Genomic DNA, 92,034 nt, shown 5'->3' with positions numbered 1-92,034 from the left:
CTACATCCAGTAGAGGTGTTGCGTCTGGGGGCGCAGCTTTCGCGAGCAAGCTCGCTCCCAGGCAGTGCTGCATTCAGCCAGCGAGACGTGTGCACATTATTGCGTGCACAGCGCCCGCCCGGACGTCACTCAGGATTCGCCACAGGCGCCGGTGCCGGTGGTGGACGCAGGCCGACTTCGGCGCTCAGTCGCAACTCCTTGCCGTTACGCATCACATCGATGGCAATCTTGTCCTTGGGTTTGGTGCGCGCCACCTGGTTCATCGAACGCCGGCCATCGCCCGCCGGTTCGCCATTGATGCTCAGAATCACGTCGCCCAGTTGCAATCCGGCTTTCTGCGCCGGACCGTCGCGGAAGATACCGGCGACCACGATGCCCGGACGATCTTTCAGACCGAACGACTCTGCCAGTTCCTGAGTCAAGGGCTGAACTTCGATGCCCAGCCAGCCACGAATCACCTGACCGTGCTCGATGATCGATTTCATGACATCCATCGCCAGCTTGGTCGGAATCGCGAAACCGATGCCCTGCGAGCCGCCCGACTTGGAAAAGATCGCTGTATTGATGCCTGTCAGGTTGCCGCTGGCATCCACCAGCGCGCCGCCCGAGTTGCCGGGGTTGATGGCCGCGTCGGTCTGGATGAAGTCTTCGTAGGTGTTGAGGCCCAACTGGTTACGGCCTGTGGCACTGATGATGCCCATGGTCACTGTCTGGCCAACCCCGAACGGGTTGCCGATAGCCAGCGCCACATCGCCGATGCGGATGCCGTCGGAGCGGGCGATGGTGATCGCCGGCAGATTTTTCAGATCGATCTTCAGCACTGCGAGGTCGGTTTCAGGGTCGTTGCCGATGACCCTGGCGATGGTCTCGCGGCCGTCCTTGAGCGCTACCACTATCTGGTCTGCACCCGTGGTGACGTGGTTATTGGTCAGGATGTAGCCTTCCGGACTCATGAGCACGCCGGACCCAAGGCTGGACTCCATGCGTTTCTGCTTGGGCGCGTTGTCACCGAAGAAGCGCCGAAACTGCGGATCCTCGAACAGCGGATTGGCGCCCTTGTTCACCATCTTGGTGGTATAGAGGTTGACCACCGCAGGTGCTGCGGCACTGACCGCATCGGCATACGAGGACGGGCCTTGCATGATATTGGTGGTCTGCGGGGCCTGTTGCAGATTGACATCCAGGCTTGGCAGCCCCACCCATTGCGGATAACGCTGAATGATCAGCATGGCGATAAGCACGCCGGCCAGCAGTGGCCAGCCGAAAAAGCGCAGTGCTTTGAGCATTGAACAAGTCCTGATGGTTTCGGCGCAGAAAGTTTTGCCGCGTGTGCGCCATAATGGCGGGCATTATACGAGCACAAGGCCGCTCTGAACTGCATATTTAGGAGTCTTTTATGGCTGTTGCCCTGAGCACCCTGGTCGAAGAAGCCGACCGCTACCTGAACAGCGCCCGTATTCAGGATTATTGCCCCAACGGCCTGCAGGTCGAGGGTCGGCCGCAAGTGATGCGGATCGTCAGCGGCGTGACGGCCAGCCAGGCCCTGCTCGACGCTGCTGTCGAGGCACAGGCGGATCTGATCCTGGTCCATCACGGTTATTTCTGGAAGGGCGAAAACCCCTGTGTCGTCGGCATGAAGCAGCGCCGCCTGAAAACGTTGCTCAAGCATGACATCAGCCTGCTGGCCTATCACCTGCCGCTGGACGTGCACCCCGATGTGGGCAACAACGTGCAGTTGGCGCGGCAACTGGACATCACGGTTGAAGGTCCAATCGATCCGGAAAACCCGAAAGTGGTCGGGCTGGTCGGTTCCCTGTCCGAGCCCATGACCCCGCGTGATTTTGCCCGCCGTGTACAGGAAGCGCTGGGCCGGGAACCGCTGTTGATCGAAGGCAGCCAGATGATTCGTCGTGTCGGCTGGTGCACGGGCGGTGGACAGGGCTATATCGACCAGGCTGTGCGTGAAGGCGTCGATCTTTTTCTGAGCGGCGAGGCGTCGGAGCAGACCTTTCACAGTGCACGGGAAAACGACATCAGCTTCATTGCTGCTGGCCATCACGCCACCGAGCGTTACGGCGTCCAGGCGCTGGGCGATTACCTGGCCCGTCGCTTCGCACTCGAGCACATCTTCATTGACTGCCCGAATCCGATCTGAGCGATCAAACGGCGGGGCATATGCATAGATCGTTTCGATCTAGTTGCTTCGCTGATTAGCGATATCACGCATGATAAAGTGCGCGGCTCGAATACGGCCCGCAGGCCGCCCCGGGTTTTCCCGGTCCATAACGTAAGTAATCCGTGAGAAACCATGGTTGATAAACTGACGCATCTGAAACAGCTGGAGGCGGAAAGCATCCACATCATCCGCGAGGTCGCCGCCGAGTTCGATAACCCGGTGATGCTGTACTCGATCGGCAAGGATTCGGCCGTGATGCTGCACCTGGCGCGCAAGGCCTTCTTTCCGGGCAAGCTGCCGTTTCCGGTCATGCACGTCGATACCCGCTGGAAATTCCAGGAGATGTATCGCTTCCGCGACCAGATGGTCGAGGAAATGGGTCTGGACCTGATCACCCACATCAACCCTGACGGGGTGGCGCAGGGCATCAATCCATTTACCCACGGCAGTGCCAAGCACACCGACATCATGAAGACCGAGGGCCTCAAGCAGGCGCTGGACAAGCATGGTTTCGATGCCGCTTTTGGCGGCGCGCGCCGCGACGAAGAAAAGTCCCGGGCCAAGGAACGCGTGTATTCCTTCCGCGACAGCAAGCACCGCTGGGATCCCAAGAACCAGCGTCCCGAGCTGTGGAACGTGTACAACGGCAACGTCAACAAGGGTGAGTCGATTCGTGTGTTCCCGCTGTCGAACTGGACCGAGCTGGACATCTGGCAGTACATCTACCTTGAAGGTATCCCGATTGTGCCGCTGTACTTCGCGGCCGAGCGTGACGTGATCGAGAAGAACGGCACGTTGATCATGATCGACGACGATCGCATCCTTGAGCACCTCACCGACGAGGAAAAGGCCCGCATCGTCAAGAAGAAGGTGCGTTTCCGCACACTCGGCTGCTACCCGTTGACCGGCGCCGTCGAGTCCGAAGCCACCAGCCTGACTGACATCATTCAGGAAATGCTGCTGACGCGAACTTCCGAGCGCCAGGGCCGGGTCATCGACCACGATGGCGCAGGCTCGATGGAAGAAAAGAAACGTCAGGGTTATTTCTAAGGGGGTGTCACATGTCGCATCAATCTGATTTGATCAGTGAGGACATCCTCGCTTATCTGGGCCAGCACGAACGTAAGGAAATGCTGCGCTTTCTCACCTGTGGCAACGTCGACGACGGCAAGAGCACGCTGATCGGTCGCCTGCTGCACGATTCCAAGATGATCTATGAAGATCACCTGGAAGCCATTACGCGTGATTCCAAAAAGTCCGGCACCACAGGTGATGACGTCGACCTGGCGCTGCTGGTGGACGGCCTGCAGGCCGAGCGCGAGCAGGGCATCACCATCGATGTCGCCTATCGCTATTTCTCGACGGCCAAACGCAAGTTCATCATCGCCGACACGCCGGGCCACGAGCAGTACACCCGCAACATGGCCACTGGCGCGTCGACCTGCGACCTGGCGATCATCCTGGTGGACGCACGTTACGGCGTTCAGACCCAGACCCGTCGCCACAGCTACATCGCGTCTCTGCTGGGCATCAAACACATCGTGGTCGCCATCAACAAGATGGACCTCAACGGCTTCGATGAGAACGTGTTCGAGTCGATCAAGGCCGATTACCTGAAGTTCGCCGAGGGTATCGCCTTCAAGCCGACCACCATGGCCTTTGTGCCCATGTCGGCGCTCAAGGGCGACAACGTGGTCAACCGCAGCGAGCGTTCGCCGTGGTACATCGGCCAGTCGCTGATGGAAATTCTCGAAACCGTCGAAATCGCCAGTGATCGCAACTACACCGACCTGCGTTTCCCGGTGCAGTACGTTAACCGCCCGAACCTCAATTTCCGAGGGTTTGCAGGCACTTTGGCCAGCGGCATTGTGCACAAGGGCGATGAAGTCGTCGTGCTGCCGTCGGGCAAGAGCAGTCGCGTGAAGTCCATCGTCACCTTTGAAGGTGAGCTGGAACAGGCCGGTCCTGGTCAGGCTGTCACGTTGACCATGGAAGACGAGATCGACATCTCCCGTGGCGACCTGCTGGTGCATGCCGACAACGTTCCGCAGGTCAGCGACGCGTTCGACGCGATGCTGGTCTGGATGGCCGAAGAACCGATGCTGCCAGGCAAGAAATACGACATCAAACGCGCGACCAGCTACGTGCCGGGCTCGATTGCCAGCATCACGCATCGCGTGGATGTGAACACGCTGGTCGAAGGTCCTGCCAGTTCGCTGCAGTTGAACGAGATCGGCCGCGTCAAGATCAGCCTGGACGCGCCTATCGCGCTGGACGGTTACGACAGCAACCGCACCACGGGCGCGTTCATCGTCATTGATCGTTTGACCAATGGCACCGTGGCGGCAGGCATGATCATCGCCAAACCGGTCAATGCTGGCGGTGCGACGCATCATGGCGAACTGGCTCACGTGACCACTCAGGAGCGTGCACAGCGCTTCGGTCAGCAGCCGGCAACCGTGTTGTTCAGCGGCCTGTCGGGCGCAGGCAAGAGCACCCTGGCCTACGCGGTCGAGCGCAAGCTGTTCGACATGGGGCGTGCCGTGTATGTACTTGACGGTCAAAACCTGCGTCATGACCTGAACAAAGGTCTGCCGCAGAACCGCGCGGGTCGTACCGAGAACTGGAGCCGTGCCGCTCACGTGGCGCGTCAGTTCAACGAAGCCGGCCTGCTGACCCTGGCTGCTTTCGTGGCACCGGATGCCGAAGGGCGCGAGCGCGTGAAAGCGCTGATCGGCAAAGAGCGTCTGGTCACCGTGTACGTTCAGGCATCGCCTGAAGTATGCCGTGAGCGCGACCCTCAAGGCCTTTACGCTGCCGATGGCGACAACATCCCGGGCGAGTCCTTCCCGTACGATGTTCCGCTGGATGCCGACCTGGTGATCGACACCCAGAGCCTGACGGTGGATGAAGGCGTGAAGCTGGTGCTGGACGTGTTGCGCAGCCGCGGCGCGATCTGAGTCTGAGCCTGCTACAGAAAACCCGCCGATGATGGCGGGTTTTTTGTTTCAGGCGCTGCAGTCGATAGGCGCCTGCTGACGCCTTTGTGAGCAGGCGCCGGTCAGCTCGCTGAAAGCAGCAACCATAAAAAATCCCGCCGCTGAATCACTCAGGGGCGGGATTTGGGTGTCACTGACGGCGTATTACTTCTTCAAGCCGTAATGCTCGTCCAGCATGCCTGGCGTATTAGGCGATTTGGGCGCGTAATCCTTCGGGGTTTCGGTGTCGCGTGGCGGTGTCAGGCGGTCGCGAGGTGCCTGGTTGGCCTCCGGGTGCAGGGCAGCCAGCAGACGTTGGCGGGTCAGTTCGTCAAGGGCCAGGCGGTTGGCGCCCTCGGCGAGATGTTCCTGTACATCGTTATAGCTTTGCGAAAGCTTTTGTACCAGGTTAGCCGTGCTGTTGAAGTGAGTGACCACCTCGTTCTGATAGGTATCGAAACGCTCCTGAATATCATCCAGCTGGCGCTGGGTGCTGTTCGGAACGGTGTTGGGCAGCAGACGTGCGACCAGGAAACCAATGACGACACCGGCAACCAGGGCGAGAGTCGGCAACAACCAAACTAAGAGCGAGTGTTCCACGAGTCCTTCCTCTATAAACGGCTTTGCTTTACGTTAACGGCTCGAACCTGCGCTGTATACCCGCGACGCGTCGTTGATATGCCAGCCACAGACAATCAGCTAGACGAGTCGACCCATTTCAAGGTCACGGAGTTCTTTTTTGCTCATGCGCGAAACCCCGTTATTCATCGATGGTCCAGAGGGCCAGCTCGAAGCACTGTATCAGGACGTACCCAATGCCAGAGGCGTCGCACTGATTTGCCATCCTAACCCGATCCAGGGCGGAACGATGCTCAATAAAGTCGTCTCCACGTTGCAGCGTACCGCACGGGACGAAGGTTTGATCACGTTACGCTTCAACTATCGTGGCGTGGGGGCTAGTGCGGGCACCTCAGTGGCAGGGCCTGGCGAGATCGACGATGCGCAAGCCGCTGCCAGGTGGTTGCGTGAAAAACACCCTGATCTGCCCATGACCCTGTTCGGTTTTTCCTTCGGCGGTTACGTTGCAGCCAATCTGGGCGGCCGCCTGGAGGCGCAAGGCGAAACGCTCACGCATCTGTTTCTGGTGGCCGTCGCCGCTGCGCGCCTGCAGGACCACAGTGTGCTGCCCCAGAACTGCCCGCTGACGGTGATTCAGCCGGAAACCGATGAAGTCATCGACCCGCAAACCGTCTACGCCTGGTCGGCTGCGCTGCAGCGTCCCCATGAGCTGCTGAAAGTGGCAGAATGCGGACACTTTTTTCACGGCAAGCTGACCGATCTCAAAGAATTGATCCTGCCGCGCCTCTCCAATTGATTGCAGCCCATAGATAAGCGACCTGCCATGACCACTCGTATCCTGACCGGTATCACGACCACCGGCACCCCCCATCTGGGCAACTACGCGGGCGCGATTCGCCCGGCTATCGTCGCCAGCCGTCAGAGCGACTTCGATTCGTTCTATTTTCTGGCCGATTACCACGCGCTGATTAAGTGCGATGACCCGCTGCGCATTCAGCGCTCGCGTCTGGAAATCGCAGCGACCTGGCTGGCTGCGGGTCTGGACGTTGATCGGGTGACCTTCTATCGCCAGTCGGACATCCCGGAAATTCCCGAGCTGACCTGGCTGCTGACCTGCGTAGCGGCCAAGGGCCTGCTCAATCGCGCGCACGCCTACAAGGCGTCGGTGGACAAGAACGTGGAGAGCGGTGAAGACCCGGACTCGGGCATCACCATGGGCCTGTACAGCTACCCGGTGCTGATGGCCGCTGACATCCTCATGTTCAACGCGCACCAAGTGCCCGTGGGGCGCGACCAGATTCAGCACGTCGAAATGGCCCGTGATATCGGCCAGCGCTTCAATCACCTGTTCGGCAAGGGCAAGGAGTTCTTTGTCATGCCCGAAGCGCTGATCGAGGAGAGCGTGGCGACGCTGCCAGGCCTGGACGGTCGCAAGATGTCCAAGAGCTACGACAACACCATCCCCTTGTTCAGCAGCGCCAAGGAGATGAAGGACGCGATTTCGCGCATCGTCACCGACTCGCGTGCGCCGGGCGAGGCCAAGGATCCAGACAACTCCCACCTGTTTACGCTGTATCAGGCGTTCTCCACGCCTGAGCAATGCGCCGGGTTCCGCGCCGAGCTGCTGGACGGCCTGGGCTGGGGCGAGGCGAAGAATCGTCTGTTCACTTTGCTGGACGCCGAACTGGCCCAGAAGCGTGAAACGTACCTGAGTCTGATCGAGCGCCCGGCCGATCTGGAAGACATCCTGCTAACGGGTGCCGAGAAAGCCCGGCGCGTTGCCACGCCGTTCCTGGGCGAACTGCGTGAGGCCGTTGGCCTGCGCTCGTTCCGCACCGTGGTACAGGGTGCCGATACCGGCAAGAAGAAAGCCGCCAAGGGCGCACGCTTCGTAAGCTTCCGTGAAGACGACGGCAGTTTCCGTTTCCGTCTGCTGGCGGCTGATGGTGAGCAACTGCTGTTGTCGCGCCATTTTGCCGATGGCAAGGCGGCAGGCGTGGCCAGCAAGCAGTTGCAGCAGGGCGGCGAACTCGATCTGCGCACCGAAGCGGATCGCTTCACGCTCTGGCTGGACGATGCCTGTGTGGCCGACAGCCCGGTGTTCGCCGATGCGGCTGCACGTGACACTGCCATCCAGGCGCTCAAGTCGGCACTCGCTCCTCAACAGGACTGATTGCCATTCCCCGGGGTCGTCGTTACAGTGACGACCCGTTTTTGTTGCCCTGCTAACGAATATGACGCCCCTAGAACGATATCAAGCTGATCTGAAGCGCCCGGACTTTTTCCATGATGCCGCGCAGGAAAATGCTGTGCGTCATTTGCAGCGCCTGTACGACGACCTGATCGCCTCCCATGACAGCAAGCCCGGCCTGTTCGGCAAGCTGTTTGGCAAGAAAGAGCCGACCCTGGTCAAAGGTCTGTATTTCTGGGGCGGAGTAGGGCGCGGCAAAACCTATCTGGTCGATACATTCTTCGACGCCCTGCCGTTCAAGGACAAGGTGCGCACGCACTTTCACCGCTTCATGAAGCGTGTGCACGAGGAAATGAAAACCCTCAAGGGCGAGAAGAACCCTCTGACCATCATCGCCAAGCGCTTTTCCGATGAGGCGCGGGTCATTTGTTTCGACGAATTCTTCGTGTCCGACATCACTGACGCCATGATTCTCGGCACCCTGATGGAAGAGCTGTTCAAGAACGGCGTGACTCTGGTTGCCACGTCGAACATCGTTCCGGACGGGCTCTACAAGGATGGGTTGCAGCGTGCTCGCTTTCTGCCAGCCATTGCGCTGATCAAGCAGAACACTGACATCGTCAACGTCGACAGCGGCGTCGATTACCGTTTGCGTCATCTGGAGCAAGCTGAGCTGTTCCACTTCCCGCTTAATGAAGCGGCACAGGAGAGCATGCGCAAGAGCTTCAAAGCGCTGACGCCGGAATGCGCAGAGACCCTCGAAAACGATGTGCTGGTGATCGAAAATCGCGAGATTCGCGCCTTGCGCACCTGTGATGACGTGGCGTGGTTCGACTTCCGCGAGCTGTGCGACGGCCCGCGCAGCCAGAACGACTACATCGAGCTGGGCAAGATTTTCCACGCCGTATTGCTCAGCGGTGTCGAGCAGATGGACGTCTCAAAGGACGATATCGCCCGCCGTTTCATCAACATGGTCGATGAGTTCTACGACCGCAACGTCAAGCTGATCATCTCGGCAGAAGTCGAACTGAAGGACTTGTACACCGGCGGCCGACTGATGTTCGAGTTCCAGCGCACCTTGAGCCGCTTGCTGGAAATGCAGTCCCACGAGTTCCTGTCGCGGGCACACAAACCTTGACGGTTTGATAGCCAGATACGGAAAGGCCTGCATTGCAGGCCTTTTTCGTTTTTGTGGGGTGGATGCTTGAATCGGATCAGGCTGCCTGCTGAAACTGCTGGCGGTACTGGTTGGGTGACAGCTCGGTGTGCTGGCGGAACAGGCGGGCGAAGAAGCTGGCGTCGTCATAGCCGACTTCGTAACTGATGGTCTTGATGCTTTTTCGCGAGCCGGACAGCAGGCCCTTGGCGGTTTCGATGCGCAGCCGTTGCAGGTAATGCAACGGCTTGTCACCGGTGGCAGTCTGGAAGCGGCGCATGAAGTTGCGAATGCTCATGCCGTGTTCGCGGGCGACATCTTCGAAGCGGAATTTTTCCGCGAAGTGTTCCTCCAGCCAATGCTGGATCTGCAGGATGATCACGTCCTGATGCAGCTTCTGACCGCCGAAGCCAATCCGTCCTGGCGAATAGGTGCGCCGTACTTCATAAAGAATATCGCGGGCCACCGCCTGCGCGACGTTGGACCCGCAGAAACGCTCGATCAGATAGATGTACAGATCACAGGCCGACGTGGTGCCGCCTGCGCAATACAGGTTGTCGGCGTCGGTCAGGTGTTTTTCCTGATTGAGCAGCACGTTCGGATAGCGTTCGGCGAACTGAGTGAAGAAGCGCCAGTAGGTAGTCGCTTCCTTGCCGTCGAGCAGCCCGGCCTCAGCCAGCCAGAACACGCCCGTGGCTTCTGCGCACAGAACCGCACCTTGAGCATGCTGCTCGCGCAGCCATGGCAGCACTTGCGGATAGCGTTGGCAGAGCGCGTCGAAATCATCCCAGAAAGCCGGAATCACGATGATATCGCTCTGGCACAGCTCGCCGTCTACCGGCAGCGTGACGTCGCTGAAGCTACCAACGGGCAGGCCGTCCGGGCTGACCAGGCGGATCTCGAAAGCAGGCACCAGGCCGTGACCGAGTTGCCTGCTGTACCTGAGGCTGGCCAGGTGGAAAAAATCCTTGGCCTGCATCAGTGTCGAGGCAAACACTTTGTCGGTGGCCAGAATGCTGACGCGCCGCAGAGGGGCGGAGTGTTGGGTTGGCATAATCTTTATTCTTATATGGGTAAATGGTCAATCCACGGCTGGATCGTCTTATTTTTTCCCGGGCCTGTCCAGTCGCCTCGCGACAGTCGAAAGGGTGGATGCTGTGAGAGGGTGCGATTCCAGTCGGCAAATATCCTTCATCGCGACGGTCCGGGGCAATAAACAGAACGTGAACGAAAAATCCGGTTGAGGTTATTTTTCGAGCCTGTATAATCCGCCAGCTCTTTGCAGTGGAAGTGATGCGCCGTCTGCCGAAGAATCTTGCCGTATAACGGACGCGCTGACCCGAGCCCCCGATAGCGTCTGTTTCCGGCTGCCTTTGACTTGTCAAAGTACGCACTATTCAGTAAGATCCGCCGTCTAATTTTCAGGGCGGCCCCTGAGGCTATAAAGAATGAAAACTTTTACTGCTAAACCGGAAACAGTTAAGCGCGACTGGTTCGTCGTCGACGCTGCTGGTCAGACCCTGGGTCGTCTGGCCACCGAAATCGCGAGCCGTCTGCGTGGCAAGCACAAGCCGGAGTACACTCCGCACGTTGACACCGGCGACTACATCGTCGTGATCAATGCCGAGCAGATCCGCGTGACCGGTGCCAAGACTACCGACAAGATCTACTACTCACACTCCGGTTTTCCGGGCGGGATCAAGTCGATCAACTTCGAAAAGCTGATCGACAAAGCTCCTGAGCGCGTGATCGAGACCGCGGTCAAAGGCATGCTGCCTAAGAACCCGCTGGGTCGCGACATGTATCGTAAGCTGAAAGTTTATGCGGGCGCTGTACACCCTCATACTGCTCAGCAGCCCCAAGAACTGAAGTTTTAACGGAATAGTTCATTATGTCGGCGACTCAAAATTACGGCACTGGCCGTCGCAAGACCGCAACCGCACGCGTTTTCCTGCGTCCGGGTACTGGTAACATCTCGATCAACAACCGCACTCTGGACTCGTTCTTCGGTCGCGAAACTGCCCGCATGGTAGTTCGTCAGCCGCTGGAACTGACCGAGACCGTTGAAAAGTTCGACATCTACGTCACTGTTATCGGTGGCGGTGTAAGTGGTCAGGCTGGCGCAATCCGCCACGGTATCACTCGCGCTCTGATGCAGTACGACGAAACCCTGCGTGGCGCACTGCGCAAAGCAGGCTTCGTAACTCGCGATGCTCGTGAAGTTGAACGTAAGAAAGTCGGTCTGCGTAAAGCGCGTAAGCGTCCGCAGTACTCGAAGCGTTAATTCGCTCTTCGTTCAAAAAGAACGCCCACCTCGTTTATCGAGCTGGGCGTTTTTTTATGGTCCGGTTTATCGCGGCTCATTTTCATGGAGGTCGTGGGGCGGGCTGTAACGCTTGATTCACAGTTTTCGACTGCTTTTGAGGCGGTCGTGGCGAAGAGGGTTTTTGCCCGTCCTCGTCAGCGCTCAGAGCAGCTAAATTGTTATCGGGTAGACGCCTGCGACCGACAGGCTGTGTCGCCGATGGGAGGTGTCGAATGAGCAATGACGGCGTGAACGATGGCCGGCGTCGCTTTCTCGTGGCTGCCACGTCCGTGTTGGGTGCGGCCGGCGCAGTGGGGGCCGCTATTCCGTTTGTCGGCTCATGGTCTCCGAGCGCCAAGGCTCGTGCGGCAGGTGCGCCGGTCAAGGTCAACATCGGCAAGATAGAGCCGGGACAGCAGATGGTTGCCGAGTGGCGTGGACAACCGGTATTCATCCTCAGGCGTACGCCTGAAATCCTCGACAACCTTGGCAAGCTGACCGGGCAGTTGTCCGATCCCCAATCCAGGGCGTCGGTTCAGCCCGCTTACGTGGACCCTTCAGTGCGCTCGATCAGGCCGGATATCGTGTTGCTGGTCGGTATCTGTACTCACTTGGGCTGCTCGCCGACCTTCCGTCCTGAAGTGGCGCCTGTCGACCTTGGCAAGGACTGGCTGGGCGGCTATTTCTGTCCTTGTCACGGCTCTCATTACGATCTGGCAGGGCGGGTGTATAAGTCGCAGCCCGCCCCGCTGAATCTGCCTGTACCCCCTTATTCCTATGAGTCGGACACGGTCATCGTCATTGGTGTCGATCAGGAGGGCGTGTAATGGGCAGGCTGGTGGACTGGATTGATGCACGTTTCCCCGCCACGAGAATGTGGGAAGAGCATCTGAGCAAGTATTACGTCCCGCGCAACCTCAATTTTTTCTACTTCTTCGGCTCGCTGGCCTTGCTGGTGCTGGTCAATCAGATTCTGACCGGCATCTGGCTGACCATGAGCTATACGCCCACGGCCGAAGGAGCCTTCGCGTCGATTGAATACATCATGCGCGATGTCGAGTACGGTGCCATCCTGCGCCTGCTGCACTCGACGGGCGCCTCGGCGTTTTTCATCGTCGTCTACCTGCACATGTTTCGCGGATTGCTCTACGGGTCTTATCAGAAGCCCCGTGAGCTGGTCTGGATATTCGGCATGCTGATTTACCTGTGCCTGATGGCAGAAGCTTTCATGGGCTATCTGTTGCCCTGGGGGCAGATGTCTTATTGGGGGGCGCAGGTGATCATCTCGCTGTTCGGGGCAATTCCTGTCATTGGCGAGGATCTGGCCCAGTGGATTCGTGGGGATTATCTGGTCTCAGGCATCACCCTCAATCGGTTCTTTGCGCTGCATGTCGTGGCATTGCCCATCGTCATTCTGGGTCTGGTGGTGCTGCATATTCTCGCGCTGCATGAAGTGGGGTCGAACAACCCGGACGGCATCGACATCAAGAAGCACAAGGATGAGAGCGGCAAGCCGCTGGACGGCATCGCCTTTCATCCGTACTTCACCCTCAAGGACCTGGTGGGCGTGGTGGTGTTTCTGTTTGTGTTCTGTACGGTCGTATTCTTTTTTCCGGAAATGGGCGGGTACTTTCTGGAGAAGCAGAACTTCGAGCCGGCCAACGCCTTCAAGACCCCGGAGCACATTGCGCCGGTCTGGTATTTCACGCCTTTCTACGCAATCCTGCGCGCCGTTCCAGACAAGCTGATGGGCGTTATGGCCATGGGCTCGGCCATCGCCGTCCTGTTCGTGCTGCCGTGGCTGGATCGCAGTCCGGTCAGATCCATGCGCTACAAGGGCTGGATCAGCCGGGTGGCGCTGATCCTGTTCTGTGTGTCATTCGTGACCCTCGGTTATCTCGGTGTTCAGCCGCCTACGCCGGGGCGCACGCTGGTGGCACAGGTCTGCGCCTGCCTGTACTTCGCCTACTTCCTGTTGATGCCTTTTTATACCCGGCTTGAACGTACGCGGCCGGTTCCGGAGCGGGTGACGGGGTAATGAAAAGACTCCTGGCTGTATTGATCTTTGTCGCGCTGCCCGCGTTTGTGTTCGGGGCATCAAGCAGCGTGTCGCTCGAGAGTGTCGACATTGACGTGTCCGACAAAGCGGCGTTACAGGATGGCGCGCGCACGTTCGTCAATTACTGCATGGGCTGTCACAGCGCCAAGTATCAGCGCTATGAGCGCGTTGCCGATGACCTGGGCATTCCCCATGAAGTGATGCTTGAAAAGCTGGTGTTCACAGGCGCAAAGATCGGTGATCACATGCGGACGGGCATGCAGCCAGCGGATGCCAAAGCCTGGTTCGGTGCGGTACCGCCCGATCTCACGCTGGTGGCGCGGGTGCGTGGGGCTGATTGGCTTTATGGCTATCTGCGCTCGTTCTATGAGGATCCGGCGCGGCCCTGGGGGGTTAACAACAAGGTTTTTCCTGACGTCGCGATGCCGAATGTGCTGGTCTCGCTGCAGGGGCGTCAGGTGATGGGGTGCAAGCAGGTGCAGCGCGAGGTCGAGGGTAAGAAACAATACGACCCGCTGAGTGGTGCGCCGCTGACCCATGAGGCCTGTGATCAGCTGACCATCGTGCCCCATTCAGGAAGCCTGACACCCGCTCGGTTCGATGAGAAAATCAGGAATCTGGTGACGTTTCTGGATTATTCGGCCAACCCGGACAAGTTGCGGCATCAGCGCATCGGCACCTACGTGTTGCTCTACCTGGTCGTGCTGTTGATCTTCGTTTACTTGCTCAAGCGTGAGTACTGGAAGGACATTCGTTGAGCGTTTGCCACGCCCGCTTTACACAAATGCCCCTTTGCCGTCGCAATGGCGCTTAAATAAGCGGCGAATAGCCTGGCAGGGCAAGATTACAGAAATTAGTAGGCGTAAATGAGCTATCGTGTCGCCCGCGATGAGCACCTGTCACGTTGTATGCGTTATCGCAGCCACTTGAGGTGTGTTCTTTCATCTGTCCGATAAATTTAACAAGCGAGGAGGATCACCATGGGCGTGACCAACCGGTTGGCCTGTTACTCCGACCCCGCCGACCACTATTCTCATCGTGTGCGTATCGTGCTCGCCGAGAAGGGTGTCAGCGCTGAAATCATTGATGTTGTGGCCGGTCGTCAGCCGCCCCAACTGATTGAAGTGAATCCGTACGGCAGTGTGCCGACGCTGGTTGATCGCGACCTGGCGTTGTACGAGTCGACGGTAGTGATGGAGTATCTGGACGAGCGCTATCCGCATCCGCCCCTGCTCCCCGTGTACCCGGTGGCCCGTGCCAACAGTCGGCTGCTGATCCACCGGATCCAGCGTGACTGGTGCGCTCTGGTTGATTTGATTCTGGATACGCGCAGCAAGGAGCAGGCTCGTGTGCAGGCGCGCAAGGAATTGCGGGAAAGCCTGACAGGGGTTTCCCCCTTGTTTGCCGACAAAGCTTTTTTTCTGAGTGACGAGCAAAGTCTCGTCGATTGCTGTCTACTGCCCATACTCTGGCGTTTGCCGATCATGGGTATTGAATTGCCACGGCCTGCCAAGCCGTTGCTTGATTATATGGAGCGTCAATTTGCACGCGAGGCTTTTCAGGCAAGTCTGTCTGATGCCGAGCGTGAAATGCGCTAAGGCTTAAGGAGCCGTTGATGAACTCCAGTCGCCCTTATCTGGTTCGTGCTCTTTATGAGTGGATCGTTGATAACGATTGCACCCCGCATATGCTGGTCAATGCGGAATTCCCATCCGTGCAGGTCCCTCAGGGTTTTGCTAACGATGGGCAGATTGTCCTGAATGTTTCGCCCAGTGCAGTGCGTCATCTGCATATGGATAACGAAGCCGTCAGCTTTGAAGGCCGCTTCGGTGGTGTGCCGCACACGCTTTACGTTCCTGTCGCCGCCATCCTGGGTATTTATGCCCGCGAGAACGGTCAGGGGATGGTTTTCGATCTGGAGCCTTCAATGGAGGAAGAAGACGATATCGAACTGGACGATGGCGATGATTCGCCGCCGGACAGCGAGCCGCCTCGCCCGACGGGCAGGCCGAGCCTTAAAGTCGTGAAATAAAAAAAGGCGATCCGCAAGGATCGCCTTTTTCATGTCTGCGATCGGGCTGTCAGTCGATGTACTCGAACAGCTTGACGATCTTCTGAACGCCGGACACGCCTTGCACCAGGTTGGTGGCGCGATTGGCTTCGTCCTGAGTCACCAGACCCAGCAGGAACACGATGCCGTTCTCGGTCACGACCTTGATGCGCGAACCGGGAATGGATGCGTCGGCAATCATCTGGCTTTTGATCTTGGTGGTCAGCCAGGCGTCATTGTTGCGCGCCAGCAGCGAGGAAGGTGCCATGACCTGCAGCTCGTTGTTGACCTTCTTGACGCGCTGTACGGAGCTTGCAGCCTGTTCGGCCATGGCCTTGAGGTCTGCGCGCGGGGTCTGGCCAGCCAGCAGAACGATGCCGTTGAAGCTGGTGACAACGATGTGTGAACCTTCGGCAAGGTCAGGGCTGGCCTTGGAGATATTCACGGCTGCCTTGGTTTCGATCAGTGAGTCATCGATCTTGCTGCCAAAAGTGCGTGTGCCGCGATCGTCCTCGATCGGCTTTTCGCGAGCGGCGGTGATAACCGAGCTGCATCCGGTGATGCTCAGGCACAGTGTCAGAACCAGTAGGCTAAGACGATTAGGGGTCATTCTTCACTCCCGAACAGTTGGCTGTCGATCAGATCACAAAGGCAATGGATCGCCAGCAGATGGACTTCTTGTATGCGTGCCGTGACGTTGGCCGGTACGCGAATCTCCACGTCTTCCGGCAAGAGCAGCGAGGCCATTCCGCCACCGTCGCGTCCCGTCAATGCTACGACAATCATTTCGCGATCATGTGCGGCCTGGATGGCCTGAATAATGTTCGCCGAGTTGCCGCTGGTGGAAATCGCCAGCAATACGTCCCCAGGTTGACCCAATGCGCGGATCTGTTTGGAGAAGATCTCGTTGTAGCTGTAATCGTTGGCAATGGAGGTGATGGTCGAGCTGTCGGTGGTCAGCGCGATCGCCGGCAGACTTGGCCGCTCGCGCTCGAACCGGTTGAGCAATTCGGATGAGAAATGCTGGGCATCGCCCGCTGATCCGCCGTTGCCGCAGGCGAGCATCTTGCCCTCGTTAAGCAGGGCGTTGACCATGACCTGACTGGCTTGCTCGATAAAGGGTGCAAGGACTTCCATCGCCTGTTGCTTGGTATCGATGCTGGCTTGAAACAGCCGGCGAATTCGGGATTGCATGTCCATCAATGTGACCTTAATTAGAGCGTACGGCGGCTACCCCCGGCATGCCGGTGTGCAGCCCGCAAAGCAATAGCGAAATCGGTAGTGGTGGTGGCTTCGTGCCGGTCATGACTGCGCTGCGGCTTGTCAGCTGTCGAAAGCGTTCCTGATCCAGTTCAAGGGAGCTGATGCGCCTGATACTCCTTCAACCGCGACCACGTCGAAACGACAGGGATAGCGGGCCCAGTCTGACTCTTGTTGCAGGAAAAACTGTGCAGCGGTGACGAGCTTTGCCTGTTTACGAAAATCCACGCTTTCAACCGCGCCACCCCAGCCGGAATGACGTCGGTAGCGAACTTCGACGAATACTACTGTATCGCCGTCGAGCATGACTAGATCAAGCTCGCCACGTTTGCATAACCAGTTTTGTGCGATCAGGTGCAAACCCTGTTGTTGCAAATGCTGCAGGGCGTAGGCTTCTGCCTCGCGCCCTGCTTGTTGCCGGGTGTTGCGTGATATCAAGGTGCGGTGTCCGGCAGGCGCTGGATCTTGCCGTCAACGAACTCGGCCCATGGCAACTGACGCTCCACGCGACGGCCAGGTGTCATGCTCAGGCTGCCCGACAGGCCATCAATGCGGCTGTCCGGCAGCGTCTTGAGCTGGCCAAGACGTGGTGCCAGGCGATAGGCGTCGATGCCCATGGCGTACAGGCGACCCAGGCTGCCGGAGGCTTGCGGCCACTGAGCGGTCACTTGCTGGCGCAGTGGGTCGTTGGCGTTGAGCAACCAAGGTGTCTCGCAGAAGCGCACACCGTTCAGGTCCATGTACTGGGCATGGTCGTTGCTGTTGGTAAACAGGTGAGAGGTGGCGTAGACAGGAACGTCACCAGCGTACTGGAACACCATGGTCGGCTTGATCTGCTGGGCCTGCTGCGGCGTGGCGGCAAGGAACATGAAGTCGATGTCCTGGCGGCGGCTTGGTTGTGCGGCAACCTGGGTGCCTACGGTGCTTTGCAGGCGCTGGGCGCGGCCTTCGCTTTTGCGCAACTGGAACAGATCGGCGACCTGTTGGGCCAGTTCGACAGGCTGGTCAACGTGTTCGGCTGCGATCAGTGTGCCGCCCTTGGCTTGCCAGCTCTTGCGGAAAGCATCCAGCACGCGGTCGCCCCATTCGCCCTTGGGCACCATGGCAACGGCACTGCGCTTACCATCGGCCCAGGCGCGACGTGCAACTTCACGTGCTTCGTCTTCTGCGGCCAGACCGAACTGAAACAGTTGAGGAGGCCCTTCGTTACCAGCATCGCTGTAGTTGAGCGCCAGTGTAGTGATAGGAAGATGCTCGCGACTGTTCAATTGCTTGACCAGATTCTTTTCCAGTGGACCTACGACCAGCTGGACGCCAGCTGCCTGTGCCTGACGATAGAACTCGTCCATCGAGGTCAGACGCGAGCTGTCGAATACCTGGATGGCCGGAGGGTTCTGGCCAGCCTGCTGAGCCTGGTAATGGGCGGCCATGAAGCCTTCACGCAACGCTTTCGCGACGGCCGCCAGTTGGCCATCCTGAGGCAGCAGCAGCGCGATTTTGGTCAGCGGTTCGCTGGTCAGGGCGCGCAGTTGGGCGAGGGTGGTCGGCAGTTGCAGTGCGGCAGGGTGTTGGGGATTCTGTGCTTTCCAGGTGTCTATGGCTGCCTGTTGCTGTTCCAGCGTGCCTGCACCCTTGACCGAGCGGGCCAGGCTCAACCAGCCAGCCATGTCGCCGGTTGCATTGGCTTGCAGCTGTTCGGCCGGCAGGGACGACACCAGTTTCCAGATAGCATCGTTATTGGCGCTGGCGTCAGCGCCTTGCAGCAGCGGGCCTGCAAAGACGCGCTCGCTGGCGGCAGGCAGGATCTGACCGTCGGCTTCCAGTGCGCGCGCCTTGACCATATGAGTGCGAACCTGCTGCTCGACCGACAGCTCACCCAGGCGTTGTATGCTTGGGTGGTTGAGTGCCGTCAAGGCAGCCTTGGGCTGGTTGCGGCCCATGGCCAGTTCGGCGGACAGCGTGCTGGCGAACACCTGCAGGCCTGGTTTGAGCTGATCCAGCTGTACCTGACCAAGAATCTGCGCGGCGCGCCCTGCATCATTCTGGCGGTTGGCCAGATCGGCAGCGCTCAGGCGCAGGGTTGCGGCCTGTTCCGGGGTCTTGGCAGCCGACGCCTGTTCAAGCAGTTGCTCGATACTGGCATCCGGGGTGCGAGGAAGCTCGCCAAGACTGGACGAGGGCGAGCTGGCGCAGGCTGCAAGAAGTGCAGCGAGGCAGAGGGCAGAGAACAGCCGCAGGCAGGCGATCATTGATGTGTTCCTGATACTCGAGCGAATTAACGGCGAATTGTACCCAAGCACTGGCCGGGGCGCGACTTCGAAGGTGTGATATTGCGTGTGACCGCGTCTTCTATCCTGCAATCCACTGGACTGCGGCAGGCGACGGTATACAGCGCTGAAGAAAAATCATGCGTCCTTATTCCTTTTTTATGGACTTCCCTGATGCACAAACCGCTGATCAGGGTCGTTGCCTGTACAATGCGTTTTTCCCGACACCCTGCTTGTTAAACATGAGGTCTGCGCTTTGACTGTCCCGGTTGCTTCGAATTCCACCCCTGGCTCGCTTTATGTGGTGGCTACCCCTATCGGCAATCTGGATGACATGAGCGTGCGGGCGCTGAAGGTTCTGCGCGAGGTTGCGTTGATTGCGGCCGAGGATACGCGACACTCGTCGCGTCTGATGCAACACTTCGGCATATCGACGCCGCTGGCCGCATGCCATGAGCATAACGAGCGGGATGAGGGTAGCCGGTTTATCACCCGGTTGCTGGCCGGCGATGATGTCGCGCTGATTTCTGATGCGGGCACGCCGCTGATTTCCGATCCTGGCTACCACCTGGTGCGTCAGGCGCGCGCAGCCGGCGTGCCGGTGGTGCCCGTGCCGGGTGCATGCGCCTTGATCGCAGCGCTGTCGGCGGCGGGTCTTCCTTCTGACCGGTTCATATTCGAAGGTTTTCTGCCTGCCAAGGCGGTCGGGCGCAGAGCCCGGCTCGAAGCCGTCAAGGAAGAGCCTCGTACGCTGATTTTCTACGAGGCGCCACATCGTATTCTTGAGTGCCTGCAGGACATGGAATTGGTGTTCGGCGCCGAGCGTCCTGCCTTGCTGGCGCGTGAAATAACCAAAACATTCGAAACCCTTAAGGGTCTGCCATTGGCAGAGCTGCGAGCCTTCGTCGAGTCCGACAGTAATCAGCAACGCGGTGAATGCGTGGTGTTGGTAGCAGGCTGGACGCCGCCCGAGGATGAGGATGTGATTGGCGCAGACGCACGCAGGATTCTGGATCTGCTGCTTGAGGAAATGCCGCTCAAGCGCGCTGCCGCACTGGCAGCAGAGATAACCGGGGTGCGCAAGAATCTGCTGTATCAGGTCGCGCTGGACAAGCAGAAAGAGTAGTCGAGCACCCATTTTCAGAGGCTCACACAAGCCTTACAGGCTTTTAAAGCTTGTTCTCGGTGGCGTGTGCCGCTAACCTTGTCAGCGGAGAGTCGATTGGACAGTCGCTGCCTCTTGTTGTTCCGCAACAAGGGGGGGAGGAAAGTCCGGGCTCCATAGGGCGGAGTGCCAGGTAACACCTGGGAGGCGCGAGCCTACGGAAAGTGCCACAGAAAATAACCGCCTAAGCACTTCGGTGCCGGTAAGGGTGAAAAGGTGCGGTAAGAGCGCACCGCACGTCTGGCAACAGTTCGTGGCAAGGTAAACCCCACTCGGAGCAAGACCAAATAGGGTTCCTAGGCGTGGCCCGCGCTGGAACCGGGTAGGTTGCTAAAGACGTCCAGTGATGGCCGTCGTAGAGGAATGACTGTCCTCGACAGAACCCGGCTTACAGATCGACTCTCCACCTTTTTCCTTTCTCTGCTTTTCAACAGCAGAAGCCTTTCGTAATACCAAAAAAATCTTAGACTTCATAAATTACTTTAACTTCAAGTCCTAGTCGCTTGAGGTAAGTAGGAAATATCTTTCAGATCCCTCCTGAATTCAGCTTTTCACCTCCAATACCACTCCTAAATCTGCGAAATGTAAGGGTTTTCCTTAAGACCGTGCCTTGACGGTGTGGTGGGCGCATTCCTATAGTGTGCGCAAGTGGCAGAAAGTGGCACGAAGTGGGTTTTTTGAGCGCAAAAAGCTAATATTTGGAGAATGCGCCTGTGTTCCGTGGTGCCAACGCGATCAATCTCGATGCCAAGGGCCGTCTCGCTATGCCGAGCCGGTACCGTGACGAGCTGGATTCGCGTAGCGCCGGCCAGTTAATCGTGACCATAGATGCCGTTGACCCCTGCTTGTGCCTTTATCCGCTGTCCGAGTGGGAGCTGATAGAAGCCAAGCTTCGTGAGCTCGCTACGTTTCGTGAAGAGAACCGTCGGCTGCAGCGGCTTTTGATTGGTAATGCCGTCGATCTGGAGCTGGATGGCAGCGGGCGTTTTCTGGTCCCTCCGCGTCTGCGTGAATACGCCAAGCTGGATAAGCGCGTGATGCTGGTGGGGCAACTCAACAAGTTTCAATTGTGGGACGAGGACGCCTGGAACGCACTTGCTGATGCCGACCTTGCTGCCATTCAACAACCTGGCGCGATGCCCGATGAATTACGTGACCTGATCCTGTGACTATGAATAGCAGCTTTACCCACATCACCGTATTGCTCGAAGAAGCCGTGGAGGCTCTCGCGGTGCGCGCTGATGGCTGTTATCTGGATGGCACGTTCGGTCGTGGCGGTCACAGCCGGTTGATACTCAGTCATCTGGGGCCGGACGGTCGGCTCTTAGGGTTCGACAAGGACCCTCAGGCGATTGCCACAGGGCAAGCGCTAGCGGCCGAAGACGGCCGCTTTGTCATTGTGCAGCGCAGCTTTGCCGAACTGGGCTCCGAGGCTCAAGAACGCGGCCTGGCGGGCAAGGTCAGTGGCATCCTGCTTGATCTGGGTGTGTCCTCGCCGCAGCTTGACGATCCCGAGCGTGGCTTCAGCTTCATGAACGACGGCCCTCTGGATATGCGCATGGACCCGACCCGCGGTGTCAGCGCGGCCGAGTTCATCGCCACAGCGCCTGCCGAGGAAATCGCTCGGGTCTTCAAGGAATACGGCGAAGAGCGTTTCGCCAAGCGCATGGCCAATGCTGTGGTGCAGCGCCGTGAAGTTCAGCCCTTCGAACGCACCGCCGACCTGGCTGAAGTGCTCAAGGTGGCGAACCCTGCCTGGGAAAAAGGCAAGAATCCTGCGACACGCGCCTTTCAGGGGCTGCGTATCCACGTCAACAACGAACTGGGCGATCTTGAAGCCGGCCTCGACGCCGCGCTGGACGCGCTGGAAGTCGGCGGTCGTCTGGTGGTGATCAGCTTCCATTCGCTCGAAGACCGCATCGTCAAACTGTTCATGCGCAAGCTGGCCAAGGGCGAAGCGGACAACATGCCGCGCAACCTGCCGATCCAGTACAAGGCGTTCGAGCCGAAAATCAAGATTCATGGCAAGGCTCAATTTGCCTCCGACACCGAAACCAAAGCCAATCCACGCTCGCGCAGCGCTGTCATGCGCGTTGCGGAGAAGCTCAGGTGAGCCGTCTGTTCCTGAAACCCTTGCCTGGCGGCAGCTCGATTATGCTGCTGTTGTTCGTCGCCGTCCTGATTTCGGCGATTGGCGTTTCCTATAGCGCGCATTTGAACCGTCAATTGCTCAACTCGCTTTATTCTGAAATGAGCGTGCGCGACAAGGCTCAGGCCGAATGGGGTCGTCTGATCCTTGAGCAGAGCACCTGGACCGCCCATAGCCGCATTGAAACCCTGGCCACCGAACAGCTGAAGATGCGCATCCCCAGCGCTGCCGAAGTGCGGATGGTGGCGCCATGATGAAGCTTGAAGGTGCACTGTATCCGTGGCGTTTCCGCGTTGTCGTCGGCTTGCTCGTCTGTCTTGTGCTCGCCATCTGCTGGCGCATCGTTGACCTGCAGGTCATCGACCACACGTTCCTCAAGGAACAGGGCGATGCGCGCAGCCTTCGTCACATCCCGATTCCGGCTCACCGCGGCCTGATCACCGACCGTAATGGCGAGCCTCTGGCGGTCAGTACGCCCGTGACCACGCTGTGGGCCAACCCGCGCGAAATGCAGCAGGACAAGGCCAAGTGGCCGATGCTCGCCGCAGCGCTGGGCCAGGACGTGAAAGCCCTTACCGAACGTCTCGACTCGCAGGCCACCAAGGAATTCATCTACCTGGTTCGCGGACTGACACCCGAGCAAGGTCAGTCGGTGCTCGACCTCAAGGTTCCCGGTGTCTACGGCATCGAGGAATTTCGTCGTTTCTACCCGGCAGGCGATGTGACTGCGCACATGGTCGGCTTCACCGACCTTGACGATCATGGTCGAGAAGGGGTCGAGCTGGCTTATGATGACTGGCTCGCCGGCGTGCCCGGCAAGCGGCAGGTCATCAAGGACCGGCGAGGTCGACTGATCAAGGACGTACAGGTTACCAAGAACGCCAAGGCCGGTAAGACCTTGGCTTTGTCCATTGATCTGCGCCTGCAATACCTGGCAACCCGTGAGCTGCGCAACGCCATCGTCGAGAACGAAGCCAAGGCGGGCAGTCTGGTCATCATGGACGTCAAGACCGGCGAAGTGCTGGCGATGGTCAACCAGCCAACCTACAACCCCAACAACCGCCGCACCATGGTGCCAGCCGCCATGCGTAACCGGGCGATCATTGACGTGTTCGAGCCGGGCTCGACCATGAAGCCGATTTCGATGACGGCAGCGCTGGACAGCGGCCGCTGGAAGCCGACCGACAAAGTCGAGGTGTACCCGGGTACGCTGCAGATCGGCAAATACACGATTCGCGACGTGACCAAGACCGAAGGTCCGGTACTCGACCTGACGGGCATTTTGATCAACTCCAGTAACGTGGGCATGAGCAAAGTGGCGTTCGACGTGGGCGGTGAATCGATTTTCCGCGCCATGCAGCGCGTCGGCTTCGGGCAATACACAGGCCTGGGCTTCCCGGGCGAGCGCGTGGGCAACCTGCCGAACTATCGCGAGTGGCGCAAGGCAGAAACCGCCACGCTGTCCTACGGCTACGGTCTGTCGGTGACTGCACTGCAACTGGTACACGCCTATGGTGCGCTGGCCAACAATGGCCGGATCGTGCCATTGACCATTCTCAAAAGCGACGCAGCTCCGACGGCGGTTCAGGCTATTCCCGAAGCCACCGCCAAGACCCTGCAAGGCATGTTGCAGCAAGTGATCGAGGACCCGCGCGGCGTTTATCGCGCCCGTGTGCCGTCCTATCACGTCGGCGGCAAGAGCGGCACGGCGCGCAAGACGTCCATCGGCACCAAGGGTTACGCCGAGAACTCTTACCGTTCGCTGTTCGCCGGGTTCGGCCCGATGAGCAATCCGCGTTACGCCATCGTTGTGGTGATCGACGAGCCGAGCAAGGGTGGTTACTACGGCGGTCTGGTTTCGGCCCCGGTATTCAGCAAGGTCATGTCCGGTACGTTGCGCTTGATGAACGTATCTCCCGACAACCTCGCACCTGAACAGGTCAATGCTGCTCCGGCAGCTGTTAAAGGAGGGCGTGGTTGATGTCCTTTAATCTGAGCAAGCTTTTCGCACATACCGACCGTGACGCGCTGATTCGCGAGTTGACTCTGGACAGTCGAAACGTACGTCCGGGTGATCTGTTCCTGGCGATTCCAGGTCTCAAGGTCGATGGTCGTACGCACATTGCCGATGCACTTCAACGTGGCGCAGCGGCCGTCGCTTACGAGTCCGAAGGGGCTACCGTATTACCGATTACTGATGTGCCGCTGATCCCGGTCAAGGGGCTGGCCGCGCAATTGTCCGCCATTGCCGGTCGCTTTTATGGCGACTCGAGCCGAAGCCTGAATCTGGTTGGCGTCACCGGCACCAACGGCAAGACCAGCGTCACTCAGCTGGTTGCCCAGGCGCTTGACCTGCTGGGTCAGCATTGCGGCATCGTCGGCACGCTGGGCACCGGCTTTTATGGCGCCCTGCAGAGCGGCCGCCACACCACGCCGGACCCGATTGCCGTGCAGGCGACGCTGACCGACCTCAGGCAGGCGGGCGCACGCGCTGTCGCGATGGAAGTGTCCTCTCACGGTCTGGATCAAGGGCGGGCGACTGCGCTGGCTTTCGATGTCGCGGTGCTGACCAACCTGTCCCGGGACCATCTGGATTATCACGGCACCATGCAGGCTTACGGTGCGGCCAAGGCCAAGCTGTTTGCCTGGCCTGACCTGCGCTGCCGGGTCATTAACCTGGATGACGCATTCGGTCGCGAGCTTGCGGCTAACAAGCATGAGTCACGGTTGATCACCTACAGCTTGCTCGACAGCGCTGCGTATCTTTATTGCCGCGACGCAAAGTTCGACGACGATGGCGTACGCGCCACGCTGGTGACTCCGCAGGGTGAGCATTTCCTGCGCAGCAGTCTGCTGGGACGTTTCAACCTGAGCAACGTACTGGCCGCAATCGGCGCCTTGCTCGGTCTGGATTACGCGCTGGACGAAATCCTCAAGGTGCTGCCGAAACTCGAAGGCCCGGTCGGACGCATGCAGCGTCTGGGTGGTGCCGACAAGCCGTTGGTCGTGGTCGATTACGCTCACACGCCCGATGCGCTGGAAAAAGTACTGGAAGCCTTGCGCCCGCACGCCAAGGGTCGGTTGTTGTGTCTGTTTGGTTGCGGCGGTGATCGGGATCGCGGCAAGCGCCCGTTGATGGCCGAAGTGGTCGAGCGACTGGCCGATGGTGTGCTGGTGACGGATGACAACCCTCGCAGCGAAGCGCCTGCCCGGATCTTCGATGATATCCGTGCCGGTTTCGCTGCCGCTGACAAGGTGACGTTCATTGAAGGTCGCGGTCAGGCCATTGCGCAAATGATCGCCAGCGCCAGAGCCGATGACGTAGTCGTGCTGGCTGGCAAAGGGCACGAGGACTATCAGGAAATCGACGGTCAGCGTCAGGCCTTCTCCGATCTGGAAGAGGCTGCGAAAGCCTTGGCCGCCTGGGAGCCTGCGCATGCTTAAGCCATTGACCTTCAGCGAACTGACTGCCCCGCTCGATGCCCGTCTGGTGGGCAACGACTGCAGCTTTGACGGTGTCAGCACCGACAGCCGTGCGATCAAGCCCGGCCAGCTGTTCGTGGCGCTGACCGGCCCTCGTTTCGATGGGCATGAATACCTGGAGCAGGTCGCTGCCAGCGGCGCTGTGGGTGCTCTGGTCGAGCGTGAAGTGGTGGGCGCGAGCTTGCCGCAACTGGTGGTGCTGGATACCCGCAAGGCACTGGCGCAATTGGGCGCGATGAATCGCAATGCCTTCGTTGACCGGCCGGTTGCCGCCGTGACCGGTTCCAGCGGCAAGACCACGGTCAAGGAGATGCTCGCCAGCATTTTGCGTACGCGGGGTTCTGTGCTCGCGACCCGTGGCAATCTGAACAACGAACTGGGCGTGCCATTGACGCTGCTGGAACTGGGCGCCGAGCACGCCGCTGCGGTCATCGAGCTGGGTGCGTCGCGCGTCGGGGAAATCGCGTTTACCGTGAGCCTGACCCAACCTCATGTGGCCATTCTCACCAACGCAGGCACAGCCCATGTCGGCGAGTTTGGCGGTCCTGATCGCATCGTCGAAGCCAAGGGCGAAATTATCGAGGGGCTCAACGCCAGCGGTACGGCCGTCCTGAATCTTGATGACAAGGCATTCCCGATCTGGCGCACGCGTGCAGGCGATCGCAAGGTGCTGACGTTTGCATTGAGCAACGCTGCTGCCGACCTGCACGCCAGCGACCTCAGCCGCGATGCACGTGGATGCCCGGGGTTCGTATTCAACAGCCCGCTGGGTTCTGCGCGGGTACAACTGAATCTGCTGGGCACACACAACGTGACCAACGCGCTGGCCGCCGCTGCTGCTGCCTGCGCGCTGGGCGTGAGCCTTGAAGGCATCGTTGCTGGCCTGAACGACGTGCAGCCGGTCAAGGGCCGCGCCGTTGCGCACATTGCCAGCAATGGCATGCGCGTGATTGACGACACCTACAACGCTAACCCGTCTTCGGTAAACGCTGCTGTTGATCTGCTGACCAGCTTTGCGGGACGTACCGTTCTGGTGCTGGGCGACATCGGCGAGCTGGGTGAGTGGGCCGAGCAGGGCCACCATGACGTGGGTGCCTACGCTGCCGGCAAGGTTTCTGCGCTGTATACCGTGGGGCCCCTGATGACACACGCCGTGAGCGCTTTTGGCCCGCATGCGCGCCACTTCATCACCCAGGCCGAGCTGATCGAAGCGCTGGGCGCTGAACAAGACAAAAACACCACTTTATTGATCAAGGGTTCGCGCAGCGCCGCGATGGAAAACATCGTGGCTGCCTTGTGCGGTTCTAGCCTGGAGAAACATTGATGCTGCTGCTGTTGGCCGAGTTCTTACAACAGTTCTACAAAGGCTTCGCAGTCTTTCAGTACCTGTCGCTGCGCGGGATCCTTGGCGTGCTCACTGCGCTGACGCTTTCGCTGTGCCTGGGCCCATGGATGATCCGTACCCTGCAGATGCGTCAGATCGGTCAGTCCGTGCGCAACGACGGTCCGCAATCGCACTTGTCCAAATCGGGCACGCCCACCATGGGCGGCGCGCTGATTCTTTCCTCCATCGGCATCAGCACCTTGCTGTGGGCTGACTTGAGCAACCGCTATGTATGGGTCGTGCTGCTCGTCACCCTGCTGTTCGGTGCCATTGGCTGGGTCGACGACTACCGCAAGGTCATCGAAAAGAACTCCCGTGGCCTGCCCAGCCGCTGGAAGTACTTCTGGCAGTCGGTGTTCGGTCTGTGTGCTGCGATCTTCCTTTATACGACCGCGCCTTCGGCCACCGAAACCACATTGATCGTGCCGATGCTCAAGGATGTCCGCATCCCGTTGGGCATCGGTTTCGTGGTGCTGACCTATTTCGTGATCGTCGGCTCCAGCAACGCGGTCAACCTGACCGACGGCCTGGACGGTCTGGCGATCATGCCGACCGTGATGGTTGGCGGCGCGCTGGGTATCTTCTGCTACCTGTCGGGTAACGTGAAATTCGCTGAATACCTGCTGATTCCCTATGTACCGGGGGCGGGCGAATTGATTGTGTTCTCCGGGGCATTGATCGGGGCGGGACTGGGGTTCCTCTGGTTCAACACCTATCCGGCCCAGGTCTTCATGGGCGACGTCGGTGCACTGGCGCTGGGCGCTGCACTGGGCACCATGGCAGTGATCGTCCGTCAGGAAATCGTGCTGTTCATCATGGGCGGCGTGTTCGTGATGGAAACCCTTTCAGTGGTCATTCAGGTTGCGTCTTTCAAACTGACCGGTCGCCGGGTTTTCCGCATGGCGCCCATCCACCACCACTTTGAACTCAAAGGCTGGCCCGAGCCACGCGTGATCGTCCGTTTCTGGATCATCACCGTGATTCTCGTGCTGATCGGCCTTGCCACGCTGAAACTGAGGTAGAGCGAGTGTCCCTGATCGTTTCCGACCGCTTCCGCATTGTCGTGGGTCTAGGCAAAAGCGGCATGTCCCTGGTTCGCTTCCTGGCGAACCAGGGCGTGTCGTTTGCCGTGGCCGACACGCGGGAGAATCCGCCGGAACTGGCGACCTTGCGCCGGGATTACCCGCAGGTGGACGTGCGTTGTGGCGAGCTGGACGTGGAGTTCCTCTGCCGTGCCGACGAAGTCTACGTCAGCCCGGGTCTTGCCCTCGCGACGCCTGCCTTGCAGCAGGCGCAGGCGCGTGGCGTGAAGATGGCGGGCGATATCGAACTGTTCGCGCGCTACGCGAAAGCGCCCATCGTGGCCATCACCGGTTCCAATGCGAAAAGCACCGTCACGACGCTGGTTGGCGAGATGGCCGTGGCAGCCGGCAAGCGCGTTGCCGTGGGCGGTAATCTGGGTACGCCGGCGCTGGATCTGCTCAGCGACGACGTCGAGCTGTACGTGATGGAGCTGTCCAGCTTTCAACTGGAGACCACCGATCAGCTCAACGCCGAAGTGGCGACTGTGTTGAACATCAGCGAAGACCACATGGACCGTTACAGCGGCCTGCCTGCCTACCATCTGGCCAAGCACCGGATCTTCCGCGGCGCTCGTCAGGTGGTGGTCAATCGTCAGGACGCACTGTCTCGTCCGCTGATAGGCGAAGGCCTGCCATGCTGGACCTTCGGTCTGAACAAGCCCGACTTCCACGGCTTCGGCCTGCGTGAAGAGAACGGCGAAAAGTACCTGGCGTTCCAGTTCGAAAACCTGATGCCGGTTAGTGACCTGAAAATGCGCGGCGCCCATAACCAGTCCAACGCACTGGCGGCATTGGCGTTGGGCCATGCGGTGGGTCTGCCGTTCGACGCCATGCTCGCTGCACTGCGTGAGTTCACAGGTCTTGAACATCGCTGTCAGTGGGTCAGAGAGCTGAACGGCGTTCATTATTACAACGATTCGAAAGCCACCAATGTCGGCGCTGCACTGGCTGCAATCGAAGGCCTGGGTGCCGACATTCCGGGCAAGCTGGTGCTGATCGCCGGTGGCGATGGCAAAGGCGCTGATTTCGGCGCTCTGCGTTCGGCCGTCGCTGCGCATTGCCGCACGGTCGTGCTGCTGGGGCGTGATGCCGAGCGGCTCGCTGCGGCACTGGGCGACGCCGTACCGCTGGTCCGTGTCGACACGCTGCAAGCGGCGGTCGAGCGCAGCGCTGAACGGGCTCAGGACGGCGACGCTGTATTGCTGTCCCCGGCCTGCGCCAGTCTGGACATGTTCAAGAATTATGAAGAGCGCGGGCGAGTGTTCGCGCAGGCAGTGGAGTGCTTGTCATGATCTTCGGTGTGATCAAGCCGTACCCATCGCCCCTGATCAGCGGACGGGGCATCGACCTCGACTTCCCGATGCTGGTTGGCTGTCTCGCGTTGCTGGGCCTGGGTCTGGTAATGATTACTTCCGCGTCGTCGGAAGTGGCGGCCGTGCAATCGGGCAATACGCTGTACATGATGACCCGCCATCTGGTCTATCTGCTGATCGGCCTGGGCGCGTGCGGCGTGACCATGTTGATCCCGGTTGCCACCTGGCAACGTCTGGGCTGGCTGATGCTGATCGGTGCCTTCGGCCTGCTGCTGATGGTGCTGGTGCCCGGTATCGGACGCGAGGTCAATGGTTCGATGCGCTGGATCGGCTTCGGTGCGTTCAACGTGCAGCCGTCGGAAATCGCCAAGGTGTTCGTCGTGATCTTCCTGGCCGGCTACCTGATTCGTCGTCAGCAGGAAGTGCGCGAGAGCTGGATGGGTTTCTTCAAGCCGTTCATCGTGCTGCTGCCGATGGCGGGGCTGTTGCTGATGGAGCCTGACTTCGGCGCAACGGTCGTGATGATGGGCGCTGCGGCCGCGATGCTGTTTCTCGGCGGTGTGGGCCTTTTCCGCTTCTCGCTGATGGTGGTGCTGGCTGTCGTGTCGGTCGTGGTGCTGGTACAGGCTCAGCCTTACCGGATGGCGCGTCTGACCAACTTCACCGACCCATGGGCTGACCAGTTCGGTTCCGGCTACCAGTTGACCCAAGCGTTGATCGCCTTTGGTCGCGGCGAATGGTTCGGCGTGGGCCTTGGCAACAGCGTTCAGAAACAATTCTATCTGCCGGAAGCGCATACCGACTTCGTGTTCTCCGTGCTCGCTGAAGAGCTGGGCGTGGTGGGGTCGTTGCTGACCGTCGCCTTGTTCCTGTTCGTCAGTATCCGTGGCATGTACATCGGCATGTGGGCAGAACGGGCCAAACAGTTCTTTGGTGCCTACGTCGCGTACGGTCTGTCGTTCCTGTGGATCGGTCAGTTCCTGATCAACATCGGCGTGAACGTCGGCCTGTTGCCTACCAAGGGTCTGACCTTGCCGTTCCTCAGTTACGGCGGCAGTTCGTTGGTGATCTGCTGTGCAAGCCTTGGCTTGCTACTGCGTATCGAGTGGGAGTCGCGCAACAACATGGGCAGTGAAGAGGCCGAGTTCAAGGAAAGCGACTTCGCCGAGGAGACGCCCCATGGACGCTAATGTGCTGATCATGGCCGGCGGCACCGGCGGGCACGTGTTCCCGGCGCTCGCCTGCGCCCGCGAATTCCAGGCACGTGGCTACAAGGTTCACTGGCTGGGCACGCCGCGCGGGATCGAGAACGAACTCGTTCCACAGGCGGGCCTCACGCTGCACCTGATCAATGTGACCGGCTTGCGCGGAAAGGGCCGTTTGTCCCTGCTCAAAGCGCCGCTGATGCTGTTCAAGGCGCTGATGCAGGCCCGCAAGGTCGTGCGTGAGCTCAAGCCCGTCTGCGTGGTCGGCTTTGGTGGCTATGTCACAGGCCCCGGTGGTCTGGCGGCGAAGCTGGCGGGCGTGCCGTTGATCATTCACGAACAGAACGCTGTCGCGGGCACTGCCAACCGCAGCCTGGCCTCATTCGCCAGCCGCGTGTGCGAGGCGTTCCCGAACACCTTTGCTGCGTCTGGCAAGCGCCGTACCACCGGCAACCCGGTGCGTGTCGAGCTGTTCCTCGAAACCCCGCGTCAGACACTGGTCGGGCGCAAGGCGCGTCTGCTGGTGCTGGGTGGAAGCCTGGGCGCCGAGCCGCTGAACAAATTACTGCCCGAAGCACTGGCGCAATTGCCCGAGGACCTGCGTCCCGAGGTGTTCCACCAGGCCGGCAAACATCACGACGAAATCACTGCCGAGCGCTATCGCACCGCAGGCGTCGAGGCGCAGGTCGCGCCGTTTATCCAGAACATGGCTCAAGCGTACAGCTGGGCCGATCTGGTGGTCTGTCGCGCCGGTGCGTTGACCATCAGCGAACTGGCGGCCGCTGGCTTGCCATCGCTGTTGATCCCGCTGCCTCATGCGATCGATGACCATCAGTCACGTAACGCTGACTATCTGGCCCGCGAAGGCGCAGCCTTCGTCATGCCGCAAGCGACAACTGGCGTAGCCGAGATGGCTGCTCGCCTGAAAGAGGTTTTGATGCAACCCGAACAATTGAACAGCATGGCCCGCACGGCACGTCGCCTGGCCAAGCCCGATGCAACCAATACCGTGGTCGATGTCTGTGTGGAGGTGGTCAATGGTTGAGAATCAACGCGCCATGCCGCAACCTGAAATGCGTCGTATCCGTCGTATTCACTTCGTCGGTATCGGCGGCGTCGGCATGTGTGGCATTGCCGAGGTGCTGCTGAACCTGGGCTATGAAGTGTCGGGTTCCGACCTCAAGAGCTCCGCCGTGACCGAACGTCTCGAATCGTTCGGCGCGCAGATCTTCCTCGGCCATCGTGCTGAAAACACGGCAGGCGCTGACGTACTGGTGGTGTCCAGTGCGGTCAACACGTCCAACCCCGAAGTGGCGACCGCGCTCGAACGCCGTATCCCGGTTGTGCCGCGTGCCGAAATGCTCGCCGAGCTGATGCGCTACCGCCACGGTATTGCCGTAGCCGGCACGCACGGCAAGACCACCACCACCAGCCTGATTGCTTCGGTGTTTGCGGCCGGTGGCCTGGACCCGACGTTCGTGATCGGTGGCCGTCTGAACGCCGCGGGCACCAACGCACAGTTGGGTACCAGCCGTTACCTGATCGCCGAAGCCGACGAAAGTGATGCCAGTTTCCTGCACCTGCAACCGCTGGTTGCGGTGGTCACTAACATCGACGCCGATCACATGGCGACCTATGAAGGCGACTTCAACAAGCTGAAGAAGACGTTTGTCGAGTTCCTTCACAACCTGCCGTTCTATGGGCTGGCGGTGATGTGCATCGACGACCCTGTGGTGCGCGAGATTCTGCCGCTGGTCAAGCGTCCGACCCTGACCTACGGCTTCAGCGAGACGGCAGACGTGCGCGCAATCAACGTGCGTCAGGATGGCATGCTGACGTTCTTCACCGTGCTGCGTCGCGACCGCGAGCCGTTGGACGTGTCCGTGAACATGCCGGGCAATCACAACGTCCTCAACTCGCTGGCAACCATCGCCATCGCCACTGACGAAGGTGTCAGTGATGAGGCCATCGTTCAGGGGCTGTCCGGCTTCCAGGGCGTGGGTCGTCGTTTCCAGGTCTACGGTGAACTGCCGGTCGAAGGCGGCAACGTGATGCTGGTCGACGACTATGGCCATCACCCGCGTGAAGTGGCTGCGGTGATCAACGCCGTGCGCGGTGGCTGGCCGGATCGGCGTCTGGTCATGGTTTACCAGCCGCACCGATTCAGCCGTACCCGTGATCTGTACGACGATTTCGTGCAGGTACTGGCCGATGCCAACGTTCTTCTGTTGATGGAAGTCTACCCGGCCGGTGAAGAACCGATCCCCGGCGCAGACAGCCGTAACCTGTGCCACAGCATTCGTCAGCGTGGACAGCTCGACCCGATCTACATCGAGCGCGGCGTCGAGCTGGCCCCGCTGGTCAAGCCGCTGCTGCGTGCCGGTGACATCCTGCTGTGCCAAGGCGCGGGCGACATTGGTGGTCTGGCTCCGCAACTGCTCAAGAGTCCGCTGTTCGTCGGCGCAAAAGTGGCTTCAACCGAAGGTAAGCTGAAATGACAGCCGTCACCCCGTCTTCCCTGCGCTCGACACTGGCGCCGAATAGCTTCGGCCGCGTTGCCGTGCTGTTTGGCGGCAAGAGTGCCGAGCGGGAAGTCTCTCTGAAGTCCGGGCAGGCAGTGCTTGAAGCGTTGCTGGCGGCGGGCGTGGACGCGTTCGGCATCGACGTGGGTGACGATTTCCTGCAGCGTCTGGTCAGTGAAAAAATTGATCGCGCCTTCATCGTACTGCACGGTCGCGGTGGCGAAGACGGCACGATGCAGGGGCTGCTGGAGTGTCTGGACATTCCGTACACCGGCAGCGGCGTACTGGCTTCGGCACTGGCGATGGACAAGCTGCGCACCAAGCAGGTGTGGCAGAGCCTGGGCCTTGCGACGCCTTTGCACGCGGTACTTGGCAGCGAGCAGGATTGTATTTGCGCGGCGACGGAACTGGGCTTCCCTTTGATCGTCAAACCGGCCCATGAAGGCTCAAGTATCGGTATGGCTAAAGTGACCAGCGTCGAAGCATTGATCGCCGCCTGGAAAGCCGCCAGTACCTACGATTCGCAAGTGTTGGTCGAGCAGTGGATTCAGGGGCCCGAGTTTACTGTCGCGTCTCTGCGCGACCAGGTGTTGCCGCCCATTGGTCTGGGCACTCCTCACAGTTTTTATGACTACGACGCCAAGTACCTGGCCTCTGATACCCAGTATCGGATACCAAGCGGACTTGCCGACGATCGCGAGCAGGAACTCAAACAACTGACAGCGCGTGCGTGCGAAGCCATTGGCATCGCAGGCTGGGCGCGCACGGATGTCATGCAGGACGAAAACGGCAAGTTCTGGCTGCTTGAAGTCAACACGGTCCCAGGCATGACCGATCACAGTCTGGTCCCGATGGCGGCACGTGCCGCGGGCCTGGACTTCCAGCAACTGGTGTTGGCGATTCTGGCCGACAGCGTTCAGGCGAGAGGGTAAGGCATGTACGGCGCTTCGGCACGTCAACAGCCACCAGCCCCCGGCCGCAAGCCGGTGCCTCGTGGCGCCAGCCGGATGGTGGCCAAGGAACCGCTGTCGTCGCGCATGCCCAAGCCGAACTTCAGCTTCCTGAAGCGACTGTTCTGGCCTGTCATGTTGGTCGTTCTGGGTTTCGGGACTTACGAAGCTGCGCTGCGACTGATGCCGTACGCCGACCGCCCGATCACGCGCATCAATGTGCAGGGCGATCTGAGTTACATCAGCCAACAGGCCGTGCAGCAGCGGATCGCACCGTTTGTGGCGTCGAGCTTCTTCAAGATCGATCTGGCGGCCATGCGCACCGAGCTTGAGCAAATGCCGTGGATTGCACACGCCGAAGTCAGGCGTGTGTGGCCGGACCAGGTGGTGATTCGCCTGGAAGAGCAACTGCCCGTTGCCCGTTGGGGTGACGAAGCCTTGCTGAACAATCAGGGACAGGCTTTCACACCGCGTGAACTGTCTAACTATGAACACCTTCCCCAGTTGTTCGGCCCACAGCGGGCTCAGCAGCAGGTGATGCAGCAGTACCAGGTATTGAGCCAGATGTTGCGCCCCCTGGGATTTTCGATCGTGCGTCTGGAATTGCGCGAGCGTGGCAGTTGGTTCCTGACCACGGGGGCCGGCAATGCCGGTCCGGGAATTGAGTTGTTGCTGGGACGCGACCATCTCGTTGAAAAAATGCGCCGCTTCATCGCGATTTACGACAAAACGCTTAAAGACCAAATCACGAATATTGCGCGCATCGACCTGCGTTACGCCAACGGCCTGGCGGTCGGGTGGCGTGAACAGGCAGCGCCGACGACGGACAAACCCGCCGTCGCGAAGAATTGATAAGAGGCAGGACCATGGCAAATGTGCAAAGCGGCAAAATGATCGTCGGGCTGGATATCGGTACCTCCAAGGTGGTGGCACTGGTAGGCGAAGTCGCGGCCGATGGCTCGCTGGAAATCGTGGGTATCGGTACTCATCCTTCCCGCGGCCTGAAGAAGGGCGTGGTGGTGAATATCGAATCGACCGTGCAGTCGATCCAGCGCGCCGTGGAAGAGGCCCAACTGATGGCTGGCTGCCGTATTCACTCGGCGTTCGTCGGTGTTGCGGGCAACCACATTCGCAGCCTGAACTCCCATGGCATCGTGGCGATTCGCGACCGTGAAGTCAGCTCTGCGGACCTGGAGCGTGTACTCGATGCTGCTCAGGCCGTCGCGATCCCTGCCGATCAGCGCGTGTTGCACACCCTGCCTCAGGACTACGTGATCGATAACCAGGAAGGCGTTCGTGAGCCACTGGGCATGTCGGGCGTGCGCCTGGAAGCCAAGGTGCATGTGGTGACCTGCGCAGTCAACGCTGCACAGAACATCGAGAAGTGCGTGCGTCGCTGCGGCCTTGAAGTCGACGACATCATTCTGGAGCAACTGGCCTCGGCCTATTCGGTTCTGACCGATGACGAGAAAGAGCTGGGCGTCTGCCTGGTGGACATCGGCGGCGGCACCACTGACATCGCAATCTTCACCGAAGGCGCGATTCGTCACACTGCCGTGATCCCGATTGCGGGCGATCAGGTGACCAACGACATCGCCATGGCGTTGCGCACCCCGACCCAGTACGCCGAAGAAATCAAGATTCGTTATGCCTGCGCCCTTGCCAAACTGGCCGGTGCTGGCGAAACCATCAAAGTACCGAGCGTGGGCGACCGTCCACCTCGCGAGCTGTCGCGCCAGGCCCTGGCCGAAGTGGTCGAACCTCGTTACGACGAGCTGTTCACCCTCATTCAGGCCGAACTGCGTCGCAGCGGTTATGAAGACCTGATCCCGGCCGGCATCGTGCTGACCGGCGGTACCTCGAAAATGGAAGGTGCGGTGGAACTTGCCGAAGAAATCTTCCACATGCCGGTGCGCCTCGGCGTTCCGCATAGCGTCAAAGGGCTCGCTGATGTCGTGCGCAACCCGATCTACTCCACAGGCGTAGGCCTGCTGCTGTACGGGCTGCAAAAACAATCGGACGGCATTTCGCTGTCGGGGATTGTCGGCAACAGCAGTTACGGCGACGAACCCAAGGCGCCAGTGCTTGAGCGAATCAAGCGTTGGGTCCAGGGCAATTTCTGAGTTTCAAAGTTTCAAGGCTCCAAAAGCAATAGCGGCAGGCAGTAGGCAAACTAACTAGAGAGCGGAAGGAGAGAGAAAATGTTCGAACTCGTAGACAACGTCCCGCAAAGCCCGGTAATCAAGGTCATCGGTGTAGGCGGTGGTGGCGGTAACGCTGTCAATCATATGGTCAAGAGCAACATTGAAGGCGTCGAATTCATCTGCGCCAACACCGATGCTCAAGCGCTGAAAAACATCGGCGCGCGCACCATTCTGCAATTGGGCACAGGCGTGACCAAGGGCCTTGGCGCTGGCGCCAACCCGGAAGTGGGTCGTCAGGCCGCACTGGAAGACCGTGAGCGCATTGCAGAAGTCCTGCAAGGCACCAACATGGTGTTCATCACCACGGGCATGGGCGGCGGTACCGGTACCGGTGCAGCACCGATCATTGCCGAAGTGGCCAAGGAAATGGGCATTCTGACGGTTGCAGTCGTCACGCGTCCGTTCCCGTTCGAAGGTCGCAAGCGCATGCAGATCGCCGATGAAGGCATCCGCATGTTGTCCGAAAGCGTCGACTCGTTGATCACCATTCCCAACGAGAAGCTGCTGACCATCCTGGGTAAAGACGCCAGCCTGCTGTCGGCTTTCGCCAAGGCAGACGATGTACTGGCCGGTGCCGTTCGCGGTATCTCCGACATCATCAAGCGTCCGGGCATGATCAACGTCGACTTCGCCGACGTACGCACCGTGATGAGCGAAATGGGCATGGCAATGATGGGCACTGGCTGCGCCAGCGGTCCGAACCGTGCACGTGAGGCGACAGAAGCCGCCATTCGCAACCCGCTGCTCGAAGACGTCAACCTGCAGGGCGCTCGTGGCATCCTGGTCAACATCACTGCCGGTCCTGACCTGTCTCTGGGTGAATACTCGGACGTGGGTAGCATCATCGAAGCGTTCGCCTCCGAGCACGCCATGGTCAAGGTCGGTACCGTTATCGATCCAGACATGCGTGACGAGCTGCACGTGACCGTGGTTGCGACCGGTCTGGGCGCGAAAATCGAGAAGCCTGTGAAGGTTATCGACAACACCCTGCAGACCACTCAGCAGGCCTCGGCTCAGCCAGCGGCCCGTCAGGAAGCCCCGTCGGTGAACTACCGCGACCTGGACCGTCCTACCGTGATGCGCAATCAGGCACACGCAGGCGCGACAGCAGCGGCGAAGATGAACCCGAACGATGATCTGGACTACCTGGACATCCCGGCTTTCCTGCGTCGTCAGGCCGATTGATGAAATGTATCAGGGGTATTAGGGTGATTGGTGTTCAGCAAAGGCATGGTCTGCTATCATCGCCAGCCTTTGTTGATACCAGTTCGCAACTTGCGCTGAAGCGGCCCATGCCATGATTAAACAACGCACCCTGAAAAATATTATCCGTGCCACAGGTGTCGGTCTGCACTCCGGGGAGAAGGTTTACCTGACCCTCAAGCCCGCACCTGTGAATACCGGCATCGTGTTTTGCCGAGTCGACCTCGATCCTGTCGTGCAGATCCCTGCGCGTGCGGAAAATGTCGGTGACACCACGCTGTCGACCACGCTGGTCAACGGTGATGTCAAAGTTGACACGGTTGAACACCTGCTTTCGGCCATGGCTGGCCTTGGCATCGATAACGCCTACGTCGAGCTCTCTGCCTCCGAAGTCCCGATCATGGACGGCAGCGCAGGCCCTTTCGTATTCCTGATTCAATCGGCAGGCCTGGAAGAACAGGACGCGCCGAAGAAATTCATCCGGATCCTGCGTGAAGTCACAGTGGAAGATGGCGGTAAACGCGCTACTTTCGTGCCTTTCGAAGGGTTCAAGGTCAGTTTCGAGATCGATTTCGATCACCCCGTCTTCCGTGACCGCACTCAAAGTGCAAGCGTGGACTTTTCCAGCACTTCCTTTGTGAAGGAAGTCAGCCGTGCCCGTACCTTCGGGTTCATGAGTGATATCGAGTACCTGCGCAAGCACAACCTCGCACTCGGCGGCAGTGTGGAAAACGCCATCGTGGTCGACAAGGATGGCGTATTGAACGAAGACGGCCTGCGGTATGAGGACGAATTCGTCAAACATAAAATCCTGGATGCCATCGGTGACCTCTACCTGCTGGGCAATAGCCTGATTGGTGAGTTCAAGGGCTTCAAGTCGGGGCATGCACTGAACAACCGTCTTCTGCGCACGTTGATCGAGCAGAAAGATGCGTGGGAAGTGGTGACCTTCGAGGATGCCAGTACGGCACCTATTTCTTACATGCGTCCTGTCGCGGCCGTGTAAGCAAGCTTTACTCTCTTTCCTTTTGTTCTTTAAAGGCTGCCCTCGGGCGGCCTTTTTTTATTTGCCTGAAGCGAGTTCGCAGGCGGCAGATCGCTTATTTGCGGTCCTTGGCATGACTGGCCAGGCGTTCCAGCGCGGCGCGCAGCTTGGGGTCAGTGATGCCTTCAGCGGTGGCCTGGATGTTTTCGGCGGCGACCGTGGACAGGTCGATGGTATGCGTCGCCGCGCCGCGTGGCGCTGTCGGCGGCTGTACCTTGAACACGATGCGGGTCAGGTTGATGAACTCGTCGAACGCGATCAACTGTCGGTGCAAACGTTTCTGTTGATAGCGCAGGCGAGTGGCCCAGTGGCCGTCCGTCACGATCAGCAACAGACTTCCTTCGCGCCACGAGGCCACATGACAATGCTCGCGGGCGGCAGGCTGCAATTGGCTTTCAAGCAGGCGCTGCAAATGGCTCAGGCGTTCGGCGTGCCGGAAGATAGCCTTCAGGGGCTTGGCTTCGCGCAGCAGGACCGCAGGCGCGCGAGCGTTCAGAGGACGGAAAGCCATGGTGATGTGCCTCGGTGACAAGGCGATCATCTTAACAGAAAGCATTGTAACGGCTGCTTTCAGAGGCCTTTCCGTGCTTTCATATGCAAATCAATGAGTAACTTCCCCTGTTTATGGGTTGAAGTGCTTGAAAATGGCCCCATTGTAAACCTGCCCCGTCACAGCGCTGTGCCAGCATCGTGGAATAACGCCACTTTCCTCACCATCGTTTCCGGGTAGAATGCTCGTTCGCATGCAGCCATCAGGGCTGCACGGGCGACTCACGGGGCCGCCCTCCATTCCTATGTGTGGAAGATCCTGTCGATATGTTTGCGCCTTTGTTAAAAAAACTTTTTGGAAGCAAGAACGAGCGTGAAGTCAAACGCATGCTCAAGACGGTTCAGCTCGTCAATGCCTTCGAAGAGCAAATGGTGGCCCTTTCGGACGAGCAATTGCGCGCCAAGACCGAAGAGTTCAAGGCCCGCATAGCCAAAGGCGAGACCCTCGATCAATTGCTGCCGGAAGCGTTCGCTGTCGCGCGTGAAGCGGGCAAGCGCGTCATGGGCATGCGCCACTTCGACGTCCAGTTGATCGGCGGCATGACCCTGCACGAAGGTCAGATCGCAGAGATGCGTACCGGTGAGGGTAAAACGCTCGTCGGTACCCTGGCGGTCTACCTCAACGCCCTGTCGGGCAAGGGTGTTCACGTCGTAACCGTGAACGACTACCTGGCACGCCGTGACGCCAACTGGATGCGCCCGCTGTATGAATTCCTCGGCCTGACCGTAGGGATCGTCACGCCTTTCCAGCCACCGGAAGAAAAGCGCGCGGCCTATGCTGCCGACATCACCTACGGCACCAACAACGAATACGGCTTCGATTACCTGCGCGACAACATGGCGTTCAGCATGGACGACAAGTTCCAGCGTGAACTCAACTTTGCCGTGATCGACGAAGTCGACTCCATCCTGATCGACGAAGCGCGCACACCGCTGATCATCTCCGGTCAGGCTGAAGACAGCTCCAGGCTGTACACCGAAATCAACCGACTGATCCCTAAACTCGAGCAGCACATCGAGGAAGTGGAAGGTCAGGTCACCAAGGCCGGTCACTTCACCGTCGACGAGAAAACCCGTCAGGTCGAGCTGAACGAAGCCGGTCACCAGTTCATCGAAGAGATGCTCACCGAAGTCGGCCTGCTGGCTGAGGGAGAAAGCCTTTATTCGGCGCATAACCTGGGTCTGCTGACCCATGTTTACGCCGGTTTGCGTGCGCACAAGCTGTTCAACCGCAACGTTGAGTACATCGTCCAGGACGGTCAGGTGCTGCTGGTTGACGAGCACACCGGTCGTACCATGCCGGGCCGTCGTCTGTCCGAGGGTCTGCACCAGGCTATCGAGGCCAAGGAAAACCTGAACATTCAGGCCGAAAGCCAGACACTGGCATCGACCACGTTCCAGAACTACTTCCGTCTGTACAACAAGCTGTCCGGCATGACCGGTACAGCCGACACCGAAGCGTTCGAATTCCACCAGATCTACAACCTGGCCGTGATGGTCATCCCGCCGAACAAGCCGCTGGCCCGTAAAGACTTCAACGACCTCGTCTACCTGACGGCGGAAGAGAAGTACGCAGCCATCGTTACCGACATCAAGGCCTGCCTTGCGGAAAACCGTCCGGTGCTGGTGGGTACGGCGACCATCGAAACCTCCGAGCACATGTCCCGTCTGCTCAACGCAGAAGGCATCGAGCACAAGGTTCTGAACGCCAAGTTCCACGAGAAAGAAGCGGAAATCATCGCTCAGGCCGGTCGTCCGGGCGCGCTGACCATCGCCACCAACATGGCCGGTCGCGGTACCGACATTCTGTTGGGCGGTAACTGGGAAGTCGAAGTTGCCAATCTTGAAGACCCGACGCCTGAGCAGGTCGCGCAGATCAAGGCTGACTGGCAGAAGCGTCACCAGCAGGTGATCGAGGCGGGCGGTCTGCATGTGATCGCGTCCGAGCGTCACGAATCTCGCCGCATCGACAACCAGTTGCGTGGTCGTGCCGGTCGTCAGGGGGACACCGGCTCCAGCCGTTTCTACCTGTCGCTGGAAGACAGTCTGATGCGCATTTTCGCCTCTGACCGGGTGAAAAACTTCATGAAGGCGCTGGGTATGCAGTCCGGCGAGGCCATCGAGCATCGCATGGTCACCAACGCCATTGAGAAGGCACAGCGCAAGGTCGAAGGTCGTAACTTCGATATCCGCAAACAGTTGCTGGAATTCGACGACGTGGCCAACGAGCAGCGCAAAGTGATCTATCACATGCGTAACACGCTGCTGGCCACCAACAATATCGGTGAAACCATTACCGACTTCCGTGAGGAAGTGCTGAACAACCTGATCAGTCAGCACATTCCGCCACAGTCGATGCCTGAGCAGTGGGATGTTGCGGGGCTGGAAGCTTCCTTGAACACCGATTTCGCTGTGAAGCTGCCGATTCAGCAATGGCTCGACGAAGACGATCACCTGCACGAAGACAGCCTGCGCACCAAGATCATGGAGCAGCTGCTGGTCGCGTATAACGAGAAGGAAGATCAGGCCAGTGCCGAAGCGCTGCGCTCCTTCGAGAAGCAGATTCTGTTGCGTGTTCTGGACGACCTGTGGAAAGACCACCTGTCGACAATGGATCACCTGCGTCATGGTATTCACCTGCGTGGCTACGCCCAGAAGAACCCGAAGCAGGAATACAAGCGCGAGTCGTTCACCCTGTTCCAGGAACTGCTGGACTCGATCAAGCGCGACACCATCCGCGTCCTGTCCCACGTTCAGGTTCGTCGCGAAGACCCCGAGGAAGAAGAGGCGCGTCAGCGTCAGGAAGCCGAGGAACTGGCCAAGCGCATGCAGTTCGAACACGCTGAAGCCCCTGGTATTGATCAGCCTGCGCTGATCGAGGAAGAGGGTGAGGCCGTTGCCGTCGCCACAACGCCGGTTCGCAATGACCAGAAGCTGGGTCGCAACGAGCTGTGCTGGTGTGGTTCGGGCAAGAAATTCAAGCACTGTCACGGCCAGATCAACTAAGGTCCTGACACTGTAATACCCGCGCCGCGACCGGCTTGCCCGTCGCGGCGTTTTTTCATTGATCGCCGTACCGATGTGGGCGGCGCACACACTCCATGAGGAGCACCCCGATGGCTGTTGGTCTTGGTCCGTTGCCTACGCTGCACCCGGTTCCCGGTTTTGAACTTGGCATTTCTTCTGCCGGCATCAAACGCCCGGGGCGCAAGGATGTCGTGGTGATGCGCTGCGCCGAAGGCTCAAGCGTTGCCGGTGTGTTCACGCTGAACGCGTTCTGTGCTGCCCCCGTCATCCTGGCCAAGCAGCGCGTGCAGGGCACCGTGCGCTATCTGCTGACCAACACCGGTAACGCCAATGCAGGCACCGGCGAGCCAGGCTTGATCGCAGCGCGTCGTACCTGCGAGAAACTGGCTGAACTGACCGGCGTCGATGCGTCTGCCGTGCTGCCTTACTCCACCGGTGTGATCGGCGAGCCGTTGCCTGTGGAAAAGATCGAAGGCGCGCTGCAAGCGGCCCTCGACGACCTGTCTGTGGATAACTGGGCGGCTGCGGCCACCGGCATCATGACCACCGACACCCTGCCCAAGGGCGCCAGCCGTCAGTTCCAGCACGACGGCGTGACCGTCACGGTGACCGGCATCAGCAAGGGCGCAGGCATGATTCGGCCGAACATGGCGACCATGCTCGGCTACATCGCCACCGATGCCAAGGTTTCGCAGAGCGTGCTTCAAGACCTGATCCGCGATGGCGCGAACAAGTCGTTCAACCGCATCACCATCGATGGCGATACCTCGACCAACGACTGCTGCATGCTGATCGCCACCGGTCAGGCCAACGTGCCTGAAGTGACCGAAGCCAAAGGCCCGTTGTTCGACGCCTTGAAAAAAGCCGTCTTCGAAGTGTGCATGGAAGTCGCCCAGGCGATCGTGCGCGACGGCGAGGGCGCGACCAAGTTCGTCACGGTCGAAGTCAATGGTGGCGGCAATCATCAGGAGTGTCTGGACGTCGGCTACGCGGTGGCTCACTCGCCACTGATCAAGACCGCGCTGTTCGCTTCCGATCCGAACTGGGGTCGCATTCTGGCCGCCGTTGGCCGCGCAGGTGTGCCGGATCTGGACGTCAGCAAGATCGACGTGTTCCTGAGCGGCGTCTGCATCGCAAGCCAGGGCTGCCGTGCGACAACCTACACTGAGGAGCAGGGTTCGGCGGTCATGGCTGAAGAAGAAATCACTATCCGCATCGAGCTGGGCCGTGGTGAGTGCAGCGAAACGATCTGGACCACCGATCTGTCCCATGAATACGTGAAGATCAACGCGGAATACCGCACCTGATTCATTCCGGCGCGGGCGCTCTGTCGCCTGCGCCACTCAATGGAGTTGAACATGAGACTGCACCTAATCATCGGCGACAAACGCTATTCTTCGTGGTCGCTGCGTCCCTGGCTGGTGCTGGAGATGACTGGCGCGCCGTTCACCGATCAGGTCGTTCGCCTGAACCAGTCTGACACCCGTGAGAACATCCTCAAGTATTCGCCTACCGGCAAAGTGCCCGCGTTGCAGTGCGAGCACGGCACCATCATCGATTCGCTGGCGATCTGTGAGTACCTGGTCGAGCGTTTTCCGGATGTCGAGTTGTGGCCGCGTGACATCGCCGCCCGTGCTCAGGCGCGTTCTGCCTGTGCACAGATGCACAGCGGTTTCGTGAGTCTGCGTTCGAACATGCCGATGGACCTGCGTCGCGATCAGGCGCTGGAAGTGATTCCGGTCGACGCTCAGAACGACATCGACCGTATCGTCGAGCTGTGGGCCGAGTGCCGCGCCGCCGCAAAGGAAGCCGGTCCATTCCTGTTCGGTCTTCCGAGCATCGCCGACGCGTTCTTCGCCCCTGTGGTTATCCGCCTGCGCGGCTACCGCGTGGCGCTGCCTGACGAGGCGCTGGCTTACATTGAAGCCATCTACCAGTGGCCTGCTTTCCAGCGCTGGCAGCAGGCCGCTCTAGAGGAGTCCTGATTGTGAAACGAGTTCACGTGGCCGCCGCTGTCATCCGTGGCATTGATGGCAAGATCCTGATCGCCAGACGGGCTGACAGTCAGCACCAGGGCGGTTTGTGGGAGTTTCCCGGCGGCAAGGTCGAAGAGGGCGAGGCGGTCGAGACGGCGCTGCGGCGTGAACTGCAGGAAGAGCTGGGCATCATGGTCACTGCGGCACGTCCGCTGATCAAGATTCAGCACGACTATCCAGACAAGCACGTGCTGCTGGATGTGTGGGAAGTCTCGGCGTTCACCGGCGAGCCACACGGTGCCGAAGGCCAGCCGCTGGCCTGGGTGAGTTCACGTGAGCTGGCCAATTACGACTTTCCGGCGGCCAATCGACCGATTGTCGCGGCAGCACGCCTGCCGGGCGAGTACCTGATTACCCCGGAAGGGCTGGACAACATCGAAGTGCTGCGTGGCATTCAGAAGGCTGTCGCGGGTGGTATCAAACTGGTTCAGTTGCGTGCGCCGGGTGGCTACGATCCCAAGTACCGCGACATGGCGGTGGATGCTGCGGGGTTGTGCGCTGGCAAGGCACAACTGATGCTCAAGGGCCCGCTGGAGTGGCTGGGGGATTTCCCTTCCGCTGGCTGGCACCTGACGGCTGAACAGCTGCGCAAGTACGCCAGCCGTGGGCGTCCGTTTCCAGAAGATCGCTGGCTGGCCGCTTCATGCCATAACGCCGAAGAGCTGGCACTGGCCGAACAGATGGGTGTGGATTTCGTGACCCTGTCGCCGATACAGCCAACCTTGACGCATCCCGATGCGCAGCCGTTGGGCTGGGCGTTGGCTGCCGAGCTGATCACAGGCTTTTCCAAGCCGGTTTACCTGCTGGGTGGTGTTGGGCCTGCCGAGCGACAAAAAGCTTGGGAAAGCGGCGCTCAGGGCGTTGCAGGGATACGTGCGTTCTGGCCGCAAGAGGTCTGAGAAGTGCCGATCGTTGCCTGTGCGTCTCGCGTGGATTGACCCCCAACCTTCACTGGATTCACACCCAGCCTCGTGGGAGCGGACTTGTCCGCGAAAAGGCCGGTACATTCGGCAAAGATGTAGCGCCTGACATACCGCCTTCGCGAGCAAGCTCGCTCCCACGGGATCTTCAGAGCAGCAAGACGCGTAACCTGATAAGTGCTGATCGTTGCCTGTGCGTTTCGCGTGGCGTGACACACAGGCTTCACTGGATTGACACCCAACCTCGTGGGAGTGAGCTTGCTCACGAAGAGGCCGGTACATTCGGCAAAGATGTAGCGCATGACACACCGCCTTCGCGAGCAAGCTCGCTCCCACGGGATCTTCAGAGCAGCAAGACGCGTAACCTGAGAAGTACTGATCGTTGCCTTAGCGTTTCGCGTGGCGTGACACACAGGCTTCACTGGATTGACACCCAGCCTCGTGAGATGCCTCGCCGCGTCCTCGACCTGGCGCTCACGTGAAGCAAGCAACGCACATCGTGGGAGCGGACTTGTCCGCGAAAAGGCCGGTACATTCTGCAAAGATGTAGCGCCTGACATACCGCCTTCGCGATCAAGCTCGTTCCCGCGGGATCTTCAGAGCAGCGAGACGCGTAACGACCTCACTCCGGCTTTGGCGCTGGCTGCCACAGGATCTCGGCGATGCCTTGTCTTCGGGCAATCACGCGCGCCGCGACGAACAGCAGGTCCGACAATCGATTGATGTACGCCAGACCCGCCCCTTCAAGCGGTTCGACCGCATTCAGGTGCTGACAGCGGCGCTCGGCACTGCGGGCCAGACTGCGGCACACGTGTGCTTGAGCGATCAGCGCGGACCCGCCGGGCAGAATGAAGTTTTCCAGCGGCCCCAGCTCTTCGTTCCATACGTCAATCGCTGCCTCAAGACGTTCGACCTCGGCGCTGTTCAGCGCCTTGTACGTGGGCATGGCCAGCTCGCCGCCCAGATCGAACAACCGATGCTGGCAGGGGGCCAATACTTCGATCACTTCGTGGAGCCCGGAAACGACCGACGCCTGCTCACTGAGTCCGGCCAACAGCAGGCCGATCTGGCTGTTGAGGGTATCGACTTCGCCAATGGCCTCGACCCGTGGATGATCCTTGGAGACCCGGCGGCCGTCACCCAGTCCGGTTTCACCGGTGTCTCCGGTACGTGTATAGATTTTCGACAAACGAAAGCCCATTTCAATGGCTCCTGGTCATGGCTTGGAAATAATCTGTTGCTGCACACTCGCCTGATTGGCGATCAGCGGCAGGCGTAAGGTGAAACAGGTTCCGCTGCCGACGGAAGATTGCACTTCCATCTGGCCTTTGTGGTTGTTGGTGATGATGAAGTACGACACCGACAATCCCAGTCCGGTGCCCTGGCCGATTTCCTTGGTGGTGAAAAACGGCTCGAACGTCCGTTTGCGCACGCTTTCGGACATGCCGATGCCGTTGTCTTCCACCTGAATCTCGGCCCACGGCGGATTGAGCCGGGTGCGCAGGATGATGCGCCCTGGCTCCTCGCTGTCGGCACGCTGGTGAATGGCCTGTGCAGCGTTTTTCAACAGGTTCAGCAGCACTTGTTCCAGCTCGTTGGCAATGCACGGTACAGGCCCCAGTTCCGGGTCGAACTGACGAATGATGTGCTGGCCCTTGAAGTCGAATCCGATGGTCAGGTCGAAGTCGTTACTGGCGATCTCCACCGCTTGATCGATCAGGGCCTGCAGCTCGCAAGGCGATAACTGACGGTTGCTCAGGCGGCTGAAGTTAAGCATGTGGCTGACAATCTTCGCCGCGCGTGCGCCCGCCTGCTGAATGCCATCCAGCAATTGCGGCACCTCGCGGCTGGTCAGGTAGTGGTTCACTACCGCAAGGTCGATGCCATCGGTTTCGGCCTGCTCGATGTTTTTGGGCAGGTCCGGCGACAGACGTCGCCGAATGTTCTGCACGTTATGCAGGATCGCGCCCAGCGGATTGTTGATTTCGTGCGCCATGCCCGCTGCCAGTCCGCCGACAGACAGCATTTTTTCCGACTGCACCATCATTTCTTCCAGCGAGATGCGCTGGGTGATGTCGTCGATGCGGATTACCACGCCACGGCCTGCGTCGCCGGTCAGCGGGTAAAACGTCAGCGCGTAATGGCTCGGCTCTTCGTTCTTGATCCAGGTCACGCGCTCGATCTTGGTGACGCTGTGCCGTTCGACGGTCTGCTTGATCTGCGGCAGGAACGAGCGCATTGGCTCGAACGCGATGAAGATCGGCTGGTTCATCGCTTCGTCCAGGGTCGTGCCCGAAAGCGCGCTGGCTTCCTGATTCCACTGGGTCACGTAAAGCTGCTCATCCAGCGCGATCATGGCCGATGGCATGGAGTCGATGATGCTGTTGAGGTAGTTCTGAAACCCGGTGAGCTTCTTTTCGATCTTGCTGCGGACCTGAACTTCCAGCTCCAGTTTGCGGTTGGTGTGACGGGTTTCCTCGGCCATGCCTTGCGCCTGGTCGTAGGCTTCCTGAGAGTCGTCGCGGGCGCGTTTGAGCTGCTGCTCCCGTGCTTCGATGCGCGACAGCATGGTGTTGAAGGCCTCGGCCAGACTGCCGATTTCGTCCTCGTTGCCGGGCTCGGCCCGCAGCGCGTAGTTTTCTTCGCGGGTTACCTGGCGGGACAGTTCTTCCAACTGATAGATGGGCTCTGTGATCAGGCGACGAATCTGTCGCGCCACCACCAGCCACAACAGGACGCTGAACACCAGAATGCCCAGGCTGGCGGTCAGGGTGCCGGTATAAAACGCAGGCGGCAGTTCGCTGCTGGCGACCAGCAGCAGGTGGCCAGGTGGCTGGTCTTGCTTGGGCACCGTAATCACCTGCGTGCTGCGAAACTCGGTCAGACGCCAGCTTTCGAGGTCCTTGAAGTGATGCGGCAGTTCCAGACTTTCGCCTTGTTGCACCTGTGCCAGCCGCTGGCCGTCATTGTCGTAAATGGCTGCCGCGCGTAACGGGCCGTAGCTTTTCAACTCCCGGAGCAGAGCGCGTGCGTCGTCAGGTGAATTCAGCGCATTTTCATTAAGGTTGGCGCTGCTGATCAGGCGACCGATGGTCTGCAGTGCCTGCGGCGCCATGGCTTCCTGAGAAATGTAATAGGCCGCGCTGATGAAGGTCAGGTTGGCAACCAGCAGCACGGTGGTCATCAGAACCAGCAGGGCGGCCAGCAGCTTCTGGCCGACAGGCAGGTTTTCCAGGCGTTGGCGCAAGGGCATGGGGCGAGTCGCAATGGCAGGTGGAGCCAGCAGGGTAGCGCGGGCTAGTCAGTACGCAAACCCTTGCTTGCCAGATGCGTGACCAGACGTGTCTGCAGTTGCTGTAAATGCGGTACCGGGCAGCGATGACGCTCTGCTGCCGCGCAGGCGTAGCCCAGCAAATAACTGATTTCGGTTCGCCGCTGGTGAGCAACGTCCTGATACATCGAAGAGAAGTTGGCCGCCGTGGCGTTGATGACCCTTAACACTTCGCTGTGCAGGTCTGCTGCGGCAGTTGGCTGGCCGCAGCAGTGCAGCAGGTCAGTCAGCTCGGCACACAGCGTGGACACTTCGCAGTGATGCTCTAGCAGTCCACCGTTGCGGCAATCGTGCAGCACCGTCAGCGGGTTGATCGCGCAATTGAGCGCCAGCTTGCGCCACAGGCGCGTGAGAATGTCCGGGGTCCATTCATGGGGGATCGCGCTGGTTTGCAGGTCGTGCAGGAACGAGGGCGGGGCAGGATTCGAGACATCGCCCAACCACGTGAAGCCATGACCGGCAAACACCACCTGCCAGTCAGCTTTGCGAAACGCACCTTCTGTGCTTGATGCAAATACACATCGCGTATGGGGCACCTGCGCTGCAACAGCGTCCTGGCTGCCCAGGCCGTTCTGCAACAGGATGATTTCTGCATCGGTGGTGAGGCGGTGCGCCAGTTGCGCCACTGCCTGCTCGGCATCGTAGGCCTTGCAAGCGACCAGCAGCCGTGTGATCGGCTCTGCCGCGTCGAGGGGTTGCGCAGGTATCGGGAACGAACGGGGCACATCGTTTTCTATCAAGGTCAGGCCGCCACCGCTGGCCTGATACGCAGCCACGCGAGCCGCGTCACGCAGCACCAGACGCACCGGCACGTTCGCCCGCGCCAGCCGCGTGGCCCACAGACTGCCCAGGCTGCCTGCGCCCAGCACGTGCCAGGTCGTAGTCATCAGCTATTGACCTTGAAGGACAAAAGCGGCCTTGGAGCAATGAAATCAGTATTGGACATGAAAGGCTCACAGTGAAGGCCGGAAAAGTCTCGTTATAATGAGCGTTCTTTCATACCGTCAAGTCATGCGCGCCGTTGATTGTCGTGCGCGCCGTTCAATTGGAGAACATACATGCCCTCGTTCGACGTAGTGTCCGAATTGGATAAACACGAAGTCACGAATGCCGTCGACAACGCCATCAAAGAGTTGGACCGTCGCTACGACCTGAAAGGGAAGGGGACGTTCGAGTTCAAGGAACTGACCGTCAGCCTGACCGCCGAAGCCGACTTTCAGCTGGAAGCCATGATCGAGATCCTCAAGCTGGCACTGGTCAAGCGCAAGATCGACGCCAAATGCCTGGAAATCAAGGACGCCTATGCCTCCGGTAAACTGATGAAGCAGGAAGTGGTACTGCGTGAAGGCATCGACAAGGAGTTGGCGAAGAAAATCGTCGCTCACATCAAGGAAGCCAAGCTCAAGGTTCAGGCCGCGATTCAAGGTGAGCAGGTCCGTGTGACCGGCAAGAAGCGCGACGACCTGCAGGAAGCCATCGCTACGCTGCGCGCCTACGATTCGGGCATGCCGCTGCAGTTCAATAACTTCCGCGACTGACGAATTGCAGTGATCGCCGGGGAACCCTGAGTTGCCTGGCCAGTCCGAATCGCCCTGGGTGTCGAGTTGAAAGCCTTGGTGGTTATCGACACCAGTTCGTCAGGTTAAGGAGAGAAAGATGGATTTAAACGCAGAAGTCGGTCACTTGTGGCAAGCGTCGCAGGCCTGGATTCCGATGATCATGCAGTACAGCAGCCGTCTGCTTCTGGCACTGGTCACGCTGTGCATCGGCTGGTGGCTGATCAACAGACTGACCGGCAAGCTCGGCGCCCTGCTGGCGTTGCGTCACGCGGACCTGGCGTTGCAAGGCTTCGTCAGCAGCCTGGCCAACATCATTCTGAAGATTCTGCTGGTGGTCAGTGTCGCGTCGATGATCGGCGTCGAAACCACGTCATTCGTGGCGGCCATCGGTGCTGCCGGTCTGGCGATTGGTCTGGCATTGCAGGGCAGTCTGGCGAACTTTGCCGGTGGCGTGCTGATTCTGCTGTTTCGTCCGTTCCGCATCGGCGACTGGATCGAAGCGCAGGGTGTGTCAGGAACGGTCGACAGCATCCAGATCTTCCACACGGTGCTGCGTACCGGCGACAACCGCACCGTGATCATGCCTAACGGCAACCTGTCCAACGGCATCATCACCAACACCAACCGTCAGCCGACCCGCAAGGTTGTGTTCGACATCGGTGTCAGCCACGATGCAGATCTGAAACAGGCGTTGCAGGTCCTGCTGGACATGGCCAAGGACCCGCGTGTGCTCGAAGACCCGGCCCCGCAGGCCGTGGTGGCGGCGCTGGGCGAAAACGCGATCACGCTGTCGTTGCGGGTCTGGACCAAGACTGGCGACTTCGGTGATGTGGTGTCGTTCTTCAACATCGAGGCGCGTGATCGTTTGAAAAACGCGGGTATCGATATCCCGGCTCCACAGCGGATGATGCGGGTCGTTCAGGAGTAATCCTGCGCGGTTGCTTTACCGGGAAACGAAAAAGCCCTGGCGCATGAGCGTCAGGGCTTTTTTGATGGCGCCGGGGTGGGCTACATGTTTGCCAGCGCAACGATGATGCCGACAGCTGCGACAGCTGCCCCCAGCACGTTGAAAAAGAACCCGAGGCGCGCTGTCGTCGAGAGCCTCCACGGCTTGAAGCAGAACGCGTAGATCACCAGAAAAATGATTGCGAAGATTTCCAGCTGGCCAAGCAGGACAATCGCGCTGCCTACCTTCATTGGCGACTCGGCGCTTGAAGCGTAAAACGCCAGCGCGGTCCAGACAACGGGCACCCAGACTCCAAGGCCGATCAGGGCCAGCAGCAGGTATTGGTTGAAGCCTGTCTTTTTTGCGGTGTTCAATTCCAGTCCTTAAGCAGGTGAGGGTGCCGGCCGGTGTGCCAGGCAGTCAGAAAAATTTGGGCCATCCTAACGCGTTTGAGGGCGCTGCGCGCGATCGTCAGGCCATGGCTCACTGAGCGCCGTTGCGTGACATCATCATGGCGATAACGAACACAAGAACCAGAACTGCGCTGACGCCCGCCCCCAGCGCATGCACGTAAAAGCCGATCCGAACGCTTTTGACACGCTTCCATGGCTTTGCCCGGAATGCGTAGATGAGCAGTAGCACGGTGGCGGCGAGTTCTACGCTCAGGAGCGAGAAAATGGTGCCGACAACAGCCGGCCCACCCATGCCCAGGCCGCTGGCGGTCCTGAGCACATACAGGCACAAGGCGACCCCGAGAACGGGTACCCAGATCCCCAGGCCAATCAGCGCAAGGGTAATGTGGTGAGCAGGATGCGTTTTGCTGACGCTATTCATTTCTTCTCGATGTCTCCGAGCCTTCGGCCCTGATCGTGCTCAAGGCTTTTCGATGGTCGGTGTGTCGACCGGCTCCTCGGCCTTGGCGGTCCGTGCTTCCCGGCTCCACTGCAGGATGATCATGATCAGCGTCGGGACACCCAACAGGGCCGTGATCAGGAAGAAGTTGTGATAACCGAACTTCTCCACCATCACGCCCGAATAACCACCGATCAGGCGCGGCAGCAGCAGCATGATCGAGCTGAGCAGGGCGTATTGGGTGGCCGAGAACTTGAGGTTGGTCAGGCTCGACAGATAGGCCACGAACGCAGAGGTCGCGAGTCCTGAGCTGAGGTTGTCCAGTGAAATGGTCAGGATCAGCATCCTGATATTCGGCCCCATGTCCGCCAGCAGCAGGAACAGAATATTGGTCGATGCCGACGCGAGGCCGCCGATGAACAGGATGGGCATGATGCCGAAACGGACGATCAACAGGCCGCCGACACCTGCGCCCAGCAGCGTCATGATCAGCCCGAAAATCTTGCTGACACTGGCGATCTGATCCTTGGTGAAGCCCTGATCGATATAGAACACGTTGGCCATGACCCCCATGACCGTGTCCGACATTCGGTAGGTCGCGATCAGGCCCAGCAGCAACAGCGCCTGCCAGCGGTAGCGCATGATGAAGTCGTTTATCGGTGTCAGGACCGGTGCCAGGCCACGCCGGCCCATCGAAGACAGGCAGCCGATGGTGAGCAGCGTGTAAAGGATGGAGCGCAGAAACGCCCGGTCCTCCAGCAGCAGGTCCATCCAGCTGGTGCCTTCGAACAACACGCTGGCGAAGTCGGTGTTGTAAAGCTGGGTGAACATCGCCGGGACCGAGACGAGCAGCACGATGAGCACGAAGACCGAGGCCAGTTGATGCGTGAAGCCGTAGCGCGCGGCCGAGAGCTGGGTACGCAACGGCACGGGTGGCTCGCGCATGACCAGAGTGGTGATCAGCGCGGGCAGCATCAGCAGGCCGAACAATACATACGTGCCGGTCCATGCCGAATGCTTATAGGCAAAACCGGTCGAGCCAAAGCCCTCGGCAAAATACAGCGCGCCTGCCGTGGCGAGCAATGCAGCGACGCGGTAGCCGGACATGTAGCTGGCCGCCAGTGCTGCCTGCTGGGTGTCCTGAGCGATTTCCAGGCGATAGGCATCGATGGCGATGTCCTGGGTCGCAGAGGAAAACGCCACGACCACTGCAATCGCGATCAGCCACGACAGGTGCTGCTGCGGATCGCAGAAGCCCATGCCAATCAGGCCGAGAATCACCAGTGTTTGAGAGAGAACAAGCCAGGACCTGCGTCGTCCCAGTTTACCCAGCAACGGCAGGCGCCACTGATCGAGCAGCGGTGACCAGACCCACTTGAAGGCATAAGCAAGGCCGATGAGGCTCGCATAGCCGATGGTTTCACGAGCGACACCTGCCTCGCGCAACCATACGGATAACGTTGAGAAGACCAACATGTAAGGCATGCCCGCAGCGAATCCGAGCAGCAGCAACACTAAAGTCGATGGGCTGGCATAGGCAGCGAGCGCGGCGCGCCAGGTTTTACGGGGCATGGGCTGGAATCTGCCTCAGGTTACGAAAACAAAGGGCGCACTCTAACCGTTGAACTACGTGGGGCGCCAGCCATGACGCTGCATATCAACCCGATTGTTCAGAATGGTAAGGCCTTCGGCACGTAAACGGGCACGCTGTTCGTCGCCCGAAGGCGTTCCAAGGGGCAGACTGAGTCTGCCACCGGCACCGATCACCCGATGCCAGGGCAGTGAAGAACCCTCGGGCAACTGGCTCAAGGTCCGGCCTACCCAGCGGGCGGCCTTGCCGAGCCCGGCCAACTCGGCCAGATGCCCGTAGCTGACCACCTTGCCTTCCGGCACCTGGGCGAGCGTCAGGTAGAGTGCCGTGCGCCGTATGTCGGCAGGGGATAATCCGCTTGGGTCATTTTGTTCTGAAACAGCGTCGGTCACGCGTTTATCCTGTATAAAACGAGATTGATTGTCGTTCCCTGGAACTACGGACGGATCATACGGTCAGTGTTACCTGTTCCCGGCGGTCCACGGATTGCCTTGACGTCCTCCAGCGCAATGATGCCCGATTCCGCCAAACAGAGCCCAGTACTCGCTTATGTTGTCCAGAACTCTTCTGTGCCTTGCAATCACTACCGTTTCCACTCCTTTGCTCGCTGACACCGTCTGGTTGAAGAACGGTGACCGGCTGACCGGTACCATCAAGGTTTTCGACGGCGGCAAACTGCTGCTGCAGACCGAGTACGGCGGCGCCATCCCGCTGGACTGGAAACAGGTCAAGACGCTTGAAAGCGATCAACCGCTGCTGGTCAAGCAGGATCAGTATCAGGGTGAGGTCGCCAAGTCGTTGAAAGCGTCCGATGACGGCAAGGTCGTACTGGCCAATGGCGAGGCACCCAAGACGGTCGAGCTGGCGAGCATTCAGCAGATCATCAAGCCCAAGCCGGTCATTACCGATCTGGTGTGGAAGGGCAATATCGATGCTGCGCTGGACTTCCAGCAGGCCGAGAACGATACCGATGATTACAACATCGCCTTCAAGACTTCGGCACGTCATGGTCAATGGCGTCATAACGCCAAGGGCGATTACAACCGCGAGACGACCGACGATGCTGTTGGCACCGATAACTGGAGCGCCGAGTACTCGCTGGACCGCTTCCTGACCGAGAAATTCTTCTGGGACGCGCGCATCACCTACAAGCGCGACAAGATCGAAGACTTGTCTCGCCAGCGCACCGTGGGTACCGGTCCTGGCTATCAGTTCTGGGATGATGAGCTGGGCGCGTTCAAGGTGGGAGCACTGCTCAACCGCACCGATTTCGAATTCTCCAACGGCGAGAAAGAGAACTTTTACTCGGTGGCCGGCACCTGGGATTACAACCGCTACCTGATCGGTAAAAAGGTCGAGTTCTTCACCAACGGCGAACTGGGCAAGCCTTTGAGCGGCGTTGCCGATTATTCGGCCGATGTCGAGGCGGGACTGCGCTACAAGGTCACCGACTGGGCATCGCTCAACGTCAAGGCCGAGAAAAACATCATCAGCGGCTCCAGCAACGGCGATGTCGACAAGACACGCTACACCGCAGGCTTCGGCGTCAGCTGGTAAGCGATTGGCAGGCGACGCACGCTCAGGCGGCGTCGCTTGCCCGTCAGCCAGACTGCTAGATCCTCATCGCGCCATCCAGCTCCAGGATGCGCCCGCTGAAATAATCGTTTTCCAGAATGTATGCCACAGAGTGGGCGATTTCGTCCGGCTTGCCCATGCGTTTGAGCGGGATGGCCGATGTCATCTTCTCCAGCGCCTCGGGCTTCATGCTGCCGGTCATCTCGGTTTCGATGAAGCCTGGCGCAACGCCCGCCACCCGAATGCCGTAGCGCGCCAGTTCCCTGGCCCAGGTCACAGTCGCTGCCGCAACACCGGCCTTGGCGGCCGAATAGTTGGTCTGGCCGATATTGCCCGCCCGTGAAATCGACGAGATGTTGATGATCGCGCCCTGACTCTTCTGCTCGATCATTTTCGCCGCCACCTCACGGGTGCACAGGAAAACACCGGTCAGGTTGACGTCGATCACAGACTGCCACTGCGCCAGGCTCAGCTTGGTCATCACGCCGTCCTTGACCTTGACCAGCAGGCCGTCGCGCAGGATGCCTGCGTTGTTGACCAGGCCATCAATGGTTCCGAAATCCTCGGCCACCTTGTTCACAGTGTCCACAACCTGATCTTCATTGGCCACATTGCACAGATAGGCCCGGGCCTTCACGCCCTGTGCCTCACAGGCGGCAACGGCCTGATCGAGCTTTTCCTGATTCAGATCCACCAGCGCCAGGTTTGCACCCTTGCCAGCCAGGTATTCAGCCATGGCGCGGCCCAGACCCTGGCCACCGCCGGTGATTATTATTAACTTGTCTTTCAATTCCATGTGCGTGCCCAATCAACGGATCATCTTGATGGCTTCGCTGACTCGCTGCGAGTCCGGAGGCCATGCCCAGAGCACGTTATATTCTGTTTCCGCGCGTTCGTCTTCCGTTTGACGAAAACGTTATAAGGAGTCACAAGATGAGCGCGAAAGCCTCTAAGCCCGCCCGCCACCTGCTGCTCAAGGAGTACAGGGGCGTACTGTCCACCCATTCCAAATCCATGCCGGGCTACCCGTTCGGATCGGTCGTGCCGTACTGCCTGGATGATCAGGGGCGGCCGCTCATCCTGATCAGTCGCATCGCCCAGCACACCCACAACCTGACGCTGGAGCCCAAGTGCTCGCTGCTGGTGGGTGAGCGTGGCGCTGAGGATGTTCAGGCAGTCGGTCGCGTGACGGTGCTGGCCCAGGCATGCAAGCTCAGCGATCCAGACGTGATCGCGGCTGCCGCCCTGCGTTATTACCGGTTTTTCCCCGAGTCGCAGAGCTACCACACCGCCCACGACTTTGACTTCTGGGTATTGGAACCGGTGCGCTATCGTTATATAGGCGGTTTCGGTGCCATTCATTGGCTGGACGAGATCGCGCTGGCCAACCCGTTTGCAGGCAAGATAGAAACCGGCATGGTCGAGCATATGAATCAGGACCACGCCAAGGCGATTGCCCATTACGTCGAATTAGCGGATCTGCCGCGCACCGAGCCTGCGCAACTGGTCGGCATCGACAGCGAAGGCATGCACCTGCGCATCGGCCACAGCCTGCATTGGCTGGCGTTCAGCGAGCCTTGTAATACACCGACACAAGTCCGCGAAGCCTTGGTCCAGCTGGCTCACGCCCAACAATGGCCGGTAATTGAAGCGCAACACGCTTGAATTAACGACTTTCTGACATCACATACGGTCTACTTGCAAGGCACCCTTGCGCTGAGGAACTGATTTGATGCGTGTTTTTTTGCTGATGTTCTTACTCTTTCCGGTACTCGAACTGTTCATTCTGGTTCGGGTCGGTATGTCCATTGGTTTTCTCTGGACATTCCTGTTGGTCCTGGCGACGTCGATGCTTGGGCTTTTTGTCATGCGTGTGGCGGGTTTTGCAACGGCGCTGCGCGCCCGTGAAAGCCTGTCGCGCGGCGAGCTGCCTGCGCAGCAAATGCTCGAAGGCCTGATGGTGGCTGTCGGCGGTGGTTTGCTGCTATTGCCAGGCTTCATCAGTGACATTCTGGGTGTGATCTGCCTGTTGCCGGTGACGCGTCGGCTGCTGATCAACAAGGTTCGCCAGCGCGCTGAGGCTCAAGCCATGCGCCAGCGGGCTTTTGCCGATGATCTGCAGACGCGCGCCAATCAGGATGCGGCAGGTGGTCGTCCCCATGCGATTCACCAGCCGACCCGCGAGCCTGACGTAATCGAGGGCGAATTCGAACACCGCGACAAGTGATCGCCAGAGCATTGCAGCGCGGCACCTTCGGGTGCCGCGCTCGTTTGTGGTGCGTCTCCGTGTGTAAAAATTTTCTTGCCCAAGCCTTGTAATAGTCTTGCTCGCCCTTATGTATGGGTCACCGCAAGGTTTCTGGCCTGATTGCCAGACCGTATTCTGCGGTTCGCCCGTCGAACCGTAACCGGCAAGTCCGGAATGTATAACAGGCCGGTGCATTCACCGGATGCTCAACAACTCTAATCAGGAGATCGACAATGAAGCTTCGTCCTCTGCATGACCGCGTCGTAATCCGTCGCAGCGAAGAAGAAACCAAAACTGCCGGCGGTATCGTTCTGCCAGGTTCGGCTGCTGAAAAGCCGAACCGTGGCGAGATCGTCGCTGTGGGTACCGGCCGCGTGCTGGACAACGGTGAAGTACGTGCGCTGGCCGTGAAAGTGGGTGACAAAGTGGTGTTTGGCCCTTATTCCGGCAGCAACACTGTGAAAGTAGATGGCGAAGACCTGCTGGTGATGAGCGAGAACGAAATTCTCGCTGTTATCGAAGGCTGAGTGTTCGCACTGATTTCCGTTACTACAAAGTATTCAAGGAATAATGATCATGGCTGCTAAAGAAGTTAAATTCGGCGATTCTGGCCGCAAAAAAATGCTCGCCGGTGTAAACGTCCTGGCTGACGCAGTAAAAGCGACCCTGGGTCCAAAAGGCCGTAACGTCATCATCGAGAAGAGCTTTGGCGCTCCGCTTATCACCAAAGACGGTGTATCGGTTGCCAAGGAAATCGAACTCAAAGACCGTTTCGAAAACATGGGCGCGCAGCTGGTCAAAGACGTTGCTTCCCGTGCCAACGATGACGCTGGCGACGGTACTACCACCGCTACCGTTCTGGCTCAGGCCATCGTCAACGAAGGCCTGAAAGCCGTCGCTGCCGGCATGAACCCGATGGATCTGAAGCGCGGCATCGACAAGGCGACCATCGCCATCGTTGCTCAGCTCAAGTCGCTGTCCAAGCCATGCACCGACACCAAGGCTATCGCCCAGGTCGGCACCATCTCGGCCAACTCTGATCACTCCATCGGCGACATCATTGCCGAAGCCATGGAAAAAGTGACCAAAGACGGCGTTATCACCGTTGAAGAAGGTTCGGGTCTGGAAAACGAACTGTCTGTCGTTGAAGGCATGCAGTTCGACCGCGGTTACCTGTCCCCGTACTTCATCAACAAGCCGGACACCATGGTTGCCGAGCTGGACAGCCCGCTGTTGTTGCTGGTTGACAAGAAGATCTCCAACATCCGCGAAATGCTGCCGGTTCTGGAAGCTGTCGCCAAGGCCGGTCGTCCACTGCTGATCGTTGCCGAAGACGTTGAAGGCGAAGCCCTGGCGACGCTGGTTGTGAACAACATGCGCGGTATCGTGAAAGTTGCAGCCGTCAAGGCTCCAGGTTTCGGCGACCGTCGCAAGGCCATGCTGCAGGACATCGCCGTCCTGACTGGCGGTACCGTTATCTCCGAAGAGATCGGCCTGAGCCTGGAAACCACTACCCTGGAACACCTGGGTAATGCCAAGCGCGTCGTGCTGAACAAAGAAAACACCACCATAATCGATGGTGCTGGCGTCAAATCCGACATCGACTCGCGCATCGCTCAGATCCGCCAGCAAATCGGCGACACCAGCTCCGACTACGACAAAGAGAAACTGCAAGAGCGTCTGGCCAAGCTGTCGGGCGGCGTTGCGGTGATCAAGGTCGGTGCCGGTTCCGAAGTTGAAATGAAAGAGAAGAAAGCCCGCGTTGAAGACGCCCTGCACGCAACCCGCGCAGCCGTCGAAGAAGGCGTGGTACCTGGCGGTGGCGTAGCGCTGGTTCGCTCCCTGCAGGCCATCGAAGGTCTGAAAGGCGACAATGCCGATCAGGACGTCGGTATCGCTCTGCTGCGTCGCGCAGTCGAAGCACCTCTGCGCCAGATCGTTGCCAACTCCGGCGACGAGCCAAGCGTTGTGGTCGACAAGGTCAAGCAGGGTTCGGGTAACTTCGGTTACAACGCTGCTACCGGCGAGTACGGCGACATGATCGAAATGGGTATCCTGGACCCGGCCAAGGTCACTCGCTCTGCTCTGCAGGCAGCGTCCTCGATTGCCAGCCTGATGATCACCACCGAAGCGATGATCGCTGACGTGGCTGACGACAAGCCAGCAGGCGGCGGCATGCCGGACATGGGCGGCATGGGTGGTATGGGCGGCATGATGTAAGCCAGCTTTACCGCTTAGGCTGTACCCATAAAAAACCCCGCCTTGTGCGGGGTTTTTTTATGAGTTGATTTCAGTCAGCCTGGGTATCTGCTGCTACCCGGTCAGCGCGATAGCCGGGTGGTAGATAGCGCATCCGGTTTAGGTGCGGGCCTGTACAACACAAAGTAATAGACCCCCAGACAAATCAGCCAGCAAAACACAGCCGTCCAGATGTTATGCGACAGAAAGTGCGCGCCTTGCAGCATGCGGCCCACTGAAAAGATCGATCCCAGGCTGAACGCTACTACCAGTCCCGCCTTGGCCAGATGTGGTTTGCGGTCGCGCAGCATGAAGAACAGTGCGAACAGGGTAAACCCGGTTGCCGCATGACCGCCAGGCCAGCAGCGGCCGGGTTTGTCAGTGGCCGGACGCGGACTGAGCAGCTCGCTGTACGTTTCCTTTCCGCCAAAATCGGTCAGGCTCCACGGGCACTGCACTGAGGTCACTACCTTGACCGGCGTGACGAACGCGGTCGAAAGCGCCATGGACAGCACCAGGCAACCCAGTTCGCGACGCCACGGGATCAGTCGTTCGACCTTGAACGAAGCCGCGAAGCTGATCAGCGCCAGAAGTCCCAATGCGATGACCAACTGCTTGGCGCGATCATGCAGCACGTTCTCCAGAAAATAGCTGTGCTTGCCGATGAATTCGCCGGTCGCAGGGTCGAAGGCCATCTTGGCGAGGTCCATGTCTACGGACGTCAGTTCCAGCAGCGCCAGTATCAAGGCAGTGAGGGCAGGGATGCCCAGATAGATCCAAAGGTTAAGCGGACGGGAGTAGGGCGCAGAGACGGCTTTCAATATGGCAAATCCAGTTCGGTGGAACACAGGCCGCAGTCAGCGAACGCGACAGTTTGTTTCGAAGTGTGTCATGGGAGTTGTCAATCCTGGGTGAAAAAATCGTTAGGCCATTTACGGCGCTGGCCCTGAGGCCCACTTCGTCTTAAGCTGCGCCAGCCTAAATTGCATATGAGAGTGCTCCATGCGAATTCTTCTGGTTGAAGACAACCGCGACATCCTGGCAAACATGGCCGACTACCTGGGCATGAAGGGCTATACCGTCGATTGCGCACAGGATGGCCTCTCGGGACTGCATCTGGCTGCCACCGAACACTACGACCTGATCGTGCTGGACATCATGCTGCCCGGCATCGACGGCTATACCTTGTGCAAGCGACTGCGCGAAGACGCCCGCCGCGACACGCCGGTGATCATGCTCACCGCACGTGACCAACTGGATGACCGGCTGCAGGGTTTCCGCTCCGGTGCCGATGACTATCTGCTAAAGCCCTTTGCCCTGTCTGAGCTGGCGGCGCGTATCGAAGCCGTTCTGCGCCGTGCCCAGGGTGGAGGCCGCCGTACCTTGCAGGTTTCCGATCTGATCTACGACCTGGACACGCTGGAAGTGACGCGCGAAGGACGGATGCTCAAACTCAACCCGGTCGGGCTCAAACTGCTCGCTGTGCTGATGCAGAAGAGCCCGCACGTGCTGCGCCGTGAAATTCTCGAAGAAGCGCTGTGGGGTGACGATTGCCCTGACAGCGACAGCCTGCGCAGTCACGTGCATCAGTTGCGTCAGGTGATCGACAAACCGTTTTCCAAGCCATTGCTGCAAACCGTTCATGGTGTGGGCTACCGCTTGGCCGAGGGCCGGGATGGAGTTTAAACAGAGCCTTGCTCAGCGGATCATCATCGCGTTTGCACTGATGAGTGCGCTGGTCGCCGGATCCTTCGCAATCGGCATTATTTCCACCGTCCACCTGGTCGAAGAAAAACTGATTTCCGCAGGCCTTGGCGGCGACCTCAACCGCCTGATGCTGATGGACAGCGTCAGCGACTGGAGTCACCGCCCCAAGCCTGACCAACTGTTCTACTTCACCAATGGCCCGGGCGATTTCGACCTGCCCAAAGACCTGCGTCACCTTGAACCTGGCTTTCACGAGGTGTTTCGCGGGCCGCTGTCCTATCACGCGATGATCGAAGTGGTCGATGGCCGTCACTACGCCCTGTTGCAGGACCAAAGCGATTTCGAGGAGCGCGAGCGTGTGCTGTTCGCGGTGGTGCTGGTGGGCTTTGTGCTGGCACTGGCGCTGGCTGTGTTCCTTGGCTGGGTGTTGGCCCGACGGGTGATGGCACCGGTCGTGCGCCTGGCCCGGCAGGTTCGTCACCGCGATCAGTTATTGGGTCTTGCGCCACCTCTGGCGCCTGACTACGCGGCCGATGAAGTGGGTGAACTGGCAGTGGCGTTCGACGCCACGTTGGGACGGCTGAGGCAGGCCCTGATTCGTGAGCGGATGTTTACCAGCGACGTCAGTCATGAACTGCGCACGCCCTTGATGGTATTGGCCAGTTCTTGTGAGCTGCTGCTGGAAAACCCTGCACTCGATCAGCGTGCACGCCGCCAGGTCGAGCGTATCGGTCGCGCCTGCGAAGAGATGCGTGACCTGGTGCAGACCTTCCTCATGCTTGCCCGCACCCAGCGCGAAGACCCGGCCATGACGCCCAAGGCTACATTGGTGGGGGTTGCCGAGCAACTGATCTCGCAGTGGCGCGATCCTATCGAAGGCAAAGGCCTGCAACTGATCTACAACCCGCCGCCGGATGACCAGGTGTCTGAAATCCGCTACAACGCAACCTTCCTGCACGCCGTCATGGGCAACCTGCTGCGCAACGCGCTGCATTACACCGACCATGGTTTCATCACGCTCACCTTGCAGGAGGAGGGCTTCATGGTCGAGGACAGTGGCGTGGGCATCCCGGAAGAAAAGCGCGAAGCCATGTTCGAGCCCTTCGTGCGCGGCAACGAGCAGCGTGGCGAGGGTCTCGGCCTGGGACTTTCCCTGGTGCAGCGCATCTGTGCCAATCAGGGCTGGAGCGTCGACCTGACGCCAATGGAACCCCACGGCTGCCGTTTCAAGGTCACGCTCTTCCTTCCCAAGGCCTGAATCAGGTCGATGATTCGACGCTGGCAGCCAGCCTGCCATGCGTCGAAGAATTGTCTGAGTCATCGGGCGTCAGGGACATCACGCGCAAGTCTATGTAAAATCTCGAAACATCTTCTGGGCCAATGTGACATTTTTTTCACATTGAGATGACCTGACGGTGACGGCTGACTCACTAAGTTAGCCGGCATCAACGTCAGGAGATGCTCCCATGAGCGAGCGTATAGAGCTTGAGTTTTCCCGTAAGTACGACAAGGCGCATGCCCGTCAGTATCTGGAAAAGCATCAGGATGGTTTGTGGCGCAAGCTGTCGCATTACCGTGATGAACAATTGGCCAGAAAGGCGCTGCAATTGGCAGGTGATCCCGGTCTGGTGCTGGATCTGCCGTGTGGCGCAGGACGTTTCTGGCCCATGTTGGCTGAAAAGCCTAACCGTTCGATCATCGGTGCCGACAATTCTGCAGACATGCTGCGCACCGCGTGTGAGTCTCAACCCGCTGATGTGGTGAAAAGGGTACAACCCTTGCAGACATCTGCTTTCGCGATTGATCTGCCCGATAACGCGGTCGACAGCATCTTTTGCATGCGTCTGCTGCACCATGTTGGGCAGTCCAGTGACCGCATGGCTCTATTGCGGGAGTTTCAGCGAGTGACCCGTGACAGCGTGATCGTTTCGCTATGGGTCGACGGCAATTTCAAAGCCTGGAAACGTAGACGGCTTGAAAGTGCCCGACAGCAGAAAAATGGGCAGGAAAGTTACCAGAACCGATTTGTGTTACCGGTTGCTACTGCTGAAGCGGAATTTGAACAGGCCGGTTTTCGCATTCAGAAGCGAATGGATTTCCTGCCGATGTACGCCATGTGGCGTGTCTATGTATTGCGTAAAAGGTAAAGCATATGGGTTTGCAGTCCACGAAACAGTCCGTTGGAAAACCCAGTGAAAATGGGTTCAATCACTTTTGGAGTCAGCGTGGCGAATGGGTTGAAGAGCCCAACGTGCGTCGCGGCGGCGAAAGTGGTGTGCAACGGGTTGTCACGGGTGACGGGCAAACCCTCTACAGCAAACGCCAGACCGGCCATATTTATCGCAGCCTGATGCATCCGCTGGGGCGTCCTACCGTATTGCGTGAGCGAGACGCTCTGGAAGGCCTGCGCAGGCTGGGCGTCGGTGTGCCGGAAATCGTTTTTTGCGGCGCTGAACGCAGTGAAGGCAATGAGTGGCGGGCGCTGCTGGTCACTGTTGCGCTGGACGGTTTTGAAGAGTTCGACAAGTGGGTTTCAGGCGGCGGACGTGAGCAATACGGCGAACTGCTTTACGAGCAGATGCTCAACGAAATCGGCGTGACCCTGGCTCGCATGCACCTGGGGCGCTGGCAGCACAGCTGCCTGTACAGCAAGCATATCTTTGTCCGTGTGACAGGCGAAGGCACACAGGCGAGAGCCGAGGTTGCCCTGCTTGATCTCGAGAAGGGACGACGTCGCTGGACGGCGTACGGAGCAGCACAGCACGACATGAGGCAACTCAAACGCCATTCGTCATTCAGCGCCGCAGACTGGCAAAAGCTGGTCTACTTTTATCAAGCGGCGTTTGGCAGCTCTATCAAAGGTTTAGAGTCATGAAGCTCGAAATGGCTAGAGGTTTGTTCGTGTTCGCGGCATTGGCGACAGCAACACTTGCCACGGCTGCGCTCCATCAGCCTGAAACGAAGATCCTGAGTGCCCAGCATGGGGAGGGTCATTGCCCTTTGCCACGCGTGATCAAGAGTCAGGTATCAGTGAAACCCGATCATGATTTGCTGCTCCTGATGTACAGCCTTGCCCAGGGAACCGGGTCAAGAAATTGAACATGCTTTCAACCTGAAAGGCCCCTGTCGGGGCCTTTTTTATGGGCGGATTTTAGCCGTGTAGTCTGTCTGAAGGACCTGGTAGACCCCGATACGCTAAAGGGGCAGGTTATCTGCGTATCCATCCGGCACCATGAGCAAGGCAACGCGCGGCATGATCATCATGCGGCGATGCAACAGCCCCGACTTCCCGGAGTATTCGACGCGGACCTTTGCTCCGGTTCAATCTCAATCGCAGTGTTTGAAAGTTATCGGGCCACGCAAGTACCTGAAACAGATGTGGTGGGGCGTTTATTGAATTTCAATAACTGAGGAAGTTTCTTACTTTTTTAAAAGACTGTTCTGGCATAACGCTGTTGGCGCATATGTCATCTTTCGTCGGATGTTTACCGAGCTGTCAGGGCTCGAGCAATGTGCCGAAGGAAAAATGTCGTGGCCCGTATCTGGACGAAAATAGTGACTGCCTTGCGCGGCGGTGCCAGCGAAGCAGCAGGTGTCATTATGGCCCGGCAGGCGCTGCACATCCTCGATCAGGAGATTCAGAGCGCCCAGGAGCGTCTCGACGTCAGCCGTTCCAGCCTCGCCGGCCTCATGGCCAAAAATCTTCACGCGAAACGACAACTCACCCAGAACCAGGCGCGCGTCGCATTGCTGACCCGCGATGCCGAACGAGCGCTTCAGGGGCAAGACGAAAGTGCTGCCCTGGACATTGCTGCGCGCATCGGTCACCTGGAGAGGCTGATGGTTGAAGACGCCCGCATCGCCCAAGGCTACGCCACCGCAGTCAGCAGTCTGAGTGCGGGTTTGCGGGTCAGTGAGCAAAAGCTCCTTGCGCTCAGGCAGCAGGTCGAAGTGGTGCGCACCACCGAACGTGTGCAGCAGGCACAGGGGATCTGGTCGGCCTCCTGCGGCGACTCGGCCGACAGGTTGCGCAAGGCCACTGATGGTCTGAACGACATACGACAGCGCCAACTGGAGACAGAAGCGCGCCTTGAGGTGCACGAGGCGTCGAGTCTGGCTGACATCGATCTTGAGCAGCGGCTGCGCGACGCCCGGATCATCTTGGACAGTTCCAGCGCGCATGCCGTGTTGCAGCGAATCAAGAGCAACAGCCCGCATCAATCTGCCTGAGTCGAAAGGATCGCGACATGACCCGTTTTATCGAGACAGCACTATCGTTTCCGGTGGTGATATTCAGTCTGCTGGTTGCCATCGTCCTGGTTTACTGGTTGTTGGTGTGCTTTGGCCTTCTTGACGACGGCGCTGCCGACATCGACATGCAGGCTGTTTCGGCTTACGACCATGCAAGTGTCGAATCGGGCAGGGGGCTGGTCGCCCGTCTGGGACTGTCGGGTGTGGCTCCCTCCATCCTGCTGACGCTGATCAGTGTTTCAGGCTGGTGGGTGAGCTACTTCAGCCAACGGCTGTTCATCGATCAACTTGCGCTTGGTTTTTTCTATTACCCACTGGGGTTTGTCAGTGGGCTAACGGCCTTGGCCGTTGCGTTGATATCTACACGGCTGATCATTGCCCTGTTCAGGCCCCTTATCAGACGGATCAAGGGGCCTGGGCCGAAGCCTGTCTGTGGACAGGTGGCGGTCGTCACCAGCCAGAGCGTGACCTGCAAAAGCGGACGAGCGCTGCTGAATGATGGCGGCGCAGGGCTGCTGCTTCAGGTTCGTACCTTCAGTACTCCCGGGTTTCAGCGCAATGACCGGGTCGTGCTTCTTCAATACCTTGCTGACGAGCATGCCTACCTTGTCGTCAGCGAATCGGATTTCCAGGGCTGAGCCCATAACGGAGTAATACAGCATGCTGGACATGGCCCTGCCATTTCTTATCGTCCTCTGCGTTGCAGTTCTTGCCTTGATCGCCCTGGCGTTACTGATCAAGACGTTTTACGTCAAGGTTCCACAAGGCACTGCGTTGATCGTCAATGATCTGTCCAGTCGCCCCAAGGTCTACTTCACCGGAGCCATGGTGCTGCCTTACCTCTACTTCATGGAGAAAATGAAGATCAGCGTGATCACCCTGGAAATCGACCGTAAAGGCAAGGGCGGGTTGATTTGCCGGGATAACATGCGGGCTGATATCACCGTGGCGTTTTTTCTGCGGGTCAACGAAACCCGCGAAGACGTGCTCAAGGTCGCCAAGGCCATCGGCGTTCAGCGTGCCTCCGACAAAGGGGCCGTCAACGAGCTGTTCAATGCGAAGTTTTCCGAAGCGCTGAAGACCGTCGGCAAGCAATTCGACTTCGTCGAGCTGTTCGAGGATCGCGTTCGCTTCCGCGATGAAATCGTCAATGTGATTGGTCAGGACCTTTCCGGCTACGTGCTCGAAGACGTGGCCATCGACTTTCTGGAACAAACGCCCAAGGTCGAGCTTGATCGGGACAACATTCTCGACGCCGAGGGTATTCGCAAGATTACCGAGCTGACTTCCGTTCACAACGTCATCACCAATGAGCTTGAGCGTGACGAGGCACTGAAGATTCAGAAGAAGAACGTCGAAACCATCGAAGCAAGCCTGGCGCTGGAGCGTCAGGAAGCGGATGCCCTGGCCCGGCAAAAGCGTGAGGTCGCGTCGGTGATCGCCCGCGAGCAAGCCGAGACGCTCAAGGTTCAATCCGAAGAACACCTGCGAGCCGAGGAGGCCCGTATCGCCGCCGCGCAGCGCATTGATGTCGCTGCGGTCAATCATCAGCGCGAGGTGGACGTCGCCAACCAGAACAGCGAACGCGTCGTGATGCTCGAGAAGGAAACCGTCATTCGCGCCCAGGCCTTGGCGCAGGTCGATCGTGAGCGCGAGGTATCGCTGAGCCGGATCGAGCGCGACCGCCAGCTTGAGGAGAAGCGCGGCGAGATCGCCAGCGTGACCCGCGAACGCGTCATCGTCGAAAAGACCGTGGCGCAGGAAGAAGAGGCGATAACCACCTTACGCATGGTCGCCGATGCGGATCGCAAGAAAACCGTTGTCCTCACCGAAGCCCAGGCTCAGGCCGAGCGCGATCTGGTGTGTCTGGTCAAACAGGCCGAAGCCGATACCGTGGTGTCGGAGTACCGCGCCAAGGAGTTGGTGACATTGGCCGATGCCGATCTGCGCAAGGCCGAGCGTGAGTCGCAGGCCGCGATCAAGCGAGCCGAGGGTGTGCGTGCCGAGAAGGCCGCGTCAGGCCTTGCCGAAGCCGAAGTGCGCATGCAGATTGCAGAAGCCGCCGAGCGTGAAGGTCAGGCAGAAGCACTGGTACTCCGGCAGCGTCTGTTGTCCCAGGCCGAGGGGGACCGGGCTATTGGCGAGTCGGATGCAGGTGTTCGGGTACAGATAGCCGAAGCCATAGAGCGCGAAGGGCTGGCAGAAGCTGCGGTGCTGAAGCAGCGCCTGCTGTCCCAGGCTGCGGGAGACAAGGCCATCGGAGAATCCCGAGCGGCGACCATTCAGGACGTTGGCGCCGCCGAGGCCCAGGTCTTGCAGAAGCGTTTCGAGGCTGAGGCAGCCGGACTGACCGAGAAGTTCGAAGCAATGCAGAAGTTGACGGGGAGCGCCCGTGAGCATGAAGAGTTCCGTTTGGCCCTGCAAAACCAGTTCGACATCACCATGGCAGGTATCGCGGCCAACGAGAAAATCGCTGAACAACAGGCAGAAGTGCTGTCGGCTGCGATGAGCAACGCCAGCATTCAGTTTGTGGGTGGAGGAGATAACGGCGTGTTCGACTCGTTCGTGAAGTCTCTTTCGGTCGGCAAGGCTATCGAAGGCCTGAACCAGAGCAGTCCGCTTGCCGCTCAGGTCATCCAGACCGGGCTTGGCATGCTGGCCAAGGTCGCCAGTGAGCGGTCTTCCGAGCGTCGAGCCGAAGGCCAGTAATCTCCTCTCCATCGCCCGGTGTCGCCGCCGGGCGCTTCTCCACGTAAGTGACCTGCCCACCCGGATTGACCCATGTCCCAAGATCAGCTTGAAAACCCGCCCCAGGAAGCGTCTAACACGGCGGTGACTGAAAGCGGGGCCTACGAAGTATTGCTCAAGCGCCTGCAAGAGCAGGGCAACACCCTGTCACAACAGGTCGATACGCTCAACGCGCAGAGGCTTGAGGTGTTTGGTTGCAGCTCCATGGAGGTGCTGGGACGTACTCGACTGCGCACGGAAAACAACTGCATTGCGAGAGACATCGCCCGTGTCGGGCAGGAGCTGGTGTTTGGCTACAACGTATCGCTCGGGCTCAACGTGGAAACCCGGATCGAGGACGTTTTTACGCTGTACCGTTTGAGCGAGGGCGAACAGGGTTACGAGGCCCGGCCTCTCGGTCTGGAGGGGACATGGCTGGATGACCCGCTGTTTCGAAAGGATTTCGCGGAGCTGTATACCTATTACCGTGATGCCCGACTGCTGGAATTGCTCGTGTCTGAAAACCGACTGCTGGCCAGTTTTCAGTTCGGCGAACGCATTACGGATGTTCGTGTGTTTCGCTGGTCACTCAGTGCCGCAGGTCAGGACGTACGCTATCTGGATAACCGTGGCGAACGCGATATCACAGCCGTACCGCCTTACGATTTCGAGTGGGTTCGTGCCGGTCGGGAACTGATCGTTAACGATCGAATTCCGCGCATCAGTATTCTGGACAGCGTGCATATTCATCTGGACAGCGGCGATCTTGTGATCAGTATCGAGAGTCCGTCGGCGTCCGGGCTTGAGCTGTGCCGTGAGGCGCTGGTCGAAAAAAGCCAGTCGTTGCCCGACCTGCAGGTGGCCTTCGCCAAACTGGGCAACCTGATTCTGTTAAGCGTTCGGCCCTACAAGGAGTCGCAGTGCCGATACATGGTCTGCAACCTGAAAGCATTCAACCTGACCCGGATCGATGCCATTGGAACGGCCTGTCAGCAACTTCCTGACGACCATGGCATTGTATTTCCAGGCGGGCTTTACCTGCAGAGCGGCGAGCACCGGACGTTCGAGTCAGCGTTGCACGGCATGCTCTTCAAACGATTGTTGCGCTCGCCCAATGGCGAGGATTTCCTGTACATCTTCCACGATGCAGTGGAGGGGCGCTCTGCGCTGTTCACGTACAACACCATCCGCAGGCAATTGCTGGCACCGGTATATGCCCACGGTCATGCGCGTCTTGAAGACGGGCGCATGGTGATTTTCACGGCCGACGTCGAACCGTCCCGCAACCACCCCGTCCAGATCTGGCAGACACCTTTTTTCACCGAAGAATACGCGGCGCAACAACCGCTGAATGATTCGTTCATCGGCCGGATCGGTAATGCCGAACTGGTGCGCGGCATTTCCGACCTGTACGACCTTGCCAGGGAAGCCCGTGCGACCCGTGCAACGGCTTCGCGCTTTCTCGGCCTGGGCTCGCGGGTCGCGGTTCTGTTCGATAAACACCACTGGCTGAGCCACGAAAGCATCGCGCCGGTCTCAGGTTCGCTGCGCGGTATCGCTCACAGCGGTACCTCGATTGCCGACGAGTTCGAGAAAGTCGAGCATGTGCAGGCGCACTCCGTTCGCCTGATGCAGGAGGCGAGGCAGCGCTACGTTGCACTTTCCAGCCAGTTACGCCTGGAAAGTGGTGAAGGGATTCAGGGTTTCGTTGCCCGACTGGACTCGATTACCGAGTTGCGTGGCTATCTTCTGACCCTCAGGGAACAACGCTATATCGACATCGCCGCGATTGATGAGATGGAGCAGAACCTACACGCTGAGTTCGAGCGTGCCGCCGGGGAGGCTGCCGGTTTCATGTCTCAGCCCGACGCCTTGCTGCCCTATATCAAGCAGCTTGATGAGCTGGATCTTGGGGTTCAGGCCTCTGCTTCAGTGTTCGAGCTGGAGCAGCCTTTGAGCGGTCTGGCGAAACTGGCGACAGGTCTGGAACTGTTGTCCGGACTGGCCAGCTCGCTGAACGTCGAGGACGCCACGCAACGCACTTACATTGTCGAAGCCATCTCGAACGTTTATGCGCGCATGAACCAGTCCATGGCGCATGCTCGATCGCGCAACAAAGTGCTGGCGTCATCCGAGTCCGTTGCGCAGTTCGCGGCGCAGTTTCAACTGATCGGTCAGGGCCTGACCCACGCATTGTCGCTGGCGAACAGCCCGCAAGCGTGCGACGAGCAACTGTCGAAACTGCTGATTCAGCTGGATGAACTGGAAAGCCGCTTTGGTGAGCATGAGTCGTTCCTGAGTGACGTCATTGCCCGGCGCGACGAGGTCATCGATGCCTTCGAACAGCACAGGCAGACCCTGATCGATGCTCGGCAGCGCCAGGCTCAGGGCCTCCACGAGGCGGCCACTCGTATTCTGGACAGCCTGCCTCGTCGGCTTGCCAACTGCGCTGACATTGACCGGCTTAATGGTTTTTTCGCCAGCGATCCGCAGATACTCAAGCTGCGCGAACTCTCGGGCCGTCTGCGTGGCCTTGAGGGCAGTGTGCAGGCCGATGACATCGAGGCTCGCCTCAAGGCGGCTCGCGATCAGGCGGTAAGGGGGCAGCGGGACAAGGCTGATCTGGTCGATGCCAGCGGTACGCTCTTGAAGCTTGGACCAAGGCATTTGTTCAGCATCAATACTCAGCCGCTGGACCTCACCCTTCTCCCGCGCGACGAGCAGCTCTGGGTACACATCACCGGCACCGACTTTTTCGACCGCCTGAACGACGAAGCCATTGCCTCGTTCAGTGCCTGCTTTCAAGCCAGCCTGGAGTCCGAGTCCGACAGCGTCTATCGCAGTGAGTACCTTGCCGGACAGGTGCTTGATTCGGCTGCGCACGCAGGCACCGACCTGTCGCACATGACGTTCGTGCAACTGGAGCAGCACATCCGGCAGTTCAGCACGGCGCTCTACAAGGAAGGCTATGAAAAAGGCGTTCACGACCATGATGCGGCGCTGATCCTCCAGCAGGTGATGCCGTGCATGACCGCCGCTGGCCTGTTGTATTTCAGCCCGGCGGCCAGGGCGCTGGCCCTGATTGCCTGGCATCTGCCGGGCGTCTTCGAATCCAGGATGAAGGACTGGCCGCGCCGGGCGCGCTCCAGTGCTGCGGTTCTCAGACTGTTCAATCACCCGGACGGCGTGAACGAGATGCGCCACGACATCGCGTTGACGCTCGAGGCTTTCGCGACGGAAACAGGCTTGCCGGTCTCTCCTGGTATCGTGTCGCAAAGCGCAGCGTATCTGGCAGCGGCACTGATGCAGGAGACGCTGGCGTTCGAGGTCAGTGGGCATGGCTGGGCCATTCTCGGCGCGCTTGAGCGGCGTCTCGATGCGCAAGGCTGTAGCGATGAACTGACTGACGCCGTTCACGCAATGGCGGGGGATCTGCGTGCGCAGTGGGCGCTGATCGGGCACTGGGTGGTGGGAGCCTGTCGCGATTCGGAGCAGAGAACGCTCGCTCACTTTGCCCCTGAAGCGATGGCCTTGCTGTTGTTGCGCTTCGCCGGCAAACCGACATTGCGGATCAATACATCGTCCCTGGATATTCGGGTGAACGGCCTGCTGGGGGACCATCCAACCCTAAGTGCTGGCTCCATGGCGTTCACGCTGGACGATTTCTTCACACGCCTTCGCCATCATCGCGAGGTGTTCGTACCGCAGTTGCAACGTTATCAGACGTTGCGACAATCAATCATTCGACGTGAGCGAGAGGCGTTGCGCATCGATGATTTCAGGCCACGTCCTCTCACGTCGTTCGTTCGCAACCAGTTGATCAATGACGTCTACCTGCCCCTGATCGCCGACAATCTGGCCAAACAGACGGGCACCGCCGGGGAGGGCAAGCGCAGCGACCTGATGGGTTTGCTGATGCTCATCTCTCCGCCCGGTTATGGCAAAACATCGCTGGTCGAATACGTCGCCTTCCAGTTGGGAATGGCATTGGTAAAGATCAACGGGCCTGCGCTGGGCCATCGCACTCATTCGCTGGACCCTGCGCAGGCGGCTGACGGCCCTGCGCGCCAAGAGCTGGAAAAACTCAATCTCGCGCTTGAAATGGGTAACAACGTCTGCCTGCTGATAGACGATATTCAGCACCTGTCACCCGAATTTCTTCAAAAATTCATTTCGCTGTGCGATGGGTCCAGACGCATTGAAAATGTCTGGAAAGGCCAGACCAGAACCTGCGATCTGCGCGGCAAAAAATTCTGCATCGTCATGGCAGGTAACCCGTACACAGAGTCGGGCGAGCTGTTCAAAATCCCCGATATGCTGGTCAACCGCGCTGATGTCTACAACCTTGGCGAGGTGTCAGGCGGCAGCGAAGCGGCGTTTGCGCTCAGCTATATCGAAAACTGCATGACGTCCAACCCGGTATTGGCACCTTTGGCCAATCGCGACATGCAGGATCTTTATCGACTGGTCGAACATGCCAGAGGCGAGGTGTTCAGCGCCACTGATCTGGGCCACGACTACAGCCGCGCACAGGTGAACGAACTGGCTGAAACATTGAGTCGCCTGATGGTTATTCGGGACGTGCTGCTGCGGGTGAATGCGGCGTACATCGACAGCGCCTCTCAAGCCGACAAGTACCGGACCGAACCGCCTTTTCGCTTACAGGGCAGCTATCGCAACATGAACAAGCTGGCCGAGAAGGTCTCTGCTGTCATGAATGAATCAGAGATCGATCAACTGATTTCAGATCATTACCGTGGGGAGTCGCAATTGCTCACTCACGGCGCGGAAGAAAACCTTCTGAAACTGGCTGAATTGCGCGGACAACTGAGCGATGAGCAGGCCAGCCGCTGGGAGCAGATCAAGAAGGCATTTATTCGCAATCAAGCGATGGGCGGTGACAGCGCTGACGTAGGCAATCGTATCGTCGCTCAGCTCAGCGACGCGGTTGAAGGTATCCGCGCCATCGCTGATCGGCCGCAACGCGCCTAGGCCAGATGCAAATGGTTGTCCCAGAAGCCGGTCGGCAGGTCCAGTGGTTTGGCCAGCAGTTCCGGCTTGCGGCAATCGTAAAACCGGCAGCGACCCTGGCCGGATGTCACGACAAAACCGTCTGCGACAGCGCCGACGCCTGCACAGTCTGGCAAGGGCGCGTCCAGCTTTACTGCGCCGCTGTCCAGGTCCCAGATAAAGAACCGGTTGCCCCGAGGGGCGGTCAGTGCAACCAGACGCAGTTCACTGTGTACCGCAACACTGGCGGTGTAATGGTTCATCGCGCGCAGTTGCTCTTCGGCCACCGGAAACGGCTGAAAAGGCTGACCCGGTCGCTTGATTGCCAACAGCTCGGACAACTCGTGCGAGTCGCCCATGAATTGCTGACCGGCGACAATGGTCCCGTCGCTGGCGATGCCCATGTGCCGCACGCTGTTCATCTGCTGGGAGAGGGTTTCCTTGCTCAGCAACGTACCATCGCGCTGCATCAACACCAGACTGGGCTGCATGGCGTTGAGGTTCATCTCGACGCGGCTTTCGGCCTCGGTACGAATCCCGCCGTTGGCGACGACCAGTGTTTCGCCATCCGGCATCCAGGACACCTGATGTGGTCCGATCCCGTGAGTGGAGATCTCGGCCGAATGCTCCAGCCGTTCGCCGACGAATCGATACACGCCCAACAGGCCACGACCGGGATCGCGCGTGTCATTTTCCGTTGCGTACAACCATTCGCCATCGCGATGAATGACCGCGTGGCCGTAGAAGTGCCGATCAGGTCGGGAGGTGACGGTCTGCAAAAGGCTCCCGTCGCGCAGGTCGATCAGATAGCTTTCGGTGCCCGGGCGGCGTGCAATGAACACCGCCAGCGGCAGGGACGGGTGATTGATAATGTCATGACAACGCTGTCCCACCTGAGTGGCGAACACCTGTTTGCCGTCAAGGCGGTAACCCACCGCGTAATGCCTGCCGTCTGCATCGTCGCGGGCAGAGAGTAGCAGCGGTCCCTGATCCTTTTGCTTGAACAAGGTCCAGCCGCCCAGCGTACAGGCGCTGAGCAACAGGCTGCCAATGGCCAGGACCTGACGTCGGAACATCACTTAACCCTCTCGGTCAATCGCCGTCGTTGGCGTTGAAACCCAACTGAATACCCAGCGCCTTGGCCAGCTCTCCTTCGTGCAGGCGATGGACCACGTTCAGGCTGTCGTAGAACGCAGTGAGCTGCTGGCGGCCGGCTTCGGTGGCCAGCAAGTCAGCCAGTGGCGGCTTGAGTTCCGACAGCAATTTGCGGCTGGTAGCGTAGGCCGTGTCGATTTTATCAGCCAGCGGTTTCTGCTCAGCGGGCAGCAGGCTGCGCAGGCCCTTATTGTCGACGCCGGTCCACACGGTTTCGGCGCTCGCCAGACTGGCTTCCAGACTGCTGAGCGACGACTTGCTGCGCCACGCATCGGCCTGGAACGGCTGTGGCTGCCCCTTGCTCTGGCGACCCAATGGCGTGCCGAGCTTTTTCTTGAGGGTGTCCAGTGCTGTTACCTGAACTCGCAGCAGTTCGGCGATAGCCTCGTGAGAGTCGGCGTAACGCTGATTCGGAAACTTGCTGAGCTGCGCGAGCATGCCGTCGTTGGTGTTCCAGCGGCTGAGGATTTCCTCTGCCAGCGTCTTCTGACGATCACCAATGGCCATCAGCAGCGGGCAATAGCGGGCTTTCTGCTCAGCGTTTGCCATGTCGATTTCAGCGTCGAACAAAATGTACTCGTAAGCGGACAAGCCTTGAACCACAACGCTGGCCTTGGACAGCTCTTCGGCGTTGATCTGCGGTTGGGCAGTGACCAATTGCTCGACCTGACGGCCGACCAGATTCTTCTTGTCCGGCCAGAACTGCACCTGCCAGGCGCGATTGCCCTCGGCCAGCGGACCAATCAATAACGGTTGCAACTCTGCCCAGGTTTTCTGAGCTTTCAGGAAGTCGGCACGTGCCGTTGCCAGATCCGTCTTGCCCTGACAGAACGCCAGCGCGCTGCTCGCCAATTGACGGTCGGCCTCCACCCAGCGGCTGTAGGTCGGCAGGATCACCTGCTTGGCAATGGCAGCAGACGTGACAGCCTGAGGGTCTGATGGCGAACAGGCACCCAATGCGAGAGCCGCAAGGCTGGTCAGCAACAACTTGGGTCGGAACATGTCCGGCTCCTTAATCTTGAAAAAGAAAAAATCACAATGAGTTCAGAAAGGCCAACAGCGCCTCGCGCTGTTCGGCGTTGAACGCCAGTACCTGTCGCTGCGCCGCCTGGGCTTCGCCGCCGTGCCAGAGTATGGCCTCAAGGGCATTGCGCGCGCGACCATCGTGCAGCATTTGCGTATGACCATTGACCGCCGAGGTCAGGCCAAGCCCCCAGAGTGGCGGTGTGCGCCATTCGCGGCCAGTGGCTTGAAATTCCGTGCGATTATCAGCAAGTCCTTCGCCCATGTCATGCAGTAACAGGTCGGTGTAAGGCCGAATCTCCTGATTGGCGAGTTCAGGCTCGGCGGCGTCCGCCCGGGTCTTGAACGACGGGGCATGGCACTGCTGACAACCCGCCTCGAAAAACAGATTCTTGCCCGCCAGAACCTTTGGGTCCTCCACGTTACGACGCGCGGGTACACCAAGGTTACGCGTGTAGAACTCGACAAGGCGCAAAATATTGTCGCTGACCTCAGGCTCACCGTCCGGGCCATTGCCATTTGGCGCGGCCAGGCAATCGGTCTGGGCTGGTGTGCAATCGTCAAAGCGGCGCAGGCTAGTGGTCAGCCCCATGTCGCCGGAGAACGCATGGACATTCTGCTGGTTGAGGTTGGGTTGCCCTGCTTTCCAGCCGAAGCGGCCCATGACGACTTTCTGTTGCGCATCGTCCCAGACCCAGTTGGCCCGGCCCGAGATGCCATCGCCGTCTTTGTCATCCGGGTCAGCGTTGGCCAGAATCGCATCATCGGGAATCGCTTCAAGCAAGCCAAGGCCGATCATGGGCGGCGCGATCCGCGCTGAAACGTGAGTGTCGGGGTGCATGGGGCCGTAGCCCAGTTGGGTAATGCGCAACGTAGGCTGACGCAATTCGACCGCCGTGCCATCGCGGAAACTGACCGTCAGCGCATCGTATTCGACACGCACCTTGCCCTCGGGCGCAACGCCGGGGTTCGCCATGTCCTGCAACTGCCCGCCATAGGTCGGTTCGGGCAGCACACCGTTGCGCTGTATCAGGTCGGCAAAGGCCGGATCGTCAGGAATCGACAGCCTGACCAGCATCGACACGGCATTGGTGTCTCCGGCCTCGGGCGGGTGGCCTCGGCCATCCTTGATGTGGCAGTTCTGACACGCATTGGTATTGAACAGCGGCCCCAGCCCGTCCCGCGCCGTGGTAGTGGACGGGGCGATAACCCAAGGGCTGCGAAAGAAACTGTTGCCCACGCTGAAGTCCAGACGACGCACCGGAGACAGATTGGCCGATGGCATGGAGAACGCATTCTGGTCGCTCTTCCTCACAGTCGCACTGCCACCTGACAACGCCTCGCCCGGTTCAGCCTGCGTGAAACGCGGGGCGTCATCGCACGCGCTCACGACCAGGGTCATGAGCAGCGCAAGAGATAGACGAAGCCGCGTAGCCATACACATCCTGCAAAGAGCTGCAAATCGGGGCGTGCAAGCTTATCAGCCTCTTGAGGTTTGAATAAGAGGGATTATCGTTTGCTGTCTCTCAAGCAATGTGTTGTTACGAATTCTCCAGGTCAGCGGCCGCGTTGTTGCGCGCTTCATGCGCTGTCTTTGCACTGAAGTAGTCAAACACACTCAGCCCCTTACGAAGCGTCTTGCGCACGGCTTTGCTTTGTTCGATCAATTCGTCGCTTGGGCGTTGCCATTGCTCGGGCGGCAAGGGTCTGGACCAGTTGAGCACGGCCTTGGGAAACGCTTTCTTGGGCAAGCGTTCGACCCAGGCTGCGATGTGGCAGGGCAGGGTCCAGCCGCTGCAGAACTGGATGAGCAGAAAGCCGAACAGGTAGCGTATGTACCCGTGATCATGGCGATAGCCCTTGCGGCACATGTGGAAGAACTCGACGGTGCCTTCCTCCATGTTTTCGCCCATCATCGGTTGTGGCAGCGCGCTGGGGCCTTCTTCCATGTAAGCGCGAATCGCCTCCCACTCGCCGACGGCCATGCCGAGGGTGTAGCTGGGCACGGTCAGCCACACCACCTGCCCGTCGGACGCGTCCCGCAGGCCGATCATCAGGGCAAACTTCTGCTGCGTGCCGTACTGGGTGGCGACCACACTGCTGCTGACGCAGGCGATGACGTCTTCCCAAGGTGTGAAGCGTGGCGGCTCGCCGCGTTTGGCAACGTAGGCGACTTCGCGGCGTTGACGGTTGAAGCGGGTGGGAGGGATTCTGGAGTGAGGGTAAACGGCGTGGACGAAGCAGCAGAAATACATGAGTGCTAAGCCACCAGAGAATCCCCATATGTAAGGATTTGGCAGAAAAAGGGTTAGGAAGATTTCAAAAACAGGTGATCCATATTTGAAATGATCATCAATCCCCAGCGCGATGGACAGCAGCATAAAAAAAAACACGATAAACATGACCGGCCCAATGCTACAGCGCACTGCAAACTCTACCGTTGCACTACTTAGTCCAAAGTCTAGGTAAACCTCATTGGCATGCTGATGAAGGCTGCGTGAGCTAAAGGCTGCAACACCCGTTGGCACTGGTCGTGGTGCAAGGTAGAAAACCTCCGTGCCGGACTCATTTTCAGTATCTCCGGCTTTGGGCAAGCGCTCGTATTTGTCAGAGGTCATTCAAACGTTCTCTTGTGATCTGTGTGATCGGGAGTTGTAGAGTTTCCGCAGGTTTCTCGACCGATGCGCTGACAGGCTTGTTCACAGCGTCTATGCCAAGCGGAATGCGGTAAGTCAGGTAACCCTGATCGGCTTTTAGATAAGTCGTTACCAACGCTGGCTTGACTGCCACGCGCATGAGCAGCAGAGCGTGATGCCCTTGCCAGTTGTTCGGAATCTCCAGCGCCAGGGTCAAGGGAGATGCGGCGACTATCGAGAGCCCTTGGCAAAGGGCTTCGCTGACATCCTGTGTATCGGATACGTTCTGCAACTGCGCCGACCAGCGTAATGACGTATCGTCGAAGCTGGTGCGGGTCAGGCCGGGCATCACCAGGTGCAGGCTGCGCACAGGTTCGCCATCGACCTCGCGATGGATCATGCCCTTGTCGAGCAGGGTGGGACGCAAGTTGGTTTCAGCGAGCTTTTGCGCGTGACCAGGCCAATCCCAGCCCTCCGGTTCTTTGCCCCAAAGACAACCGAGTAACCAGCGCTGTTGGTCATCCAGATTGAAGTAGTTGTAAAGCGATTCCCCGCCTAATTGCAGTGCGGTGGAGATAAGCCCCCAAGGTGTCATGCGCATCCCGCACCGCAGGAAACGTGCGCCTCGTGTTGCCCAGGCCAGGCTGGCGACCAACTTTCGCTCGGCTAAAGGTGCTGCTCTGACTTCTCTAAGAAGGCCATATAGTTCAATCATGGCGTGGCCAGTTAGTATCGAGTTAACAGCGGTAGATCCGATATCGCCCGCCAGTGCCATCCCGGCACCGAACTGTTCACCCGTTGTGCCAAGGTCCAGCGCAGTGGTCCATTTTTCCCAATTGTTCAATGTTGTGCCTACGGCACCCAGCAGGCTGAGTGGCGCAATTAAAGCACCCAAGCCCAGGCCCAGTTTCCCCAGCCGGACCGCAAATAATCCCCCCGATGTTCCTGCAGGATTACGTGCCAATCTCTGTAGTACGTTGTCGACCAGCGCTATATGTGCGGATTGGTAAACTGAAAGCGCTGCGGCTACAGGTGAGAGCAAAGCCCCGCCTAATATTGCTATATCCTTCGCAGCCCTATTTCCATCAGACTTCTGCCAAACCGCCCAAGCCTCCCCCAGATTCCCAATCTGCAACGTCATCGCCAGCAACGGAAACAAGCTGCCTGTGAACGCTTTCCCGGCTGCCCCCGGGGTCGCATATCCTCTGGTGACTCCCGCCCGCAAACGCGCAATCTCATCTTCCAGCACACGCAACTGCGCGTCGCTGATGTTCAACTTCACCCCGATGGACCCGTTGACCGGCCTGCCGGTCGGGGTGATGGCGGTCTCCAGTTCCCGGCGCACGGCGGCCAGTTGGTTACGTGTCTGTAGCAGTTGCTGCTGGTTGTACTGCCTGTCGTAGGTCAGTTCATTGCGCTGGGTTGGGGTCAGCGAGTGTTTGCTGCTCAGTTTGCTTAGGCGGTTTCGTTCCCTGAGCAGTTCGTTTTCGGTGTGGATCAGCTGGTTCAGACGCACGAACGCGTCACGGTATTTCTGCACGTCGGCTTCGCTGGCAATGCTCAGCGTGACGGCTTCTTGTTGCATCGCCACCAGCGCGCCCAGGCGTTGGGCTCGATTGTTGTGTTTATGAAAGCTGTCCAGATGCTGGCGCACTTGCGCGTCGTTCAACTTGTTTCTCATCTCCACCATCCACTGCTCCATACGCAGGGCGATGGACGGGATGTAGCTGGCAAGGACCGCCTGATGCAGCGGCTGTGCGGCCGCAGGCAGATGGAGGGTGGTGGTCCAGTGATTGCCCATGATGTGGCTGACGTCAGTAATACGGTTCTGGGCATCGACCAGGCCCGATCCGACGTTGCGAATATCATCCAGCCACTTGAGCAGATCGCCTGACTTGGAGCGCAGGAAATCCAGGTTCAGGCGCCCATAAAATACCGGCATGATGTAATGCGGATTGCCGTGAAAATAATCGCCCACCTTCTGCAGGCTTTCTTCCGTGCGACACAGGTCTCGGGTGCAGTTGAGCTCCATGGTCAGCGCGTTATTCAACTGGTCAGGGTGATCCGGATCGAAGTACCAGGCGCTTCGATAAAGTTCGCCCTGGGTGAACAGACTCAAACGATCATGGGTGATGTCGTCCAGTCGTTGAGTCCAGCGCCTGAGGTGCGAGCGCTCTTGCGCCAGATAGCGTTGCATCTCGCCATGACGAATCAGGTCGTTGATGCCGCGTGAGCCCAGACCGACACCGTTCAGTGTGCCCTGGCTGTTTTCCTCCAGCGCTTCGATATCCGCTTCGAGCTCCTTGTAGCGCTTCTCGCCCAGCGCCGATTTCATCTGCGCGTGCTTGTTTTCCATGTCCAGTCGGGCGAACCGGGTTTGAGAGCGCTCCTGGTAAACGTCGCCTCGCATAGTGGAATATTGGCCAGTTGTTCGATAAACCGGCTCTGGTCCCAAGCCTTTCTCCCGACGCCACTGGTTACGGGCGTTGAGGTAGTCGTAGATGCGCGAACGTTGCGGCGGCGTGGTCTTCTTCAGCAGCGTTGAATCGGGGTTGACCTGGCGGGCAGTGGTGTCGCCGATGGTCATCAGCGTGTCGATGTAAGTAGCCGTGAGAAAGCGGGTTTCGTTGTTGTTTCGCTCGCGCCATTCCTCTATCCAGCCGACCACGGTGTCCTGTTCTTCGGCCAGATCGCGGAGGATGCCGATGCTGTCTTCGAGCACCAGGTACAGATGGCTTTTCTCGTGGTTCGCTTTGATTAGATGTTTCAGCTCACCCAGGTGGGCTTCGCGAAACAGAGACTGATGCTCCCAGATGTAATCCTGCTGCTCCGCGTCCGGGATGTCGGGTGTCGAGCATTGCTGTGCGGGGCCTTCGGCGAGTTCGGCGAGCTGTTCGCTGACCTGTTTTTCGACGCGCAGATGAACGCCGCCTTTCAGGCAGTCAGCCTCGGCCAGATTCACTTTCTGCATGAAATAGAAACGGTCTGCAGCGCTGCCAAGAATGTGGGCGCATTTGGCAGCGGTCCATTGCAGTTCCGAGTAGGCGACGTAAAGCGTGCTGTCTTGGGGAAAGACCAGCGCGTGTTCCCCTGAACTGGTCTGGCGGATGTCCTGAACCACCTCGCGGCCCTGCCAGAGCCGCTTGATGGGCACACCTTTTTCGATCCGGTATTCGTGCAGGTAGCCGGTGCCGTCATCGATCACATACAGGTAGCCATCGCGAAGCAGGCGTAGGCCCACGGGGCGCTTGAGGCCTGTGTACTGCGCCGAATCCGGCTGGCTGCGAAGCCGTTCGACCCGGCCGTAGCGCAGTGGCAGCAACTGGATTTTGTTGCTCGGGGACGGGCAGTTATTCGCGTTGCTGCGGGTATCGGCATGGCGTCTGGTTCTGGATTCCCAGAAGGCCTTGTCCATGACAGGCAGTTTTTTCGGTGTATCCAGTGGGGTCATTGTGCGGTTCCTTCCTGCTGACGAGCGTGCAGGACCACAAGCCAGTTGGCCTGCTGTATACGCTGCGACGGGGTTAGCTCAGAGGTGTCGAGCAGCAGCGCCCGGATTTCAGGATGAGCGTCGTGCGGTTCGGTGGCGAGAAAGCACATGACATTGGCGTAGTGGAAGATATCCACTTCGCTTTTGAAGCCTTTTTCGTACGCGCTGCTGGCCAGCGCATGCACCTGTTGGTAACGCACCCTCAATGGCGCTTCAGCCAGGTAGTCGGGGAAAAATCGCCGCAGATGCTGATTGAGGTTGATGACGGTCAGACGAAAGATGGCATCGCCCAGCGCCTCGATCTGTTCGGGACTCAAGCGATACACAGCGTTTGTATCCAGAACTGCTGCCTCACCAATGCGGGTGTGGCTGACCCACTGCTCAGTCATCTTGTCGGCGGCATACACCTGATCGATGGGGCCGAAGATACGGTGGTCGATGTGCGCGGGGTGCAGGCTGAACAGGGCGTTGGCGACCGACGCGTCGGACAGATTGAGGTAGCAGGTCTGACCTGTGGGCTTCTCCACAAACATCAGCCAGCGCAGATGGCTGACAAGGGTTTTGCGGTCGGCAGGGCTGAACAGCAACAACCCCCATTCTTCACGGGCATGGGCCAGAAAACGCGCAAGCATGGGGTCGTGTGGGCCCTGGATCTGAATCAGGGCCGGTGAGCGTTCGAGCAACTCGCTGAACCGCGTCTGCAGGAACAGCATCGTGCAGGCCTGGCTCACTTCCCAGTCAAAGATCTTTCTCTTCAGGTCAGGGACGTTAGCTGCGTTGAGCAGCAGGTAAGCGTTTTTCGACCAGGGCAGATCGAGTGGGCCGGTTTCAAACTCTGGCATGTGCGCGCCTTGACGAGGGCAGGGGCGCGGATATTCCGTGGTGTCGGAAGTGTGATCAATACGCTGAATAGCGTTTGGGAAAGGCCCTACGTACAGCGCTGAAATATCGCTGGCAGGGTTGGTTATATCTGTTCGGCGGGCAAAAAAATGCCGGTCAGCGAGACCGGCATTTTCGTGCGTCAGACCATGCTGCGGATCAGAACTCGTGGTCAGCGTTGTCCGGGTTCAGATCGGTGATGCCCAGTTTGCCTGCGGCCTGCTCGATGGCACCGGTCTGTTTGACCAGTGCAGCGATGGCGTCGCGGACAACCTGATTGCCAGCGGTATTGCCGGCTGCAATCAGCTGGTCAAAGTGTTCACCCTTGTTGGCGTGATCGACGATGGCCTGCAGCTTGGCCTGAGTGTCATCCAGGTCGGCGCGCAAGGTGGCGTCGGTTGCAGGGTCTGCCTTGGCAACCAGCGACGAGAGGCTCGGGCCGCTGATCTTTGTGCCGTCGGTGCGGGTGTATTCGCCAAGGTAAACGTTGCGAATGCCCTTACCGTTGTAGAAGTGCGAGTTGTGCGTGTTGTCGCTGAAGCAGTCGTGTTCGTCTTCGCTGGAATTGGCTTCCAGCGCCACTTTCATGCGTTCGCCCGCCAGTTCACCCAGCGACAGGCTGCCCATGCCGAACAGCATCTTGCGCAGGCCGTCTTCGCCGGATTCGGCTTCCAGTGTGGCGCGATAATTGTCAGCGACGCCGGCTTTCCAGTTGCCGGACATTTCTTCGAGGTCACTTACCAGCAGGTCGGTGACCGCTTTCAGGTAGGCGCGGCGACGGTCGTTGTGGCCGCCGGTGGCGCCCGCGCCTTCAAGGTAGTCGCTGGCCGGACGGTTGCCCGCGCCAGGGCCGGTGCCGTTCAGGTCCTGGCCCCACAGCAGGAATTCGATGGCGTGGTAGCCGGTGGCGACGTTGGCTTCGGAGCCGCCCAGTTCGTTCAGGCTGGCAAGCTTCTCGGAGGTGATTTCCTTGACGTCGACCTTGTCTTCGCCGACCTGGATTTCAGTGTTGGCGATGATGTTGGCGGTTGCGCCAGGGTTGCCCAGCGCGTGCTGGTAATCCTTGGCGACGTAGTCGATCAGGCCTTCGTCCAGCGGCCAGGCGTTCACCTGTCCTTCCCAGTCGTCGATGATGGTGTTGCCGAAGCGGAAGACTTCGCTCTGCATGTAAGGCACGCGGGCAGCAACCCATGCGTCGCGAGCGGCTTTGAGGGTTTCGTCGTTGGGCTTGGCCAGGAAGGCATCGACCGCAGTGCTCAGGTTCTTGGCACCGGCTTCGGCGTCGCTGAACACTGCAGAGACCATGGCAGCGTAATTGGCAACGACCGCCTTGGCCGCAGCGTCATTGGTCTGGGCGGCAGCCGCCGGGGCAGGCGCAGCAGGTGTCGGCGCAGCAGCAGCCGGCGCCGCCGGAGCGGCAGGCGTAGCAGCTGGAGCGGGGGCCGCAGCCTTGTCCTTGCCTTCGCCACAACCGGCGAGAGAGATAGCGATGGCCAGCAGACTGGCTGTTGCCAGAGGCATACGAATCATGACGGAATCCTGCGTCTATAGGGGTTATGGCGGCGGGCGCCCAGAAAAGCTGCGACATAATGCGAAAGATTTGCATTCTATGTAAAGGCAAAACGCCCATCGCGTCGCGATCAGGCATTGGACAGGTTGTAACATTCGGTTTCAAGACTGGTGTAAAGCGTACGCGTGTTTCATCGCTCCAGGGGCATCGGCGCGTTAGAGAATCGCCGCGTTGTTGCGGTTGGTCTGCCTCAGGTAAGCCAGCAGTTCACGCGCTGGAAGCGGTTTGCTGTAGAAGTAGCCCTGACCTTCGTGGCAGCCTTCGGATATGACATACGCCTCTTGTTCGAGAGTTTCGACGCCCTCGGCGATGACTTGCATGCCCAGGCTTTTGCCCAGCTGTATGATCGCGCGCACGATGGTCGCGTCGTCATCGTCGTCGATCAGGTCCTGCACGAAACTCTTGTCGATCTTGATTTTGTCCAGCGGCAGGCTTTTCAGGTAGCTCAATGACGAGTAGCCGGTGCCGAAGTCATCGATGGCAATCAGCGCGCCGGAGCGACGCAGGCTCAGCAGGTGCTGGGCGGCGGTCGTGATGTCTTCCATCAGGCCGGTTTCAGTGACTTCCAGTTCAAGACTGCGTGGCGGCAGGCGGTAGATCTGCAGCAGGTTATTCACCACGCGCGGCAGCTCCGAGTGGTGCAACTGAACGGTGGACAGGTTCACGGCCATGCGCAGATCCACGAAACCTTGATCATGCCACTCGCGCAGTTGCCGACAGGCCTGATCAAGCACCCACTCGCCGATGGCAATGATGGTGCCGTTCTGTTCGGCCAGCGGGATGAAGACATCCGGGGGCACCAGGCCATGCTCGGGGTGTTGCCAGCGAATCAACGCTTCGACGCCGACGATGGTGTGGTCGCGATAGTTGATCTGAGGCTGATAGACCATATACAGCTGGTTGCGCGGGAGGGCTTCGCGCAGGTCCTTTTCAAGTTCACGGCGGCGACGCATTTCGCAGTCGACGCTGGCGATATAGAACTGATAACGGTTGCGCGAGCGGGCCTTGGCCAGTGTCATGGTCTGCTCGGCTTTTTGCAGCAGCTTCTCGGTGCTGTCGCCATCCTCGGGGAACAACGTGATGCCGATCGTGGCGCGCAGGCGAATGGACTGCTCGTCCACTTCGAAGGGCGCTTCGAGCTCATCCAGAATGTTCTGCGCCAGTTCCGCTGCCTCGTAAGGCTGTTCGATATCTGCCTGGACCAGTGCGAACTGGTCGCCACCCAGCCGTGCCAGTGCGCCCAGTCGGCCACTGTGGGCGCGCAGTCGATCTGCCAGCGCCAACAGCAACTGATCGCCCGCCTGATAGCTGAACTGTTCGTTGATGCCTTTGAAGTCATCCAGCCCCACACATAGGACCGCGACCCGGTCCTGCTGGCGTCCCGCGTCTTCCAGAATCTTGTCCAGGCGCGTCTGTAGCTGCACCCGATTGGGCAGGCCGGTCAGGAAGTCGTATTGCGCCATGCGTTGCAGATTGTTCTCGGCTTCGTGGCGCAAGTACGTATTGCGCTCAATGGAGGCCAGCAGTTGATTGGCGGTATTGACCCAGATCCCCAGCTCGTTTTTTTCATGGCCTTTGAGAGGCGGCAACTGGTGCTCGCTTGGGCGATCGGGATTGATTGCGGTCAGGTGCTCGATGATTTTGGACAAGGGTTTGGTCAACAACCAGTGATACACCAGGTACAGCACCAGGCCCATTGCAAGCGCCCGCAGCACGCCGGAAACGAAGATGATCACCGCATTGATGATGAAGCTCTCGCCGTAATTGGCGGTATCGAGGGTGATACGCAGGTCGCCGTAGTACTCGCTGTACGGGCTGCGGCCCACCAACTGCGTGGTGAAGCTGCGCTGCTGGCCCAGAATAAGGTCAGTGAGCCAGCGCGTGGGGGAAGCTTTGAGGGGGCGATCCTTTTCAGCCAGCAGGGTCTCGTTCGGATGGCCGATGGAGGCCATGCGCACCGAGTTGTCCTGAAACAGACCCTCGATGACCTGCATGCCCATTTCCCGATCCAGGCTATAGACCGCCTGAGTCGAGGGGTCTCGAAACATGTCCAGAATCCGTTCGGCGTTCTCGGCGACTGCCTGTCGCGTCTTGTAGGCATCAAAGACGATCTGCGCACAACTGAGCACCACGCCCACAAGAAATGCCGAGAGCAGCACCACGCGCAGTAACTTAACCGACAAGCTGTTCTTGAGTTCCAGCTTCAATGGCCGTTCCTTAATTCAAGTCGCGGGCGGATAGCCCAGTCAACCTCGAAACCGGATGTTCAAACAGTCTGCATCCGGTTGGATCCCTGTTTTCTGTCTCACCCCGGATTCACGGAGCAATCGACGGGTGGGCGGTTTGAGCCCACTGTGTCGGACGGCAGCATTTGTAACTTGAGAGTAACACTGTAAAAGGACTGATTTGTGATATTAGCCAGATAGCGCTTTCTGACAATACACAAAGCTGAGATAGCTGACGAAAAGCCATCATCTTCATGTTTTTGGATCACACATTGGCGACGCATGCGGTTCGGGAGGGCGGTTCAGAAGCAGGAAGGGACGCGCGCGGGCAATAAAAAACCCGGCGCAGGGCCGGGTTCTTTGGTCGTGCTGAAGATCACGCGGCGTATTGCTTGGCCACGAAGTCCCAGTTCACCAGGTTCCAGAACGCTTCTACGTATTTTGGACGCAGGTTGCGGTAGTCGATGTAGTAGGCGTGTTCCCAGACGTCGCAGGTCAGCAGAGGAGTATCGCCGCTGGTCATTGGGTTGCCTGCACCAATGGTGCTGGCCAGCGCCAGGGAGCCGTCAGCTTTCTTCACCAGCCAGCCCCATCCGGAGCCGAAAGTGCCGATGGACGTCTTGCTGAACTCTTCCTTGAATTTCTCGAAAGAGCCGAACGCTTTAGTGATTGCTTCAGCCAGTGCGCCGGTAGGTTCGCCGCCGCCGTTAGGTGCCAGGCATTCCCAGTAGAACGTGTGGTTCCAGACCTGAGCGGCGTTGTTGAAGATACCGCCCGAAGAAGTCTTGATGATTTCTTCCAGAGTCTTGCCTTCGAACTCGGTGCCTGGCACCAGGTTGTTCAGGTTCACGACATAGGTGTTGTGGTGCTTGTCGTGGTGATATTCCAGCGTTTCCTTGGAAATGTGCGGCGCCAGAGCGTCGTGGGCATAAGGCAGTGCCGGCAATTCAAAAGCCATGGTTTATCTCCTTTCAGGTCAATTACGGTAATCGCGCGGCCGATCACGGGCGGCCGGATACAGCATGCACCGGGAGTTTTACTCTTTTGCGGCGCAGACCCCGGACTATAGCACCCGGCCTGTGGCATAACCACGCAACAACTGTGTGGGATAGAGGTTCCAGCGATGTCGACTCAGCGGTCATGAAAAAGCATCACGCGGCGCGAATCAGTTGCACCGCGACGCTGAACATCATCACTGCCACCATGACATCCAGCAGGCGCCAGGTTGCGGGGCGCGCCAGCCACGGAGCAAGCCAGGCGGCGCCGATGGCAAGGCTTGAAAACCACAGCAGCGAGGCGCTGGCCGCGCCCATCACATAAGCTTCAGGCACGGTCTGCTGCGCACCGAGCGAGCCGATCAGCAGTACTGTATCCAGATAGACATGCGGGTTGAGCAGCGTGACGGCCAGTGCGCTGAGCAGGACGGCGCGGCGCGACCTCAGGCCCGCGACGCCCGAGTCTTCCAGACCTTGGGAGGAGCATGCCCGACGCAACGCCTGCAAGCCGTACCAGCACAGAAAAATCACTCCGCCCCAACGCGCCACGGCCAGCAAGGTGGGATTCTGTGCCAGCACATTGGCCAGGCCGAACACACCGGCAGCAATCAGCAGCGCGTCGCAGACAATGCACAGCATGGCCACCGGAACATGATGTTCACGGCGCAAGCCCTGGGCCAGGACGAAAGCGTTCTGGGTGCCGATGGCCATGATCAGGCCCGCCGCCACCAGCAGCCCATTGAGATAGCTTTGCCACATGAAAGATGCTCCACAAATCAGGTTCAGGTGGCGATTGTGGGGAATGGCGATGTATAAGGAAAACCAATAATCCTGATCACTCATTAGGAAAACTGATGTTCGACTACAAGCTGCTGTCGGCGTTGGCCGCTGTCATCGAGCAGGCCGGTTTCGAGCGTGCTGCCCAGGTGCTGGGGTTGTCTCAATCGGCCGTGTCCCAGCGCATCAAACTGTTGGAGGCACGCGTCGGTCAGCCCGTGCTGGTGCGTACCACGCCGCCGAGCCCGACCGACATCGGGCGGCGTCTGCTCAATCATGTGCAGCAGGTGCGTCTGCTGGAGCGCGATCTGCAAAGCCAGGTGCCTGCGCTGGACGAAGAGGGTATGCCTGAACGCCTGCGTATCGCCCTGAACGCCGACAGCCTGGCAACCTGGTGGGCGCAGGCGGTGGGGGATTTCTGCGCAGAACATCACCTGTTGCTGGACATGGTGGTCGAGGATCAGGACGTCGGGCTCAAACGCATGCGTGCCGGTGACGTCGCGGCCTGTTTGTGCGGCAGTGAACGGCCCGTGGCCGGGGCACGCAGCCAGTTACTGGGTGCCATGCGCTATCGTGCATTGGCATCGCCGTCCTTCATCGCGCGGCATTTTCCAGACGGTGTCAGTCCCGGAAAACTGGCACGCTCGGCTGCGTTGGTATTTGGCCCCGATGACTTTCTGCAGCATCGCTACCTGGCGTTGCTGGGGGCCCCGGAAGGTTTCAAGCACCATTTGTGTCCCTCGTCCGAAGGTTTCATGCGCATGATCGAAGCCGGGCTCGGCTGGGGGCTGGTACCTGAATTGCAGGTTCGTGAGCAACTGCGCAGCGGGACGTTGCGCGAACTGGTGCCGGATCGGTTCATCGATGTGCCGTTGTACTGGCATCATTGGCGCACGGGCGGCCAGTTGCTGACCCGTCTGACCGAGCATCTGGCACAAAAGTCTGGGCGTTGGCTGGTGCCGCTGAGCGGTGAATGAGCGTCAACAGGGTTATATGAAATCAATGCGGGTAGAGTGCGTGCTCTTCCGCAGACGCGTTATGGAGCGGTAAATGAAGATTCTGATCACCGGCGCAAGCGGCTTCATCGGCGGACGCTTTGCGCGTTTTGCCCTGGAGCAGGGCATGAGCGTGCGGATCAATGGTCGTCGTGCCGAGGGTGTCGAACATCTGGTTAGACGCGGTGCCGAGTTCATACAGGGTGATCTGAGTGATCCACAACTCGTCAGGGCGCTTTGCAATGACGTGGAGGCCGTGGTGCACTGCGCAGGTTCGGTCGGCGTATGGGGGCGACGCCAGGATTTCATGCAGGGCAATGTGCAAGTCACCGAAAACATTGTCGAGGGCTGCCTGAAACAAAGAGTGCGAAGGCTGGTCCATCTTTCGTCGCCTTCGATCTATTTCGATGGCCACTCGCATCGCGGCATCAAGGAAGATCAGGTGCCCAAGCGGTTTCACAATCACTATGCGGCGACCAAGTTTCTTGCCGAGCAGAAAGTGTTCGGGGCAGAGGAGTTCGGGCTGGAAGTGATTGCCCTGCGGCCTCGTTTCGTGACCGGTGCGGGCGACAACAGTATTTTTCCGCGCCTGCTTCACATGCAGCGCAAGAAGCGTTTGTCCATTGTCGGCAACGGTTTGAACGTGGTGGATTTCACCAGCATGCAGAACCTTAACGAGGCCATGTTAAGCAGTCTGCTGGCCACAGGTTCTGCGCTGGGCAAGGCCTACAACATCAGCAATGGCACGCCGGTCCCGCTGTGGGATGCCATCAATTATGTGATGCGGCAAATGCAGTTGCCACAGGTCACACGTTACCGCGGGTACGGGCTGGCCTACATGGCTGCCGCCGTCAACGAAGGCGCGTGCATGCTGTGGCCGGGCAGACCTGAACCTACGCTGTCGCGTCTGGGCATGCAGGTCATGAATCGGGATTTCACGCTTGATATCAGTCGCGCCGTGCATTATCTGGATTACCAGCCCCGCGTGAGTGTCTGGGCGGCGCTGGATGAGTTCTGCGGCTGGTGGAAGGCCCAACAATCGAGCTGAGTCAGTGATGGCACAATGAAAGCTACTTTCGATGCCGTTGTTATACTGCCCAGCTTTGGTTTCAACAGCTTCTTGAAGGGTTGCTCATGCGTAACGATCCATACGACGACGTCGATGACGTTCCCAATCTCAGCGCCAAGGACGACGATGACGATTTCTTGCCCGCCAAAGGCGCGCGCGAACGTACCACGGTCTATTCGCGCACGACGCCTGTGGTCAAGGTCAAAGGCCCGAGCACCGGGCCGCTCTGGGCCTTGGTCGGGGCGCTGTTCATTGCATTCTGCGGTTTGGGCTGGTGGAGTTTTCAGCAGGTTTCGCTGATGGAACAGCAGTTGGTTGCCACGCAGGAAAGCTTCGCGCGCATCAGTGAGGAAGCTGCCGGACGCTTGCAGGATATTTCCGGCAAGGTTGTGGCAACCGAATCGTTGTCCAGCGATGGCGAGGCGCTCAAGCAGCGGATCAAGCTGCTGGAAGCGCAACTGGAGGACCAGGACAAGCAGCGTGAAGGCGTCGAAGGCCAGCAAAGCAGCCTCGACAAGCGACTGGAACAGATGGCCGCGCAAACCACGCAGCAACAGACTGAAAGTGCGCAGTTGCAGGAGCAGCTCAAGGGCGTGGTCACTGAATTGACTGCGCTGAAGGCTGCATTGCCGGACCTGAAAACCGCAGAGGCCGATCAAGGCAAGCTGGATACTCAGCTCAAGAGCCTGGCCGCCGATGTTGCTACCCTGAAAAAGCAGGGTAATCCGTCTGCGGCCATCGAGCGTCTCGAGCAGGACCTGATCGTGCTCAAGAGCGAGCAGGAAAACCGCCAGGCGCCGCCTGCAGCTGCGGGCAACACCGCCGAGTTCGATGCTTTTCGTGCTCAGGTGACGCGCAACATCAATACCCTGACCAGTCAGATCCAGAACCTGTCGCAACAGCTCAACGCCCGCCGTTGACGCCGCCTGCCACCAGCCGCAGAAAAAGCGGCAGGTGGCGGCACTCAGACACCCCTGCGCAAAAAATCACTCACCACTAAATACGTATGGAACTGCCGAAAAAACGGCGGCTTATGCTTGCGTTGCTGTTTATCCAATGGAATATCACTCATGAAAGGAATCAATACGATGCATCCCAATGACAAGGACACCAGCGTTGATCCTGTTATCGCTGAAAAGACAGGCACCCATGACGAACAATACGGCGAAGCGATGAACGCAGTTGCGCCGGCCGCGGCAGCGGAGTTAATGAGCGCTTCGTTCAAACCGCCTGTCAAGCCACCTGTGAAGCCTCCGGTAAAACCACCTGTCGAGACGCCTGTGAAGCCGCCGGTCAAGCCTCCGGTAAAACCACCTGTCGAGACGCCTGTGAAGCCGCCGGTCAAGCCTCCGGTAAAACCACCTGTCGAAACGCCCGTAAAGCCACCGGTATCTAAATCGGTAAATCCACCGACAAAGCCTGTGGTCAAACCTGCTGAAAAACCACCGGTTGACGTGAAGATGCCACAAGATCCGCCACGGCCTTCAAAGCTGGATAAGTTGCTGAGCGTCGTCAACACAGCCACTGGCGTTATGCAACTGGTTCACCCACTCAACAGTGTGTTCAACCCGGATGGCACCGTCAGTTACCCGGACGGCAGCGTTGCAGATCCCCAAACCCTGTCGGTCACTCGGCCTGATGGCACCGTACAGAATCTGGATGGGACCACGGTACATGCCGATGGCAGCACTGAAGATGCCGAAGGCAATGTCTTGCATAAAGACGGCACCTGGGTCTTTGCCGATGGTTCGATCAAATACCCCGATGGCCGTTGGAAGATGTCGGACGGCAGAGTCACCGATGCCGACGGTAATGTCATAGGCGTCACCGACCCGGCCGCTGCGAAGTAAGCGGCTCGGCGTCGGGCAATAAAAAACCTGACGCTTTCGCGTCAGGTGTTTTCATTGCCGTGTGCGGGTTACAAGCG

The 92,034-nt window shown here is 59.2% G+C and carries 82 protein-coding genes and 1 other RNA gene (1 of these 83 cut by a window edge); 55 read left to right on the top strand and 28 right to left on the bottom strand.

The features are described from left to right. Positions 1 to 125: 125 nt before the first annotated feature. Entirely contained in the window at positions 126 to 1,286 is a 1,161-nt protein-coding gene (algW, locus tag H8S56_RS15985) for a Do family serine endopeptidase AlgW (protein ID WP_024687158.1), read from the bottom strand. Positions 1,287 to 1,396: 110 nt separating this feature from the next. Here algW and H8S56_RS15980 point away from each other — a divergent pair, with 110 nt between their 5' ends. From H8S56_RS15980 to cysN, 3 genes are all read left to right on the top strand, one after another. Beyond that, complete coding sequence (locus H8S56_RS15980) at positions 1,397 to 2,155, top strand: Nif3-like dinuclear metal center hexameric protein (protein ID WP_187519161.1); 759 nt, start codon at positions 1,397 to 1,399, stop codon at positions 2,153 to 2,155. 153 nt (positions 2,156 to 2,308) lie between these two features. After that, complete coding sequence (gene cysD, locus H8S56_RS15975) at positions 2,309 to 3,226, top strand: sulfate adenylyltransferase subunit CysD (protein WP_024687156.1); 918 nt, start codon at positions 2,309 to 2,311, stop codon at positions 3,224 to 3,226. A gap of 11 nt (positions 3,227 to 3,237) precedes the next feature. Next, a complete protein-coding gene (gene cysN, locus H8S56_RS15970; RefSeq protein WP_187519160.1) occupies positions 3,238 to 5,136 on the top strand; it encodes a sulfate adenylyltransferase subunit CysN in 1,899 nt (632 codons plus the stop codon). Positions 5,137 to 5,319: 183 nt separating this feature from the next. Here the strand turns inward: cysN and H8S56_RS15965 are convergent, their stop codons facing one another. After that, positions 5,320 to 5,754, bottom strand: coding sequence for a YhcB family protein (locus H8S56_RS15965; protein WP_024687154.1), 435 nt, complete (start codon positions 5,752 to 5,754; stop codon positions 5,320 to 5,322). Positions 5,755 to 5,899: 145 nt separating this feature from the next. On the opposite strand from H8S56_RS15965, the gene H8S56_RS15960 reads away from it, so the two are divergent. From H8S56_RS15960 to zapE, 3 genes are all read left to right on the top strand, one after another. Next, entirely contained in the window at positions 5,900 to 6,529 is a 630-nt protein-coding gene (locus tag H8S56_RS15960) for an alpha/beta hydrolase (RefSeq protein WP_024695258.1), read from the top strand. Between the two features lie 27 nt (positions 6,530 to 6,556). Next, positions 6,557 to 7,906 carry a tryptophan--tRNA ligase gene (locus H8S56_RS15955; RefSeq protein ID WP_187519159.1) on the top strand — a complete coding sequence of 450 codons (1,350 nt, stop codon included), beginning with the start codon at positions 6,557 to 6,559 and terminating at the stop codon, positions 7,904 to 7,906. 61 nt (positions 7,907 to 7,967) lie between these two features. Next, entirely contained in the window at positions 7,968 to 9,062 is a 1,095-nt protein-coding gene (zapE, locus tag H8S56_RS15950) for a cell division protein ZapE (protein ID WP_024687151.1), read from the top strand. A 76-nt stretch (positions 9,063 to 9,138) separates the two neighbouring features. Here the strand turns inward: zapE and H8S56_RS15945 are convergent, their stop codons facing one another. Beyond that, positions 9,139 to 10,035 (bottom strand): GlxA family transcriptional regulator, encoded by an 897-nt coding sequence (locus H8S56_RS15945; RefSeq protein ID WP_187519166.1) that lies wholly within the window; start codon positions 10,033 to 10,035, stop codon positions 9,139 to 9,141. 493 nt (positions 10,036 to 10,528) lie between these two features. On the opposite strand from H8S56_RS15945, the gene rplM reads away from it, so the two are divergent. The 7 genes from rplM (at position 10,529) to H8S56_RS15910 (ending at position 15,476) form a co-directional block, all read left to right on the top strand. Continuing rightward, positions 10,529 to 10,957, top strand: a complete 429-nt coding sequence (rplM, locus tag H8S56_RS15940; RefSeq protein ID WP_004881525.1) for a 50S ribosomal protein L13 — start codon at positions 10,529 to 10,531, stop codon at positions 10,955 to 10,957. 14 nt (positions 10,958 to 10,971) lie between these two features. Next, on the top strand, positions 10,972 to 11,364 hold the full coding sequence (rpsI, locus tag H8S56_RS15935) for a 30S ribosomal protein S9 (RefSeq protein WP_024687149.1): 393 nt from the start codon (positions 10,972 to 10,974) through the stop codon (positions 11,362 to 11,364). A 254-nt stretch (positions 11,365 to 11,618) separates the two neighbouring features. Then, positions 11,619 to 12,212: a ubiquinol-cytochrome c reductase iron-sulfur subunit gene (gene petA / locus H8S56_RS15930; protein ID WP_024687148.1), complete on the top strand. Its 594-nt coding sequence runs from the start codon at positions 11,619 to 11,621 to the stop codon at positions 12,210 to 12,212. After that, positions 12,212 to 13,423 carry a cytochrome b gene (locus tag H8S56_RS15925; protein WP_024687147.1) on the top strand — a complete coding sequence of 404 codons (1,212 nt, stop codon included), beginning with the start codon at positions 12,212 to 12,214 and terminating at the stop codon, positions 13,421 to 13,423. Before petA ends, H8S56_RS15925 begins: the two co-directional genes overlap by 1 nt. After that, positions 13,423 to 14,202 carry a cytochrome c1 gene (locus tag H8S56_RS15920; RefSeq protein ID WP_187519158.1) on the top strand — a complete coding sequence of 260 codons (780 nt, stop codon included), beginning with the start codon at positions 13,423 to 13,425 and terminating at the stop codon, positions 14,200 to 14,202. Before H8S56_RS15925 ends, H8S56_RS15920 begins: the two co-directional genes overlap by 1 nt. 222 nt (positions 14,203 to 14,424) lie before the next feature. Next, a complete protein-coding gene (locus tag H8S56_RS15915; RefSeq protein WP_024687145.1) occupies positions 14,425 to 15,042 on the top strand; it encodes a glutathione S-transferase N-terminal domain-containing protein in 618 nt (205 codons plus the stop codon). Between the two features lie 17 nt (positions 15,043 to 15,059). Beyond that, positions 15,060 to 15,476: a ClpXP protease specificity-enhancing factor gene (locus H8S56_RS15910; RefSeq protein WP_024695254.1), complete on the top strand. Its 417-nt coding sequence runs from the start codon at positions 15,060 to 15,062 to the stop codon at positions 15,474 to 15,476. Positions 15,477 to 15,525: 49 nt separating this feature from the next. Here H8S56_RS15910 and H8S56_RS15905 read toward each other — a convergent pair whose 3' ends face one another. The 4 genes from H8S56_RS15905 to H8S56_RS15890 form a co-directional block, all read right to left on the bottom strand. Then, complete coding sequence (locus H8S56_RS15905) at positions 15,526 to 16,104, bottom strand: BON domain-containing protein (RefSeq protein WP_024687143.1); 579 nt, start codon at positions 16,102 to 16,104, stop codon at positions 15,526 to 15,528. Beyond that, positions 16,101 to 16,694, bottom strand: coding sequence for a phosphoheptose isomerase (locus H8S56_RS15900; protein WP_024687142.1), 594 nt, complete (start codon positions 16,692 to 16,694; stop codon positions 16,101 to 16,103). Before H8S56_RS15900 ends, H8S56_RS15905 begins: the two co-directional genes overlap by 4 nt. Before the next feature lie 123 nt (positions 16,695 to 16,817). Next, positions 16,818 to 17,192 (bottom strand): YraN family protein, encoded by a 375-nt coding sequence (locus H8S56_RS15895; protein WP_187519157.1) that lies wholly within the window; start codon positions 17,190 to 17,192, stop codon positions 16,818 to 16,820. Continuing rightward, positions 17,189 to 19,003 (bottom strand): penicillin-binding protein activator, encoded by a 1,815-nt coding sequence (locus tag H8S56_RS15890; RefSeq protein WP_187519156.1) that lies wholly within the window; start codon positions 19,001 to 19,003, stop codon positions 17,189 to 17,191. The genes H8S56_RS15895 and H8S56_RS15890 overlap by 4 nt, the downstream gene beginning before the upstream one ends. Positions 19,004 to 19,277: 274 nt before the next feature. On the opposite strand from H8S56_RS15890, the gene rsmI reads away from it, so the two are divergent. The 18 genes from rsmI (at position 19,278) to lpxC (ending at position 38,687) form a co-directional block, all read left to right on the top strand. After that, positions 19,278 to 20,147, top strand: coding sequence for a 16S rRNA (cytidine(1402)-2'-O)-methyltransferase (gene rsmI / locus H8S56_RS15885; RefSeq protein WP_024695253.1), 870 nt, complete (start codon positions 19,278 to 19,280; stop codon positions 20,145 to 20,147). An 88-nt stretch (positions 20,148 to 20,235) separates the two neighbouring features. After that, positions 20,236 to 20,593: RNase P RNA component class A (gene rnpB / locus H8S56_RS15880), an RNA gene on the top strand. Between the two features lie 306 nt (positions 20,594 to 20,899). Further along, the gene (mraZ, locus tag H8S56_RS15875; protein WP_004881513.1) at positions 20,900 to 21,355 is read left to right on the top strand and encodes a division/cell wall cluster transcriptional repressor MraZ; all 456 of its coding nucleotides are present in this window, start codon (positions 20,900 to 20,902) and stop codon (positions 21,353 to 21,355) included. Positions 21,356 to 21,357: 2 nt separating this feature from the next. After that, positions 21,358 to 22,299: a 16S rRNA (cytosine(1402)-N(4))-methyltransferase RsmH gene (gene rsmH / locus H8S56_RS15870; RefSeq protein WP_080266077.1), complete on the top strand. Its 942-nt coding sequence runs from the start codon at positions 21,358 to 21,360 to the stop codon at positions 22,297 to 22,299. After that, positions 22,296 to 22,589 carry a cell division protein FtsL gene (ftsL, locus tag H8S56_RS15865; RefSeq protein WP_024695252.1) on the top strand — a complete coding sequence of 98 codons (294 nt, stop codon included), beginning with the start codon at positions 22,296 to 22,298 and terminating at the stop codon, positions 22,587 to 22,589. The genes rsmH and ftsL overlap by 4 nt, the downstream gene beginning before the upstream one ends. Continuing rightward, positions 22,589 to 24,316, top strand: coding sequence for a peptidoglycan D,D-transpeptidase FtsI family protein (locus H8S56_RS15860; protein WP_167525041.1), 1,728 nt, complete (start codon positions 22,589 to 22,591; stop codon positions 24,314 to 24,316). The genes ftsL and H8S56_RS15860 overlap by 1 nt, the downstream gene beginning before the upstream one ends. Then, positions 24,316 to 25,779 (top strand): UDP-N-acetylmuramoyl-L-alanyl-D-glutamate--2,6-diaminopimelate ligase, encoded by a 1,464-nt coding sequence (locus tag H8S56_RS15855; RefSeq protein ID WP_187519155.1) that lies wholly within the window; start codon positions 24,316 to 24,318, stop codon positions 25,777 to 25,779. The genes H8S56_RS15860 and H8S56_RS15855 overlap by 1 nt, the downstream gene beginning before the upstream one ends. Continuing rightward, positions 25,772 to 27,142, top strand: a complete 1,371-nt coding sequence (locus tag H8S56_RS15850) for a UDP-N-acetylmuramoyl-tripeptide--D-alanyl-D-alanine ligase (protein WP_187519154.1) — start codon at positions 25,772 to 25,774, stop codon at positions 27,140 to 27,142. Before H8S56_RS15855 ends, H8S56_RS15850 begins: the two co-directional genes overlap by 8 nt. After that, the gene (gene mraY / locus H8S56_RS15845) at positions 27,142 to 28,224 is read left to right on the top strand and encodes a phospho-N-acetylmuramoyl-pentapeptide-transferase (RefSeq protein ID WP_024687132.1); all 1,083 of its coding nucleotides are present in this window, start codon (positions 27,142 to 27,144) and stop codon (positions 28,222 to 28,224) included. The genes H8S56_RS15850 and mraY overlap by 1 nt, the downstream gene beginning before the upstream one ends. 5 nt (positions 28,225 to 28,229) lie before the next feature. Beyond that, on the top strand, positions 28,230 to 29,576 hold the full coding sequence (gene murD / locus H8S56_RS15840; RefSeq protein ID WP_187519153.1) for a UDP-N-acetylmuramoyl-L-alanine--D-glutamate ligase: 1,347 nt from the start codon (positions 28,230 to 28,232) through the stop codon (positions 29,574 to 29,576). Then, positions 29,573 to 30,787, top strand: coding sequence for a putative lipid II flippase FtsW (gene ftsW, locus H8S56_RS15835; protein ID WP_024687130.1), 1,215 nt, complete (start codon positions 29,573 to 29,575; stop codon positions 30,785 to 30,787). The genes murD and ftsW overlap by 4 nt, the downstream gene beginning before the upstream one ends. Further along, on the top strand, positions 30,777 to 31,847 hold the full coding sequence (murG, locus tag H8S56_RS15830; protein WP_024687129.1) for an undecaprenyldiphospho-muramoylpentapeptide beta-N-acetylglucosaminyltransferase: 1,071 nt from the start codon (positions 30,777 to 30,779) through the stop codon (positions 31,845 to 31,847). Before ftsW ends, murG begins: the two co-directional genes overlap by 11 nt. Further along, positions 31,840 to 33,300 carry a UDP-N-acetylmuramate--L-alanine ligase gene (gene murC / locus H8S56_RS15825; protein WP_024687128.1) on the top strand — a complete coding sequence of 487 codons (1,461 nt, stop codon included), beginning with the start codon at positions 31,840 to 31,842 and terminating at the stop codon, positions 33,298 to 33,300. The genes murG and murC overlap by 8 nt, the downstream gene beginning before the upstream one ends. Then, the gene (locus H8S56_RS15820; RefSeq protein ID WP_187519152.1) at positions 33,297 to 34,256 is read left to right on the top strand and encodes a D-alanine--D-alanine ligase; all 960 of its coding nucleotides are present in this window, start codon (positions 33,297 to 33,299) and stop codon (positions 34,254 to 34,256) included. The genes murC and H8S56_RS15820 overlap by 4 nt, the downstream gene beginning before the upstream one ends. A 3-nt stretch (positions 34,257 to 34,259) precedes the next feature. After that, on the top strand, positions 34,260 to 35,126 hold the full coding sequence (locus tag H8S56_RS15815; protein WP_024687126.1) for a cell division protein FtsQ/DivIB: 867 nt from the start codon (positions 34,260 to 34,262) through the stop codon (positions 35,124 to 35,126). A gap of 14 nt (positions 35,127 to 35,140) precedes the next feature. Next, positions 35,141 to 36,397, top strand: coding sequence for a cell division protein FtsA (ftsA, locus tag H8S56_RS15810; protein ID WP_004881500.1), 1,257 nt, complete (start codon positions 35,141 to 35,143; stop codon positions 36,395 to 36,397). A 78-nt stretch (positions 36,398 to 36,475) separates the two neighbouring features. Then, positions 36,476 to 37,663 carry a cell division protein FtsZ gene (gene ftsZ, locus H8S56_RS15805; RefSeq protein WP_024687125.1) on the top strand — a complete coding sequence of 396 codons (1,188 nt, stop codon included), beginning with the start codon at positions 36,476 to 36,478 and terminating at the stop codon, positions 37,661 to 37,663. A gap of 112 nt (positions 37,664 to 37,775) precedes the next feature. Continuing rightward, entirely contained in the window at positions 37,776 to 38,687 is a 912-nt protein-coding gene (gene lpxC, locus H8S56_RS15800) for a UDP-3-O-acyl-N-acetylglucosamine deacetylase (protein WP_024687124.1), read from the top strand. Positions 38,688 to 38,781: 94 nt separating this feature from the next. On the opposite strand, the gene H8S56_RS15795 is transcribed toward lpxC, so the two are convergent. Beyond that, a complete protein-coding gene (locus H8S56_RS15795) occupies positions 38,782 to 39,237 on the bottom strand; it encodes a DUF721 domain-containing protein (RefSeq protein ID WP_024687123.1) in 456 nt (151 codons plus the stop codon). Between the two features lie 305 nt (positions 39,238 to 39,542). On the opposite strand from H8S56_RS15795, the gene secA reads away from it, so the two are divergent. The 4 genes from secA (at position 39,543) to H8S56_RS15775 (ending at position 45,237) form a co-directional block, all read left to right on the top strand. Continuing rightward, positions 39,543 to 42,281, top strand: a complete 2,739-nt coding sequence (gene secA, locus H8S56_RS15790; protein ID WP_024687122.1) for a preprotein translocase subunit SecA — start codon at positions 39,543 to 39,545, stop codon at positions 42,279 to 42,281. 110 nt (positions 42,282 to 42,391) lie between these two features. Next, positions 42,392 to 43,609, top strand: coding sequence for a bifunctional glutamate N-acetyltransferase/amino-acid acetyltransferase ArgJ (argJ, locus tag H8S56_RS15785; RefSeq protein ID WP_187519151.1), 1,218 nt, complete (start codon positions 42,392 to 42,394; stop codon positions 43,607 to 43,609). Positions 43,610 to 43,660: 51 nt separating this feature from the next. Beyond that, a complete protein-coding gene (locus H8S56_RS15780; RefSeq protein WP_187519150.1) occupies positions 43,661 to 44,287 on the top strand; it encodes a glutathione S-transferase family protein in 627 nt (208 codons plus the stop codon). A 2-nt stretch (positions 44,288 to 44,289) separates the two neighbouring features. Then, positions 44,290 to 45,237: a Nudix family hydrolase gene (locus H8S56_RS15775; protein WP_187519149.1), complete on the top strand. Its 948-nt coding sequence runs from the start codon at positions 44,290 to 44,292 to the stop codon at positions 45,235 to 45,237. 643 nt (positions 45,238 to 45,880) lie between these two features. On the opposite strand, the gene H8S56_RS15770 is transcribed toward H8S56_RS15775, so the two are convergent. From H8S56_RS15770 to H8S56_RS15760, 3 genes are read right to left on the bottom strand one after another with little or no spacing between them, the layout of a single operon-like run. Beyond that, complete coding sequence (locus tag H8S56_RS15770; protein ID WP_024686717.1) at positions 45,881 to 46,459, bottom strand: cob(I)yrinic acid a,c-diamide adenosyltransferase; 579 nt, start codon at positions 46,457 to 46,459, stop codon at positions 45,881 to 45,883. Between the two features lie 15 nt (positions 46,460 to 46,474). After that, on the bottom strand, positions 46,475 to 48,511 hold the full coding sequence (locus H8S56_RS15765; protein WP_187519148.1) for a sensor histidine kinase: 2,037 nt from the start codon (positions 48,509 to 48,511) through the stop codon (positions 46,475 to 46,477). Between the two features lie 44 nt (positions 48,512 to 48,555). Continuing rightward, on the bottom strand, positions 48,556 to 49,476 hold the full coding sequence (locus tag H8S56_RS15760; protein WP_187519147.1) for a putative 2-dehydropantoate 2-reductase: 921 nt from the start codon (positions 49,474 to 49,476) through the stop codon (positions 48,556 to 48,558). Between the two features lie 171 nt (positions 49,477 to 49,647). Between H8S56_RS15760 and H8S56_RS15755 the strand changes: the two genes are divergently transcribed. Beyond that, entirely contained in the window at positions 49,648 to 50,127 is a 480-nt protein-coding gene (locus H8S56_RS15755) for a YajQ family cyclic di-GMP-binding protein (protein WP_187519146.1), read from the top strand. Between the two features lie 118 nt (positions 50,128 to 50,245). Then, the gene (locus H8S56_RS15750) at positions 50,246 to 51,076 is read left to right on the top strand and encodes a mechanosensitive ion channel family protein (RefSeq protein ID WP_024686720.1); all 831 of its coding nucleotides are present in this window, start codon (positions 50,246 to 50,248) and stop codon (positions 51,074 to 51,076) included. Positions 51,077 to 51,156: 80 nt separating this feature from the next. Here H8S56_RS15750 and H8S56_RS15745 read toward each other — a convergent pair whose 3' ends face one another. From H8S56_RS15745 to H8S56_RS15730, 4 genes are all read right to left on the bottom strand, one after another. Further along, on the bottom strand, positions 51,157 to 51,468 hold the full coding sequence (locus H8S56_RS15745; RefSeq protein ID WP_024695663.1) for a hypothetical protein: 312 nt from the start codon (positions 51,466 to 51,468) through the stop codon (positions 51,157 to 51,159). Positions 51,469 to 51,577: 109 nt separating this feature from the next. After that, positions 51,578 to 51,928 (bottom strand): hypothetical protein, encoded by a 351-nt coding sequence (locus tag H8S56_RS15740; protein WP_187519145.1) that lies wholly within the window; start codon positions 51,926 to 51,928, stop codon positions 51,578 to 51,580. A gap of 39 nt (positions 51,929 to 51,967) precedes the next feature. Next, on the bottom strand, positions 51,968 to 53,518 hold the full coding sequence (locus H8S56_RS15735) for an AmpG family muropeptide MFS transporter (protein ID WP_024686723.1): 1,551 nt from the start codon (positions 53,516 to 53,518) through the stop codon (positions 51,968 to 51,970). A 54-nt stretch (positions 53,519 to 53,572) separates the two neighbouring features. After that, positions 53,573 to 53,929 (bottom strand): MGMT family protein, encoded by a 357-nt coding sequence (locus H8S56_RS15730; RefSeq protein WP_032610684.1) that lies wholly within the window; start codon positions 53,927 to 53,929, stop codon positions 53,573 to 53,575. 157 nt (positions 53,930 to 54,086) lie between these two features. Here H8S56_RS15730 and H8S56_RS15725 point away from each other — a divergent pair, with 157 nt between their 5' ends. After that, positions 54,087 to 55,094 carry a DUF481 domain-containing protein gene (locus H8S56_RS15725; protein ID WP_024686724.1) on the top strand — a complete coding sequence of 336 codons (1,008 nt, stop codon included), beginning with the start codon at positions 54,087 to 54,089 and terminating at the stop codon, positions 55,092 to 55,094. 55 nt (positions 55,095 to 55,149) lie between these two features. Here the strand turns inward: H8S56_RS15725 and H8S56_RS15720 are convergent, their stop codons facing one another. Continuing rightward, on the bottom strand, positions 55,150 to 55,908 hold the full coding sequence (locus H8S56_RS15720) for an SDR family oxidoreductase (RefSeq protein WP_024686725.1): 759 nt from the start codon (positions 55,906 to 55,908) through the stop codon (positions 55,150 to 55,152). 137 nt (positions 55,909 to 56,045) lie between these two features. Here H8S56_RS15720 and H8S56_RS15715 point away from each other — a divergent pair, with 137 nt between their 5' ends. The 4 genes from H8S56_RS15715 to groL all read left to right on the top strand — a co-directional run bounded on the left by H8S56_RS15715 (position 56,046) and on the right by groL (position 59,580). After that, entirely contained in the window at positions 56,046 to 56,777 is a 732-nt protein-coding gene (locus H8S56_RS15715) for a HugZ family pyridoxamine 5'-phosphate oxidase (RefSeq protein WP_187519144.1), read from the top strand. 67 nt (positions 56,778 to 56,844) lie between these two features. After that, positions 56,845 to 57,339, top strand: coding sequence for an FxsA family protein (locus H8S56_RS15710; RefSeq protein WP_024686727.1), 495 nt, complete (start codon positions 56,845 to 56,847; stop codon positions 57,337 to 57,339). A gap of 254 nt (positions 57,340 to 57,593) precedes the next feature. Beyond that, positions 57,594 to 57,887 (top strand): co-chaperone GroES, encoded by a 294-nt coding sequence (locus tag H8S56_RS15705; protein WP_004881479.1) that lies wholly within the window; start codon positions 57,594 to 57,596, stop codon positions 57,885 to 57,887. A gap of 49 nt (positions 57,888 to 57,936) precedes the next feature. After that, complete coding sequence (groL, locus tag H8S56_RS15700; RefSeq protein WP_024686728.1) at positions 57,937 to 59,580, top strand: chaperonin GroEL; 1,644 nt, start codon at positions 57,937 to 57,939, stop codon at positions 59,578 to 59,580. Positions 59,581 to 59,681: 101 nt separating this feature from the next. Here the strand turns inward: groL and H8S56_RS15695 are convergent, their stop codons facing one another. Further along, entirely contained in the window at positions 59,682 to 60,419 is a 738-nt protein-coding gene (locus H8S56_RS15695) for a phosphatase PAP2 family protein (protein ID WP_408003820.1), read from the bottom strand. 181 nt (positions 60,420 to 60,600) lie between these two features. Between H8S56_RS15695 and colR the strand changes: the two genes are divergently transcribed. The 9 genes from colR (at position 60,601) to H8S56_RS15650 (ending at position 73,275) form a co-directional block, all read left to right on the top strand. Next, complete coding sequence (colR, locus tag H8S56_RS15690) at positions 60,601 to 61,284, top strand: two-component system response regulator ColR (RefSeq protein WP_004881475.1); 684 nt, start codon at positions 60,601 to 60,603, stop codon at positions 61,282 to 61,284. Further along, positions 61,274 to 62,563, top strand: coding sequence for a sensor histidine kinase (locus tag H8S56_RS15685; RefSeq protein ID WP_024686731.1), 1,290 nt, complete (start codon positions 61,274 to 61,276; stop codon positions 62,561 to 62,563). Before colR ends, H8S56_RS15685 begins: the two co-directional genes overlap by 11 nt. A gap of 208 nt (positions 62,564 to 62,771) precedes the next feature. Beyond that, positions 62,772 to 63,452: a class I SAM-dependent methyltransferase gene (locus tag H8S56_RS15680; RefSeq protein WP_024686732.1), complete on the top strand. Its 681-nt coding sequence runs from the start codon at positions 62,772 to 62,774 to the stop codon at positions 63,450 to 63,452. Positions 63,453 to 63,457: 5 nt separating this feature from the next. Beyond that, a complete protein-coding gene (locus tag H8S56_RS15675; RefSeq protein WP_024686733.1) occupies positions 63,458 to 64,180 on the top strand; it encodes a lipopolysaccharide kinase InaA family protein in 723 nt (240 codons plus the stop codon). Continuing rightward, entirely contained in the window at positions 64,177 to 64,404 is a 228-nt protein-coding gene (locus tag H8S56_RS15670; RefSeq protein ID WP_024686734.1) for a hypothetical protein, read from the top strand. Before H8S56_RS15675 ends, H8S56_RS15670 begins: the two co-directional genes overlap by 4 nt. A gap of 432 nt (positions 64,405 to 64,836) precedes the next feature. Continuing rightward, positions 64,837 to 65,535, top strand: a complete 699-nt coding sequence (locus tag H8S56_RS15665; protein WP_187519143.1) for a PspA/IM30 family protein — start codon at positions 64,837 to 64,839, stop codon at positions 65,533 to 65,535. A gap of 17 nt (positions 65,536 to 65,552) precedes the next feature. Continuing rightward, positions 65,553 to 66,194, top strand: a complete 642-nt coding sequence (locus tag H8S56_RS15660; protein WP_187519142.1) for a hypothetical protein — start codon at positions 65,553 to 65,555, stop codon at positions 66,192 to 66,194. Positions 66,195 to 66,216: 22 nt separating this feature from the next. Then, on the top strand, positions 66,217 to 68,265 hold the full coding sequence (locus H8S56_RS15655; protein WP_187519141.1) for a hypothetical protein: 2,049 nt from the start codon (positions 66,217 to 66,219) through the stop codon (positions 68,263 to 68,265). 72 nt (positions 68,266 to 68,337) lie between these two features. After that, entirely contained in the window at positions 68,338 to 73,275 is a 4,938-nt protein-coding gene (locus H8S56_RS15650) for a DNA repair ATPase (RefSeq protein ID WP_187519140.1), read from the top strand. On the opposite strand, the gene H8S56_RS15645 is transcribed toward H8S56_RS15650, so the two are convergent. The 10 genes from H8S56_RS15645 to H8S56_RS15600 all read right to left on the bottom strand — a co-directional run bounded on the left by H8S56_RS15645 (position 73,272) and on the right by H8S56_RS15600 (position 88,025). Beyond that, the gene (locus H8S56_RS15645; RefSeq protein WP_187519139.1) at positions 73,272 to 74,369 is read right to left on the bottom strand and encodes a DUF1513 domain-containing protein; all 1,098 of its coding nucleotides are present in this window, start codon (positions 74,367 to 74,369) and stop codon (positions 73,272 to 73,274) included. The genes H8S56_RS15650 and H8S56_RS15645 overlap by 4 nt on opposite strands. 16 nt (positions 74,370 to 74,385) lie before the next feature. Then, positions 74,386 to 75,450: an imelysin family protein gene (locus H8S56_RS15640; protein WP_024695651.1), complete on the bottom strand. Its 1,065-nt coding sequence runs from the start codon at positions 75,448 to 75,450 to the stop codon at positions 74,386 to 74,388. A 31-nt stretch (positions 75,451 to 75,481) separates the two neighbouring features. Next, the gene (locus tag H8S56_RS15635) at positions 75,482 to 76,909 is read right to left on the bottom strand and encodes a di-heme oxidoreductase family protein (protein ID WP_187519138.1); all 1,428 of its coding nucleotides are present in this window, start codon (positions 76,907 to 76,909) and stop codon (positions 75,482 to 75,484) included. A 103-nt stretch (positions 76,910 to 77,012) separates the two neighbouring features. Next, entirely contained in the window at positions 77,013 to 78,089 is a 1,077-nt protein-coding gene (locus H8S56_RS15630) for a DUF6708 domain-containing protein (RefSeq protein ID WP_235986799.1), read from the bottom strand. Continuing rightward, a complete protein-coding gene (locus H8S56_RS15625) occupies positions 78,079 to 81,558 on the bottom strand; it encodes a toxin VasX (protein ID WP_187519137.1) in 3,480 nt (1,159 codons plus the stop codon). The genes H8S56_RS15630 and H8S56_RS15625 overlap by 11 nt, the downstream gene beginning before the upstream one ends. Then, positions 81,555 to 82,439, bottom strand: coding sequence for a DUF4123 domain-containing protein (locus tag H8S56_RS15620; RefSeq protein WP_187519136.1), 885 nt, complete (start codon positions 82,437 to 82,439; stop codon positions 81,555 to 81,557). The genes H8S56_RS15625 and H8S56_RS15620 overlap by 4 nt, the downstream gene beginning before the upstream one ends. Before the next feature lie 196 nt (positions 82,440 to 82,635). Beyond that, entirely contained in the window at positions 82,636 to 84,006 is a 1,371-nt protein-coding gene (locus tag H8S56_RS15615; RefSeq protein WP_187519135.1) for an imelysin family protein, read from the bottom strand. A 195-nt stretch (positions 84,007 to 84,201) separates the two neighbouring features. Further along, entirely contained in the window at positions 84,202 to 86,253 is a 2,052-nt protein-coding gene (locus H8S56_RS15610) for a putative bifunctional diguanylate cyclase/phosphodiesterase (RefSeq protein ID WP_024686746.1), read from the bottom strand. 394 nt (positions 86,254 to 86,647) lie between these two features. Further along, entirely contained in the window at positions 86,648 to 87,229 is a 582-nt protein-coding gene (locus tag H8S56_RS15605; RefSeq protein WP_024686747.1) for a superoxide dismutase, read from the bottom strand. 193 nt (positions 87,230 to 87,422) lie between these two features. After that, on the bottom strand, positions 87,423 to 88,025 hold the full coding sequence (locus H8S56_RS15600; RefSeq protein ID WP_024686748.1) for a LysE/ArgO family amino acid transporter: 603 nt from the start codon (positions 88,023 to 88,025) through the stop codon (positions 87,423 to 87,425). 95 nt (positions 88,026 to 88,120) lie between these two features. Here H8S56_RS15600 and H8S56_RS15595 point away from each other — a divergent pair, with 95 nt between their 5' ends. The 4 genes from H8S56_RS15595 to H8S56_RS15580 all read left to right on the top strand — a co-directional run bounded on the left by H8S56_RS15595 (position 88,121) and on the right by H8S56_RS15580 (position 91,957). Beyond that, complete coding sequence (locus H8S56_RS15595) at positions 88,121 to 89,020, top strand: LysR family transcriptional regulator ArgP (RefSeq protein WP_187519134.1); 900 nt, start codon at positions 88,121 to 88,123, stop codon at positions 89,018 to 89,020. A 73-nt stretch (positions 89,021 to 89,093) separates the two neighbouring features. Next, positions 89,094 to 90,086, top strand: coding sequence for an NAD-dependent epimerase/dehydratase family protein (locus H8S56_RS15590; RefSeq protein ID WP_187519133.1), 993 nt, complete (start codon positions 89,094 to 89,096; stop codon positions 90,084 to 90,086). A gap of 86 nt (positions 90,087 to 90,172) precedes the next feature. Further along, positions 90,173 to 91,027 (top strand): ATPase, encoded by an 855-nt coding sequence (locus H8S56_RS15585; RefSeq protein ID WP_187519132.1) that lies wholly within the window; start codon positions 90,173 to 90,175, stop codon positions 91,025 to 91,027. 252 nt (positions 91,028 to 91,279) lie between these two features. Further along, positions 91,280 to 91,957, top strand: a complete 678-nt coding sequence (locus tag H8S56_RS15580) for a hypothetical protein (RefSeq protein ID WP_235986801.1) — start codon at positions 91,280 to 91,282, stop codon at positions 91,955 to 91,957. A 68-nt stretch (positions 91,958 to 92,025) separates the two neighbouring features. Here the strand turns inward: H8S56_RS15580 and H8S56_RS15575 are convergent, their stop codons facing one another. Continuing rightward, positions 92,026 to 92,034, bottom strand: partial view of an alkene reductase gene (locus H8S56_RS15575; RefSeq protein WP_024686753.1) — the final stretch only. The gene runs 1,041 nt beyond the window's last position; only the last 9 of its 1,050 coding nucleotides appear in the window; its start codon lies beyond the right edge, outside the window; its stop codon occupies positions 92,026 to 92,028.

Source organism: Pseudomonas triticifolii (assembly GCF_014358015.1).
GTDB classification, from domain to species: domain Bacteria; phylum Pseudomonadota; class Gammaproteobacteria; order Pseudomonadales; family Pseudomonadaceae; genus Aquipseudomonas; species Aquipseudomonas triticifolii.
The sequence above is the reverse complement of the archived record's forward strand: the minus strand, read 5'-3'. Positions and strand labels throughout refer to the sequence as shown.

Excerpts from the sequence above, each read along its gene's own strand:
- algW (WP_024687158.1), bottom strand. The coding sequence starts at position 1,286 with ATGCTCAAAGCACTGCGCTTTTTCGGCTGGCCACTGCTGGCCGGCGTG.
- H8S56_RS15980 (WP_187519161.1), top strand. The coding sequence starts at position 1,397 with ATGGCTGTTGCCCTGAGCACCCTGGTCGAAGAAGCCGACCGCTACCTG.
- cysD (WP_024687156.1), top strand. The coding sequence starts at position 2,309 with ATGGTTGATAAACTGACGCATCTGAAACAGCTGGAGGCGGAAAGCATC.
- cysN (WP_187519160.1), top strand. The coding sequence starts at position 3,238 with ATGTCGCATCAATCTGATTTGATCAGTGAGGACATCCTCGCTTATCTG.
- H8S56_RS15960 (WP_024695258.1), top strand. The coding sequence starts at position 5,900 with ATGCGCGAAACCCCGTTATTCATCGATGGTCCAGAGGGCCAGCTCGAA.
- H8S56_RS15955 (WP_187519159.1), top strand. The coding sequence starts at position 6,557 with ATGACCACTCGTATCCTGACCGGTATCACGACCACCGGCACCCCCCAT.
- zapE (WP_024687151.1), top strand. The coding sequence starts at position 7,968 with ATGACGCCCCTAGAACGATATCAAGCTGATCTGAAGCGCCCGGACTTT.
- rplM (WP_004881525.1), top strand. The coding sequence starts at position 10,529 with ATGAAAACTTTTACTGCTAAACCGGAAACAGTTAAGCGCGACTGGTTC.
- rpsI (WP_024687149.1), top strand. The coding sequence starts at position 10,972 with ATGTCGGCGACTCAAAATTACGGCACTGGCCGTCGCAAGACCGCAACC.
- petA (WP_024687148.1), top strand. The coding sequence starts at position 11,619 with ATGAGCAATGACGGCGTGAACGATGGCCGGCGTCGCTTTCTCGTGGCT.
- H8S56_RS15925 (WP_024687147.1), top strand. The coding sequence starts at position 12,212 with ATGGGCAGGCTGGTGGACTGGATTGATGCACGTTTCCCCGCCACGAGA.
- H8S56_RS15920 (WP_187519158.1), top strand. The coding sequence starts at position 13,423 with ATGAAAAGACTCCTGGCTGTATTGATCTTTGTCGCGCTGCCCGCGTTT.
- H8S56_RS15915 (WP_024687145.1), top strand. The coding sequence starts at position 14,425 with ATGGGCGTGACCAACCGGTTGGCCTGTTACTCCGACCCCGCCGACCAC.
- H8S56_RS15910 (WP_024695254.1), top strand. The coding sequence starts at position 15,060 with ATGAACTCCAGTCGCCCTTATCTGGTTCGTGCTCTTTATGAGTGGATC.
- H8S56_RS15905 (WP_024687143.1), bottom strand. The coding sequence starts at position 16,104 with ATGACCCCTAATCGTCTTAGCCTACTGGTTCTGACACTGTGCCTGAGC.
- H8S56_RS15900 (WP_024687142.1), bottom strand. The coding sequence starts at position 16,694 with ATGGACATGCAATCCCGAATTCGCCGGCTGTTTCAAGCCAGCATCGAT.
- H8S56_RS15890 (WP_187519156.1), bottom strand. The coding sequence starts at position 19,003 with ATGATCGCCTGCCTGCGGCTGTTCTCTGCCCTCTGCCTCGCTGCACTT.
- rsmH (WP_080266077.1), top strand. The coding sequence starts at position 21,358 with ATGAATAGCAGCTTTACCCACATCACCGTATTGCTCGAAGAAGCCGTG.
- H8S56_RS15860 (WP_167525041.1), top strand. The coding sequence starts at position 22,589 with ATGAAGCTTGAAGGTGCACTGTATCCGTGGCGTTTCCGCGTTGTCGTC.
- H8S56_RS15855 (WP_187519155.1), top strand. The coding sequence starts at position 24,316 with ATGTCCTTTAATCTGAGCAAGCTTTTCGCACATACCGACCGTGACGCG.
- H8S56_RS15850 (WP_187519154.1), top strand. The coding sequence starts at position 25,772 with ATGCTTAAGCCATTGACCTTCAGCGAACTGACTGCCCCGCTCGATGCC.
- mraY (WP_024687132.1), top strand. The coding sequence starts at position 27,142 with ATGCTGCTGCTGTTGGCCGAGTTCTTACAACAGTTCTACAAAGGCTTC.
- ftsW (WP_024687130.1), top strand. The coding sequence starts at position 29,573 with ATGATCTTCGGTGTGATCAAGCCGTACCCATCGCCCCTGATCAGCGGA.
- murG (WP_024687129.1), top strand. The coding sequence starts at position 30,777 with ATGGACGCTAATGTGCTGATCATGGCCGGCGGCACCGGCGGGCACGTG.
- murC (WP_024687128.1), top strand. The coding sequence starts at position 31,840 with ATGGTTGAGAATCAACGCGCCATGCCGCAACCTGAAATGCGTCGTATC.
- H8S56_RS15820 (WP_187519152.1), top strand. The coding sequence starts at position 33,297 with ATGACAGCCGTCACCCCGTCTTCCCTGCGCTCGACACTGGCGCCGAAT.
- H8S56_RS15815 (WP_024687126.1), top strand. The coding sequence starts at position 34,260 with ATGTACGGCGCTTCGGCACGTCAACAGCCACCAGCCCCCGGCCGCAAG.
- ftsA (WP_004881500.1), top strand. The coding sequence starts at position 35,141 with ATGGCAAATGTGCAAAGCGGCAAAATGATCGTCGGGCTGGATATCGGT.
- ftsZ (WP_024687125.1), top strand. The coding sequence starts at position 36,476 with ATGTTCGAACTCGTAGACAACGTCCCGCAAAGCCCGGTAATCAAGGTC.
- lpxC (WP_024687124.1), top strand. The coding sequence starts at position 37,776 with ATGATTAAACAACGCACCCTGAAAAATATTATCCGTGCCACAGGTGTC.
- H8S56_RS15795 (WP_024687123.1), bottom strand. The coding sequence starts at position 39,237 with ATGGCTTTCCGTCCTCTGAACGCTCGCGCGCCTGCGGTCCTGCTGCGC.
- secA (WP_024687122.1), top strand. The coding sequence starts at position 39,543 with ATGTTTGCGCCTTTGTTAAAAAAACTTTTTGGAAGCAAGAACGAGCGT.
- argJ (WP_187519151.1), top strand. The coding sequence starts at position 42,392 with ATGGCTGTTGGTCTTGGTCCGTTGCCTACGCTGCACCCGGTTCCCGGT.
- H8S56_RS15780 (WP_187519150.1), top strand. The coding sequence starts at position 43,661 with ATGAGACTGCACCTAATCATCGGCGACAAACGCTATTCTTCGTGGTCG.
- H8S56_RS15770 (WP_024686717.1), bottom strand. The coding sequence starts at position 46,459 with ATGGGCTTTCGTTTGTCGAAAATCTATACACGTACCGGAGACACCGGT.
- H8S56_RS15765 (WP_187519148.1), bottom strand. The coding sequence starts at position 48,511 with ATGCCCTTGCGCCAACGCCTGGAAAACCTGCCTGTCGGCCAGAAGCTG.
- H8S56_RS15760 (WP_187519147.1), bottom strand. The coding sequence starts at position 49,476 with ATGACTACGACCTGGCACGTGCTGGGCGCAGGCAGCCTGGGCAGTCTG.
- H8S56_RS15755 (WP_187519146.1), top strand. The coding sequence starts at position 49,648 with ATGCCCTCGTTCGACGTAGTGTCCGAATTGGATAAACACGAAGTCACG.
- H8S56_RS15750 (WP_024686720.1), top strand. The coding sequence starts at position 50,246 with ATGGATTTAAACGCAGAAGTCGGTCACTTGTGGCAAGCGTCGCAGGCC.
- H8S56_RS15740 (WP_187519145.1), bottom strand. The coding sequence starts at position 51,928 with ATGAATAGCGTCAGCAAAACGCATCCTGCTCACCACATTACCCTTGCG.
- H8S56_RS15735 (WP_024686723.1), bottom strand. The coding sequence starts at position 53,518 with ATGCCCCGTAAAACCTGGCGCGCCGCGCTCGCTGCCTATGCCAGCCCA.
- H8S56_RS15725 (WP_024686724.1), top strand. The coding sequence starts at position 54,087 with ATGTTGTCCAGAACTCTTCTGTGCCTTGCAATCACTACCGTTTCCACT.
- H8S56_RS15720 (WP_024686725.1), bottom strand. The coding sequence starts at position 55,908 with ATGGAATTGAAAGACAAGTTAATAATAATCACCGGCGGTGGCCAGGGT.
- H8S56_RS15715 (WP_187519144.1), top strand. The coding sequence starts at position 56,046 with ATGAGCGCGAAAGCCTCTAAGCCCGCCCGCCACCTGCTGCTCAAGGAG.
- H8S56_RS15710 (WP_024686727.1), top strand. The coding sequence starts at position 56,845 with ATGCGTGTTTTTTTGCTGATGTTCTTACTCTTTCCGGTACTCGAACTG.
- H8S56_RS15705 (WP_004881479.1), top strand. The coding sequence starts at position 57,594 with ATGAAGCTTCGTCCTCTGCATGACCGCGTCGTAATCCGTCGCAGCGAA.
- groL (WP_024686728.1), top strand. The coding sequence starts at position 57,937 with ATGGCTGCTAAAGAAGTTAAATTCGGCGATTCTGGCCGCAAAAAAATG.
- colR (WP_004881475.1), top strand. The coding sequence starts at position 60,601 with ATGCGAATTCTTCTGGTTGAAGACAACCGCGACATCCTGGCAAACATG.
- H8S56_RS15685 (WP_024686731.1), top strand. The coding sequence starts at position 61,274 with ATGGAGTTTAAACAGAGCCTTGCTCAGCGGATCATCATCGCGTTTGCA.
- H8S56_RS15680 (WP_024686732.1), top strand. The coding sequence starts at position 62,772 with ATGAGCGAGCGTATAGAGCTTGAGTTTTCCCGTAAGTACGACAAGGCG.
- H8S56_RS15675 (WP_024686733.1), top strand. The coding sequence starts at position 63,458 with ATGGGTTTGCAGTCCACGAAACAGTCCGTTGGAAAACCCAGTGAAAAT.
- H8S56_RS15670 (WP_024686734.1), top strand. The coding sequence starts at position 64,177 with ATGAAGCTCGAAATGGCTAGAGGTTTGTTCGTGTTCGCGGCATTGGCG.
- H8S56_RS15660 (WP_187519142.1), top strand. The coding sequence starts at position 65,553 with ATGACCCGTTTTATCGAGACAGCACTATCGTTTCCGGTGGTGATATTC.
- H8S56_RS15655 (WP_187519141.1), top strand. The coding sequence starts at position 66,217 with ATGCTGGACATGGCCCTGCCATTTCTTATCGTCCTCTGCGTTGCAGTT.
- H8S56_RS15650 (WP_187519140.1), top strand. The coding sequence starts at position 68,338 with ATGTCCCAAGATCAGCTTGAAAACCCGCCCCAGGAAGCGTCTAACACG.
- H8S56_RS15645 (WP_187519139.1), bottom strand. The coding sequence starts at position 74,369 with ATGTTCCGACGTCAGGTCCTGGCCATTGGCAGCCTGTTGCTCAGCGCC.
- H8S56_RS15640 (WP_024695651.1), bottom strand. The coding sequence starts at position 75,450 with ATGTTCCGACCCAAGTTGTTGCTGACCAGCCTTGCGGCTCTCGCATTG.
- H8S56_RS15635 (WP_187519138.1), bottom strand. The coding sequence starts at position 76,909 with ATGGCTACGCGGCTTCGTCTATCTCTTGCGCTGCTCATGACCCTGGTC.
- H8S56_RS15630 (WP_235986799.1), bottom strand. The coding sequence starts at position 78,089 with ATGACCTCTGACAAATACGAGCGCTTGCCCAAAGCCGGAGATACTGAA.
- H8S56_RS15625 (WP_187519137.1), bottom strand. The coding sequence starts at position 81,558 with ATGACCCCACTGGATACACCGAAAAAACTGCCTGTCATGGACAAGGCC.
- H8S56_RS15620 (WP_187519136.1), bottom strand. The coding sequence starts at position 82,439 with ATGCCAGAGTTTGAAACCGGCCCACTCGATCTGCCCTGGTCGAAAAAC.
- H8S56_RS15615 (WP_187519135.1), bottom strand. The coding sequence starts at position 84,006 with ATGATTCGTATGCCTCTGGCAACAGCCAGTCTGCTGGCCATCGCTATC.
- H8S56_RS15605 (WP_024686747.1), bottom strand. The coding sequence starts at position 87,229 with ATGGCTTTTGAATTGCCGGCACTGCCTTATGCCCACGACGCTCTGGCG.
- H8S56_RS15600 (WP_024686748.1), bottom strand. The coding sequence starts at position 88,025 with ATGTGGCAAAGCTATCTCAATGGGCTGCTGGTGGCGGCGGGCCTGATC.
- H8S56_RS15595 (WP_187519134.1), top strand. The coding sequence starts at position 88,121 with ATGTTCGACTACAAGCTGCTGTCGGCGTTGGCCGCTGTCATCGAGCAG.
- H8S56_RS15590 (WP_187519133.1), top strand. The coding sequence starts at position 89,094 with ATGAAGATTCTGATCACCGGCGCAAGCGGCTTCATCGGCGGACGCTTT.
- H8S56_RS15585 (WP_187519132.1), top strand. The coding sequence starts at position 90,173 with ATGCGTAACGATCCATACGACGACGTCGATGACGTTCCCAATCTCAGC.
- H8S56_RS15580 (WP_235986801.1), top strand. The coding sequence starts at position 91,280 with ATGAACGCAGTTGCGCCGGCCGCGGCAGCGGAGTTAATGAGCGCTTCG.